Below are 111,168 nucleotides of genomic sequence, written 5' to 3' on the forward strand. Positions count from 1 at the left end.
AGGCTTGCGCGGATTTGCGGCCCTCGTCGCGCAGCATGGTCAAAAACGCCCATTCGGTGATCATCTTGGACGAGGCGCCGAGCGTGTTCATGACATCGTTGCCGACGCGATGGAGGCGCAATCTGGCCCATTCGGCGCCTTCGCTGTCGCCGGCGTCCACCACCTTGCGCAGCATGGCGATCATGCGCAATTCCTTGAGCGCGACGGCGTTGAACGAAATCTCGTTGAGCCGGTTCATGATTTCCGACGAGGTGCGCGGCACTTCGGCGCGCTCGATCGGGTTGATCGGGATCAGGATCATGTCGTCGGCCTTGCAGTAGCGCACCAGCGGCGTCAGCGTCGGATTGCCGGAATAGCCGCCGTCCCAATAATGGTCGCCATCGATTTCGACGGCCTGGAACATGCTCGGCAGGCAGGCCGAGGCGAGCAGGACTTCGGGCGTGATGGCGTCGTTGCGAAACACCCGGCCCCGGCCGGTATGGACATTGGTGGCGGTGATGAAAACCTGGATCGGCGACTGGGGGATCAGATCGAAATCGATGAACTTGGCGAGAATGTCGAGCAGCGGATTGCCGCCGGGCAGGCTCAAAGTATAGGGCGAGACCACCCGCGACATCAGGTCGGCCATGATATAGCCGGGCGAATTATCCATCGTCCAGCGGCCGAGCAGAATATCGAGCGGCCCGCGCTGCAACGGGCTGAACCGCGCCGCGTCGGAGACGCCGCGCCAGAAATCCTCCAAAGCGACGCGCGCGCCCGGCGCCCCGCCCTTGGCGAAGCCGGCGGCGAGAACCGCCGTGTTCATCGCGCCCGCCGAAGTGCCGGACACGCCGTCGATCTCGAACCACGGCTCTTCGAGAAACCGGTCGAGCACGCCCCAGGTGAAGGCCCCGTGCGAACCGCCCCCCTGCAAGGCAAGATCGACCAGGATTTTGTCGCGCGAGAAGGTCTTGGCGGCTTGTTCCATGTTTATTCGGCCTTTGGGAAATCGATGCGGGGTCTGCTCAAGGAAGCGCCATCATAAGTCGCCTTGGGCGCGGCGGCACCTGTTTTTTGCTGCGATGCGAAAATCCGGACGTTGTGGACGAGGGTCCAGCCTTGGCAGGGCTACGTGACAAAGGCGCGAAACCGCCCGCCGCGGGACCTGCTCACGCTGGCGGCCCTTTCGCCCCGTCGTCAGGCGCCTGTCCCGACAACAAGGTGGCGATCCAGCGGCTTGCGGGAAATTCGGCGCAAATCGTCAGCCCGGCGATGGCGATCGGCACGCCGATCAGGGTTCCGGGCAGGCCCCACAGGAAACTCCAGAAAAACACCGAGAACACCACGAAAAACGGCGAGATCGTCAGGGTCTTGGCGGTGAACAGCGGCTCCAGATAGCTGCCGATCAGGAATTGCACGACGGTCAGCGCCGCCATCACGAGCGCCGCCATCTCCCACGATCCGGTTTGCGCGAAGGCGAACAGGGTCGGCAGCGCGGTGGCGATCAGCGGCCCGAGGAAGGGAATATAATTGAGCGCGAAAGTCATGACGCCCCAGGCGGTGGCCAGTTCGAGGCCCACAGTCAGGGCGAACAGCCAGACAATGATTCCTGTCAGAAGGCTGGCGAGGGTGCGGACCAGCATGAAGCGGCGGATTTTCTTCGCCGTCTTGACGCCGGCGGCGATCAGCCTTTGGCCATTCGGTCCGTTTCCGTCGGGACCCTCGCCGATGGCTTGCAAATTTTTGGCGAAGGCGCCGCCTTCGAGCAGCCCCATCGCCAAAAAAATCAGGATCAGCAGCGAAAAGCCGATCAAGCCGTTGAGCCGCAAGGCGATCTGCTGGAACAGGCGCAGCAGCCAGACCACATTGAACCGTTCCGCGACGATGGAGGCGATGAAAATGTCATGCTGCTCCAGCCATAGCGCCGAGGACGCGTAAAGCGTCTGCAACCGGTCGAAATTTGCCGTGACCCATTGCGCGATATGGCCGCCGCCCCAGGCGACCACCGACGACAGGGTGACGATGACCACCAGCGTCACCCCCACGGTGGCGACCAGCGCCAGCCCCTTCGGCAACAGCTTCTCCAACGCCTTCTGAAAGGGCCAGACAATCGCCATGGCGAACAGCGAAAAAGCGACGGGCACGAACACCGCCGAAGCGAAATAAAGCGCGGCTATGGCGATCGCGGCGAGGAGCGCCGCCGCCGCCGCGCGGATGAGGCCGTTTTCCATTGCTCTCTCCCGAAATTTTTTTGCCGGGCGACCTTGGCCTCAGGGCGTCGCCTTGACGGGCTTGTCGCGACCCTGCCCCAGCATGGTCTGTTCGATTCGCTCAAGCATGAAGGGATAGAAAGGATTCGACGACATGCGCAACAGCGAATCGAGACTGACGATCAGCGTTCCCCGCTCGCCCCGGGGCGAAAGCGCGCCGAGATGGACGCCGAAATCCTCCGTCGGGTCGGGCTCCAATCCATAAAGCGAATCGCTGAGCGGAAACGGCAGCGCGACATGCGACAGCGAAAACACGCCGGTCGGAAACGCCAGCCCAAGCGCGCGCGATTGCTCCTCGACGGCGCCGGCGGGCGTCGTGCGTTCGGCGGCCTCGCTGCTGTCGGGCGACAGGTTGGCGATCACCGTCGTCGCGAACAGGCGCGGCGGCGGCGGCAGCAGCCGTTCCGGCGTGATGTTGGGGGCGATGCGCAGCATCGGTCCGAATTTGGCGCTGCGGTTGAGGTCGAACAGCACGAGTTCGCTGCCGTTGGCCGGAAGCCGCGCATAAAGCCCGGTGACGATGGTGCGGGTCGAGACGGTGAAGTCGATCACCGACTGAAAGGTCAAGATCGGCGCGAGGCTGTCGAGACGCTTCTCGTCGGCGAGCCGCGCGATCTGGTCTTGCAGCGCCTGGGTCACCTGCCAGGACTGGCGTGCGCCATTCACCGGAAAGGAATTATATTTGAACGGATTGAATTCCGGCACGATGCCCAGCCACGCCGCCTTGGCGAAGGCCGGGAAGAAGGCCGGCCAGCCGGCGATGCCGGCAAAGCGGGCAAAGCTCGTGATGCCGACCATCGGAGAAATCAGCACGAGACGGTCCGGCCGCGCCAGCTTCGGGTCCTCGATGGCGTCGAGCGCATATTTCAGCGCCAGCGCCCCGCCATTGGAAAAGCCGACGATGTGCAGCGGCGCGGAAGGGCCGGCCTGCCGCAACGCTTCGCGCACCGCAAGACGGGTCGCCGCCATCCAGTCCGGCCACGCCACCTCGGTCAGGGCTGCGGGAACCAGCCCATGCGCCGGCAGCCGGATCGCGACGACGACGTAGCCATGGTCGCGATAGGACCGCGCGATATGGCGCAGACTATAGGGCGAATCGGTCAGTCCGTGCAGCAGCACGACGGCGCCGACCGGCGCGCCGTCCGGCGCCAGGGTATAGGAGCGGTTCCAGTCCCGCGCGAAACTCCCCGGATAGACCGGGCTGCCCGCGTAATAGCGATTGGATGGAACCTGCTCGTCGGGACTGAGCTTTTCGGTGACCTCCGCGCGCATCCGGGCGAAGGCCTGATCCTCCGCCGCGAGATAGGCCGTCCAGTCGGCCCGGTCGAGGGCCTCGGCCTTGAGTTCGTGCGGCGCATGGGTATGCCAGGGCGCCAGCGGCGGCCCGCGCTGCGAATCGAAGGTCCGGACCCCGATGACCCCGAGCAGCAGCGCCGCGAGCAGAAAGACGCCGCGCTTCGCCCATTTGACCAGTTGAAAACCCAACGCCTGTTCCTTTTTGGTCGAGGGGGAGCATCGGCCCCTTTTTCCGCTCGCGCGGCGCCCCGGGAATCCCGCGACCCTTTATGATAGGGCAAAACGGTCGCGCGGTCTTTCAGACCGGGGGAATTTCAATATGGCCGAGAAGGTGGGCCGCGCCACGCCAGGCGTGGCGCGCCAAAGCTTCGAGATGGCGGAAGGTTTCGATCCGCGCCATGGCCTGGTCGGCGTCGATTTCGCCGGTCGCCACCTTGGCGAGGGTCGGGCCGCGATGCGCGCGCCGGAGTTGGGCGAGCGTTCGGGCGTCTTGTTCGAGTCCGGCGAGCGCCAAACCCGCGCCGGGCGTTTCAAGCCGGTCGATCGGCGCCGCCGCGGCGCTGAGCGCTTTTTCCCCCGCAATGTCGGCAACGGCGGCGGCGGCGGAGCGCATGGCCTGCGCGCAAAGCGTCGCCGCACGCGCCTCGTCGGGGCCATGTTGGGCCGGCTGGAATTCTGGCGCCTCGCCGGCGATTTCGGCGAGCCGGGAGACATGGTCGAGCGCATGCAAAGTGCTGGTCAGGCGGAACTCCTCGCTCTCCGAATCGGGACGTCCGCCGATCTCCGACAGGAAATGGCGCGTCCTGCGCAAGCCGCCGACAGGCTCGATAAGCGAGGCCGCCGCGCCGGCTTTTTCGTCGCCCGAAACCGCCGCGTCGATGGTCCGGCAAATGGCGCGCATCGCCAGCGCGATGGCGCGCCGCGCCGCCTCGACGGCCACCACCGGATTTCCCAGCGCCGCCGGATCGAGACCGCGCGTCAGCGGCGAAGCGGCGGCGGGCAGCAGGCGTTCGACGAGGCCGGTGAAACGGTTGAGGAACGGCATCAGCGCCGCGACGCCGACGACATTATAGGCGGTGTGCCAGGCGGCAAGCAAAGTCACGCCGTCGACGGCGCCCGACGCGCGGACGATCAAGGGCATAACGACCGGAAACAAGGCCAGCGCGATCAGCGCGGCGACGATCTTGAACAGGATATAGGCGAGCGCCAGCCTTTTGGCGGTCACGCTGGCCCCGATCGCCGCCATGGCGGAACTGGTCGCGGTGCCGATATTCTGCCCGATAATGAGGGCGCAGCCCTGGTCCAGTCCAATGGCGCCGGCGTAAAAGGCCGAAAGCGTGACGGCGATTGACGCCGTCGAGGATTGCATCACCGTGGTCATGACCAGCCCGGCGACGACCAGCGAGATCAGGCCGAACCAGCCGGAGAGCCAGCCGACGCCGGGCGCGCCGATCACGGCGGGCAGGTCGGAGGGCCGAAGCTGCGCCGCGACGCCGCCCATGCCTTCCTGCAGCGTGCTCAGGCCATAGAGAACGAGGGCGAAACCGGCGAGCGAGGCGCCGAAGGCGGCGATCCGCCCGCCGCCCATCAACTTCGCGAGCGCGCCGACGAAAATCAGCGGCAGAGCATAGGACGACAGCGAGACGCGCACGCCGATCAGCGCCACCAGCCAGCCGGTGCCGGTGGTGCCGACATTGGCGCCGAACACCAGCCCCAGTCCCTGCGGAAAGGTGAGAAGCCCCGCGCTGACGAGACCGATGGTGGTCATCGTCGTGGCGCTCGACGATTGCACCAGCAGGGTGACGACGGCGCCCCAGAACATGCCGGAGAGCGGCGTCGCGGCGGCCTTGCCGAGAACCGTGCGCAGGGACGATCCCGCGAGACCCTTGAGGCCGTCGGTCATGATCGTCATGCCGAGCAGGAAAAGCCCTATTCCGCCCAGAACCAGAATGGCTGTCGACATGCGCGCCCGTCCGCCTCCCCGTTTTTACGCCAGCCTAGCAGAAGGAGACGCCGGACCAAATCGTCGCGCAAAGGCGGCGCGGCCAAAACGGCGATCCTTGCGTTATCGCGCCAATCGGCGGACAGTCGGGTCAACCCTCCCGGCGCGTTGAGACGATGCTGCGAAAACTCTATTATCTGCTGGCCCTTTCCCGCGAGCGCCACTTCGGCCGCGCGGCGCAGAAGTGCCACATCTCGCAGCCGACCCTGTCCAACGCCATCCGCCAGCTGGAGCAGGATCTGGGCGCGCCGCTGGTGGAGCGCGGCCAGCGCTTCGTCGCCCTGACGCCGGAGGGCGAAAGGGTGCTGGAATTCGCGCGGCGGGCGACGGCGGATTTCGAGGCCCTGACCGGGGCGATCGACCCGCGCGCCGGCGCGCTGACCGGTCGGCTGCGGCTGGCCGCCATTCCCACCGCCTTGCCGACGGTCGCCCCGCTGGTGGCGGCCTTCGCCCGCCGGCATCCCAATGTGCGGGTCATTCTCACCTCGTCCTCGTCGCAGGCCATCGAACGCGATCTCGACCGGTTCGACCTCGACGCCGGCGTGACCTATCTCGACAACGAGCCGCTTTCCGGCGTCGCCATGCAGCCGCTCTATTCCGAGCGCTATTACCTGCTCACCCAGCGCGGGCCGGAATGGGAGGGGCGGACCGAGGCGACCTGGACCGAGGCGGCGGCCCTGCCGCTTTGCCTGCTGACGCCCGACATGCAGAACCGCCATATCGTCGATCAGGCTTTTCGCATGGCCGGCAAGGAAGTCGCGCCGCAGGTGGAGACCAATTCGATCGTCAATCTCTTCACCATGGCGCGGCAGGGTCCGTGGTCGAGCATCGTGCCGGGACCATTGCTCGCCCTGCTGCCGCCGGGCGAAGCGCTGATCGCCCTGCCGCTGGTCATGCCCGACCTCGCCTATGTCGTCGGCATCGTCTACGCCGACCGTTCGCCGCCCGCGGCGGTGGCCAAGGCGCTGGCCCAGGTCGCGGCGCAGGAAAAACTTGGCGAGAAAATCCCCGCCCTGATGCGCGAGGCGCTGGCGCGGCATGGGATCGGCGATTGAAGACCTGAGCGCCGGGAAACTTAATAGCTTTTTGCTATCGCAGCATAGATATTTTGAATTTGATCCCTGCCCCGGCTTGCGTCATCAATGGTAAAGGCCGGGAAACCGGGCGGGTTCCGGAACCAACCGGGACAGGGAGGAAGCTGCATGACAAGCCCCATCGGGGAGGCCGGGCGTGTGCGCGCAATCGTCGGCGCGCATAGATCTCTGCGCGGCGCGCTGCTGCCGATCTTGCACGATATCCAGCACGAATTCGGCTTCGTCAGCCCGTCGCACGTCCCCCTGCTTGCCGATAGCCTCAATCTCTCACAGGCCGAAGTGCATGGGGTCCTGAGTTTCTATCACGACTTCCGCAGCCGCCCGCCAGGCCGGCATGTCGTCAAAGTCTGCGTCGCCGAAGCCTGTCAGGCGCGCGGCTGCGACGATCTCGTCGCCCATATCAAGCGCCGGCTGAAGCTCGATCCGGGTGAGACCGGCGCGGACGGCGCCTTCACGCTGGAAGCGGTCTATTGCCTAGGCAATTGCGCGCTCGGCCCTTCCGCCGAAATCGACGGCGCGCTGCACGGACGGCTCGACGCGCAAAAATTCGACGAGGTTCTGGCATGAGCGGCGTGCGCGTCTATGTGCCCTGCGATGCGGCGGCGCTCTCGGTCGGCGCCGACGCGGTCGCCGCCGCGATTGTCGAAGAGGCGAAGCGCCGCGACGTCGCGGTCAAGATCATCCGCAACGGCTCGCGCGGTTTGTTGTGGCTGGAGCCGCTGGTCGAGGTCGAGACGCCCAAGGGGCGCGTCGCCTATGGGCCGGCGTCGGCGCGCGACGTGCCCGGCCTGTTCGAGGCGGACTTTCTGCAAGGCGGCGCGCATCGGCTTGGCCATGGCCCGACCGAGGAGATTCCTTATCTCGCCGGCCAGAAGCGGCTGACTTTTGCGCGCGTCGGCGTCATCGACCCGCTCTCGCCCGAGGAATATTGCGCCTATGGCGGCCATGACGGCCTCGTGCGCGCGGTTAAACTGTCGCCGGAGGAAATCGTCGCCGAAGTCACGCAATCGGGCCTGCGCGGGCGCGGCGGCGCGGGCTTTCCCACCGGGATCAAATGGAAGACCGTGCTCGAATCGCCGGAACAGGAAAAATTCATCTGCTGCAACGCCGACGAGGGCGACAGCGGCACCTTCGCCGACCGCATGGTGATGGAAGGCGACCCCTTCCTTTTGATCGAGGGCATGACCATCGCCGGCATGGCGGTCGGCGCCCGCCACGGCTTCATCTACATCCGCTCCGAATATCCCCACGCCATCGCCACGATGCGCGATGCGGTTTCGCGCGCCTATGCGCTCGGTTGGCTCGGCGGCGACATTTTAGGCTCTGCCCGCGCCTTCGATCTCGAAGTGCGCGTCGGCGCCGGCGCCTATGTCTGCGGCGAGGAAACCGCGATGCTGGAAAGCCTGGAGGGCAAGCGCGGCGTGGTGCGCGCCAAGCCGCCGCTGCCGGCGCTGGAGGGCCTGTTCGGCCGGCCGACCGTCATCAATAATGTGCTGACGCTGACGTCGGTTCCGATCGTGCTGGCCAAGGGCGCCAGCTTTTACCGCGATTTCGGCGCGGGAAAATCCCATGGCACCCAGCCCTTCCAGCTCGCCGGAAATATTGCGCGCGGCGGTTTGGTCGAACTCGCCTTCGGCGTCTCGCTTGATACTCTGGTCAATGAGTTCGGCGGCGGAACGGCCTCGGGGCGGCCCTTGCGCGCGGTGCAGGTCGGCGGGCCGCTCGGCGCCTATGTGCCGGCCGAACAATTGTCGCTCGCCGCCGATTACGAGAGCATGGCCGAGGCCGGGGCCATGCTCGGCCATGGCGGCCTCGTGGTTTTCGACGACCGCGTGGACATGGCGAAAATGGCGCGTTTCGCGATGGATTTCTGCGCGGTGGAATCCTGCGGCAAATGCACGCCCTGCCGCATCGGTTCCGTGCGCGGCCGCGAGGCGCTGGACAGGATCGTCGCCGGCGAAAGGGTCGAGGCCAATCTCGCCTTGCTCGACGATCTCTGCACGCTGATGACCGACGGCTCGCTCTGCGCGCTCGGCGGCCTCACGCCTTTGCCGGTGCGCAGCGCGACAAAATATTTCCGCGAGGATTTCGTCCCCGCGCCCGCCTTCGAGAGAGCCTCATGAGCCTGCGAGAACTGGACTTCGGGACGCCGGTCAGGCGCGCGGCAAAAACCGTCGCGCTGACCATCGACGGCCGGAAAATCCGCGTGACCGAAGGGACCACGGTGTTGCGGGCGGCGGCGGAGGCCGGGATCATGATCCCGAAACTCTGCGCCACCGATTCGCTTGAACCTTTCGGCTCCTGCCGGCTGTGCCTCGTCGAGATTTCCGGGCGGCGCGGCACGCCGGCCTCCTGCACGACGCCGGTCGCCGAGGGCATGGAGATCGCCACCTCGACGCCGCGCCTCGCCGCTTTGCGCAAGGGGGTGATGGAGCTTTATATTTCCGATCATCCGCTCGACTGCCTGACCTGTCCGACCAATGGCGATTGCGAATTGCAGGACATGGCGGGCGCGGTCGGCCTGCGCGAGGTGCGCTATGGTTTTGCGGGCGAAAACCATCTCAAGGCGGAAAAAGACGTCAGCAATCCCTATTTCTCGTTCGACCCGTCGAAATGCATCGTCTGCTCGCGCTGCGTTCGCGCCTGCGCCGAGACGCAGGGGACTTTCGCGCTGACGGTGGAGGGGCGCGGCTTCGGCAGCAAGATCGTTCCCGGCGCGGCGGCCAATTTCATGGAATCGGAATGCGTTTCCTGCGGCGCCTGCGTGCAGGCCTGCCCGACGGCGACCCTGGTCGAGAAATCCATAGTGGCGCTGGGCCAGCCGGAACATGTGGTGGAAACCACCTGCGCCTATTGCGGCGTCGGCTGTTCGTTCCGCGCCGAAATGCAGGGCGAAACCGTGGTGCGCATGGTCCCGTCGAAAAGCGGCGGCGCCAATGCCGGTCATTCCTGCGTCAAGGGCCGTTTCGCCTGGGGCTATGCGACGCACAAGGACCGCCAGTTGTCGCCGATGATCCGCGAAAGCCATGAGGAGCCCTGGCGCAAGGTGAGCTGGGACGAGGCCATTCAATATAGCGCGCGGCGGCTCAAGGAGATTCAGGCCAGATATGGCGTCAAGTCGATTGGCGGCATCACCTCCTCGCGCTGCACCAACGAGGAGGTCTATGCGGTCCAGAAGATGATCCGCGCCGGCTTTGGCAACAACAACGTCGATACCTGCGCCCGCGTATGCCATTCGCCGACCGGCTATGGCCTCAAACAGACCTATGGCACCTCCGCCGGCACGCAGGATTTCAAGAGCGTCGATCAGGCCGACGTCATCGTCGTCATGGGCGCCAATCCGAGCGCCGGCCATCCCGTCTTCGCCTCGCGGCTCAAGCGCCGGCTGCGAAAAGGCGCCAAACTCATCGTCATCGACCCGCGCGCCATCGAGATCGTCAAGGGCCCGCATGTCGAGGCGGCGGTGCATCTGCCTCTAAAGCCCGGCGGCAATGTCGCCATGATCAACGCGCTGGCCCATGTCGTCGTCACCGAAGGGCTGGTGGACGAGGCTTTCGTCGCCGAGCGCTGCGAAGCAGAAAATTTCCGCGCGTGGGCGGATTTCGTGGCGCGGCCCGAAAATGCGCCCGAAGCGCTCGCCGAGACTCTCGGCGTCCCGGCCCATGACATACGCACGGCGGCGCGGCTTTACGCCACGGGCGGCAATGGCGCGATCTACTATGGCCTCGGCGTGACAGAGCACAGTCAGGGCTCGACCACGGTAATGGGCATCGCCAATCTCGCCATGGCCACCGGCAATATCGGGCGCGAGGGCGTCGGCGTGAATCCGTTGCGCGGGCAGAATAATGTCCAGGGCGCCTGCGACATGGGCTCCTTCCCGCATGAATTGACCGGCTATCGCCCGGTCGGCGACGACGACGCGCGGCAAAGTTTCGAGCGCGACTGGGGCCTTCCGCTCGACCCCGAACCCGGCTACCGCATCCCCAACATGTTCCATGCGGCGATCGAGGGCGACTACAAGGCGATGTTCGTTCATGGCGAGGACATCGCCCAGTCCGACCCCAATACCCATCATGTCACGCAGGCCTTGCGCGCGCTCGAACTCCTGATCGTGCAGGATCTATTCCTCAACGAGACGGCGGCCTTCGCCCATGTCTTCCTGCCGGGAACGTCTTTTCTGGAGAAGGACGGCACTTTCACCAATGCCGAGCGGCGCATCAATCGCGTCCGCACGGCCATGGCGCCCAAGACCGGCAAGCACGAATGGCAGGTCGCCGCCGAGATCGCCACCGCCATGGGCTATCCCATGCACTGGAATTCGGCGTCCGAGATCATGGACGAAATCGCGCGGCTGACGCCGACTTTTTCCGGCGTCTCGTTCGCGCGTCTCGACGCCGAGGGCAGTCTGCAATGGCCCTGCGACGAGGCCGCGCCTCATGGCACGCCGCTGATGCATGTCGATGGTTTCGAGCGCGGCAAAGGCAATTTCGTGATCACCGAATTCGTGCCGACCACCGAGCGCACGACGCGCGAATTTCCGCTGTTGCTGACCACCGGGCGCATCCTGTCGCATTATAATGTCGGGGCGCAGACACGACGCACCGACAATGTCGTCTGGCACGCAGAAGACGTGCTGGAAATCCATCCCTTCGACGCCGCCGAGCGCGGCGTCGCCGACGGCGACTGGGTGTCGCTGGCGAGCCGCATGGGCGCAACCTCGCTGCGCGCCGAAATCACCGGGCGCGTGCCGCAGGGCGTGGTCTACACCACCTTTCATCATCCGGTGACGGGCGCCAATGTGGTGACGACCGACAATTCCGACTGGGCGACCAATTGTCCCGAATACAAGGTCACGGCGGTCGAAGTCCGGCTCGCCAATTCCCTTGTCGTCAGAGCCGCCGAGTAATGGGCGCGCCTTTGCCCGCGCCGCCGGGACGCGCGGAGCCGCGCGCTGCGGGAACCGCCTTTGGCGGCGCCGCGAACGGCCCCGTCGAGTGGGTGCTGCCGGAAGAGGCGCCGGTGTCGCTGGTCTATAACGGGCGGCCCTTCGGCGTGATGCTGGCGAGCCCTTCCGATCTCGAGGATTTCGGCCTCGGCTTTTCGCTGGCCGAACGCATCATTGCGCGTCCCGCCGAAATGGAGTCCATCGAGGTCACGCAAGGCGAACAGGGTTTTGTGCTGTCGATGCGCATTCTGTCCGAACGCGCCGCCCTGGTCGCGGGCCGGCGCCGGGCGCTCGACGCGCGCTCGGGCTGCGGGTTGTGCGGCATCGAAAGCCTCGACGCCTTTCACGCCGCCCTGCCGAACGTCGTCGCGCCGGACCTCGCGCCCGAAGCGATCCTGCGCGCCTTCGCCGATTTTCGCGCGCATCAGCCGATGCGGGCGCGCGATCGCTCGGTCCATGGCGCGGCCTGGTGCGGGCGCGACGGCGTGTTCAAACTGGTGCGCGAGGACGTCGGCCGGCACAGCGCGCTCGACAAGCTGATCGGCGCGATGGCGCGCGACGGCCATGATCCGCGCGACGGGTTCGCGCTGCTATCGAGCCGCTGCGGCTTCGAACTGGTGCAGAAGGCGGCGGCGGTGGGCATCGGCTTTCTCGCCTGCGTCTCGGCCCCGACATCGCTGGCGCTCGACAAGGCGCGCGCCTGCGGCATGGGCCTCGCCTGCGCCACGCGCGACGGCGGCTTGGTGCGGCTCACGCCGTAATACCAAGTCTCCTTAATCGCGACACGTCGCGATTAAGGAGGTCCCTCGCATAAGCTCGGCGTCGCGTTCGCTCCTAACCCGGATTCGGAAGTCATGACTTCCGAATCCGGGTAGCATACCATCCGCCCATTGGCGCCATCCGGCGCGAAAAACGTTACGGATTTTTCCTTTCATGGGCGAGGCCGCCGGCGAAGACGCGGCTGCCGCGAATATCCTCGGCCCGCAAGGTCGAAAGCTCCTTCGCGCCCACCGGACCCGGAGTCTCGAACAACCGGCTGGCGTGCCGCAAACGCGCGCGGTCGAGCGCATTGCGGATTGAGCGGGCATTGGCGAAATGGGGCAAGACGCGGCGCGCGGCGATGTAATCGCCCATGGCGGCGCGCGCGTCGTCGTCGAACCCGTAGTCGCCCCGCGCCAGCATGGTTTCGGCGATGCGCAGCAATTCGCCGTCGGAATAATCGGGAAATTCGACATGATGGGCGATGCGCGAGCGAAAGCCCGGATTGCTGGCGAAAAACCGGTCCATGCGGTCGGCGTAGCCGGCGAGGATCACCACCAGATCGTCGCGATGATTTTCCATCACCTGAAGCAGGATTTCGATCGCCTCCTGGCCGTAGTCGCGCTCGTTGTCGGGCTTGTAGAGATAATAGGCCTCGTCGATGAACAGCACGCCGCCCATGGCTTTTTTCAGCACCTCGCGGGTTTTCGGCGCGGTGTGGCCGATATATTGGCCGACCAGATCGTCGCGCGTCACCGAAACCAGATGGCCCTTGCGGACATAGCCGAGCCGGTGCAGCAGGCCCGCCATTTTCAGCGCCACCGTGGTCTTGCCGACGCCGGGATTGCCGGTGAAACTCATGTGCAGCGTCGGCGTCTCATCCCCGAGCCCGAGCTTTCCGCGCGCGCGATGGACCAGCAGCAGCGCTGCGGTCTCGCGAATGCGCTGCTTGACCGGAGCGAGGCCGATCAGTTCGCGATCGAGTTCCTCAAGGATTTCGGCGACGCCGGAGGATTTGAAATCTTCCCGCAGATCGACGGCGTCGGCAACGGCGGCGGGCGCGGCGGCAATTTCGTTCATGATCGTCGTTCCTGAAAAACGGCGGGACCGGCGGCGCGGGCCCCGCCAGGGCAAGAGACTCCGACGGATCGAGCGTGCGAAATCGAAGCAAGAATCCACACGCTCTTCAGGCGGCGGCGCGCAAGCCTGCCCGGCTCAGGCCCTGGTAATGGCGACATTCACCGTGCGTCCGGCGACTTCGGTCCGGGTCATGACGAAACTCGGTTCGACCTTTGGCCGGTTGACGATGAAGGACATCCGCACGGTTTCGAAACCGCGCGTCGAATCGAAGGCGATGAGCTTGATATAGCTGTCTGGATTGGCCTTGCGGCAGGCCGCCAGCTCCAGCATCACCCCGGCGGGGTCTCTCAGGTCGAACATGGGATGGCCCCACATTTCCCAAAAGATGTTGCGCGGATGCGGATCGTCGGTGAATTCGATGCCGACGGCCCAGTCCTTGGACAGGCAATAATCGATCTGTGCGCGAATCTGGTCGTCGGTCAGATCGGGCAGAAAGGAAAAACAGCCTTGGGTGATTCGCATGTCATGTTCCTTTGCGTTCGATGGGCTTTCGCCCGCGATCATTGCGCGGCGACGGGAGTCGGGACGAAATCCGACGTGTCGGTCGACGCATAGTTGAAGGTGATCGAGCCCCAGGTGTCGAGCGCGGCTTCGAGCGGCTTGCACCATCTGGCGGCGGCGCGCAGGATTTCCGGCCCCTCGTTGGCGATGTCGCGGCCCTCGTTGCGGGCCAGCACCATGGCTTCGAGCGCCACCCGGTTGGCGGTCGCGCCGGCCTGGATGCCCATCGGATGGCCGATGGTGCCGCCGCCGAACTGCAACACCACGTCGTCGCCGAACAGGTCGAGCAGCTGGTGCATCTGGCCGGCGTGAATGCCGCCCGAGGCCACCGGCATGACCTTGCGCAGGTCGCACCAGTCCTGCCGGAAGAAGATGCCGCGCGGCAGGTCCATCTCGGTCACCGCTTCGCGGCAGACGTTGTAATAGCCCTGCACGGTCAGAGGATCGCCTTCGAGCTTGCCGACCGCCGTGCCGGCATGGACATGATCGACGCCCGCCAGCCGCAGCCATTTGGCGATGACCCGGAACGAGACGCCATGGTTCTTCTGGCGTGTATAGGTGCCGTGGCCGGCGCGATGCATATGCAGGATCATGTCATTGGCGCGGCACCATTCGGAAATGGACTGGATCGCCGTCCAGCCGATGATCAGATCGACCATCACGATCACCGAACCGAGCTGCTTGGCGAATTCGGCGCGCCGGTACATTTCCTCCATCGTGCCGGCGGTGATGTTGAGATAATGGCCCTTGATCTCGCCGGTCTCGGCGGAAGCCTTGTTGACCGCCTCCATGCAATAGAGGAAGCGGTCGCGCCAATGCATGAAGGCCTGGGAATTGATGTTCTCGTCGTCCTTGAGAAAATCGAGACCGCCCTTGAGGCCTTCATAGACCACGCGGCCATAGTTCTTGCTGGACAGGCCGAGCTTCGGCTTGGTGGTCGCGCCGAGCAGCGGCTTGCCGAACTTGTCGAGACGTTCGCGCTCGACGACGATTCCGGTCGGCGGGCCCTTGAACGTCTTGATATAGGCCGGCGGGAAATACATGTCCTCGAGCCGCGCCGCCTTGAGCGGCTTGAAGGAGAATACATTGCCGATGATCGACGCGGTGAGGTTGGCGATCGAGCCTTCCTCGAACAGGATCAGGTCATAGGCGACATAGACGAAATATTGCCCCGGCGCGCCGGGAACGGGATCGACCCGGTAGGCCTTGCCGCGATAGGAATCGCAGGCGGTCAGGCGATCGGTCCAGACCACGGTCCAGGTGGCGGTGGAGGATTCGCCGGCGACCGCCGCCGCCGCCTCGACCGGATCGACGCCTTCCTGCGGCGTGATGCGGAACAGCGCGATCAGATCGGTAGGCTTGGGTTCGTAATCGGCGTTCCAATAGCCCATCTGGGCATATTTGAGCACGCCCGACTTGTAGCGCTCCTTGCCTTTGATTTCGGTATGCTTGCTGTCCATCCGGGCCTCCCTGAGATTGATTTGGTTTTTCCTCACGCCGCAGGCTATTGCGCCGGCGCGTTCGGTTTCCTTCCACTCTGTCTCCCTTTGACGCGTCGATTCATCTGGCGCGGCTCCCGCGCTCGACGAGACGCAAGAGCAAGGGAGTCAGAATGAGCTGCATGGCGAGATCGAGCTTGTCGCCATGAATGACGATGGAATTGGCGCGGCTCATCCAGCTGTCGCCGATCATCGTCGTCAGATAGGGAAAATCGAAGCCGCGAGGATTGCTGAAGCGGATCACCACCAGCGACTCGCCTTCGGTCGGAGTCCAGCGCGCGACGAAGGGATTGGACGTGTCCACCACCGGCACGCGCTGGAAATTGATGTCGGTCTGGGTGAATTGCGGGCAGATGACATGCACATAGGCGTGCATCCGGCGCAAAATCGTGTCCGTGACCGCCTCGGTCGAATAGCCGCGCGCGGCGCGGTCGCGGTGGATTTTCTGAATCCATTCCAGATTGATCGCCGGCGCGACGCCGATCTTCAGATCGGCCTGGCCGGCGATATCGATCTCCGGGGTCTTCACCGCGCCATGCCGCCCCTCGTAGAACAACAGGTCAGAGCCTTCGCCGATCTCGCGCCAATCGGTGAAATGGCCGACCGGCGCGCCATGGGCCTCCGCCTCGTCGGCGTCGTGGACATAGGTGCGCGACCGGCATTTTCCGGTTTCGGCATAGGCCCGCAACTGCCGCTCCAACTCGTCGAGAAGATTGGCGTCCTCAGAAAAATGGCTGAAGGTCTGGTCGCCGCTTTCCCGGCGGCGCGCCATCTCCGCCTTCATCGCGGCGCGGTCGTAGCGGTGGAAGGCGTCGCCCTCGATCGAGGCGGCGGCGATGCCCTCGCGCCGAAAAATCCGGTCGAAGGTGAACTTCACCGTACTGGCGCTGGCGCCGGAGCCGGAGGAGCCGACAACGGAAACGATCGGGTGCGCGACGGACATGGCGGACCTCAGTTTTGCAGGAGGCCGCGCTGGCCGGACGGCGGCGCGCTTTCGGTCTTTGCCTGGGCGCCTTTGAAACAGGCCGCCACCCGCGCAACCAGTTCGGTCGAGCCGAACACCAGGGCGCTGCGCTGGTGGAGCGAGGCCGTGGTCTTGTCGAGAAGGCGCGCCACGCCATCGGTCGCGGCGCCGCCGGCCTGCTCGATCAGAAAGGCGATCGGGAAAGCCTCGTAAAGGAGGCGCAAGCGACCGTTTTCATAGCCCTTGCGCCGATCCGACGGATAGAGATAAACTCCGCCTCGCCGAAGGATGCGATGCGCCTCGGCGGCCACGCAGGCGAGCCAGCGCATGTTGAAGTCCTTGCCCTTCGGACCGTTTCCGCCCCGCACGCACTCGTCGATGAAATCGCGGATCGGATCGGGCCAGTGGCGGTAATTGGAGGCGTTGATCGCAAACACAAGTGTCGCCGCCGGAGGGCTCAGATCGCCGCCGGAGCGCCGGAACGCATTGGCCGCCGGATCGAGGATGAATTGCGCGACGCCCGAGCCGAGCGTCAGGATCAGGGCGGTGTGCGGTCCGTAAAGGATATAGCCCGCCGCGACCTGATCGGCGCCGCGCCGCAGGAACGAAGCCGTCGCGCCTTCGGCCGCGACCGGAAAAACCGCGAAAATCGTGGCGATCGCCAGATTGAGTTCGATATTCGCCGAGCCGTCGATCGGATCGCAGGCGACCGCCAGCGCGCCTTGCGGATCGAGCGTCAGAATGGCTTCCGACTCCTCGGACGCATAAAAGGCCACCGGGGTTTTCCTCAGGGCGTCCAAAATCATCCGGTCGGCGATGAGGTCGAGCCGCTTCTGGTCGTCGCCGTCCTGGTTGGTCTGTCCGACATCGGCGCCGAGTTGACCGGCCAGGGATTCGGCCGCCACCAGCCGCGCGATCTCTCCCCCCGCCTGCGCCATGGCCCCGATGCACCGGGCCAGAGCGCCGCGGCCAATATCCGCCCCCGCCCAGTTCGCGAGAAAAAACGCGAGGCCGTCATCCTTGGCCTGCAAGGCCGGCGCTGTCTGCGCACCCATCGGAGACCCTCCCCCACGCCGCTTTTGCCGGAGCGTTGGAGACAACTTGGCGCCGGTGCGGCAAAAAAGAAATTTAATATTATTGAATTATCTTTTAGTTTATCTAAATGACCGACCTTCGCGGACTCACCCGGAAACAATTGCGCGCGCTGGTCGCCACCGTCGAGCGCGCTTCCGTCAGCCGGGCCGCCGAGACCCTCAACGTCACGCCGCCGGCGGTGAGCGTGCAGTTGAAACTGCTCGAGGAAACCATTGGCGCGCCGCTGTTTCACCGCGATACGGCGACGCCGTTCGCGCCGACCGAAATCGGCGTCGAACTGGTCGGATTGGCCAGGGATTTCGAACGGCTGACGGCGCGCGCCGCCGAAAGAATCGACGCCCTGCGCTCCGGCGCGGCCGGCGTGCTGGTATTCGGCGTCGTCTCCACCGGCAAATATCTCGCCCCCTCCTTCGTCGCGGCTTTCGGTCGTGAATTTTCCGCCGTGCGCGTCAAACTGTCTATCGGCAATCGCGAGGACATTATTCGCGGCCTCGAGCGCGACGAATACGACCTCGCGATGATGGGCCGTCCGCCGGCGCATCTGCGCCTCGAAAGCGCGATCCTAGGCGACCATCCCCATATTCTGATCGCGCCGCCGGGACACCGGCTGGCGCGCGACGAACATATTCTGGCCGAGGATCTGCTCGCCGAGCGCTTTCTCGCCCGCGAGCAAGGTTCGGGCACGCGGCTTTTGATGGAGCGTTTTCTCGACCGGATCGGCTCGGGACGCCAGTTCGACATCGCCGAAATGGGCACCAATGAAACCATCAAGCAATCGGTCATGGCCGGGCTCGGGCTGGCGATCATCTCGGCCCATACATGCCTGACCGAAATCGCCGACGGCCATCTGATTGCCCTGCCGGTGGCGGGCCTGCCGCTGGTGCGGCAATGGTTCCTGTTGCGCCGCGCCGATCGCACGCCAAACATGGCGACGCTGCGCTTCAAGGATTTTCTGCTGCGCCGGTCCGCCGATCTCTTGCCCAAATGGCCCTGCGAGAATCGCTCCCCCTCACGCGCCATCACCGAACCGACGTGGTTGTGACGCACTTCGACGGTTGCTTACTCCTCGGGTTTTCAAGCCTTTTAAATTGGACATGGCCATTGAGACGCAAGGATAATGGGCCAACGGCGACAAGGGCAGACGATGAATAGCGAGGGTTCGGGTCTCGACGCGGAGTCCATTCTGCAACGTTTCGACCGGAGTTCGTCCGACGCGCTGCTTCAGTCGATCGCCCGGGAATTGTTGCGTCTGGACGAGGCCAATGCACTGTTGCAGGCGCGTCTGAGCGCCATGGAATCGCTGCTGGCGCTGTCCGACCGCATCGCCGCGTCGCAGGAGCCGGAGTTCGCCGCTCCCTATCCGGACAAAATCGCAATCGACGCAGCCGATTCGTTTCTCGGCGCGCTGGGATTTTACGAACTCGAGCACGACATGGACGGATTGCCGTTTCGCTGGTCGGGGCCGGATCGGCAATTCTCGTTCCAGCTTTTCGTCAACCGGCAGGAGCCTTGCTATTTCGACCTCACGTTCGGGCAGTTTTTTGCCGAGGCGCCCATCGACCGTCTGCAATGTCGCGTCGATGGCGAAAACGTCGAACTGTCGCTGGAAGGCGCCCGGGGTCGCTATCAGGCAAGCGGCGTCCTGCCCCCCCGCAAGGATCGGGGCGGCACCCTGTTGACTTTCGTCTGCCCGGAAATGGCTTCCCCGGAATCGCTCGGTTATGCCGATCGCCGTCTGCTCGGCCTGACTTTTTACCGCTTGACGGCGGACAAGCAGGCGCCGTCGCCGGCGACCGCCGAGCCGAGGTTTTCCGCCGGGGCGACGGCCCGGGCGGTCGACTCCGGCGATTCAGCCAAAAGCGACACGACGACTCCGCCATCGATTTCGCCCTTGCCGCCCGTCGAATCCGGACCGGCGCCGAGCCTGTCCGCGATCCAGATCGCGGCGACCGGGCAAGTTCTGGCCGGCGCTGTCGCGCAGGGCGCGGGGATGGGCGAGGAAGCGCTCGAAAGAGAGGCCGACAAGCCGATTTCGCAGAACATCGTGTTTTCCGCCGGTCGTCTCCAGGTCAGGAAAGAGGGAGGGTGACTTTGGTCTCGGCGAAGCCCCGGATCTGTGCGTGCATCTGCACCTACCAGCGTTACGATCTCCTGCCCAGGGCGGTGGAGAGCCTCGCAAGGCAGACGCTGACGAAAGATCGTTATGAAATTCTGATCGTCGATAATTCGCCCGATTTCGCCAAGGCGGAGGCTTTCGGGCAAGCCTTCGAAACGTTTGAAAATCTGCGCTATGTCGTCGAACGGACGCCGGGCCTGTCGAACGCGCGCAATGTGGCGGCGGGTTTGAGCAAGGCGCCGGTCATCGCCTTCATCGACGACGACGCCGTCGCCGCGCCGAACTGGGCGGAAGAAATTCTGCGGGCCTTCGAAATTTTCGGACCCGCGACCATGATCGTTGGCGGCAGGGTCGATCCGATCTGGCAAGCGCCGCGGCCCGCGTGGCTTCACGATTCGATGCTCGGCAATCTGTCGGTCGTCGATTGGGGCGGCGAAGCGCGCATCGCGGCCCCGGAGGAATGGGTCGCCGGCACCAATATCGCGCTGCGGGTCGAGGCCATCCTGCAAAACGGCGGCTTTTCGAGGAACCTGGGACGTATCGGCTCCGGCTCCTCCCTGCTCAGCAACGAGGAGGTCCAGCTGGTCGAAACCATCCGCGCCGCGGGCGGCAAACTGGTCTATGCGCCCGACGCCCGCGTCAATCATCTGGTCGACCGGCGGCGGCTGACCAAGACCTGGTTTCGCAAGCGCGCCGCCTGGCAGGCCTTTTCCGATTTCATGATGGACCCCGACCGCCGCACCGCCGAGGCGAGCCGGCAATGGCCCGATCTTGTCCGCTATTTCAACGCCATGCCGCCGCATGAACGCACGATTCGCGGGTTGCTCTTCGAGACCGACGACCCGGACCTGTTCCGCTGGCAGACCGGCGCGGTCTATATGCTGACGACCTTGGCTCTGGCCGGATTCGAGGGAGTCGAGCTTGCCTGACTCCGCCGGAGACCCGCAGACCTGGCGCGGTTTCGACATTCTGGTCGTCTCGCCGACGCCGACGCATCCGCAGGACCACGGCAATCGCAAGCGAATCTACGAGATCTGCGCGGCGCTCAAACGCGGGGGCGCACGCATTCATTTCGTCCATTATCCCGCCGAACACGACTGGCGCCACGTCTGGCCGGTCAGGCACGAGGCCGAGATGCGGGCGGCCTGGGACAGCTACCATCTTGTTGCGCCAACGCGCTCTTTGCATGACGATTCCGCCGGCGAGGATCATGACATCGACGAATGGTCCGATCCCGGCCTTGAGCATTTCCTCGGCTGGGCCTGCCGGGTGCGAACCTATGACATGGCGATCGTCAACTACACCTGGATGAGCTTCTGCTTCGACGCCCTGCCAAAAAACGTCTTCAGGATCTGCGACACGCATGACGTGTTCGGCGGTCGCCGGAGCCTTTTGGCGGCCAATGGCGTGGCGCCCGAGTTCTTCCACACGACGAAGGAGGGCGAAGCGCGCGGATTGGCGCGCGCCGATCTCGTCTGGGCGATCAAGCCGTCCGAAAAAGCCTATTTCGAGCAAGAGCTCAAGCTGCCCAATTGCCTGACCATGCTCCATGCCGAGCCCTCGATGGACTGGTGGCGCGGCCCGCCCTCGACCGACGGCTTCCTGCGCGCCGGGGTGATCGGGGCGCGCAACAATGTCAATCGCCGCAACCTCGAGGATTTCCTGAAAGTGGCGCTGCCGGTGCTGCACGACTACATGGCGCCGGTCAAAATCGTCATCGCCGGCGGCTGCTCCGACGATTTCAGGGACTGGGTCCATCCCAATATCGAAATCCTCGGGCGCGTCGCGGAAGTCGCAGACTTCTATCGCGCCATCGATGTCGCGATCGCGCCGATGCAATTCAGCACCGGCCTGAAAATCAAGGTTTCCGAAGCCCTCGCCTCCGGCGCGCCGCTGATCGCCCACGCCCACGCCATGGAAGGCTATCCGACCATTGAACCGCTGCACCTCTTGGCCGGCTTCAGGGAAATGGCGGTCGAACTGGCAAGGCTCGCGTTCGATCCCGCGCCGCTGCAAAGCCTCGCGGCGCGTTCGCAAAACCTGTCCGACGAAATCCGCGCCGACGTTTCGCAGGCTCTGGAAGCCACCCGCCGGCAGCTTTTCGCGCGGCTCGCCAAAACCATCTGCGTCGTCGCGCCGATGGAGGCCTTCGACCCGGCCTCGCTGCTGCACGACCATCTGCGCGCGACGCTCGATTATCTGAGGTTCACGGCGGGTCTGGCCGTCTATGTGACCGGAACTGCGACCAGAAATACCGAATTCGACATTCTGCAAAGGTTCGGTCTCGCAAGCCGGGTTTTCGCCGATCCGGCGCTGATCGCTGCGCTGGGCGAAAAGGCGCCGGAATCCTGGACGCCGATAGAACTTTACGACCTTATCGCGGCGCGCGGCTTCGAGCGCCTTTATCTGATGGCCAGCGCCTTCGACCTTTCGGCCGGCGGTTCGCGACAGCGCCGGTTCGCGTCCTTTGGCCTGCGGCAGGTCTTCCTGCGCCATGACGCCATCGAAATGACCGGCGCGGACCCCGATGCGCTGATCGAGGCGTTGCGGCCTTTCGTCAAGATCGTCGCCATCGGCGCCAGTCCCAGGGCGATCATGCTCTGGGAGGGCAAGGAAGGAATCGAACAGGTCGTCCACGCGCCGTTTCTGCGCACGGGAACATTCGAAAGCCTTCAGCGCCGCGTTCCGGCCAGGAACCATCCGGGAGCGATGCTCGTGCTGGCGCGCGGCGCGGACCCGCTGGCGCGCGAACTCATGCGTCTTGGCGAGAGACTCGGGCTTGACGCCGTGGTTGTCGATCCTTTCGACCCGGCGACCGCCTCGGCCCTGCTCGGCTGCGCGCCGCCCGCCATCGACGATCCTCTCGCCGGTTTCGCCCATTTGCGTCTCGTCGTCGATCTGACGGAATTCAACAGCCTCGCCGCCGCGATCTGCGAGGCGGCGCTGCGCCTCGACATTCCGCGCCTCGCCTTCCAGCGTGGCGCGCTCGCGCTGGGCCTTCATGCTTTCCCGGCGCCGCTCTATCCGACCTCGGCGGCCCGGCTGTTCACGACGGTCGCCCGTTGCGCCGCCGACGACGGCTTTCTTCGCATGCTGCGCGCCGAAGCGTCGAAAGAAAAGGCGGAAAGATTCGGCTCGGATGCGGGATGGACGGTTCTGTGGCGGCTTCTGACGCGGACCGGCCTGACCGGCGGCAAGGACGCCGCAACCGAAGGACACCGCCAGGCTGTGGTGAGACCGGCGGCTTTCGGCGAGTCGGGCCAAAGCGTGAAGCCGGCTCTGCCCTGACCGCCTCGCGCGCGCCGGCGGTGACGGTTTCATCGGCTGCGCTTTCCTGCGCTTTCGGCGCCTCGCCGAACACGTTATGGTAGCAGGGGGGCGCCGCAAGAATCGGTCCTCGCGGAGCGTCGCCGCGCCGCAGAGGATAAAAAAGGCTTTGTAATGAGTGATTGTAATTCGACCTCGTTTCTGACCCTGCAGGCCGCGCGCCGGGACTATGGCTCCCAGTTCGAGATCCTCGTCGCTGTGCTCTACAACCAGATCGTCAAACCCGGCGATATCGTCGTCGATGGCGGCGCCAATGCCGGACTGCACGCCTATGCGCTCGCCCGAAAGGTCGGACCCGGCGGCCTGCTGGTGGCTTTCGAGCCCAATCCGGAGGTGTTCGAGTCGTTGTCGAGCAATGTCGCGCAATTGTCGGTCGAACTGCATCGGCTGGCCCTGAGCGACAGGCAAGCGATGCTGCCCTTCGTCATCGACGAAGCAAACCCGGCGCTCAGCCATATTCATCATGCGTTCGACGCATCGGATCCCGGCACGAGAACCATCCTGGTGAAATCGGTGACGCTCGACCGGATCGTCGGGGCAAGGCGCATCGCCTTCATCAAGCTCGATCTGGAGGGCGCCGATTTTCTGGCGATACGCGGCGGCGTCGCGACGCTGCGCCGGGACAGGCCGCCGATTGTCTTCGAAAACAGCCGCGCCTGGGCGTCGAAATGCCACGCCTACACGGCGGAAGAATTTTTCCGTTTTTTCGCGGAAATAGACTACGCCATCTACGATCTGCACGGTCGCGAACTGACCAGGGAAATCTGGGATTTCGACGATATCGCCTTCGAGTTCATCGGCCTGCCCAAGGAGGCGGGCGCCCGCAACCGCCATTTGCTCGACGTCATCGCGTTTTTCTGGAGCGAGGTCGAGAGCAGGCCCGTCCTTCCCGAATGGACGGATTGTGTCATCGCGGTTCGCGACGCGCCCGATTACATGACCTCCCACCACGGCGAGGCATGGCTTTCCCTGCTGCGCTCGGCGGTCTGATCGGCGCCGCGCCGCAGCAGGTCTCGACTGTTCAGCCGATCTCCGACAACGCTTTTTCGATCGTCGCCAGATCGAACCAGGCGAGCCCGCCGCTCTCCGGCGTCGGCGCGAGGGAGGGAATGCGTTTTGCCTGCAGCCCGCACGCGGAATAGACCATATGAATGCTGGTCCAGCTGCCGGGATAATCGATCAATTCGACAAGCCGAACCTGTCGTTGCGAAAACAGCCCGTTGAGCAGCCCGGCCCCGTGCACCCCCGCGATGACCGAGCATTCGGCAAATTTTTCGATGGTTTCAGCCGGATCGAGTCCGGAGGTGACCACCGGCTCGAAGCCGGATTTCACGAACAGCGCCTCGACCTCGTCGTCATTGTCGAAACTGCGGTCGAATCTGTTCGATGCGTCGGCGCGCGATATGAACAGCTTCCGGCCGGTTTTCCCTTTTCCCGTTCCGACGCCCCGCAATCCGCCAAGCCGATGACGCAAGGTGCGCATCGCCGAGAGCGACAATAAGCCTTCCTCGACCTGATACATGGCGTTGGTCGCCGAGAAACACGCGGCGGGGCGAACCGGCCCGTCTTCGAGGTAGAGGGCGTTGTCCAGCGGCCCGATCAGCCGCTCGAACAGATAGCGCTGCATCGGATATTTGAGCCGCGCGCTCAGAATCGGCTTCAGGCGTCGCCCGCGCAGAACGCTGAAATGATCGTAGGCGACAAGCTGCGCGAGGGTGTCGTGCAGGAAATGACCGAAATTTTCGGCGCCGTAATTGGAATTGAAAAAGAAATAGGCGTCATCGGGATTGCAGGCGCGAACCGGCCAGCGCTTGTAATCGCGAAGGGTGCAGGAACGATTCGAGATGTCGAAGTCGCAAAACCCGATGGTTTCCGGATAGGCAAACCAGCCGATGTCGATCCACGCCGCCGGACAGCTGCGAAAGCAATCCGCGTACAGGCGGCCTTCAAGCAGCGCCAGTCCGTTGCCGAACAGCACGGCGCCGCCAATGTCGGCCCCGATCATCGGGTGATCCGTCAAACGCCAGCCGACCGCTGTTGTCGACGGCGGAAAGGCGGCCTGGGGAATCGCGATCGCCCGTTCTCCCAAGTCCGCCGCAGCGTCGCCGACCACGACCCGAAGATCGTCCGCGTTCAACCGGCCATGGCCGGTGAGGCAGCAGGACAGCCACCACGTCAGACTTTCCCTGATACGCGGCAGGTCGGTCGCAGCCGCTTGCTGTTGCAGCCAGGAACGGTAGGCGTCGGCCGAATGTCGCATTTCGCTGGATTCAGCCATTCCGGGCTCCCTGGGATCGGCTCGGCAAAACGGGGTCGATGTGGCGCCCGCCATGCGGTTGAACAAGGGCTGGTGTTTTGCGCGAGCGCGCCAGTTTACGCCCAGGTCGTCATCGGCTCCAACCAGGGGAAAGCGAAACCCTCTTAAGCATGAAGGCGGATTTGTCCGGCCGCGCGGTCGTATCGTTTTTGAACGGTTACGAGATGGCTTCATGCCTTAAGAGGCGACTGGCATTACAAAAGTTGGGAAACCGTCCGTTCTTTATCGCCCGCCCGCCCTTTCGATGTCGGTTTGGCTAAAATCGTCGCCTTTGAACAGCAGCGGTTCGCCGGTAGCCTTGGCCAGGGCGTAGGAAAAGCAATCGCCGAAATTCAGCCCCGCCTTGTGGCGGCCCTTCCCGAAATCGAGAAACGCCTGACGCGCCAGTTCGCCATGAGCGATCGTCACCGGCTCGATGACGATGCCCGCGCGCCGGAAGAAGGCTTCCGCCTGTCGCATCCCCTCCGGGCCGAGCTGGTTTTCGATAACGATGGACAATTCGACGTAGCTTGCCAAGCTCATGCGGCAAACATCGGCATCGTGGACGATCTGCGCGAAGCTTGCCGCTTCAGGCTCCCGGTAAAGGATTGCGACCGCCGCCGAGGTATCGAGGATCATTTCGGCAAGCCGTTCTCGTCATAGAGGAGGTCGGCATGATCGGGATAGGGGTGGCGCTTTAAATGTGCGGCGGCCCGATCGGCGATCGCCAGCAATTCTTCCACACTTGCCTTGCCCTTTTGATGCTCGATTCTGGCGTAGCGTTCGCGCAAAGCTTCGGTGACGACGCTGGTCATGCTTTTGCCCGTGGCGCGGGAGATGGCCTGCGCCAGCCGGTGCGCTTCCGGGTCCTTGATGTTGAGACTCATCGCCAATCTCATTCTATAAATAGTTCTAATTTTCTACCATTCTACCTCAGAGAATGGAGCGCGCCAAGGGCGAGAAAGCCGCCGTGCCGTATCGCTGCGATTGACTCATGCATGGGTTGAGCGGCGAGGTCCGCAAGGTCGCGGCGCCCCGTCAAACGCGCCACCATCGGCGAACGCGCGCAACCCCGTCTGAACCCGACGAGGATCGAGACCGCGCATCATCTTTCCGCGCGCATCCCTGCGCGTGCAGGGCCGCACACGCGCGTTCTATTTGACGAATATTAGACGAGTTTAGTCCAAGAAAATCGATAGCCCATTGATTCTAATGGCGCACCCGAAGGGATTCGAACCCCTGGCCTCTGCCTTCGGAGGGCAGCGCTCTATCCAGCTGAGCTACGGGTGCAACAAAAACCTGTTTAGCCGATGCGCGCCGGATCGGCAAATGGATTTGCGCCAGCTTCCGGGCTCAGCGTCCGCAGTAAACGCCGGGCACTCCTCATGCTTGCGATATCCCTGCTGCGGCGAGCAGCCGTCGCGGAAAAATGCTATAACAAGGGCGACGCCGCTCGTGGGCGGCCCCGCCCTCGAAATCGGTTGCGCATGACAGACGCTCCCCACCCCCTCGCCTCCGGCGATCATATCTTTCTCGTCGATGGCTCGAACTTCATCTTTCGCGCCTATTTCCAGTCGATCCGCCAGGACCAGAAATATAATTACCGCGCCGACCGGCTGCCCACCGGCGCCGTGCGGCTGTTCTGCGCCAAGCTGCTGCAATTCGTCCGCGACGGCGCCGCCGGCGTCAAGCCGAGCCATCTCGCGATCATTTTCGACAAGAGCGAAAATTCCTTCCGGAAAGAAATCTACCCCGAATACAAGGCCAATCGCTCCGACCCGCCCGACGATCTCGTGCCGCAATTCCCGCTGTTTCGCGAGGCGGTGCGCGCCTTCGGGCTGGAGCCGGTCGAGCAGGACGTCTACGAGGCCGACGACCTGATCGCCACTTACGCCCGGCAGGCGGCGCGCGCCGGCGCCGACGTCACCATCATTTCCGCCGACAAGGATCTGATGCAGCTCGTCCAGCCGGGAATCTCGATGTACGATCCCGCTTCCGGCGAGCGCGAGGAGCGGCGCATCGGCCGCGAGGAAGTCATCGCCTATTTCGGCGCGCCGCCGGAAAAAGTCGTCGATATTCAGGCTCTGGCCGGCGATTCCACCGATAATGTCCCCGGCGCGCCGGGCATTGGCGTCAAGACCGCAGCGCAATTGATCGGCGAATATGGCGATCTCGACACGCTGCTCGCCCGCGCTGGCGAGATCAAGCAGAACAAGCGCCGCGAAACCCTGTGCGATCCCGCCGTGGTCGCCAAGGTGCTGTTGTCGAAAAAACTGGTGCAACTGGTCGATGACGTGAAGGTCGTTACGCCGCTCGACGATCTGCGCCTGCGCGAGCCGGACGGCAAGACGCTGGTGGCTTTTCTGAAGGCGATGGAATTCACCACCCTGACCCGCCGCGTCGCGGAAATATTCGAGGTTGACGCCGCCGAGGTCGAACCCGATTCGGCGCTCAAAGGCCCCAATGGCTGGCGCGGACGCAATGGCGAAGTTTTGGCGCGGGACGAACCGGAGGCGGCGCCCCTCGCGCCCGATGCGCCGACCGACACGCTCACGCCTGCCGAACTGGCGAAACAGCGCAACGACGCCGCGCCGAAAACGCCGGTAGACCGCAGCCAATATGTCTGCATCGATCGTATGGAGAAACTGGCCGCCTGGATCGCGGATGCGTTCGACTCTGGCTTCGTCTGTTTCGACACCGAGACCGACTCGCTCGATCCGATGCAGGCCAATCTGATCGGCCTGTCGCTGGCGCTCGCGCCCAATCGCGCCGGCTATATTCCGTTCGGCCACAAGGCGCCCGGCGCGGACGACCTGTTTGGCGGCGGCGAATTGTCGCCGGGCCAGCTTCCGCTGCGTCCGGTCCTTGAGGCGCTCAAGCCGCTGCTCACCGCGCCCTCGGTGATCAAGGTTGCGCAAAACGTCAAATATGACTGGCTGGTGCTCGCCCAGCACGGCGTCGAGGTCGGGCCGGTCGAGGACACCATGCTCGCCTCCTATACGCTCGACGCCGGGCGCAACGGCCATGGCATGGACGAGCTGTCTTTAAAAGTGCTCGAACACCGGCCGATTCCCTTCAGCGAGGTCGCCGGCCAGGGCAAGAGTTTTATTGGCTTCGCGCGCGTCGCGGTGGACAAGGCGGTCGAATATTCCGCCGAGGACGCCGATGTCACGCTGCGGCTCTGGAATTGTTTGCAGCCGCGCCTTGTCGCCGAGAGCATGTGTACGGTTTACGAGACGCTGGAGCGCCCGCTGGCCGTGGTTCTGGCGCGCATGGAACGGCGCGGCATTTGCGTCGACCGGGCGCTGCTGTCGCGGCTGTCGGGCGAATTTGCTCAGGATATGGCGCGGCTGGAGGCGGAAGTGCAGGCGCTGGCCGGCGAAAGTTTCAATCTCGGCTCGCCGAAGCAATTGGGCGATATATTGTTCGGCAAGTTCGGCCTGCCCGGCGGCAAGAAGACCGCGACCGGCGCCTGGTCCACTTCGGCCAGCGTTCTCGACGAGTTGGCGGAAGGCGGCAATGAACTGGCGGCGCGGATTCTCGATTGGCGGCAGGTGCAGAAATTGCGCTCGACCTATGCAGAGGCGCTGCCGCGCTTCATCAACCCGGCGACGGGGCGGGTTCACACCTCCTATTCGATGGCCGCGACCTCGACCGGGCGGCTGTCGTCTTCCGAGCCCAATCTGCAAAACATCCCTGTGCGCAACGAAGCCGGGCGCAAATTGCGCCGCGCCTTTGTCGCCGCGCCCGGCAAGAAGCTGATTTCCGCCGATTATTCGCAGATCGAATTGCGGCTGCTGGCCCATATCGCCGACATTCCCCAACTCAAACAGGCCTTTGCCGAGGGCAAGGACATTCACGCCATCACCGCTTCGGAAATCTTTGGCGTGCCGGTGGAGGGGATGCCGGGCGATGTGCGCCGCCGCGCCAAGGCGATCAATTTCGGCATCGTCTATGGCATTTCGGCCTTCGGCCTCGCCAACCAGCTCGGCATTTCGCGCGAGGAGGCGGGGGCCTATATCAAACTCTATTTCGAGCGTTTTCCCGGCATCCGCGCCTATATGGACGCGACCAAGAAGCTATGCCGCGAACAGGGCTTCGTCACCACCCTGTTCGGCCGCAAATGCCATTATCCGAAGATCGGCTCCAGCAACCCATCGGAACGCGCCTTCAACGAGCGCGCGGCGATCAATGCGCCGATCCAGGGAGCCGCCGCCGACATCATCCGCCGCGCCATGATCCGCATGGACGACGCGCTCGCCGCCGCGCATTTGAGCGCGCAAATGCTGTTGCAGGTCCATGACGAACTGGTGTTCGAGGCGCCGGAGGCGGAGATCGCGGACACGCTGGTTTGCGTGCGAAAAGTGATGGAGCAGGCGGCGCTTCCGGCGGTCAGTTTGAGCGTTCCGCTGCTGGTCGAGGCGCGGGCGGCGGACAATTGGGACGAGGCGCATTAAAAAACCCCGCTTGCGGCGGGGTTTTTGGGGTTTTTCAACCCCGTCTTTGCGGTGACGCCCCCTCCCGAGGAAGGATCGTCCAGATCGTCAGTCGTTGCGCTGACCCGTAAGCTGCAACAGCGACATGAAGATGTTGATGAAGTCGAGGTAGAGCATCAAGGCGCCATTGATCGACTTCTTCAGCGCGGTCTCGGAATGATCCGACTCGAGATACATCTCCTTGATCTGCTGGGTGTCCCAGGCGGTCAGGCCGGCGAAGATCAGCACACTCAGGATCGACAGGCCGAACTGTAACGCCGAACTTTGCATGAACAGGTTGACGACGCTGGCGATGATGATGCCGAACAGGCCCATGATCAGGAACGAACCCATCGCCGCGAGACTGCGCTTGGTCGTGTAGCCATAGAGGCTCAACGCGCCAAACGTCGCCGAGGTGATGAAGAACGCGCGCGCCACCGAGGTTCCGGTATAGACCAGCAGGACGGACGACAGCGACAGACCCATCACCGCCGCGAAGGCATAGAACAGGGTGCGAGCGGTGGACGCCGCCATGCTGTTGATCTTGAACGAGAAGAACAGCACGAAGGCGAGCGGCGCGAACATGATCAGCCAGCGCAGCGGGCTGAGATAGATCGCGGCGCCGAACTCGGTCAGATAGGTGTGCGAACCAAGCTGATGCTGGGTCGGCAGGCCGGAAACGGCCAGCATGTTGACTCCGAGCGCGAACAGGCCGGTGAGGGCCAGACCGATCGTCATATGGTTATAGACGCCGAGCATGAACGCGCGCAGACCTTGATCTACATCGGCGCCCGTCCGGGTATAGCCCCGGCTCCAGGGAGCGGCGTTGCGGTCAAAGTTGGACATAGGTGCCTCGTGTAAAATACCGTCGGCGAAACCGCCCCGGAATATCCGAGCCGTCGCCGCAGAGCCGAATATGACGACGAAGCCGCCAAAACACAAGCCGGTCCTCGGCCTGAACAGGCCTCCGGCGGATTACATTTTCGTTATCCTTTCAAAGTTCTCATCCCGAAGCTCACGCCTCGCGCAGCCAGCGCGCCGGCTTTTCGCCCAGAATCCGCCAGGTTCCGGCGAGGCCGATGAGAATCGCGAAAACCACCGCCGCCAGCGCCAGACCCGCCGCCTGAAGCGGCGCGAACTGGTAGGCCATGTCGAGCGCGCGGGTCGAGACGAGGTAAGCGATGGTCTCGCCCGCCAGCAGGCCGAAAGCGGCGGTCGCCGCGCCGAGCAGCGCGAATTCGAGCGCCAGCGCCGCGAGCAGGCGGGGCCGCGTCGCCCCCAGCACTTTCAGCACGACCGCCTCATAGATGCGCGCCCGCTGGCCCGCCGCCAGCGCGCCGGCCAACACCAGGGCCGAGACGATGAAGGCCAGCGACGCGGCGCTGCGGATGGCCAGCGACAATTTGCCCAGGAGATCGTCGAGCGTCGCCAGCGTCTCGCGCATCGAAACGCCGGCCACCGCCGGGAATCGCCGCGCCGATTCGGCCAGCAGCGCCGCCTCGCGCGAAATGTCGGGCTTTTGCGCGAAGGTCAGTGTCATCAGTCGGGTGAAGGGCGCGCCGGCGAAGGCGTCGGGCGAAAAAACCATCACGAAATTTATGCCGAAATTGCGCCAGTTGACCTTGCGCAGATTGGCGATTTTGGCGGTGAGGCCGCGCCCGAGCACATTGACCGAAATCGTGTCGCCGACCTTGAGCCCCAACCCTTGCGCCACCTCCGCCTCCATCGAGACGAGCGGCGGCCCGGCATGATCCTCCGGCCACCATTCGCCCGCAAGCAACTGCGAGCCGGCAGGAATTTTCGCCGCAAAGGTAATGCCCCGGTCGCCTTCGAGCGCCCAGCGCGCCTTGTCGGTCGGCTTGACCTGTTCCGAAGCCACGCCATTGACCCGGACGATTCTGCCGCGCAGCATCGGCGCGACGCTTAAGGCGCCCTCGGGCGCCTCGGCGCGCAAGAACGCTTGAAACGCCTCGGCCTGCGCGCTTTGCACGTCGAGAAAGAAAAAACTCGGCGAGTCTTTTGGCAGCGACACGCCGATTTCGCCGCGCAGATTGCGTTCGACGCCGACCAGCGCCGTCAACAGGGTAAGGCCAAGGCCGAGCGAGATCAGGAAGGAAGGCGTCAGAGCGCCGGGACGGTGCAGATTGGCGACCGCCAGCCGCAACGGCAGCAGACGCGAATGCGGCGCGCGGCGCGCCAAAAACATGATTCCCCGCGCCACCCCATAGAGCAAAGCGAAACTGACGATCACCGCCGAACCGAATTGCGCCGTCAGCCGGCGGTCGTCGCCGATCAGCAAGGCGAAGGCGAACAGCGCGCAGGCCGAAAGTCCGGCGACGATGCGGCCTCGCCATTGCGGCGCGCCGGCTTCCTGCATCGCCGATTCGCGCAACAGCGTTGTCGCCGGCATCAGGCGCGCGCGGTCGAGCGGCGCGGCGGCGAAGGCGAAAGCCGTCAAAAGCCCGAAAACCAGCCCGGACAGCCCGTCGCGCGGATGGACATGCGGCTCGACCTGAAACGGCAGCGCGCCGCCCATGAGCGCGACCAGCAGATGCGGCAGGGCCAGCCCGAGCAGGACGCCGACAAGCGAGGAGAAGACGGCGACCAGCATGGCCTGAATCAGCACGAAACGCGCGGCGTCCGCGCCGCTCGCGCCGAGCGCCTTCAGAATCGCCAGCGTCTTTCTTTTCCTGTCGATCAGGCCGCGAATGGCGTTGCCGACGCCGACGCCGCCGCAAACCAGCGCGGTCAGGCCGATAAGCGTCAGAAATTGCGCGAAACGCTCGATATTGCGCGACAGCTGCGGCGACGGATTGCCCCGGTCGCGGACCTCGAAACCGCTATCGGGAAAGGCGGCGGCAAAATCGCGCTGAACGGCGGCGACATCGGCGTCGGAGGATTTTTCGCCCGGCAGCTTGAGGCGCAGCGAGGTTCGGGCGAGCGATCCCGGCAGGATCAGCCCGGTTGCGGCGAGCCCCGCCTCGCTCATCGTCACGCGCGGCCCGAAACCGGCGCCGCCGAACGAATCCGGTTCTTGTTCCAGCCAGCCCTTGAGAATGAATTGCGCGGCGCCGATCGCCAGCCGGTCGCCGGGTTCGACCCCGAGCCGCGTCGCCACGGCGCGGTCGGCGACAAGGCCGAAAGCGCCGTCCTTTTCGCCCAGAACAGCGACAAGGTTCCGCCCCCCGGCCACATCGGGCTCGATGCGCGCGGCGCCGACCAGCGGCCAGCCGGCGTCGATGGCCTTGATCTCGACCAAACTCGCCTGCTGCGCGCCGTCCTTGCGCGCCATGGCGCGCAGCGTGACGATTTTGCTCAAAGTCCCGCGCGCTTGGAGAAAGGCCAGTTCCCCGGCGCCGGGCGGCCCTTGCGCGCGGCTGAAGGACACATCGCCGCCGATCAGAACGGCGCCCTGTTGCGCGAGCCCATCGCGCAACGCCCGCGAGGTCGCGGCGACGCCGACCAGCGCGGTCACGCCGAGCACAAGACAGGCGATGAAGACGCCGTAGAAACGCAAGCCGCCGCGCAGATCGCGCAGGGCGAAGCGGAAAACCGCCCAGGAAGCCGCCCCGCCGCGCGAAGGCGTTTCGAGCCGGGGCGCCTTGACGCCGGTCCATTCAAGCTGGGACATGCGCGAGCCCCGTCACCGCCGCCCGATCGGAGTCGATGGCGCCATTACGCAAGCGCACGATCCGCCCGCAGCGCCCGGCCAGCGTCTCGTCATGGGTGACGAGGACCAGCGTGGCGCCGGTGGCGCGATGGAGGGCGAAGATCAACTCGACGATTTCCGCTCCGACCGCCTGGTCGAGATTGCCGGTCGGCTCGTCGGCGACGAGAATTGAGGGTCTTGGCGCCAGCGCCCGCGCCAGCGCGACGCGCTGCTGCTCGCCGCCCGACATTTGCGCCGGGTAGTGGCGCAAGCGCCCCTCAAGCCCCACCTGTTTCAGAGCTTCCCGCGCGCGCGAAAAGGCGTCGGGGGCGCCGGCCAGTTCAAGCGGAATGGCGACGTTTTCGAGCGCAGTCAAAGTCTGGATCAGATGAAAAGCCTGAAACACCACGCCGATATGGGCGCCGCGAAACCGCGCCAGTTCGTCCTCGGAAAAATCCTCCAGCCTGCGCCCATCGACGCGCACCGAGCCGGAATCCGGCGCCTCCAGTCCGGCCATGGTCATCAGCAGCGTCGATTTGCCCGAACCCGACGGGCCGAGCAAGGCGACCGTCTCGCCCCTGGCGATGTCGAGGGAGATATTTTTCAGAATATGCGCCTTGGCCTCGCCGCTTCCCAAAGTCAGATTGACATTTTCAACTTTTATGGCCGGATCGGGCATGAAGGGACTTTCAGACGATGGTGGCGATGAATTTGATACGCGAAAGGCGGGCGAGAAGCGCATATGGGCGCCAAAGCCCCGTTCGTCCAACTTTTTTGCGTCCAACTTTTTTGCTCGCCCTCGCGCTGCTGCTCGGGATCGCGGCGCCGGCCCCTGCGCGTCCGTTGCGCCTCGTCGCGCTCGGCGACAGCCTGACCGCCGGCTATTTGCTGCCCGCCGACGCCGCCTTTCCGGCGCAATTGCAGCGGGCCTTGCAGGCCAGGGGTTTTGACGTCGAGATCGCCAACGCCGGGGTTTCCGGCGACACGTCGAGCGGCGCGCTGGAGCGGCTCGACTGGGCTTTGGGCGGCGAATGCGACGGCGTCCTCGTCGAAATCGGCGCCAATGACATGCTGCGCGGAACCGACCCCGCGCTGACGCGGCAAAACATCGAGGCCATTCTGGCGCGGCTGCGGAGCCGCAACATCCCGGCGTTTCTGGCGGGAATGCGCGCCGCGCCCAATCTCGGGCCGGAATATGCGGCCAAATTCGACGCGATCTATCCCGATCTGGCGAAAAAATACGACGCGGCCTTTTATCCGTTCTTCCTCGACGGCGTCGCCGGGCGCCCCGAGCGCCAATTGCCCGACGGCATGCACCCGAATCGCGAAGGCGTGGCGATCATCGTCGCCGGCATCCTGCCCGAGGTGACGGCCTGGCTCGAACGCGTTCAGAAAAAATGAGGAAAGTAGAAGGTGCCCCGCCTGTTCACCGCCTTGGAGATCCCGCCGGAAATAGCGGCGCGGCTGGCGTTTTTTCGCGGGGGCCTGAGCGGCGCGCGCTGGATCGAGCCGGAGGACTACCATGTCACGCTGCGGTTTTTCGGCGACATCGACGGGCGCACCGCGCAGGCGCTCGACGACGATCTGTTCGCTGCCAACGACCTGCCTTCAGGCGCGACGACGCTTCGTCTCGACCTTGTTGAAATCGGCGTGTTCGGCGGCCAGCAGCCGCGCGCGCTGATCGCTCGGATCAAGCCCTGCGCGGCCCTGTCGCGGCTCCACGCGACGCATGAGGCCATCGCCCGGCGCAACGGGCTGGCGCCGGAAACCCGCAAATTCACGCCCCATGTCACGCTGGCGCGGCTGCGCGGCGTCGAACCTCAGATGGTCGGATACTGGCTGTCGAACCGGGCCTTTCCGCTGGCGCTGTCGTTCGACGCGCCGCGATTCGCGCTTTATTCGGCGCGCGATTCGGTCGGCGGCGGGCCTTATCATATCGAGGCGGTCTATCCGTTTGCGTGACGCGTTTACGTCGACCTGGATCAACTTCCATTATTAAAATGGTGTGCAAGTATTCGCCCGCACACCAAATTTACTTTATTTCATTGCGTCGCCTGCATCGCAGCTGTATTGGCTGTGCCGCCGACACATTCGTCCGAACAACTAATATTGATTTCTGCGATTGAGCCAGCGCCAGGGAACACTTCTTCAATCATCGAGGAGTCGAAGTCGAAAGGGGTCTTTTCCTCGCATGTCTTTTCCGAAGCACACATGGTTATCTCCTCATGGTTTGCTGCCCTGCAAAGCCTTGCCTGGTCTTGTCAGAATGTCGAAACAGCCGTTACTTTTTAGTCTTGCACGGCAGTAGTATATCAGGTCCTCTTTCAGGCTACGCCGCCGTGCAGCGCATACGGCTGCAAAACGGCTTCCAGAAAGCGCGTCGCCTTCTGAAAGATTTGCGAAGCACTTCGTACAGAGTCTCACCGCCCAGCAATCTCGGCAGCGCGTCTGGACAAAGTCTCCGAATTCCCTAAGCATCGATCTTATCCTGTCTGTGTCCCATCCCGATTCCACGGAACCGATCGGGCGACGTTGATTGCCGTGCTCACACATATGGTATCGTCCGTCTGGAGCCACCATGCAGCGCGCCCCCGGTGCGCATTGACCCGCAGAAGTGGTAATCCGGGTCGCAGGCCCCATCGATCGGTTGTGAACACGGGCCACAGCGCCTTCGATACAGGCGCGCGCCAATCCAGTCGGAAGCTTTCCCTCTGTAATCGCTTCGAAATAGTCGTCGCGCAGAGGTTGCATGTCGATACGCTCCTCGTCCGACGGAACGCCGAGCGCTTCCATCACATGGGACGACCCGCTGTTGAGAACGCCGATCTTCGGGACCTTTTCTCCAAAAATCTCCCGGTTCTCAATGAGAAACTGTTCGATCGCCTGGATGTCGCAAGGTGGAGCAAGCGTAATCGAGAAATTTACATTTCTATCGAAATAGTCTGGGCGTTGCTCACGAAAACGCTTCACGCTTTGCCACACGGCATTAAATGTAGGCCTGCCTTTAACGGTTTGTCTGTATCGATCGTGAATCGACTGAGGCCCATCGAGGCTCACGAACAACTGAAAGTCATTGTCTGCAAGAAAGTTGATCTTCGAATCGTCAAATAATGATCCGTTTGTTGTCATGGTGAAGGTCAATTTTGTGCAGGTTGTTTGGCGGCGTCGGGCTTCGAGGACGACGCCTTGAATCAATTCGTAGGCAAGCATCGGTTCGCCGCCGTAGAATCCAATTTGATATTGCGCTCGCGGGAATGAGAGGTACCAATCTATCGCTTTGGATGCGATGTGCGGCGACATATTGATGTTTCCATGAGCGCGCTCGTCAGAATATGCGCCGGAATACGCGCAATATTTGCAACGAAAGTTGCAGGCTTCGGTGATTCCAAGAACTAGAACCGTCGGTCCTTGTTGCTCGAGTGAATCCACCATGCTGTCGATCATGGTATTGGGCAGGATTTCAATCTGGTGTCCGTGCGGAGGAAGCAGTCCTAGATGCCTCGCCAGCGAGAGCGTCTCGTCTGAAGCATCCTCTGCGGAGAATCTTGCGCACAACTCGGCGTTCACCCGACAAATCCGGTTCGTCCAAGCCGAGTAGAGAAAGGACTGACCGCCGACCGAGAATGAAAGAACCTGCATCAGCAGATTTCTCCAAGTCGTTTTGACGAGTTTGGTTGACCCGCCAGCCCAGAGCCTTTTTCGATCCGACGAAATCTGATCGCCGCTCTCGTTTTTAGTTTTTCTACGTTTTATTCGCTAACGCGGATTTGAATTCAACCGGACCGGATTCTACTTCGCTTGAAAACGCTCTGAACGTCGAATTTGGAACATCGAACTTGCAGGAGAACATATTGCTCGCATCGGCCATCATCGGCAATGCGGTTTTTCGACGCATGGCAGCGCCGATCGCCCGACGAACGAAAGTTTTTTTGGCGCGATTCCGAACTTGCCTGGTGCGTTCGGGGCCGTCCGCAATCCGCCGTTTCCCATCATCGACCCGGAACCGCCCAAACTTCCCTTTCGTTCGGACCCGCGTCACTCCGCTGGAGCCAGACCCGGCCCTTCGACGTCTTCCGGGCCTAGCCAGTGGCGCAGGAAGGCCGAGGTCCAGCGCGCCACCGCGCCGTCATGCTGGAACCAGCCTTCGAGATGGCGCTGCCGCGCCTGCGCGCCCGGATCGTTCATCCGCTCCAGCGACGTCACCGTCCATTTGCACATCATGGCGTAAGTCACGTCGGGATGGAATTGCAGGCCAAAGGCCTTGTCGCCGACCCGTATCGCCTGCGCCTCGAAATCCTCGCCCTCGGCGAGCAGTTGCGCCCCATTGGGACGGTCGAAACCCTCGCGGTGCCATTGATAGACGCGGGTGGGAAACGGGTGTTCGCACAGGTCGTGGCCGGCCTTCGTCGGGTGGATCGGGTAGTAGCCGACTTCGACGCGTCCTTCGGGATGGCCGGCGACCTTGTGGCCAAGATGGCGGGCGAGCAATTGCGCGCCGAGGCAGATGCCGAGAAACGGCTTGTTCTCGCGCAGCGGCGCGCCGATCCAGTCGATCTCGCGCCGGAGCCAGTCGGCCTCGTCGTTGACGCTCATCGCGCCGCCGAAAAACACCGCGCCGGAATGGCCGCTCATGTTCTTGGGCAGCGGCTCGCCGAGACAGGGACGGCGCAGGTCGAGCGGCGCGCCCAATTCGCCCAGCAGGCGGCCGATGCGGCCCGGAGTCGAATCCTCGCCATGCAGCACGATCAGCACGGGTTTGCGGCGCGGCGGGAAAGTATCGGAGGCAAAACCCATGCTCAGCCCCCATTCCCGGCCCGGCGGCGCAGTTGCAGCGCGCCGACCGCCGCCAGGGTCAAAGGCTTGGGCGCCAGCGGCGACGTCCAGGCGAAAAGTTTCATCAGCAGGCCGGGGATGACCACGCGCTTGCGGGCCATCATGCCGTCATAGGCGGCGCGCGCGACCACGGGCGACGGGAGGGCGCCAAGCTTCGTCCAGTTCATATGGGCGGAAAAACCCGCCCGTTGCTGGAACCCGGTCGGGACCATGCCCGGACAAAGCGCGGTGACGCTCACGCCCAGAGGCGCCCATTCGGTCGAAAGCGCCTCGCTGAACGACAGCACATAGGCCTTGGTGGCGTAATAGACCGCCATGCCCGGACCGGGCATGAAGGCGGCGATGGAGGCCACATTGAGCAGCCGGCCCTTGGCGCGGGCCAGCGGCGCGGCGAAGCGCAGGCTGATTTCGGTCAGCACACGGATATTGAGATCGATCATGCCGAGCTGTTCGCTCAAACTCCCTGCGGCGGCGGGGCCGAGCGCGCCATAGCCGGCGTTGTTGACGACAATATCGGGCGCTGCATTTTGCGCCTCCAGAAAGCCGGCCAGCGCATCGACGGCGCCGGGCGCGGTCAGATCGAGGTCCAGAACCAGCGGGCGGGGGTTTTTCTGGCCGGGCAGCGCCGCGAGTTCATCGGCCAGAGCGTCGAGCGCGGCGCGGTTGCGCGCGACCAGCGCCAGATCGTGGCCCTGGGCTGCGGCGATCCGCGCCAGTTCGGCGCCGATGCCCCCGGAGGCGCCGGTGATCAGCGCGAGGGTCCGCGCAGCGCCGCCGGCAAGGCTCATGGCCGCGCCTTTCCGTTCTCGGCGTCGCCGGCTTCCGACTCCGCGGCTTCCGTTTCCCAGGGCTCGGGCGCCTGCGGGTCGCGGCCGCTTTCGGCGCGGATTTTCTGGCGCAGGGCGATGCGGTCGCGCGCCGGCACGCCGAGCAGTTCCGACACCCGCCAGACGATGTTTTCCTCGAATTCCTGCAACTCGCCGTCGGCATAGGCGATGGTCCACATCATTTCGATCAGGCGCCGGCGCTCCGGCAGCGACATGGCGTGAACCAGCGCCGAGGTGAACTGATAGAGGTCGACGGCCTCGCGGTCGCTTTTCTGCCCGGCGTCCAGCAATTCGCGCGCCGCCTCGGCGTCGAGGTCATATCTTTGCTGAAGCAGCAGCAGTAGCGACCGGCGCTCCGGCGCGCTGAAAAATCCGTCGATTTCGGCGACATGGACCAGCAGGGCGGCGGAGGCGACGCGCAACTCGTCGGCCTCGAAATCCCGCTGGGCGGGATCGGGTCCGGTCACTTCCTCGATAAAACGCCGCAACTTGTCAAACATGCGGGGTCCAGCCCTTCGCGCGATCGCAACAGAATGAATCATGCGCCTGAATGAAGCATTAACCATGCCGGAAAGGGAGCGACAAGACGCGATTTTGAAGGGTTTCGCGCGCAAAAACGCAAAGTTTGATCCGGGCGCGCGCCGCCTCCAGGCACGCGGAGCGCCGAATGCGTCGAAAATCCGCGATTTGGCGCGTCAAGGCTTGACGCGGGGCGAATTATTTCCTCCTGCTTCGGACCAAAGATCGGGACGGGCGAAGAGGGCTCAAGCTTGGGACAGATTGCCGACGAATATGAGCGCCGACGGCGCGCCTTCTCCTGGTCGATCCCGCGCCAATATAATATCGGGGTCGATTGCTGCGACCGCTGGGCGCTCGCCGATCCCGACCGCACGGCGATCGTCGAGATCGGCGAGGACGACCGCGCCCGCGCGGAAAGTTTTGGCGCCCTGCGGGCGCAGTCCAACCGCATCGCCAACGCCTTACGCCGGCGCGGCATCGGGCGCGGCGATTGCGTCGCGCTGTTGCTGCCGCAGTCGCGCCATGTCGCCGCCGCCCATATCGCCATCTACAAGTTGGGCGCGGTGGCCCTGCCGCTCGCGAGCCTGTTCGGCGTCGACGCGCTGACCTATCGGCTGGGCGACTCCCTGGCCAAGGCGCTGATCTGCGACGCCTCGGGCCTGACGAAAATCCGCGAGATCGAGCCGCAAAACCTGGCGGCGTTGCAGACCATCTTCTGCCTCGACGGCGCGCAGGCCGGATCGGAGGATTTTTTCGCTGCCGTGGAGGGGGAATCGACGGATTTCACGCCGGTTGAAACGCTTTCCGACGACCCGGCTTTGATGATCTACACCTCCGGCACCACTGGCCCCGCCAAGGGCGCGCTGCATGGCCATCGCGTGCTGCTCGGCCATCTGCCCGGCGTGCGGATGCCGCATGACGATTTTCCGCAACCCGGCGACCTGATGTGGACGCCCGCCGACTGGGCCTGGGCCGGCGGCCTGCTCAATGTGCTGCTGCCGTCGCTGCATTTCGGCGTCGCGGTGGTGGCGCGGCCATTCCGCAAATTCGATCCGGAGGCGGCTTTCGCCCTGATCGCGGCGCAGGGCGTGCGCAACGTCTACATCCCGCCGACCGCCTTGCGCATGATGCGGGCGGTGCAGGCGCCGCGCCAAAAATTCGATTTTTCGCTGCGCAGCGTCAACACCGGCGGCGAATCCCTCGGCGCCGAGACCTTTCACTGGGGCCGCGCCGAACTCGGCCTGACCATCAACGAATCCTTTGGCCAGACCGAATGCAATCTCGTGCTGGCCTCGAGCGCGCTGCTTGGCGTCAACCGGCCCGGCGCGATCGGCAAGCCCGTTCCCGGCCATGAGGTCGCGGTGATCCGTCCCGACGGCACAATCTGCGACGACGAGGAGACCGGCGAGATCGCGGTGCGGCGGCCCGACCCGGTGATGTTTCTGTCCTATTGGCGCCGGCCGGAGGCGACGGCGCAGAAATTTTTGGGTGACTGGCTGCTGACCGGCGATCGCGCGCGGCGCGACGCCGACGGCTATGTGTTCTTCCAGGGGCGCGACGACGACGTGATTTCCTCGGCGGGCTATCGCATCGGTCCGACCGAGATCGAGGACGTGCTGCTGCGCCATCCGGCGGTCGCCAATGCGGCGGCGGTCGGCAAGCCCGACGCCCTGCGCGGCGAGATCGTCAAAGCCTTCATCGTGCTCAAGCCGGGGTTTTCGCCCTCGCCGGAACTGGCGAAGGAGATCCAGCGGCAGGTCAAGACCAGGCTGTCGGCGCACGAAAATCCGCGCGAGATCGAATTTGTCGCCGAAATGCCGTTGACGACGAGCGGCAAGATCATCCGGCGGTTGCTGCGCGAGAAGGCGTGATCGGGATTTTGCAAAACGGGCCGCCGGTTTTCAGGTCTAGAGTCGATGGCGATTCGGTTGAATCGCAATCGACTCTGGATTCCTTTGTTTTCGCAATGTTTTTGCGAAAAACCGGCGTCCACTTTTCGCACATTGCTCTCGCCAGCTTACTCGTCTTCGCCGAAACGGCTGCCGATCAGGGCGACGATGGCGTCGATCGCCTCTTGCGCCTGCGGACCGCTGGCGGCGACGCTGATGGTCGAGCCGATCCCGGCGCCAAGCGTCAATATGCCCATGATCGACTCGCCGCCGACGGTCTCGCCGCCGCGCGAAACCGTGACGTCGGCGTCGAATTGTTCGACGCAATGAACCAGCTTGGCGGTGGCGCGGGCGTGCAGTCCCTTGCGGTTGACGATCTCGATCTCGCGCAGGACGGAGCCCTCGGGGGCGAGGGCGTTGGGCGTGCGATCGTTAGGCTCGACAGGTTCCGGTTCGCTCATTTCCCACACAAAATCTTGCTGGCGACGTAAATATATTTGCGTCCCGCCTCGGCGGCCTGGGTCACCGCCTGTTCGAGGCTGGCCACGTCGCGCACCGAAGCGAGTTTGATCAACATGGGCAGATTGACGCCGGCGACAACCTCGACGTTGGCGCCATCCATCACGGATATCGCAAGATTGGACGGCGTGCCGCCGAACATGTCGGTCAGGACCACGACGCCTCCGCCGGAATCGACGGCTTCGACGCCGGCGATGATATCCTTGCGGCGGCTCTCCATATCGTCTTCGGGACCAATGGTAATGGTCGCCAATTGCGACTGAGGCCCGCAAACATGTTCCAGCGCCGCGCGAAACTCGGTCGCCAGATGGCCATGCGTTACAAGCACTATGCCAATCATTGACACATACCGTCCTGTCCTCGTTCGAACCGGAAATTTCCGCGCCGCCGTTCGAAGCGAGCCAAAAATCCTGCCGGCCGGAGCCCTCGCGGCCTGCCGCCCAAAACCGGCGACAAACGGGCCACGAAACCGCCGAATTTCAGACGGGCCATTTTGGTGGTTGCCACCGTCTTGGCAAGCAAAATGAAACGTAGCCGTCATTTTGGCGCAACTATGTGCAAAAATGCCATAATAGCCGCTACCGATCTTTCGGTCTCGCGCGCCGGCAGCCGCAGCCTCGCGACTTCCTGCAAGCCATGGAAATCAATACGCATTTGCTCCGTTTCGGGCATGCGGGGGCAATCGGCCTGCTGTTCGCGCGATTCGAGATCGACAATCAGCGCCAGCACCGCGCGGGCTTCGAAATCCTGTTCGATCAGACCGATGCCGCGCCATTCCGCGAGGCCCGACAGCGTTTTGTGGGGGCTCAGCAGCGCCCGCCCGTTGACGATCCGAACATGGACCCGATCGTCGCCGACGAGGCAGGCGAAATCGCCGCGCCGGTCCCAGGCTTCGACCAGAGCCAGCGCCAGACTGGACTTGCCGCCGCCCGACGCGCCGCGAATCATCACGCCGCTTTCGCCGAGAACCACGGCGCTGGCGTGGACCGCGAAGGGCGTTGGCGCGATCTTGTCCGCCATCTCGAACCTCATTCCGACGCGCAGGGGAGGAAGACGACGAAACGCGCGCCGAGGGTCTCGCCTTCCGCGTCCTTGCGGTTTTCGGCATGAATGGCGCCGCCGTGGGCCTCGACGATCTGGCGCGAGATCGACAGGCCGAGGCCGGAATTCTGGCCAAAGCTCTGATTGGGGCGGTCGGTGTAGAACCGTTCGAAAATCCGCTCCAGCGCATGGTCGGGAATGCCCGGCCCGTCATCGTCCACGACAATCTCGAAACCGTCGCGGGCGGCCTGCCCGTCCAGCGCCCCGCCGCGCGACCGTCGCAGGCGGACGCGCACTTCGCCGCCCGGTTCGGAAAAGCTGCGGGCGTTGTCGACGAGGTTGTTGATCACCTGGCTGAGCCGTGAATCATGGCCGAACACCAGCCAGTCCGAGCCTGAGCCATCGCGCTCGATCGACAGCGCGACTTTCACCTTGCCTTCGCTCTCGACCTGGTTGGCGACTTCGACCAGGGCGCGCAGCAGCCGGGCGAGATCGACCGCCTCCATGTCGCCGCGCGCCAGTTCCGCGTCGAGGCGGGAGGCGTCGGAAATATCGGAGATCAGCCGGTCCAGCCGGCGCACGTCGTGCTGGATCACCTCGAGCAGGCGCCCGCGCGAGGAATCGGTCCTGGCGATCGGCAGCGTTTCGACGGCGCTGCGCAGCGAGGTGAGGGGATTCTTGAGTTCATGGGCGACATCGGCGGCGAACCGCTCGGTCGCCTCCATCCGGCTGAACAGAGCGCGGGTCATGTCGCGCAGGGCGCCCGACAAATGGCCGATCTCGTCCTTGCGATAGGTGAAATCGGGAATTTCCTGCCGCGACTTGACGCCGCGCCGCACCCGGTCCGCCGCCTCGGCCAGTTTGCGCATGGGCTCGGCGATGGTCCCCGCGAGGGCGGCGGAGAGCAGGAACATGATCGCCGCCGAGACGAGGAAGATCCGGAAGATCAGCCGGCGCTCCCCGGCGATGATGCTGTCGATGTCATGGCCCTGGGTGGAAAGCAGCAGCGCGCCGCGCACGGTGCGAAAACGCTGAATCGGCGAGGCGACGGAAATGACGGTTTCGCCGCGCGCAGTGACGCGGACAAAACTCTGCTTCGCGCCGTCGAGGGCTTTGGCCACTTCGGGATAAGTGCGGCCATTGGCCACGCCGATGTCCTCGTAAAGCGGCGCTTGCTCGGTGTTGAAGCGGCCCTGGACGAGATTGCGCAGCCAGTCCAGCCAGCGCGGCCCCTCCGTCTGACCCGGCGGCGGCAGGTCGTTGCGCAGGATGTTCGAGCGCGCGGCGATCGAGCGCGAATCGAGCAGCATGTAGCCGTCGCGGTCATAGATGCGGGCGCGGGTGCGGGTGGGCGAGACCAGCCGGCGAAGCAGCGGTCCGACGCGATCGGGATTGATCGAGAATTCGAGATCCGGCGCCGATTCCTCCGCCACGCCGTAGGATTGGCCGGGCGCGAGTTTCAGCAGTTTTTCGGGATCGATGGTGATGGCGTCGCTGTCTACCGTCGCCGAGGCGGCGACGGCGGCGGCGATAATTTCGCTCTGGGTCTGGAGGCTCTGAATGCGGGCGTCGATCAGCCCCTCGCGGAACTGGTTGAGATAGAGAAAACCGATCAGCAGGGCGAACAGGCCGCCGAGATTGAGCAGAATGATCCGCCGCGTCAGCGGCGAAGCGAAACGCAGCACGGCGCCCCGCCAGAAGGCGCGCAAGGCCACGGCCCGTCGCTTGCCGCGCGGGGTGGCCGGCAATGCGCCAAAAACCCGCCATGGCCAGCGCGGAAAGAAGCCCCCCAGCCCGCCGCGTCTTTCACGCTCACGGCTTTCGGCCGGTTTCGCGCCGACGCCCCTGTCCAATTCCTCTCCTCCGAAATTGAGTTAAGGATCATGCTTCCTTGAAGCGATAGCCGACGCCGTAAAGCGTTTCGATCATTTCGAAATCGTCGTCGACCAGCTTGAACTTCTTGCGCAATCTCTTGATATGGCTGTCGATGGTGCGGTCGTCGACATAGACCTGGTCGTCATAGGCCGCGTCCATCAGGGCGTTGCGGCTTTTGACCACGCCGGGCCGCGTCGCCAGCGCCTGAAGGATCAGGAATTCCGTGACCGTCAGGATCACCGGTTCGTTCTTCCAGGTGCAGGCGTGCCGCTCCGGGTCCATCTTGAGATGGCCGCGCTCCAGGATTTTTGCTTCCGATTCCTTCTGCGTCGCGCCCTCCCGGGGGGCGGATCGTCGCAAGATCGCCTTGACGCGCTCGACCAGCAGGCGTTGCGAGAAAGGTTTGCGGATGAAATCGTCGGCGCCCATCTTCAGGCCGAACAATTCATCGATCTCCTCGTCCTTGGAGGTGAGGAAGATCACCGGCAGATCGGATTTCTGGCGTAACCGGCGCAACAGCTCCATGCCGTCCATGCGCGGCATCTTGATGTCGAAGATCGCCATGTCCGGCGGATTGTTCTTCAATCCGTCGAGCGCGGCCATGCCGTCGGTATAGGTCTGGACGCGATAGCCTTCCCCCTCCAGCGCGATGGACACGGAGGTGAGAATGTTGCGATCGTCGTCGACGAGGGCGATGGTCGGCATGGCAAACCTCTTTTTTCGCGGGCCGGCGTCGTCAAGGGACGCCGGCGCAGCCATCATATAATGGACTTCTTGCGGAATTCACGCCGTTTCCGGTGAATGAGCCATGAACGAAGCCGATGATCCGCCCGTGACGACCGACGCGCCGTCCGGTGGGAACGCGTTCGACGGCCTCACCTTGGCCGGACGATCGCCGTGCGCGCATGGCGCGCCGGCGAAAACGACCGTTTTTGCGATCACATACTATTTTAGGGGGCTTCAGGGGTTGCAAGCCTCGATTTCAACGCGTAAACGGGCAAAGAACTATAATTTTCAACGTGCGTACAGGGTTGTCACGCATCGCATTAGGGAGAAAATCATGGCTCAGTCGGGCAAATTCAATACGGCCTTCCCGGTCGAAACATTTGGTTTCAAGAATCTCAATAATGTTTACTACAACCTGAGCGCTCCGAAGCTTTACGAAGAGTCTTTGCGCCGCAACGAGTCTGTGCTGGCCGCCGGCGGCGCCCTGGTCGCCGAAACGGGCGCCCATACCGGCCGCTCCGCCAAGGACAAATTCGTCGTCCGTGACGAAACCACCGAAAACAACGTTTGGTGGGACAATAACGGGGCCATCACCTCCGCCAATTTCGATGCTCTTTACGAAGATTTTCTCAAACATGCCGAAGGCAAGGACCTGTTCGTGCAGGACCTGTTCGGCGGCGCCGATCTGACCCACCGCGTCAAGGCGCGCATCGTCACCGAATATGCCTGGCACTCGCTGTTCATCCAGAACCTGCTGATCGAGCCTTCCGCCGAAGACCTGCTGACCCATGTCGCCGACCTGACCATCGTCGATCTGCCCTCGTTCCGCGCCGATCCCAAGCGCCATGGCGGTCGCAGCGAAACCATCATCGCGGTCAATTTCGCGAAGAAGATCGTGCTGATCGGCGGCACCTCCTATGCCGGCGAGATCAAGAAGTCGGTCTTCACCTATCTCAACTACATCCTGCCGCCGGCCGGCGTGATGCCGATGCATTGTTCGGCCAATATCGGACCGGACGGAGATACGGCGGTTTTCTTCGGCCTGTCGGGCACCGGCAAGACCACGCTTTCGGCCGATAGTTCGCGCACCCTGATCGGCGACGACGAACATGGCTGGTCGAAGGACGGCGTCTTCAATTTCGAAGGCGGCTGCTACGCCAAGGCGATCAAGCTGTCGCGCGAGGCGGAGCCGGAGATTTTCGCCACCACCGAGCGTTTCGGCACGGTGATGGAAAACGTCGTGCTCGACCCGGAAAGCCGGGTTCCCGATTTCGACGACAACGCCAAGACCGAAAACACCCGCGTCGCCTACCCGCTCTCGTTCATTCCCAACGCCTCGACGACCGGACGTGGCGGCCATCCCAAGAACATCGTGCTGTTGACCTGCGACGCGTTCGGCGTGCTGCCGCCGATCGCCAAGCTCGACGCTTCGCAAGCCATGTATCACTTCCTCTCCGGCTATACCGCCAAGGTGGCCGGCACGGAAAAGGGCGTGACCGAGCCGTCGGCCACATTCTCGACCTGTTTCGGCGCGCCCTTCATGCCGCGTCATCCGTCGGAATATGGCAACCTTTTGCGCGATTTGATCGCCCGGCACCATGTCGATTGCTGGCTGGTCAATACCGGCTGGACCGGCGGCAAATTCGGCGCGGGGCGTCGCATGCCGATCCGCGTCACCCGCCGCCTGCTCTCCGCGGCGCTGGACGGCTCGCTCAACAAGGCGGATTTCCGCACCGATCCCTATTTCGGCCTCGCCGTTCCGACCTCGGTGCCGGGCGTCGAACCGCATATCCTCAACCCGGTCAAGACCTGGGCCTCGCCGGCCGAATTCGCCGAGACGGCCAAGAAGCTGGTCAAATTGTTCCGCGACAATTTCGTCACCTTCGACCCCTATGTCGACGCCAAGGTCAAGGAAGCCGCCCCGGCGGTGCAAATCGCCGCCGAATAAGCTTCTGTTTTTGATGGAATAATCGACCCCGCCTGGCCTCAGGCGGGGTGTTCTTTATGGCTCGTTTACGGTTTGCGGAATTATCTTTACCTTCTATTCATTCTTGTGAACGGTTGTTAATAATTTAGGCGAATAAGGGTCGCAAAAGGCTTGCTGCGGTCTTAATCCAGCCATTAACGACTCCGAAACAATGCGCTGTTGTTATCGCTTCAAATGCGACGGAAAACAGTGAGAGTCTAAATGCGTATCGGTTCGTCCAAAGAAATGAACGGCGAGACTTTGTCGCCGCTCGGAAAAATCAGCGCCGTCTCCGATTGGCGCGGCGCCGGCGAGAACGTCGATGGCCATGTCGCCCGGCTGAAGGCGCTGCATCAATTGATGCGCGCCGCCGAGGATTGCGACGCCGACGCGCTGCTGGACGTGAATTACAGTGAGGAATTTCTTGCCAGATCGGAAAATCCCGCCGCCGGCAATCTGAAGCGCGTCTGCGCCACCGCCGTCGCGGTCAAGCTGAAATCGGCGTGAGCTTTGAGACTTGCCGTCGAACCGGCAAGGCGCCGCCAGATCATCTTTGCAGGACATAGGTTCCCGGCGCCTCGCAAAGCGCCTCGCCCATCGGCGGCGGCGCGGCGAAGGGGCCGGAGCGCGCGGCGAGCCAATCGGCATATTCCGGCCACCAGGAGCCGGGTTTTTGCGTGGACTGCGCGACAAAGTCCTGCGGCCTCGGCGCGGGACCGCCCCGCGGCCGGAAGGCGATGCTATAGGAGCGATGGAGGCGGCCCGGTGGGCTGACAATGCCGCCATTGTGACCGCCCGACGCCAGCAAGAACGTGATCTCGTCCGGGTTGAGCCGGTGGATCTTGAACACCGAGCGCCAGGGCGCGACATGGTCGGATGCGGTCCCGACAGCGAAAATCGGCGTCGCGATCGCCGCGATATCGACTCGGCCGCCCCCGGCCTCGAAACGTCCCTCCGCCAGATCATTATGCAGGAACAGCGCGCGCAGATAATGCGAATGCATGCGGTAGGGCATTCGGGTGGCGTCGGCGTTCCAGGCCATCAGGTCGTTGGGATGCTCCTCCTCGCCCAGCAGATAGAGCGTCACCATGCGCGACCAGACGAGATCGCGCGCGTGCAGCATGGAGAAGGCTCCGGCCATCTGGCGCGAGTCGAGGTAGCCTTGCCGCGCCATGATCTTGTCGAGCGCGTCGAGTTCGGGCCCGTCGATGAACAGTTGCAATTCGCCCGGTTCGGAAAAATCGGTCTGCGCCGCGAGCAGACAAATGCTGGCGAGACGGTCATCCTTGTCGCGGGCCATGGCGGCGGCGGCAATGGCGAGCAGGGTTCCCCCAAGGCAATAGCCGAGCGCATGAACGCGCCGGGGGCCGCAGATCGCGCCGATCGCGTCGAGCGCCGCCATCGGGCCGAGCCGGCGGTAATCGTCGAAACTCGTCTCGGCCAGTTCCCGCCCCGGATTGCGCCAGGAAATGCAGAACACAGTGAAACCGCGCCCGATTAGATAGCGGATGAGGGAATCCTGCGGCTTCAGGTCGAGAATGTAATATTTCATGATCCAGGCGGGGACGATCAGCAGCGGCTCCGGCCGGGTCCGCGACCCGTTCCCGGACTGGGCGGGCGCATACTGGATCAGCTCCATCAGTTCGTTGCGCAGCACGACCTTGCCCGGCGTGACCGCGACGTCGCGTCCGACCACGAAAGCATTCTCGCCGTCGGGGGCTTGCGGATCGAACATGCGGCGCATGTCATGCGCGAAATGGTCGAGCCCGTGCAGAAAATTGAACCCGCCCTGGTTCAGGGTCGCGCGCAGCACCTCGGGATTGGACCAGGGGAAATTGGAGGGCGAAAAGGCGTCGAACCATTGCTGCGCCGCGAAGACGGCGCGCCGGGCGTGTTTCGGATCCACGCCCGGCGCGTGCAGAATGAAATGGCTGAGCCATTGCTCCGCGAGCAGGAAATTCCGGGCGAACAGATCGAAGGGCGGCGTCTGCCAGGCCGGATCGGCGAAACGGTGGTCCTCGGCTCCCGAAAGCCGTGTGTGGTCGGCGGTCAGCGAGCGCAGCACCTGCCGCCCGGCCAGTTGCGCCATTTCGCCGAGATAGGCGGGCGAAGAAGCCAGATGGCTCAGGACATCGGCCGCAGCCGGCGCCAATTCCTGCGGCGACAGCGGGTTGGCGAGCGCATCCTGCGCCAGGTCGCGCCAGAAAGCCGCCGGATCGGCCGCAGGCTGGTTTTCGTCCGCTGCTGTTGTCGCGGTTTCAGGCGTGCGCTGTTCCGGCATAATGGGCCTCCGCGCAGGCGATTAAAGCATTTTCACTTTGGGGGAAACGTGAAATTGCTTTAGCCCCTTGTTTAACCGCGCTTTTTATCCAAAAAGTCTTCGCCCTCGCGGATCGCGAAATCCTTTGGCTCCCGAACATGCATTTTTGCGGCGCCTTGGCGGCGTTGTTTCACCGCATCGTATTTGCTGCTGCGATTCCTTCACTCGAACCGGCATCCGTTTTGCGCGCGAACGTTCAAGCGCAAGAAATCATCCGAAAGCCGCGCGAAGGCGGTCGAGTTGCTGCTGGACCGGGCTGACCGCCGGCGCGGCGAAAGGGGCGCCTGGATCGAGATAGAGCAATTGATCGAGATGGATGATGCGCGCCTGCAACCGCAGGGATTCGCAGACCAGATGGCGCAGATCCTGCGGCAAACGGGCGAAGACCTCCGGCGCGGCGGCCTGGTCCTGGCACGACAGCTTGACCTTGCGCTTTTCGCTGGCCGCCTGATCGAGCGTCAATTCGCCCTCGTTGACCGCCCTTTGCAGCAGCAGCCACGAGGCGAGCTGCATCAGGCGCGTGGTGAGCCGCATGCTTTCGGCGGCGTAGGCCAGGGAATCGTTGCGCCCCAGCGCCTTGGCCTGCTCGCGTCCGGCGCCGTCGAGATAGGCGGCGGCCTCCTCGACGAGGTTCATGCCTTCATCGAACAAGGTCTTGAAGGCTTCGGAGGCCGCCAGACGCTGCGCGAAGGAAACCGGCGCTGAACCTTCCAGATCGATCGACGGACTCATGCGTCACCCTGATTCGTTCCTCCTTGATCGCGGCTCGGCGCGATCGAGGAATCCCTCGCGTCAGTTCGGCGGCGCATTCGCGCCCAACCAGAATTAAAGCGGTCATGACCTGCTTCAAGTCCCGGCGTTGGAAAAAGCGCGCCAAACGCGAAACCAACCCCGCAACCCGACCCTGGGGCCTTTTTGCGGCACGTCTCAACATAACGCCAATCGACCGTCGCCGCTTGTTTAATCTTATTTAACCTTAATCGCCCCGCGCCGCGAAACAATGGCTGCGGCACGCAAAAAAAAGAGCCGCGGGAGGCGGCTCTGCAAGGCGTTTTCACAGGGAGGAAAACACAACGAGCGAACTTTCGCCCCATTCCCGCTTGGGGGGGGCGGGAACCATTCGAGATTAACCGCAAGATCGTTAAGATGCGGTTAAGGTAAATCGCGTGGGCGGCAAAAAATTCTTTTAGAACATTACCTTAGGTCAAGGTTTGAAAAAGGCGGCGGCGGCGGCGCGCGAGGCGTGTTTCTTCTCGCGCGCCGCCTCCAGCCGCGCGATTTCGGCGCGCAGGAGTTCGATGCGGGCGGTCAGTTCATCCACCGACAAGGCGTCGAGCGGTTCGCCCGGAACATGCTGGCTCGGAGGGGCAATCCTCGCCGCGAAAATCTCGTCCTCTTCCCTGCTCATCGTTCATTTCTCCTGTTTCTCGCTCCCTGCGGGGCGGGCGACGGCATGAAAATCCGCGAGAATCGAAAAAGAATTGAAAAATTTGCCTTTCCGCGCGCTCCACCTTATATTCTCGCAATTCCCGTCATGAATGGAAACTTGAGGCTATGCCTCGGCCGGGCCGGAGCGCGCGAACGCGCGTCCGACGGCGTTACGAAGAGATTCGAGGAGACAAAAATGAGCAATGCTCCGCTCATGCCCAAGGCCACCGCCATCTGGCTGGTGGAAAACACCTCGCTGACTTTCGACCAGATCGCCGAATTCTGCAAATTGCATCCGCTCGAAGTCAAGGGCATCGCCGATGGCGAAGTGGGCGCCGGCATTCGCGGCCATGACCCGATCACCTCGGGCCAGCTGACGCGCGAGGAAATCGAAAAGGGCGAGCAGAAAGCTGATTATCAGCTAAAACTCGCAGTGTCGAAAGTGCGGCTGCCGGAGGTCAAGCGTCATCGCGGCCCGCGCTATACGCCGCTGTCGCGCCGCCAGGACCGGCCCAACGCCATTCTATGGCTGGTGCGCAACCATCCCGAGCTCAAGGATGCGCAAATCATGCGCCTCGCCGGCACGACCAAGACCACCATCGCCGCCATCCGCGACCGCACCCACTGGAATTCGGCGGCGCTGTCGCCGATGGATCCGGTGACGCTCGGCCTGTGCTCGCAGATCGAACTGGACTTCGAGGTTCAGCGTTCGGCCAAGGATCGTCCTGCCGTGGTCGAGGATCACAGCCCCACGCTGGTTCCGGCCGAGGAGACGACGCAGCCCTATTATTACGAGCGGACCTCGCAGGAGGACGTGTTCGGCGCCACGGCGTCCAAGCCGCAGGTCGAGGAGGAGGACGAGATCGACGTCGATTCCGTTTTCGCCAAGCTCAAGGACATCAAGGTCAAGGAGTGACGGAGTCACTCGCTGAAGACAGGAAAAGCCCATGCCGGCGGTGCGCATTCTGGGGATCGATCCGGGTCTGCGTCACACCGGCTGGGGCGTGATCGAGGCAGGCGGTTCGCGCCTGGCCTTCATCGCCTGCGGCGCGGTTCACACCGAAACCGGGCAAAACCTCGCGGAACGGCTGCGCCGGCTGCATGACGGTCTCGCCGACGTGATCGCCGCCCATCGCCCCGACGAGGCGGCGGTGGAGGAGACTTTCGTCAACCGCGATCCGCAATCGGCCTTGAAACTGGGCCATGCGCGGGGGGTCGCCTTGCTCGCGCCGGCGCTGGCCGGGCTCGAAGTCAGCGAATATGCCGCCAATCTGGTAAAAAAGACCGTGGTCGGCGCGGGACATGCCGAAAAGGCGCAGGTCGCCATGATGGTGCGCGTGCTGCTGCCGCGCAGCGAGGCGCTGGGCGCCGACGCGGCCGACGCTCTGGCGGTCGCCATCTGCCACGCCCAGCATCGCGGGGCCAAGGCGAGGGAAAAGCTGCTGGCCGCGAAATAGTATTCTTCTTTTGTTCACTCCCGGCGCAAACTTCGCTAGGCTGGGCGAAAAGCGAATCGGGCCAAAAATCATGATCGGCAAATTGAAGGGCGTGGTGGATTCGCTGCACGAGGATCATGTCATCCTCGATGTGCATGGCGTCGGCTATGTCGTCGCCTGTTCGACGCGCACCTTGCAGAAATTGCCCCGCGCCGGCGAGGCGGCAGTGCTCGCCATCGAGACCCAGGTGCGCGAGGACGCGATCAGGCTGTTCGGTTTTCTGTCGGATTCCGAGCGCGACTGGTTCCGGCTGTTGCAGAACGTGCAGGGCGTCGGTTCCAAAGTGGCGCTGGCGATCCTGTCGATTTTCACGCCGACGGAACTGACCGCCGCCATCGCCTTGCAGGACAAGGCGGCGGTGTCGCGGGCGCCGGGCGTGGGGCCGAAGCTGGCGGCGCGCATCGTCGCCGAACTCAAGGACAAGGCCGGGGGATTCGAGGCGGTCGATCCGCTTGCCGCACGCCTTGCCGGCGAAGATTCTTCGCCAGGGGGCTCGACGGCGGCGCAGGAGGCGATATCCGCCCTCGTCAATCTCGGCTACGCCCGCCCACAGGCGGCCACCGCCATTGCCGCGAGTGTCAAAGCGCTCGGCGAGGGCGCGGAAACCGCCGCGCTTATCCGGCGCGGGTTGAAGGAACTGGCGACGGTTTGAGTCGTGGCGACGCCTCTGGTGTTCTTGTCTTGTTCGTGCTATTCTTACCACATGCGGATCGATAGAGGCCTGTCCATGAGCGCCACGACAAAACTTTCGAGCAAATTCCAGATTTCGATTCCCAAGGAAGTCCGCGAGCAGCAGGGTTGGCGCGCGGGGCAGGAGTTCGTTTTCCTGCCCAAGGGCGGCGGCTTCGTGCTGGTTCCGGTGCCCACGCGCGAAGAGCTTTTCGGGATAGCGAAAGGCGCCAACGGTGAGAATTATCGGGATCGGACAGATCGCTACTGATGCGAGTCGTCGACACCTCGGCGTGGATAGAATATTTGCTGGGCAGCCCGACTGGCCGCAGCCTCGCGGCGGAAATGCCGGAGCGCCACCGGTCGGTCGTTCCGACCATCGTCCAGTTCGAACTCGCAAAATGGCTGGCGCGCGAGGCGACAGAACAGGCCGGAGCCAAAGCGATGGCCGACACGATGAAATGTGTCGTGTCGGAACTGGACACGTCCGTCGCATTGCGCGCCGCCGACCTGGCGCGGGAGCACAAGCTTGCCGTGGCCGACGCCGTGGTTTACGCAACGGCCCTCGCATATGACGCCGAACTTTTGACCTGCGACGCGCATTTCAAGGATCTTCCGGGCGTGATCTATTTCCCGAAAGCCAGGCCATGACCCCCGCGCCCCGCTTCATCGCCCCGGAAAAGCGCGAGGACGATCTCGAAGCCTCGATCCGGCCATTGACCCTGATGGATTTCACCGGCCAGGAAGCGGCGCGGAAAAATCTGAAGGTGTTCATCGAGGCGGCGAAGGCGCGCAAGGACGCGCTCGATCATGTGCTGTTTGTCGGGCCGCCCGGGCTCGGCAAGACCACGCTGGCGCAGATCGTCGCGCGCGAACTGGGGGTCAATTTCCGCTCCACTTCCGGTCCGGTCATCGCCAAGGCCGGCGATCTCGCGGCGCAGCTGACCAATCTCGAAGACCGCGACGTCTTGTTCATCGACGAAATCCACCGGCTCAATCCGGCGGTCGAGGAAATTCTTTATCCGGCGATGGAAGATTTCCAGCTCGACCTCATCATCGGCGAAGGCCCGGCGGCGCGGTCGGTCAAAATCGATCTGGCGAAATTCACGCTTGTCGGCGCCACCACCCGCGCGGGACTGCTGACGACGCCGCTGCGCGACCGTTTCGGCATTCCGATCCGCATGAATTTTTATACGGTCGAGGAATTGCAACTGATTGTGGCGCGCGGCGCAAGGGTGATGAAATGCCCGATGAGCGAGGATGGCGCCCATGAGATCGCCCGGCGCTCGCGCGGCACGCCGCGCATTGCCGGCCGGCTGTTGCGCCGGGTGCGCGATTTCGCGCTGGTGGACGGCGACGCAATCATCACCCGCGCCGTGGCCGATGGGGCGCTCAAGCTGCTCGACGTCGATTCGATCGGGCTCGACCAGATGGACCGGCGCTATCTCGACATGGTCGCGGTGAATTTCGGCGGCGGCCCTGTGGGCATCGAGACCATCGCCGCCGCTTTGTCCGAACCGCGCGACGCCATCGAGGACATTATCGAGCCCTATCTGTTGCAGCAGGGCTTTTTGAACCGGACGCCCCGAGGGCGTGTGCTGACGCCGCAGGCTTTCAGGCATCTTGGATTGGCGGCGCCCGCGCAGCCGCCGCAGATGGGGTTGTTTTCCGATGACGACGCGTGAGCGCGCCTTGAAGGAAAAGCTCACGCCCGCGCAAGGCGCCTTCGGCGAAGGCCGCCACTTCTTCCCCATCCGCGTCTATTACGAGGACACGGATTTTTCCGGCATTGTCTATCACGCCAATTACCTGCGCTTCATCGAGCGCGCCCGCACCGAATTGCTGCGCGAAAAGGACATTCACCAGGGCGATATCCACGCTGGCGAAAAACTGTTTTTCGTCGTGGCGCGGATGAACCTCGATTTTCTGCGCCCGGCGCGCATGGACGATCTGCTGACCGTCGAGACCAAACCCGTCAAGATCGGCGCGGCGATCCTCGAACTCGACCAGACCGTGCGGCGCGACGACGAAACGCTGTTTACTGCCCGCGTCTTTATCGCCGCCGTCGCGGGCGGCAAGGCGCGCCGACTGCCGCGCGAAATCCGCGAAAAGCTGGGCTTTTGATTTTTTGAACCCGGCTTCGAAGGCCCGGCGCGCAGGGCTGCGCTTGGGGCATTCGCGACGACCGCGCGCGCGGGTCGATAGCGATTCAATTTGCCGGCGGCGCCGCAACAAGGGATAAAGGTCAAAAAACATGGGGAGGCGAGGATGCGCATCTTGAATTTGGCGGCGGCGGCCTTGCTGGTTTTCAGCGGGCCCACGCGAGCGCAGGAGAAGCCGACGCGGTTCTGGAACCTGACAGCCTGGACGATCACGGATTTGAGGCTCGCTCCGGCAGGAACCGAAAAATTCGGCCCCAACCTTTGTCTCGCCGACAAGGATGGCGCCGTGGATGCGGATGAGCGGTTGAAGATCCCCGGCCTCGCCACCGGCCAATATGACGCCCGGGTTGTGTTCAAGAATCGCCGGGCCTGCCGGGCGAAAAACCTGTCGGTCATCGACGGCCAGGTTTTTGAAATCGCCGAAAAGGACCTTGTCGATTGCTCGAAGTGAGACGGCGCGGCCAGATGCGAAAACCCATCGGTCGAAAGCCTCGACCGACGGGTTTGGCCTCGCCTCGACCCCGCCCGATCAGAACGCGTAACGCGCCTTGAACAAGCCGGCCTGTTCGAGATAGCCGGTGCGCGCGATGGCGTCATAGGTCAGGGCGAACTGGAATGCGCCGGAGTCAAAATGCAATCCGGCGCCAAAGTCGAGCAAATTGCGCGACGGGTTCGGACCGGTGGCGATAAACGGGTTGCTGGCGCCGATGAAACTGGCGGTGACCGACTGGGTGAGGTCGCCGAACTCATGGAGATAGGCGGCGCGCAATTCGAGATCGATCGCCGATGTGCTGGCGACGTTGCTCCATAGCGGGATGGCGTTGATCGGAATCAGCGCCTTGGCGCCGAGAACGCTGCGCTCGGAGTCGTTCACGACGCTTCGATAGGTCAGGGCGGCGCCGTTTGAGCTGGTTTCCGCATAGGCGTTCTGCGCGATATTGGCGTAAGTGAAGCCCGCATAGGGAGTGAGAATCGACGCGCCGAACTGCACCGGCGCCCCGGCTTCGATACTGGCGGAAAAGAGGTTGCCGCCATGCGTCGCCGAAGCCGCGTCGCTGAAGCCCGGGAAACTTATGGTCCGCGACGTGTTGTAGTTAAGCCCGCCGTCCGCCACCGAACCGCGCACATAATATTTTTCGAGGTCAAGCGAGCCATAGACCAGGCCTTGATAGACGCTGACGCCGGTATTGTCGTTGAACAGGCCGCTGTCGCGCGCTTGAGAACTGACATAGCCGAAAGCGGCGCCCAGGCGGGCGCCCGGCGCGATCTGCCGGTCGTAACCGCCGATGACGCCGGCGAAATTGGCGCTGTAGCCATGAATGTGCTCGGTAGTGGACTGCGTCGCGCTGCCGTCGATGGCGCTCGCCCAGACGGCGCCGCCGGCCGCCGGGCTTTCGACGGGGCCGGCGCTGGCGACCCAGCGGTCCTTCGTCGGCGCCCGCGCGGAGAGCAGGCTGTCCAGACGGTTGTTGACCTGACCTTGGAACAGCGTGGCGATGGCCAGCGGAATCTGGATCGCCGCGCCATTAACTTGCGGACCCAAGCTTTCGCCCGCCGCCCGAACCGCGCCGAAGTCAGGCAAGGCTTCGACCGCCGCGCCCAGGGCGTTCACCTTGGCGCTGGAGCCCGTATAGGACAAGAGGCCCGCCAGGGTCGATGCGCCCGCGCGGGATAATCCGGGAATGGTGTGCGGATCGACGACCGAGGCCGTCAACAGCAAGGCGCCCGTCGATGTGCTGGCGCTGGTCGAGACCAGCACGCTACCCGTCGGCGTCGTCGCCACGCTTCCCGGACCGTTGACGCTCGAGGCGACCACCCAGGTCGCGCCATTATTCACCAGCGTCGTGAAGGTTGGCGTCAAGACCGTGGGGCCGGCCAGAGTCAGCGTCCCGTAAATGGAGCCGAGTTTGGTCGAAGGCGCGGCATGCGAGCCGCCGGCGCCGTAGACCGTGGTGGTCAGGGTCGAACCGGCCACCAGCGAGACGCCGTTCGCCACCGCGACACGCGAGGCGTTCAAATTCAGCTCGCTGAAATTGCGCACGCTGGCCAGGTTGGTGACGCCGTAGAGCGTCAGGCTGTTCGAGCCGGTTCCGTTGAGAGCGACGATATTGCCCGAGAAGCCGGTTCCGGTCAGGGTGATGGAATTGACCGAGCCCGGCTGGTCGTTGATGACGATATTGCCGTTCAGCACGCCTTCATTGGTCAGCGTGAAGGATTGCCCGCCGACATAGCTGGCGAGCACTTTCACCGAAGCCGCGCAGCCTGCGTTGGTCGTGCTGTCGCCGGCCGCCGGACAGGCGTTGCCGGCGAAATCCGTCCCGCCGGCGCTCTGGTAGGCTTGATCGGCGGCGGGCGCGCCGTCCAATGGCGTTCCGTCCTCGGTCAATGCCGCCGAAAAGGTCGCGGTCGAGGGACGCTGATCGACGCTGAAATTGCCGTTGATGGTCGCGCCGGCGGCATTGTCGACGACATGCGTCCCCGAGCCGAGGTAGAAATTGCCGTTGATCAGGCCGTAGTTTTGAATGTTGCTGTCGCGCGGTCCCGCATTGGAGCCGCTGACCGCCGCCGGATTGCCGCCATTGGCCGCATAGACCAGTGGGGTAATGTCCAGAGCGAGAATATCGCCGGTGATCGACCCGGACGCCTTGTTCGTGAGCGTCAAGGCAGACGTGCCGCCAATGGCGATCGTCCCCTGAGCGACGCCGTCAACCGCCTGTATGTTTGAAACGACATTGAGCGGGCTGTCGGGGTTGGTTCCATCAATCGTTTCGAATTCCGCTCCCCCCCAGGTCGCAATCGCCCAATGACCGGTGGCGAGCGTATCGGTCGGCCTCCAGGACGTATGGGCGATCACGCCGGAATTGACGATGGTCGTATCGGCGCGGCCATAATAAACCGTTGCGAAATTGCCGGTCGCCAGAATCTTGCCCCCGGCGGCGTTGTTGAGCGTGAATGAATTGGTATTGTCGTCGGTGTAGAGCACGGCCATGTCGTTCAGGGTCGCGCCGTTGTATTTGGCCGTGTAAGTGGCGGGTGTTCCGCTGGCGGTGACCGAAAGCTTGGTTGGGTCGAAGCTCGAAAAGAACGTCTGCGTCGCGGAGAGCGTTCCCTTGTTGTTGACGGTGAAACTATTCACCTGGCTGTCGGCTACGATCAACTCGATGCGCGCGGTGGCGATCTGGTTGGTCGAAAAGGCCAGAGAACCGGCGTTGTTGAGGACGACATTATTGACGGCCGGGCTTTCGGTGTTGGAAAAATTGGCGGCGACCAGCCCCCTGTCGGCAAGCGACGCGGATGTGGGATTGATGACATTGGCCGAAACCGTGTTGTCGAAATTGAGTGTGACGTTTGGCGGATTGGGATCGTAGCCGGGGTTATTCGGATTGGTCGCCGCCGGAAAGGCCGGATTATCGGGCGTGTAGCTGTTGCTCCCTTTGATCGGCTGGAAAGCAGCGGCGGCGTCGTAGATGGTGATCGGCAGACCCGAGCCGATAGCGAGCGTTCCCGTGCAGGAGAGCGTGAGCAGATCCGCCGATGACACACAGCCTGCGGCTTGGGCGCCCGAAGCCTCGCCCAGGGTTGCAACGACGACGAAAGAAAACGTCGCAACGCGACCTTTGCGATTCGGCTTACGCATGGAAACTCCCAATTTTTGGTTGGAAACAGACAATAGGCAGGCAATAACGAAATACAACTTCATAAAATCCCGAATTTTCGGGAAGAATTCCCGTTGTAACCGGGAATTTTTCCGCTTATGATCCAGCCCGTTCAGAAGAGGAGTTTTCCGTCATGATCTCCCGCCGCCCCCTGCTCATTTCACTCGCCGGTCTGGTTGCTTTGGCTGCGTCGCCGAGCCTCGCCGAAAGCCTGCCCAAAGGGCTCGACACCGACAATGACGCCACGATCGATCTGGCCGAGGCCAAAAAGGCCGCCGGGGCCTTGTTCGACCGGCTCGACCACGAGCATGACGGCACGCTCGACACCCGAGAACTGCGCCGCCGCCTGAAGAAGGGGGAAATCTCGGCCGCCGACCCCGACAAGGACGGAACTCTGACCAAGGATGAATATCTCGCCGCAGTCGAAGCGCGGTTCAAGGCCGCCGACCCCGACAACGACGGCACGCTCGACGCCAGGGAATTGCATAGCAAAGCCGGTCGCGCGCTGTTGAAACTGCTGAAGTAGAATTCGGCTATAAAATTCCCAACGCCAATTGGCGCGACCTGTTCCCGGGTCTCGACACAATTGGCGTCGCGTCCTTTGCAGCGGCCTGCGAATTGGACGCAAGTCCGCCAGATTGTCAGAAAGAAATCCTGACGCCGCCATAGACGGCGAGTGGCATTCCGGCGCCGAGCGAGAGTGGATTGACGAAGGGCGTAGGCGTCACGGTAGGCGTTTCCATCAAGATTCCGCTGGAGTAATATTGCCGGTTGAACAGGTTCTGCGCCAAGGCATAGACCTGCACTTCCTTGGTCACCTGATAGGACGTGTGCAGGTTGACTGTTCCATAGCCGCCAAGCTGGGTGATCGCCCCGATTTCGTCGCCGACCAGTCGCTGGCCGCTGACCAGAATCCAGTCCGCGCCGAATTTCCATTGCGGAACGAAAGCGATTTCAAAACCGGCTTTGAGGTGATGGCGCGGAATGCCGGCGATCGGCGTTCCCGGCGTGATCGGGATCGAGGTTGCGCCGGTATCCGGGTTGACGATCGCCGCCGGGCTGTTCGAGGGATCGAGGAACGTGCTGCGATAGGTTGCGTCGATATAGGCGTAATTGGCGTAGACCCGCCAATTGTCCCTGGTCCAGGCGGCGCCAAGCTCGGCGCCCTGGCGCAGCGTCCCTCCGATATTGGCGTAATAGCCATAGGAATTATAGGGCGTGGTCAAAGGCTGAATGTCGTTGGCGTTGGCGGTATGGAACAGGCCGGCGCTCCAGTCGATCTTGCCGTTTTGTCCGAGGTCCCACTTGCCGCGAAAGCCGGTTTCCGCCGTGCGCGACACCACCTGCTGGAGCGGCGGGTCGGAATTGATGAAATTGGCGACGATGCAGGGCCTTAGCGGATCGGCGCAGCCGAGTTCCAGCGGCGTCGGCGTGCGGTTGGCTTCCGAATAGCCGGCGTAGAAGGTGATGCCCGACGTAACCTGATAGGTCAGGCCGAGGAGCGGATTGAAGCGTGAATAGGTGTTATTGCCGTTCAACGCCGTGCCGATCTGATCCTCGAGATCGATCTGGGCGAAATTGAACCGCCCGCCGCCGGTGATCGCCAGTTCTTTCGTCACATTGAAGGTGTCCAGCGCGAACACGCCGACATAGGTATTGGTCGCGAAAGTGCTGACCGGGGCGACGAAGCCGCCGGGAGTGTCGATGAGGATGCCCGAACCCGTCACCACGAGATTGTCCTGGATGATCCCCAGTTCACTGTTGCCGTGAAAATTCGTCCAGCCCCGATCGATCGAGGCGCCAAGCGTGAAGCGATTGTCTCGATCGGCGATCCTGTCGGTATTGACCGCTTGAAGGCTGGCGCCGGTCGATTGCGAATGGGTCCAGGAGCGGTCGATCTCGCCCAGCGTCCGCGCGCCATTATTGGAAATATCCGGAATCGGATTGCCCCGGATGTCGGTCGCGGGATTGCCGTTGGCGTCGCATAAAACAGTCGTATCGGCGTCGCAAAGGGCGAGGCTGGTGGTGTTGCCGTCCACATGGGTCTGGCTGAAATTGCGATAATAGGCGTTGGCGTCGAACTTAAGCGTGTTCGAATACTGGTAAGAGCCGGTGAGAGCGAAGGCGGCAAGCCCATTGCTCGACGTTTGCGGCGTGGTGAACACGTTGGCGTAGTTCTGCGTGAGCAATTCGATCGGCGTCGTTCCGGCCCCTACCAGAGTGTTCTGCGCCCCGGTGAAGCTGAAATGCACCTCGGCCTTGTCCCCCTTGTAGCCGAGATCGGCGTAGACGCGTCGAATCTGCGAGGGACTATAGTGTTTCCAGCCATTGTCGTTGATCGCTTCGCCGGCGACATAGAAACCCCAATTGTCGATCTGCTTGCCATATTCCACGGCGATCTGGCGACGGCCGAACGAACCGCCGCGCGCGTCGAGATCGAAGCCCTGGAAGTTGAAGCCGTTCTTCATCGTCACCGTCACGGCGCCGCCCAGCGCGTTGAGGCCGAAAGCCGGATTATTGGTGACAATCTCCGTCGATCTGATCGCAATGACCGGGATCGTGTCCCAGTTGACGGTGTCGCCAAAGGCCTCGTTGACGCGGATGCCGTTCTGATAGACCGCGAGGCCCTGCGGCGTGCCCGAAATCGGCGAGGCGTTGAAGCCGCGAAAATACAGATCGGGCTGAAGGTCGTTGCCCGAAACGTTGCTGGTGAAAACGCCGGGGACATTGCGATTCAAGCCGTCGGTGACGCTGACGTCGCCATGCTCGGCAATGTCCTGAGAGGTCGTGACCGGTTGGACCGCCGCGGGAATTTTTTCCGCCGCGATCCCGCTGCCGGTGAACGGGGTCGTCTCGACGATGTTGATGTCGGGCAGGACCACAACGCCGCCATCCTGCGCCGACGCGTCATGCGTCGAGGCGCCGAGGGTCGTGAGCGCCGCCGCGAGAGACAGCCAGAAGATGCGCGTCATTTTGCGGTTCCCAAGTTTTCGCCGCATTTCGCGGACCCAAATGCGCAAGCGACCGGATGGCCGAAGGGAAAGAAACCATTTCTCTCCCCGCTCGTTACGCTCGATGGATTTGCTGCAGAATCGGTTGAGAACGAAGTTATACTTCAACGGACCCGACGACGCACTCCCGAAGATGTCGGGATTTTTTCCCGAACAAACCCGTTCCTCCAAATGGAATTTTAACGCTACAAAGGGCTTTCTCCAGAAAGCGGACGACGCCTTGCCGCAGGCCGGGCGTCATGGACGCAGGTAAAAAGTCGAACGCAAAAAGGGACGCCAAGCATGGATGGTCTGTCACTGTCTCCGGTCGCAATGTTTTTGCAGGCCGGCCCGATCGGCAAGGCGGTCATGGCGATCCTGCTGTTCGCCTCCATCTGGTGCTGGATCCTGATCCTTGAAGGCGTGTTCACCGTCGCCCGGCTCGCCAAGGCGCTGAAGGCGGCGCGCGCGGGAGGCGCGCAGACGCTGCTGGCGCCGATCGACGCGGCAGGACAGGAAGCCGCGCTGTTCCAGATTGCGGGCGAAAGCGCCGGCGAAAAGCGCCAGCGCATCGCCGAAAAGATGAGCCGGGCGGGACGCGAATTGCTGATGCGCGCCGAGGGCGGCCTGCCCAATCTCGCGGTGATTTCCTCGGTAGCGCCCTTCATCGGCCTGTTCGGCACGGTCTGGGGCATCATGACCAGTTTCGCCGGCATAGCCGAGGCCAAGGACACCAGCCTCGCCGTCGTCGCGCCGGGCATAGCCGAGGCGCTGGCGGCGACCGCCTATGGCCTCGCCGCCGCCATTCCCGCCTCGATCGGCTATAACCGTATCGGCGCGGCCTTTTCGCGCGTCGGCGTGAACCTCGCGCATCTGATCGAGGACCGCGCCGAACTTTTGTCGGCGACGAGCCCGCTGACGGTGCGCAAGGACGCCGCCTGATGGCCTTTCCGAACCGCAAGAGCGCCGTCGGCGAAGGCCTCTACCAGCCGCAGGCCGACATCAACGTCACGCCTCTGGTCGATGTGATGCTCGTGCTGTTGATCATTTTCATGGTCACCGCGCCGCTGCTCGCCACCGGCGTCAAGGTGCAGCTGCCGCAAGCGAAAGCGGCGCAGCCGCTCAATCCGAAAGAGCCGGTTCTCATCACCGTCGGCAAGGACGGCAAGGTGTCGCTCGGGCCGGACGAAGTCCCCGCCGACCTGCTGGTCGATGCGGTGAAGAACAAGCTTGGCGAGGATGCGTCGCGCGTCGTTCACCTGCGCGGCGACAAGGAGGCCTCGTTTGGCGATGTCGTGGCGATCATGGACAGGCTGGCGACCCACGGCGTCACCCATATCGCCATCGTCACCGCGCCTAACGGCAAGGAGCGGAACCCGGAGTTGCGGCCTTGAGCCAGGCGGCGGCGATAGAGTCTTCATCGCCCGGCCTGGCTCCGCCTCCGGGGGGGCCGGATGCCGCGACGATCGAGAGAGGCGCGATCAGGCCGCCCTGGCTGCGGCCGGCTGCGATTGTTTTCGTCGTGGCGCTGCATGTGGCGGCGGCGCTTTTCATCGTCGCCCGCGTCGCGCCGGTGGTTTCGCTCGACGGCATCGACGTGACGCTTATGCCGCTCGGCGACAGCGCCGAGGACAGGCCGAATATCGACGAGGTGAAGGAGGCCGAGGCGCGGGCGCCCGCCGAGCAAGTCGCGCCCGAACCGGTCGCGCCGCCAGCCATGCCCCCCGCCGAATCGGTCCCGGAACTTGCGGCGCCGCTCCCGCAGGTCATCGCGCCGCAGGCCCTGCCCCTGCCAGTCGCGAAACCCGAAGCAAAGCCTTTGCCGAAACCCGCGGAGAAACCCCGGAAAAAAGCCGTCGTCGAAAAGCCGGAGGACGATAGCCCGACGCCGGCGCAATTGCGCGAACAGCGCCGCCAGCGAGCGGAAGCCGCAGATCGCCGCAAGGCGCAGGCCGGACAACAGGGGTCGCGTCGCGGAACGCCGCAGGGACAGGCGCAGGCGTCCGGAATGTCGCCCGGCGCCTATGCGGCCCTGCTCGCCGCCGAGGTCGCCCGCCACAAGGTCTATCCCGCCGCCGCCCGCGCCGCGCAGGCGACGGGCTCCGTCGGCGTGGCTTTTACCGTGGGCGCGTCGGGCCGGGTGGTCAGCCATTCGATCACGCGCTCGTCGGGCAATGCCGCGCTCGACGCCGCCGTTCACGCGATGATGGCGGCGGTTCACGCGCCGCCGCCGCCGGGCGGCGTTTTCCGCTCCAGCACCAATATAAACTTCAGCCTGCATTGAGCCTGTTTGGGAGCGTCGCGGACGGGAGGATTTGGGAAGGCGAAGAAGGATCGAATTCTTCGCTGGCTGTCCGCGACGCATTGAAAACCTATTTGAAAAGGCGTGGGAATGCGCCCCAAAAGCGGTCGGGAGATTTTCCCGAACCTGCCTTCAGGCGGAGCCGGGCCGTGTCTGCGCGGCGAAAATCGCCTCGACCACCGCGCCGCCCTCGGGCGCGTTGGAAATGACCACCTCGCCGCCCAGCGCCTGCACCCTTTCGCGCATGCCCAGAAAACCCATGCTGGGCGTCGCCTCTTCGCCGACGCCGCGTCCGTCGTCGCGAATGCGGATCCGCAATCCCGTCAGCGCCGGATCGCTGGCCTTGGCGCCCCGGCCTGTCGGCTCGAAGTCCCGGCCTGCTGGCTCGTAATCCAAAGTCACGTCGATGCGCCGCGCGCCGGCATGGCGGAAGGCGTTGGTCAGCCCTTCCTGAACGAAGCGATAGGCCATCAGGCTGGCGCGCTCGCCCAGTGCGGCGATCCCTGCGGAGGAAGACAGGGCCAGCGCGACGCCGGGCTGCGCCTTGCGCCATTGCTCGGCCAGAATTTCGAGCGCGTCGATCAGGCCGAACTCCTCCAGCGCCGCCGGGCGCAGCCGCGCCAGAATGCGCCGGTTCTGTCCCTGCAGCGCTTCGACCTGATCGCGCAGGGAGACGGCGGCCGCCTCGGCGGCGGGATCGCCGCCGGCCTGCAAACGCGCCGCCAGCAGCGCCGCCCCGGCGCGAAGGGCGAAAAGATGCGGCCCGATCTCATCGTGCAATTCGTGGGCGATCGCCTTGCGCTCCTCGTCCTGCAGATCGATCAGCTTCTCGATCAGATCGGCCTTGGCGGCGCTCAACTCCGCCAGGGTTTGCGCCAGACTGTTGATCTTGCCGCAGGTGTCCACGAATTCGGGCGAACCGGACGGCGTCGCCCGGGCGGCGTAGTCGCCCGATTCGAGCCGGGCCAGCGTGCGCCCCGCGACATCGAGCGGTTTGAGCGCGCGCCTCAGGAAAAGGCTGCTTGCTCCGAGCAGCGCCAGCGCCAGCGCGCCGCCGGCGAGCGCCTGGGTCTTGGCCGCCGCCCAGACCTCGCCGATTTCATCGAGCGGATCGCCGACGATGACGATGGAGCCCATGCGCCGGCCGCCGACGTTGACCGGAATGGTGGTGACCCCAACGGGCGCCCTGACCAGAGCGGTGAGCCAAGCCGGCGCCTGCGAGCGCGCCTCGGCGGACCCAGTGAAGGCGCCGACGACCGCGAGGCCATCGTTGCGGGACAGGGCGACGCGGACGTGACGCAGATTCTGCAAATTTTCCACCAGCGCGGCGAGCGCGCGCTCCGGGTCCGGCGCCTCGCGCAGATGGGGAAGCGCCATGGCGACAAATTCGCTGGTCAGCCGCGTCATGCTTTCGGCTTCGGCCCGGGCGCGCGGCCTCGCATCCGCCAGAATGCGCCCGACATCGACCGCCAGCCACAAGGCGAGCAAGACGCCAAACAGCAGATTGAGACGATAGCGCAGTGAGATTTTTTGCCACATGATCGCGCTCCCGATACGCACAAAATCGAATTCGCAGCCAGGGGTGTCAATGAGCCGCCGGATTGCCCGACCCCCGCATTCGGTTATCATGGGCATTTACGGCGGGTAAGCTGGAGGCTTCGAGCGGTGCGCGTTCTGATCGTCGATGACCATCCGGTCGTCATTTCCGGCTGCAAGGCGCTTTTGGGCGCCGATCCGTCGATCGAGGTCCGCGAGGCCATGGATGGCGCCAGCGGCTATTCGGCCTATTTCGCCTTCAGGCCCGATGTCGCGGTGATCGATTTCAATCTGCCGGGCATTTCGGGTCTCGAACTTTGCCGCCGCCTGCTGCTGCGCGACCCCGAGGCGCGCATCGCCATTTTCAGCATGAACGACGATGCGTTTTTCGCCGCCCGCGCCATCGAGGCCGGCGCGAGGGGCTATATCGCCAAGAACGACGATCCGCTGCTGTTCATTGCTGCCTTGCGGCGCATCGCCGAAGGCGGCGTCTATCTCCAGCCGGAAATGGCCAGCGCCGTCGCCTTCAACCGGACCGGAGCGGGTCCGGGCCGGCTCGGCGGGCTGACCGCGCGCGAACTGGAAATATTGCGGCTGTTCGCCGCCGGCCGCAGCGTCGCGGAAATAGCGGATGTCCTGAACATCTCCCACAAGACCGCCGCCAATAATTGCACGGCGCTGAAACAAAAGCTCGGCGCCCGCAGTTCGGCCGAACTGATCCGCCTCGCCGTGGATTCGAAGCTGGCTGGATAGGCAAGGCGCCCGGATCGCGCAATTGCGTCCCGATCTCATTTGTGTTTTAGCTTGAATGATCGACGGTTCCTCGTTTCGCACCTGCGGGCGAGGTTAAAAGGGAACACGGAAACGGATTTTCGTTCGGCGATCCAGTCGATGGTCGAAGGTCAAATCCACAAGCCGTGGCTGCCCCCGCAACTGTGAGCGGTGAGAAATCGGTCCCTTGCGATTGTTCAAGACAATCGGCCACTGGTCGCTTCCCCGATTTCCACCCGGGGCAGGCGGATGACCGGGAAGGCTGGACCGAGACACGACGACCCGCAAGCCAGGAGACCTGCCGTCGAAATGGCGTCGTACGCGTCCCTGGGCGGGGTGTCCAGAATGGCGTGCTCTGTTCGCTCCGGTCGATGATCGCGCGATAGGGCTGGTCGTGCGGCGGTTCGAAGGCTTGAGGTGGACGATGCATATTATGGAAGGCTTTTTGCCGGTCGGGCATTGCATCGGCTGGTTCGCCGTTTCGACGCCCTTCGTTGTGGCCGGCGCGATCTCAGTGAAAAAAATCATCCGCGAGCGCCCTGAGACGCGGCTGACGCTGGCCGCCGCCGGCGCTTTCGCCTTTGTCCTTTCTGCGCTCAAAATGCCGAGCGTCACCGGCTCCTGCTCGCATCCGACCGGCACGGGACTCGGCGCGATCATCTTCGGCCCTGCGGTAATGGCGGTGATCGGCGCGATCGTGCTGCTGTTCCAGGCGCTGCTGATCGCGCATGGCGGCCTGACGACGCTGGGCGCCAATGTCTTTTCGATGGCCATTGCCGGCCCCTGGGTTTCCTGGGCGATCTGGCGCGGTTTAAGCAAGCTCGGCGCTTCCATCGCCGTGGCGGTGTTCTTCGCCGCCGCTCTGGGCGATCTCGCCACCTACGCCACGACCTCGGTGCAACTGGCTTTAGCCTATCCTGATCCCGCCTCGGGCTTCCTCGGCGCCGTCGTGAAATTCGGCTCCATTTACGCCATCACCCAGATACCCCTCGCGATTGCAGAAGGCTTTCTGACCGTTGTGGTGATGGACGCCCTGTCCGGTCGCGCCGGCAAGGGCGACGAAGTGGCGTTCCTGGCCGGGAAGGTGCGATAATGGCGATCCACCGTTCCGTCTGGCTCCTCGCCGCCGCCCTCGCCATCGTCGCGGCGCCTCTTGTCATCCCCGGTCTGGGCGGCGAATTCAAGGGGGCCGACGACCTTGGAACCGATGCGATCGCTCAAGCCGTTCCCGGCTTCAAACCATGGTTCCAACCCTTGTGGAAACCGCCGAGCGACGAGGTTGAAACCATGATGTTCGCGTTGCAGGCGGCTTTGGGGGCCGGGCTCCTCGGCTATGTCATCGGGCGCCGGCAGTCGTCGTCGCAAAAAAATGTCGCCGGTCGATAGGGCCGCCCACCTCAATCGCTGGCGCCATCGCTCCCTCACGGAAAAGGCCGCTCTGGCGCTCGGCATGATGCTGCTCGCCATCGCCCTGCCGCCGGGACCGGGCGCGCCGATGGTGGCGGCGATCATGACGGCGGCGGCCCTGGCTGGCGCGCGCGTTGCGCCAAAAGTCTGGCTGGCCTGCGCGCTGGCGCCTTTGGGCTTTCTGGCGGTTGGGGCTATTTCGCTGGCGGTTCAGCTGGATTCGCATGGCCTGAGCCTCGCGCCCGGCGGATTGGCGGCGGCGGCGCGGCTGGTCTTGCGGAGCTTTGCCGCACTGACCTGCCTGTTGTTTCTGGCTCTGACCACGCCGGCTGCCGACCTGATCGCCGGATTGCGCCGTCTTGGGCTGCCCGCCGAAATCGCCGAACTGGCGCTGCTGATCTATCGCTTTTTGTTCCTTCTGGGCGACACGGCGATGGCGATGGATGCGGCTCAAGCCGCGCGCCTCGGCCATGCCGGCGCGAAAAGGCGGCTGCGCGCGCTGGGACTGCTGATCGCCAATCTGCTGCCGCGCGCGCTGGACCGGGCGCGCCGGCTGGAAACAGGTCTGGCCGCGCGCGGCTGGGACGGCGAGTTGCGCGTTCTGTCGCATCGCGCGCCCGTCTCCCTGCCGGCCATGGGCCTGATCGGCCTCACGCTGTTCGCGACGGCGGCGGCGGGAATCCGGTTCTCATGACCCTGCTTGAAGCGCAAGCCCTGACCTATGCCTATCCGGGCGGCGTCCCTGCCTTGTCGGGGCTCGATCTTCGGGTTGAACGCGGCCGGCGCCTCGCCATTCTCGGTCCCAATGGCGCCGGCAAGACGACTTTGCTGCTGCACCTGAACGGCACGTTGCGACCGTCCTCGGGCCGCGTCCTGCTCGACGGCGCCGCCGCCGGCTATTCCCGCGAAAAACTGTCGCACTGGCGGCGGCGCGTCGGTCTGGTGCTGCAGGACTCCGACGACCAGTTATTCGCCGCCTCGGTGGCCGAGGATGTGTCGTTCGGCCCGCTCAATCTGGGCTTGAGCGACGAGGAAGCGCGCGCGCGCGTCGAGGAGACCCTGGCCGCGCTCGCCATTGCCGATCTGGCGGACCGCCCGACCCACATGCTGTCCTTTGGCCAGAAAAAGCGCGCGGCGCTCGCCGGCGCCGCAGCAATGCGCCCGGAGATCCTGCTGCTCGACGAACCCACCGCCGGGCTCGACCAGCGCGGCGCAACCTTGCTGCTGGACGTGCTCAAGCAGCTTCAGAACGGCGGAACGACGCTGGTTTTCACCACCCACGACGCCGATCTCGCCTGGGCCTTCGCGGACGACGTCGCCCTTTTCGGGCAAGGCCGGGTCATCGTCCAGGGCGCCGCCGGCGATATCCTCGTCGATGCGGCGCGGATGAACGAGGCCGGGTTGACCGTCCCTTTCCTCGCCCAAATCGGACTGAAATTGCGCCGCTGCGGCGCGCTGGGCGCGCAGGCGCCGCTGCCGCGCGACGAGGCCAGCGCACTGGCGCTTTTCCCGGGCGCCGCCGTTGTCGGCCCCGCCTCGTCAAAGCCGCAAGGCGGGCCGGACTTCGAGGCCCTGACCTCCGAACCCGGGTCTTGAGCCAAGGCGCCCAATTTCCGCCGTTTTGAACATTAGATCGTTTCTAAATTTGAATGTTTCGATTGCCGGCCTGCGGCGTCGTCAATATCAGTCGTACCGGAGAACGGGCGGGGCCGCCGCCGCGAATGGAGCTTCGAATGACGAGGAACAACGCCCGAGCGAAGGCGGGCCCGGGTTTTATTCCGCTAGGGCGTTTTCCGGCGAAGCGGATACCGGCTCGCGTGAAGAAAACGCACAAAAACAAGAAACCAGAGCCCCTTTTTCGTTCAATCGGATCGGGTAAGGCTCTAGCTGCCGGCGCGGCTTTTCTTCTGCTTGCGATCGCTCCGGCCCTCGCCGATGCCGCCGCCCCGCTCCGCGCCGCCGACGAACAGGCTTTGAGCGACCAGCAATTGCTGGGAAAGAGAATTTTCGAGGATGTGACGCTTTCCGAACCGCAGGGCATGTCCTGCGCCTCCTGCCATGCGCCCGAACACGCATTCCAGGGCAACAACAAATCGCCCATCGCCGCCGTCGCGCTCGGCAGCACGCCGGACAAAGTCGGGACCCGCAAGACGCCGACGCTCATGTACAAGGCCTATAGCCCGGCTTTCGGCTTTTATATCGACGCCGACGGGGCAAAACCGAAGCTGGAGCCGCGCGGCGGCCAATTCTGGGACGGCCGCGCCGCCGACCTCGCCGAACAGGCCTCCGGCCCGCTGCTCAACCCCCTGGAGATGAACAATCCCTCGGCCGAAGCGGTCGTCGCCAAGATTGCGCGCGCTCCCTATGCCGATCTGGCGAAAACACTTTATGGACCGGAGGTATTCGCCGACCCCAAAGCGGCGATGGGCAAGATGATGAAGTCGGTCGCGGCCTTTGAACTATCGCCACGCTTTGCGCCCTTCTCCTCGAAATTCGACGACTGGCTGCGCGGCAAGACGGAATTGACCGCCGAGGAAAAGCGCGGCTACGCCATTTTCATCGATACGAAAAAGAGCAATTGCGTCGATTGCCACGCCGGCAAACCGGAGTCCAAAGACCCTACCGACTGGATTTTCAGCGATTTTTCCTATCACGTGCTGGGCGTTCCGAGAAATGCGGCGATCCCTGCCAACGCCAATCCGGAGGTCTTCGATCTCGGGCTGTGCAAGCGCCCCGGACTGGAAGCGATTTTGCCCAAAAAGATCAAGCTCGCCTCGCTCTGCGGCGCCTTCAAGGCCCCGACCCTGCGAAATGTCGCGGTGACCGGACCCTATTTCCACAATGGCGCCTTCCCCTCGCTACGCGACGCCGTCGCCTTCTACGCCACCCGAGAGACCGATCCCGGTCATTGGTATCCCCGGGACGCCAAGGGCAAAATCGACAAATTCAACGACCTGCCGAAAGCGTATAAAGCGTCCGTAAATGTCGAAGATGTCCCCTATGATCGCAAACCGGGCCAGCGCCCACGTCTGAACGACCAGGAGATCGACGCGCTGGTGGCCTTTTTGAAGACCTTGACCGATAGAGGCATGAACTGAAATGATCCGGAAGTCACCGATCCGCGCCGTTGCGCTAGGCTTGCTGTTTCTCGCGGAAGCGGGATTTTGCGCGCCGGCGCAATCGGCAAATGTGACGATTTCGATCCAGGATCATAAATTCGATCCGCCCGAGCCCCACGCGCCGGCCAACCAGCCGATCACCCTTGTCGTCAAGAACCTCGACCAGACGCCCGCCGAATTCGAGAGCAAGCAACTCAAGGTCGAGAAAATGGTGATCGGCGGCGGCGAAATCACTTTGCAGATTCGGCCTATGCCGCCGGGGCGCTATCGGTTCTTTGACGATTACCACCAGGACGACGCCGCGGGTTTCCTTGTCGTCGAGTGAGGTTTGAAAAAATGATCGGCGCGCTCATCATCGTCTTTCGCGAAGTCATCGAGGCCGGGCTGATCATCGGCATCGTGCTGGCGGTCACGCGCGGCGTGCCGCATCGCGGCGCCTGGGTATTCGGCGGGGTGGCTTCCGGGGTTTTGGGTGCCTGCCTCGTGGCGGCTTTCGCGGGCGCGCTGTCCAACGCCTTTGCCGGCGTCGGTCAGGAATTGTTCAACGCCTTTGTGCTGGCGCTCGCCGTCGTCATGCTGGGATGGCATAATATCTGGATGGCGCGCCACGGGCGCGAACTCGCCAATGAACTTCGCGTGGTCGGCCAGTCCGTGGTCCAGGGTTCCCGGTCGCTGATGGCGCTGGCCATCGTCATCGCCGTGGCGGTATTGCGCGAAGGCTCCGAAGTCGCGCTGTTTCTCTATGGCCTCGCGGCGTCCGGCGGTTCCAGTTCCGCGTCCATGCTGCTCGGCGGCGCTCTTGGGCTGGCGCTCGGCGGCGGCGTTTCGGCGCTGATGTTCTTTGGCCTCGTCACCATTCCGACACGCCATCTGTTTTCGGTCACCTCCGCGCTCATCACCTTTCTCGCGGCGGGCATGGCCAGCCAATGCGTCGCCTTCCTGCAACAGGCGGGTCTGTTGAACGCCTTTTCGGCGACTTTGTGGGACACTTCCGCGATTCTGCCAGAGGAAAGCCTGCCGGGACGCGCGCTGCACGCCTTGTTCGGCTATACGGACCAGCCCTCCGGCATGCAGTTGATCGTTTACCTGGCGGTGTTGCTGACGATCTTCGCCCTGACCAGAATGACCGGGGCGCCTGCCGCCGCCGTCCAGCGGGTCGGAGGCGTTTCCGGCGCCTGACCCGGAGCTTGTCGACCCGAAAATTTGCCCGTATGATGAGACGATTAAATCATCATACCCGTAAGCGGGTGTGGGAACGGCTTTGGCCGTTCCTTCGGGGCGGTGGGCGGAGGGCATGATGAGCGCGGCGACCGACCGGACCGAAAGACTCGCGGCGCCCCGACTTCCCATGCAAACGATTGCGGTCTTCGCCGCGCTGGTCCTCGCCAACGGCCTTGCCTGGGCCTGGGCTTTCGCGCTGTTTGCCGATCGTCCCGCCGTTCTCGGCACGGCCCTGCTCGCCTGGGTTTTCGGCCTGCGCCATGCGGTTGACGCCGACCATATCGCCGCCATCGACAATGTCGTGCGCAAATTGATGCAGCAGGGCGAACAGCCGCGCATGGCGGGCCTGTTCTTCTCGCTCGGCCATTCGACCGTGGTGGTCATCGCGGCCGCCGCTCTGGCGCTGACGGCGGCGGCGATGAAGGATCGCCTCGCCGAGTTCAAGAGCGTCGGGGGCGTGATCGGCACGGCCGTCTCCTCGGGCTTCCTGCTGCTCATCGCGCTGGCCAATCTGGTGATTCTCGTCAACGTCTGGCGGACGTTCCAAAGCGTCTCCAGGGGCGGCGCGCTCGATCACGAGAGTCTCGACCTTCTGCTCTCGGGGCGCGGATTTTTGGCGCGGATTTTCCGGCCAATGTTCCGCGTGGTGACGAAAAGCTGGCACATGTACCCGCTTGGCTTCCTGTTCGGGCTCGGTTTCGACACCGCGACCGAAATCGGATTGCTGAGCATTTCCGCCTCCCAGGCGGCCAATGGCATGGCGCCGCTGCAAACCCTGGTGTTCCCGGCCCTGTTCACCGCCGGGATGGCGCTGGTCGACACCGCCGACAGCGCGTTGATGGTCAGCGCCTATGGCTGGGCCTTCGTCAATCCGATCCGCAAACTCTGGTACAATCTCACCATCACCGCGGCCTCGGTGGTCGTCGCCTTGTTCATCGGCGGCGTCGAAGCGCTCGGGCTGATCGCCGAGCGCCTCGGCCTTGAAGGCGGCGTGTGGGATGTGGTCACAAGCCTCAGCGACAGCCTCGCCAATTTCGGCTTTGTCGTCATCGGCGTGTTCGCTCTCGCCTGGGGCCTCTCCATGCTGATATACAAGCTCATGAAATACGATCGCCTGGAAGTTGCTTCGCCCGAGGCGTAACGCCTGAACTTGCGAGGGACAAACACCATGCAACGCGTGACCGTCACTCTGGACGACGACCTTTTGACCGAGCTGGACGCCTTCGTGACCGAACGCGGCTACCAGGGCCGCTCGGAAGCCTTGCGCGACCTGACGCGCGCCGGATTGCAGACCTTCGCCTCAAGCGCCGACGGCGAAGGTTCCTGCGTCGCCGCGCTGGTCTATGTCTATGACCATGAAGTGCGCGCGCTGGCGAAAAGGCTGGCGGCGAGCCAGCACGATCGTCACGACCTGTCCGTGGCGACGCTCCACGTCCATCTCGATCACCAGGCCTGCCTCGAAGTCGCGGTGCTGCGCGGCGAGACCGCGGACGTGCGCCATTTCGCCGAGCACGTCATCGCCGAACGCGGCGTGCGGCACGGACGGCTGGTCGTCATCCCCACCGAGGTCGCCGACGAGGCGCATCCCCACAGCGGCGAGGGCGCCGATGCGCACCCTCACACCCACGTCCGCCAGTCCGGTTGAAGCGGCCGCCCGAGACCGTTGCAGACGCTTCGGACAGCAGTATTACTCTGACATGGCGGCCATTTACACGCGGCCCGCCACGCCGCCGGCGGCGTCGAGCAAAACGCCGATGGCATGGTCCTTGATGCTTTTTCGAATTTCCTGCCGGTCGCCATTCGAGGCCCACAGGCTTTCGATCAATCCTTTTCCAACGGCGATCCCGAGGACTTTCGAGATGCCGGCCGCCGACGGATGGCCGACAGCGAAGGCCGGGTCGAAAATGAAGGCGTAATGCTCGACATCCACGCGCCATTGCGCCTTTCCAATGACTTCGTTGGCTCTGAACACCTCAATGGCGAACGAATCCGGCTCCGATCCGCCGTTGTGGTAATTCAGCAGCAAAGTCAGGTCTTTTTCGCCTTCGACCTCAAGATAAACCTGGCGCGTGAAGCTCATCCAAACCTCCAAAATCCTGTAAAAACACGCTTACCATGTCCACGGAGCGCATGAAAGAACGGCGCGGGGTTCGCCGATCACTTGAGCGCAAACGAAGGCAAAGCGTGGCCAAAGCCCATTCGCCGTCAAGCCACCCCGGCGCGCAACAGGTCGTGGATATGCAAGATGCCGACCGGTTTCTCGCCATCGACGATGAACAGGACGGTGATTTTCGTCCGGTTCATCAGTTCCAGCGCGGCGGAGGCCAGCGAGCCGGCCTTCGCCACGCGCGGCGCGCGGGTCATGATTTCCGCCGGGCTTCTTTCCTGCATCCGGTCGTCCCAATGGCGGCGCAGGTCGCCGTCGGTGATGATCCCGACCAGAACGCCGCGCGAATCGGTCAGGCCGACGCACCCAAATCTCTTGCCGGACATGGCGAGGATGACCTCGCTCATGCTGGCGCTTTCCGGCAGCAGCGGATTATCCTCTCCGGCGTGCATCAGATCGTCCACCTTGTGCAGGCGGGAGCCGAGCTTGCCGCCCGGATGAAACTGCCGGAAATCCTGCGCCGAAAAGCCCCGGTCCTCGATCAGGGCGACCGCCAGGGCGTCGCCGAGCACCAGTTGCAGCGTGGTCGAGGTGGTCGGCGCGAGGCCGTTGGGGCAAGCTTCCTCGACCTGCGGCAGCAGCAGCAAAATATCGGCGGCGCGGCCGAGCGCGCTTTCGCGCTTCGAGGCGACGGCGATCAGCGGTATGGCGAAGCGCCGCGAATATTCGATCAGATCGGCCAGTTCCGCCGTCTCGCCGGACCAGGAAAAGGCCAGCACCACGTCATCCTGGGCGACCATGCCGAGATCGCCATGGCTGGCTTCGGCGGGATGGAGGAAAAACGCCGGCGTGCCGGTGGAGGCGAGCGTCGCCGCGACTTTTCGACCGATATGGCCGCTTTTGCCCATGCCGCTGACGATGACTTTTCCACGCGCCGCGCGAATCGCGGCGATCGCCGCCTCCAGCGCGACGCCCAGTTCGCCGTCGAGCGCCGCGCGCAGACGCGCCATGCCGGCGGTCTCGATTTCGACGCTTCGCCGCGCCGCCTCAAGCGCCCGCGACCCGTTGATCGAATTCATGCTGTCCCCTCGCAAGGCCGCGTTCCCTAAAGCATCGCCGGCAAGACGGCAAATGCGGTTTGACCCCCGCGCCAATCAATCTCACCCTTGACCCAAAGCGCGCCATATGCGGTAAATTTCGCCGCCCGGGAGCGCCGTTGGGTTCCCAGTCGGTCAAAATTCAACAGGTTTGGGCGCCGCGCCCGCAAAACTCTACCTCTTATTGCCGGGCTGCAAAATTCCGCTCGCGCCTTATAGTCCCGCCGAAAAAAATAACCTCAGGAGAATATCATGTCGCTCGCCGCCAAAACCGCCGTCGTCACCGGCTCGACTTCGGGCATAGGCCTCGCCATCGCCCGCGCTTTCGCCAAGGAAGGCGCCAATCTCGTGATCAACGGTTTTGGCGACCCCGCCGCCATCGAGGCCGAACGCGCCGGCATCGAAAAGGAATTCGGCGTCAAGGTGATCTATGACGCCGCCGACATGTCGAAGCCGGCGGAAATCGCCGCCCTGATCGCCAATGCCGAAAAGACCTTTGGGTCGGTCGATGTGCTGGTCAATAATGCCGGCATCCAGTTCGTTTCGCCGGTCGAGGATTTTCCGCTCGACAAATGGGACCAGATCATCGCGATCAACCTGTCCTCGGCTTTCCACGCCATCCGCGCCGCCGTTCCCGGCATGAAGGCGCGCAAATGGGGCCGCATCATCAACACCGCCTCGGCCCATTCGCTGGTCGCCTCGCCGTTCAAATCGGCCTATGTCTCGGCCAAGCACGGCATCGCCGGCCTGACCAAGACGGTGGCGCTCGAACTCGCGACATTCGGCATCACCGTCAATTGCATTTCGCCCGGCTACGTCTGGACGCCTCTCGTCGAAAAGCAGATCCCCGACACGATGAAGGCGCGCAACCTGACCAAGGAACAGGTCATGCGCGACGTGTTGCTCGCGGCGCAGCCGACCAAGGAATTCGTCACCGTGGACGAACTCGCGGCGCTGGCGGTGTTTTTGACCACGGACTCGGCAAGGCAGATCACCGGAACCAATATTTCGATGGACGGCGGCTGGACCGCCGCCTGATCCGCTTTTTTTATTAGCGGCGCGCGAAACCCGGCTGCGGCTGGTTTCGCGCAACGTCTAGGGAACGCCATGCCCCGCGAAAAAAAACCCGCCCCGGAACAAAAGCCAGCTCGGAAAAAAATCAATCTTGCGCTTCAGGGCGGAGGCGCGCATGGCGCCTTCACCTGGGGCGTGCTCGATAAATTGCTCGAAGACGGGCGCTTCGCGTTTGACGCCCTGAGCGGAACCAGCGCCGGTGCGATGAATGCGGTCAATCTCGCCGAAGGCCAGCGCAAGGGCGGCGTTCAGGGCGCCCGCGACCAGCTCGCGCAATTCTGGCGCGCCTCCAGTCTCGACGGCGGACTGGCGCCGGTCCAGCGCGATGTCATCGAGGGCATGCTGAATTTCTGGAACGCCACGCCATTCGCCACGATCGTCCAGCAGGCGGCCGGCATGTTCTCGCCCAGCGAAATGAACCCGCTCAATCTCAATCCTTTGCGCGATGTCCTTGCCGCGCAGGTCGATTTCGACGCCTTGCGCGCCAGCGACGGTGTAAAACTTTTCATTGCCGCCACCAATGTCGAATCGGGCAAGGTGCGGGTGTTCCACCGCCCGGAACTGACCATCGACATGGTCATGGCCTCCGCCTGCCTGCCGACGGTTTTCCGCGCGGTGATGGTCGACGGCGTTCCCTATTGGGACGGCGGTTTCATGGGCAATCCGGTGCTGTTTCCGTTCTTTTACGAGACCGAGACGCTCGATATCGTGCTGATCCAGATCAACCCGATCGAACGCAAGGGCGCGCCGGACACGGTCGCCGGCATTTTGGGCCGGATCGACGAAATCACCTTCAACTCGTCGCTGTTGCAGGAATTTCGCGCCATAAATTTTGTCGCCCGGCTGATCGCCGAAGGACGTCTCGCGGGCACGAATTACAAATCCATCCGCCTGCATGTGATCGAGGCGCAGGACGAACTCAACAGGTTCGGCGCGGCGAGCCGGATGCGCTCGGATTATGATTTCTTCGTGCAGTTGCGCGACATCGGCCGCACGGCGGCGAAAAAGTTCTTGGATGCGCATTACGACGATGTCGGGGTGAGGCAGACGTTCGATATCCAGGAAGCGCTGGTTTAGCGCCTTTTCCGAATCGCGTTCGGAAATTCAACGTCATGAGCTGAGCGGAGCGAAGCAATCCAGTCGCTGCGGCTGGGTGATAAGCGGAACGCTTCGCATTGCTCGCAAGGACGGTCGGCGCCAGCCAATGAATGACGCAAAACGGCGGATCGCGGGCGTAGCGCGAAGGACCGGTCCCGAGAAAACACCCGTCGATGGCTGAAAGGCGAGGAGGCGCCAGTTTCGGAAATTCCCCATTAAGAGGCTGGCTTTCGGGCATCGACACGAATGCGACGGCGGGTTCATTCACTCGATGGTCAGCTCGTTAGATGTGAGCGGTCCTTCCCTCGAGTCACGGTTCACTGGAGTAGTGCGTCACCGACCCTTCGTTTTCGGATATTCTGGCTGGGCCGCGTCACCCTTTCGGTCCGGACGGTAACGGAGCGCGTCAACTAGGAGGGCGAAGGCGGCCGATGGCTGGCGGCGGCTGGGATAATAGAGGTGGTAGCCGGCGAAAGGCGGGCACCATTCATCGAGCACCCTGATCAGCCTGCCATCCGCCAGATATTCGGCCATGATGTCTTCCGGCAGGCTGCAGAGCCCGAACCCATCGAGGCATGCGTCGACGATCATCCGCGCATTGTTGAAGGTCAGTGGGCCGTCGACCCTCACCCTCAATTCTCGCCCGTCTTTTTCGAACTCCCAGGCGTAAAGGCCGCCCAAAGTGGCCAGGTGCAGGTTCAAGCAACTGTGACCGGCGAGATCCTGAGGCGTTTCCGGCTTTCCGTGATCGGAGAAATAATCGGGCGTCCCAACGACCGCCATCCGCAAGTCGGGTCCGATGCGCACGGCGACCATGTCCTTGGCGATGGACTCGCCGAGCCGCACGCCTGCATCGAAACGCTCGGCCACGATGTCCGACAAGGCCGAGTCGATCATGAGTTCGACGTGGATGTCAGGATAATCAGGCAGCAAGCGCTTCATCGTCGGCCACAGGATGGCGTGCGCCGCATGTTCGGACGTGGTGATGCGGATATTGCCCCCGGGCTTGTCGCGAAGCTCGCTGATGGACGCCAGTTCGACGGCGATTTCATCCAGAGCGGGCCTGAGCGTCTTGAGCAGCCGTTCGCCGGCTTCCGTCGCCGCAACGCGCCGCGTCGTTCGCACCAGCAGGCGAACGCCAAGCCGCTCCTCCAGCCGCCGGATCGCATAGCTCAAGGCCGACTGAGACGTCCCGAGCTTAGCTGCTGCGCGCGTAAAGCTTTGTTCGTCGGCGACGGCCAGGAAGGCGTTGAGATCGACCAGATCCTCGCGGAGCATTAATGAATTTCCGATATAACTTCATGCCGATTATAACAGCTAATTGTTTCTGACGCTTCATGCCAAATTGCGGCTGCCGACGACTCTTAAGTCGTCGGATCGAGCACAAGGAAAATCGGCAATGGAGATCTGGCGAAACGGCTCGCGTCCCTCAGCCAAAGGGCCAGAGGACTGGTTTACCGGAACCGTGCGGATCGACGCGCCCTTTGCCGGCGACGGCGGCGCCCGAGTCGGCGGCGCGACGGTGACCTTCGAACCCGGCGCGCGCACCGCCTGGCACACACATCCGCTCGGCCAAACGCTGATCGTGACTGTGGGACTTGGTAGGGTTCAGCGGGAGGGCTTCGCCCTCGAGGAGATCAGGCCCGGCGATGTCGTGTGGATCGCGCCGCATGAAAAGCATTGGCACGGCGCCTCGCCCAACTTTGCCATGACCCATATCGCCATTGCGGAAACGCTCGACGGCAAGGTCGTCGACTGGATGGAAAAGGTCAGCGACGAAGATTACGCGAGTGTCACGTCATGAGCAGCGTCGTCGTCGTCATCGGCGCCGGCTCGATCGGCCAGGCGATCGCGCGCCGGATCAGCGCGGGCAAGCACGTCCTACTGGCCGACCTTCGTCCTGAGAACGCGGCCGCCGCCGCCAAGGTTCTGGATGAGGCCGGATTCATCGTCAGCACGGCTACCGTCGACGTCTCCTCGCGAGAGTCGGTCGGGGCTCTGGTCGAGACCGCGACCGCGCTCGGCGAGGTGACAGGCGTCATCCACGCCGCCGGCGTCTCGCCCTCACAAGCGTCGCCCAAGACGATCTTGAAGGTTGACCTGTACGGCACGGCCTTGGTGCTGGAGGAATTCGGCAACGTCATCGCCGCAGGCGGGGCCGGCGTCGTCATCGCGTCGCAATCGGGACATCGCCTCGGGGGCCTGGATCAGGAGCAGAACGCCGCGCTGGCGTTGACGCCGACCGACGACCTTCTGTCGCTGGCGATGCTTCAGTCCGGCATGATCAAGGACTCGCTCCACGCCTACCAGCTTTCCAAGCGCGGTAATTCCCTGCGGGTCATGGCCGAGGCCGTGCGTTGGGGCAAGCGCGGCGCCCGCGTCAACACGATCAGCCCCGGCATCGTCATCACGCCGCTGGCCAAGGATGAACTGACCGGGCCACGCGGCGAGGGCTACCGCCGAATGATCGAACTCTGCCCCGTCGGTCGCGCCGCCACGCCGGACGAAGTCGGTTCCGTCGGCGCGCTCCTGATGGGGCCGGATGGCGCCTTCATCACTGGCAGCGACTTCCTCATGGATGGCGGCGTCACCGCCTCATACTGGTTCGGCGATCTTGCCCCCAAATGACCCCTGAGCATTCGCAAGGGACCGCTCCCAACCAAATCAAGGAAAAATGCATGTTAGGAACCGTACTCTACGGCCCGCGCGACATCCGCTGCGAGGAGGTCGCCGAACCCAAGATCATCTATCCGACCGACGCCATCATCAAGCTTTCGGCGACCTGCGTCTGCGGCTCCGATCTTTGGCCTTATCGCGGGCTCAACGAGGTCAATCAGCCCATGCACATGGGCCATGAATATTGCGGCGTGGTGGTCGAAGTCGGCAGCGCCGTCACGACCGTCAAGCCCGGCCAGTTCGTCGTGGGCTCCTTCTGCATCTCCGACAACACCTGCCCGCATTGTCGCCACGGCTTCCAGTCCTCCTGCGAACACCGCGAGTTCATGACCGGCGCGCAGGCGACGCTGGCGCGCGTTCCGCTTGCCGACGGAACGCTCGTCGCGACCACCGAAATGCCGTCCGCGGACCTGATTCCGAGCTTGCTCGCCGCCTCGGACGTGCTCGGCACCGGTTGGTACGCCGCCGATGCGGCGCGCGTGCAGCCCGGTTCGACGGTTGTCGTCGTGGGGGACGGCGCGGTGGGGCTGATGGGCGTCCTCGCCGCGAAACAGATGGGCGCCGAGCGCATCATCGCCATGAGCGGGCATAAGGCGCGGCAGGAATTGGCGCTCGAATATGGCGCGACCGACATCGTGGCCGCGCGCGGAGACGAGGGCGTGGCGAAGGTTCGGGAATTGACCCATCGCATCGGCGCGGATTCTGTGCTCGAATGCGTGGGCACGCAGCAATCCATGTCGCAGGCGCTGGCCTGCGCGCGTCCGGGCTCGACGATCGGCTATGTCGGCGTGCCCCATGGCGTGCAGTTCGATGGGCAGCAACTGTTCTTCGCGCAGGTAGGAATGATGGGTGGTCCCGCGCCAGTGCGGCGTTTCCTGCCGCATCTGATGGACCTCGTGCTGACCCGCAAGATCAACCCCGGCAAGGTGTTTGACCTTGTCTTGCCCCTCGCCGACGTCGCCGAAGGCTATCGGGCGATGGACGAACGGCGCGCCATAAAAACCCTCCTTCGCGTCTGAATTGGGTCAAATTTTCCGCAAAACAACAAGGCCGCGCGGCAGGGGCGGCCTTGTTTCATTACAGCCCCGGCTGACGCCAATGCTCTCGCGGGAATTAAGCGACGGATCGAGCGCCAGCTTCACGATCAGGTAGAGGTGGGAAGATAAGCGGAAAGACGCCAATCAATTAGGCGGCTTAAATGGCATGAAGTTATATTGGCGCTTCATAAATGAGACTGCCCTGGCGCCGGCGGTTGGACGGCAGCAAAGTGCTCAAGAGCAGAATTTCATTATAAGACCGCTTCCTGCTCATAGAGACCGACAAGTGTTTTCGGCGTGAATTTCCGCCTTGGGTCACGAATACGCGTTCGACGGAAGCCGTGGAAGTCCGCTGACGACGTTGTACCGGACGTAACGGGAAAAGCTTGAAAGACCAGTTTGAGCCGAACCCGGACGTTTAGACTGGCCAAGCCTCTTCTCGATGCCGTTGGATTGCTTCGCTTCGCTCGCAATGACGCCGCCATCACAGAATGTTCGTCCGCGCCAAATCGTCGAGCATATCCGCCAACCCGGTGCGTTGCCCAATTTTCGAGCCCCGCAGTGACCGCTTCCGCCATGTCGCGCTCGGACGAAACGTCGCCAGCCAGCACGACCTCCCCGCCCTCGTCGCAATCAATCGGGTTTTCGAGGCGCGGCGCCAAAACCTCGCCATTGGCCTTTGCGTTCACCCGTCCCGCGGGACGTTTCACGCGGCGGCGGCCGGATTTGCCATCGCGGGCGCCGCATTCGCCATTTCCGCGACTCTGCGCGTCAGGGTTGCATGCGCGTGCGAAAAACCTGCGAAAACCGTGTAATTCGTGACAAATGTACGCGATTTTCGTGCAAATTCAGTGCCAAAAGCGCCAAAAACCGATGTGTATTTTCACCCCTCTTGCGCTGCAATCATAGGTTGAAATCATCTCCCCGGCTGCGGCGCGGACCGCCCCCTGCTTTTTATAAAATAATTCAAAAACAACACGTTATCGGGTCGGTTCGACTCCGCCGCTACCCGAGTGTTTCACGTGAAACAAACAAAGAACAAACATAAAGCCGCTTATTTTCACCGCAAAAGCGGCCCGAATCGATTTTCACTTTCTTGTTTTTCCAAATTTTGCGGGTCCGGGGTTCGAAAAAACGCCGTCAAAATCCCCGCCGCGACCAGTGGACGCGTTCAGCAGCCCTTTGAACCGCCACACTTCGCTCTTCTTGATCTCGCAGTCCTCCAGCGCGCGGGTGACGGGGATGCGATATTCGGCCAGCGATTCCAGCTTTTCGCGCGCCAGATAGGCGCGTCCGGGGTCGCCGATCAGCACCAGCGCGCCGCGTCGCGCCAAGTGTTCGAGCCAATCCGTGACCGCCTCCGCCATGTCGCGCTCATAGGAAACGTCGCCGGCCAGCACCACCTCCCAGCCCTCGTCGCAGCCGATCAGGTTTTCGAGGCGCGATTCCACCATGACGCCATTGGCCTGCGCGTTCACCGCCATGGCGGCGACGGCAAAAGCGTCGATGTCGCAGGCCTCCACCCGCAAGGCGCCGGCTTTGGCCGCCGCTATGGCGACGAGACCCGAACCGGAGGCGAAATCCAGCACGCTTTTGCCGACGACCAGCGCGGGATGGTCGAGCAGATAGCGCGCCAGCGCCTGCCCTCCCGCCCAGGCAAAAGCCCAGAACGGCGGCGGCAGGCCGATTTCGCCGAGTTCGTCCTCGGTCTTCTGCCAAAGCTCCGTCGCCTCGTGCGCGAGATGCAGCGAAATTTCGGGCGCATGGGGAACCGGCAGCAGCCGCGTCTGGGCGCGAATGAAACCTGCCCGGTCCAGAATTTCCGTCACGCGCCCAGCGTTTCCTTCAATTGCCGCCGCAAAACCTTGCCGACATTGGATTTCGGCAATTCGTCGCGGAAAATGATTTCGCGCGGCATTTTATAGCCGGTCAGCCTTTCGCGGCAAAAATGCCTCAAGTCCTCTTCGCTCAGCCCCGCCTCGCGCGGCACGACAAAGGCGATGACCTCCTCGCCGGTCGCGGCAAACGGGCGGCCGACCACCGCCGCCTCGAGCACACCGGGATGTTCGACCAGAATTTCCTCGACCTCGTTGGGATAGACGTTGAAGCCCGACACGATGATCATGTCCTTGAGGCGATCGACGATCTTGATCTGCCCGTCCGGCAGCATCACGCCGACGTCGCCGGTGCGGAAATAGCCGTCCTTGGTCATCGCCGCCTCGGTCGCCAACGGGCGATCCCAATAGCCGGCCATGACCTGCGGCCCGCGCGCGCAGATTTCGCCGCGCTCGCCGATCGCAACCGGCTCCCCGGCGGCGTCGCGGATCGAGATTTCGGTGGAGGACACCGGATAGCCGACCGTGCCGGTGAATTCCTCGATATCGGGGCGATTGGCGCACAGAACCGGCGAGGTCTCGGACAGGCCGTAGCCTTCGACGATCGCCTTGCCGGTCAATTGCTTCCATTTGCGCGCGACCGCCGGCTGCAAGGCCATGCCGCCCGCCGCAAAAGTGGCGACGGAACGATAGTCGATGGTCTTCATGCCGGGATAATCGACCAAAGCGTTATAGAGCGTGTTGACCCCGCTGAAGTCGGTGAAATGGCTTTTCTGCAAGGTCTTGACGAGATTATGGATGTCGCGCGGATTGGCGATCAGCAGGCACGACCCGCCCCGGCGAATCTGGAACCAGAAACAGGCGGTCATGGCGAAAATATGATAGAGCGGCAGGGCGGTAATCGACACGGAGGGCTGGTCCGGCTTCAGAAAAGGCGCAAACCAGCCGGCGTTCTGCTCGATATTGGCCGCGAGATTGCGATGCAGCAGAATGGCGCCCTTGGCCGAGCCGGTGGTGCCGCCGGTATATTGCAGCACCGCCATGTCGTCGCCGGTCACGGTCACGGGCTGCGGTTTCAGCCCCTTCGCCTCGCGCAAGAGCGCGGCGAAGGAAAGGACGCCGGGAAGATCGGCTTTGGGGACCGCTTTCTTGACCAGGCGCGAAAACAGATTGACCATCACCCCTTTGCCGCCGAGCAGGTCGCCGGGCGCGACGAGAACGATGCGCTCCAGTTTCAGCCGCCCGACCACGGCGGCGACGGTGGCGCCGAAGTTTTCGAGCACGAACAAAAAGCGCGGCGTCGAATCGACGATCTGGAGTTCGAGCTCGCGCGACGTATAGAGCGGGTTGACGTTGACCACGACGCCGCCGGCCTGGAGAATGCCGAGCAGAATGGCCGGATAGGCCATGACATTGGGCGACATGATTGCGGCGCGGTCGCCTTTCGCGAAACCCTTGGCCTGCAGCCAGGCGGTGACGCGATCAGCCGCGTGGCCAAGCTGCGCATAGGTCAGGCGCACGCCAAAACTTTCCAGCGCGACGCGCGCGCCATAGGCGTCGCGGCTGCGCCGCCAGATCTCGACGAGGTTTTGACAGGAGTTTTGGTCGATCTCCGCCGGTACGCCGGGCGGATAATGCGCGAGCCACGGCCTCGCCGCCAGCAGCTGTTCCGAAACCTGCATTTTTTCCTCCCCTCGCGACCTCGAGGCCTGTTATTGGTTCATGTTTAAACTGGCGTGCCTGCCCGTTGCAAGCGCATTGCGCTTGACGCCGCCACCGTCGCACGCGAAGGCTTGGGCTGTTGCGGTCGCGATTGCGCGTCCCGGCTTTCCCTTGGTTGAGGACTCGCCATGCTCTATTATACCTCCCTGGTCACTTTGGCCTCGCTGCTTTTCTATTTCTGGCTCACCATCGACGTGGGCAGGGCGCGCATCCAACTAAAGGTCGCCGCCCCGGCGACAACCGGCGATCCGCTTTTCGAGCGGCTCTACCGTATCCAGATGAACACGCTCGAATGGCTGCCGATCTATCTGCCCAGCCTGTGGCTGTTCGCCTTTTACGTTTCCGACTTCGGCGCCGCGCTTCTCGGCCTGTTGTGGATCGTCGGCCGCTTTCTTTACCGGCGCGGCTATCGGGAGGCCCCGGAAAAGCGCTCCCTGGGCTTTGGCGTCCAGGCGCTGGCCGTGGCCGTACTGCTTTTCGGCGCATTGATCGACATTTTGGCGCGCCTCGTTCTCGGCGACTGAGTCGGCAAAATTTGACACCGGGCGGCGGGAGCGCTAGAAGCCGCTCGCTCGTCAGAGACTATTTTTTAAGACAAAGTCGACCCGCGCCCGAAGCGGGAGGCCAACGCCCGGCAGCGCGATGCGCCCCCGGGCGTTCTTTGCATTGAAATCAAGGACCGCTTGTGGTCGTTGACACGGAAAAAAGGACAAAAAATGTTTGAGGGCCTTTCCGAAAAGCTCTCCGGCATATTCGACAGCCTGACGCGTCGCGGCGCCCTCAGCGAGGAGGACGTCAACGCCGCCATGCGCGAAGTGCGCCGCGCCCTGCTCGAAGCCGACGTCGCTCTCGACGTCGTGCGCTCCTTCGTCGACAAGGCGCGCGCCCGCGCCGTCGGCGCCGAGGTGGTGAAATCGATTTCGCCGGGCCAGATGGTCGTCAAGATTGTCAATGACGTGCTGATCGAGACGCTCGGCTCCGACGCCGAGCCGATCGACCTCAACGCCGCGCCGCCGGTGGCGATCATGATGGTCGGCCTGCAAGGCGCGGGCAAGACCACGACTTGCGCCAAAATCGCCAAGCGCCTGACCGAGCGCTTCAAGAAGCGGGTGCTTATGGCCTCGCTCGACGTGAAGCGTCCGGCGGCGCAGGAACAGCTGGCGGTGCTCGGCCGGCAGGTCGGCGTGGACACCTTGCCGATTGTCGCGGGCCAAACTCCCGTGCAGATCGCGCGGCGCGCCGAAGAGGCCGCGCGTCTGCAAGGCTATGACGTGGTCTTGTTCGACACCGCCGGCCGCACCCATATCGACGAGCCGCTGATGGCGGAGATGGCCGAAATCAAGACCGCCGCCCGGCCGCATGAAATCCTGCTCGTCGCCGACGCCCTGACAGGCCAGGACGCGGTCAATCTGGCCAAAAATTTCGACGACCGCGTCGGCATCACCGGCATCGTCCTGACCCGCATCGATGGCGACGGACGCGGCGGCGCGGCCCTTTCGATGCGCGCGGTGACGGGAAAACCGATCAAACTGATCGGCACTGGCGAAAAAATGGACGCGCTGGACGATTTTCATCCGCAGCGCATCGCCAACCGCATTCTCGGCATGGGCGACATTGTCGCCCTGGTCGAAAAGGCCGCGGAAAACATCGACGCCGAAAAGGCCATGCGCATTGCCGACAAGATGCGCAAGGGCAAGTTCGACCTCCAGGACATGGCCGACCAGCTCTCGCAGGTCGAAACCATGGGCGGGCTTGGCGGCATCATGGGCCTGCTGCCCGGCATGGCCAAAATCAAGGAGCAGATGGCCGCCGCCAAGATCGACAACAATATGATCAAGCGCCAGCGCGCCATCATCATGTCGATGACGCCGGCCGAGCGGCGCAATCCCGAACTTTTGAAGGCCTCGCGCAAGAAGCGCATCGCCGCCGGTTCGGGCGCCAAGGTCGAGGAGGTCAACCGCCTGCTCAAGCAGCATCGGACCACCGCCGACATGATGAAGTCGATGAACGGCGCCAAACGCGGCCCGATGGCGCAGATGGCGCAGGCCTTTGGGCTTGGCGGCGGCATGCCGCAGCCCTCGCAGGAGGAAATCGCCGAATTGCAGAAAAAATTCGGCGGCGGAGCCGGCATGGGCGCCGGGATTCCACCAAACCTGCCGCCGGGCGCCTTTCCGTCCAAGTCCGGCCTTCCCGGGCTCGGCGCCGGCAAACCGGGCGGAATCTCAGGCCTTCCCGGTCTGGGCGGCCTGTCGAGCCTCAATCCATTCGGCAAGAAGAAATGAGCTTTTCGCTCCGTCGTGCGTGCGGCGGAGATTGGGACTGCCGGGTGAGGGGCCGGCTGTTTGAGCGTCAAGACATCGCCCGCCCCTCGGCTACAAACGCCCGTAAGGGACTGAAAAAAGGAAATAATCCATGTCGCTAAAGATTCGCCTGTCGCGCGGTGGCGCGAAAAAGCGTCCGTTCTACCGCATTGTCGTCGCCGACGCCCGTTCGCCGCGCGATGGCCGCTTCATTGAAAAGCTCGGGACCTTCGATCCGCTCGCGGCCAAGGATTCGGAAACCCGCCTCGTGCTCGACGTCGAAAAGGCCAAGGAATGGCTGACGAAGGGCGCGCAGCCCACCGACCGCGTCACCCGCCTGCTCGACGGCGTCGGCGCCATCAAGCGCGAACCGCGCAACAATCCGGAAAAGGCGCTGCCGAAGAAGAAGGCGCAGGAGCGCACCGCCGCCGCCGCCGCCGCCGCGGAAAAGGCCGCCGCCGCCGCAGCCGAATAATTTTGCGCCGCTTTGTCGAGGCGCCGCCGCTTCTGTCGATGCGGCGGCGTTTTTCATTCAAGCCGTCGATTTTCTGGAGCTGAGGATGGACGACGAGGTTCTGGTCGGGGTTTTTGGCGCGCCCCATGGCGTGCGCGGCGAAATACGGCTCAAATCCTATATGGCCGAGCCGGCCAGCATCGCCGCCTACGGCGCCTTGCACGATGGCTCGGGCCGGGAATTCTCGTTGACCGCCTGCCGCCCGCTCAAGGACGATCTGCTGGTGGCGCGGGTCAAGGGCGTCACCGGGCGCGACGCCGCGCAAAAGCTCACCCACGTGAAATTATTCATCGCGCGTGAAAAACTGCCGCCGCCTGATGAGGACGAGTTTTACTGCCGCGACCTGATCGGCCTGCGCGCCGAAACCGGCGACGGCGTTTGGCTCGGAACCATCGTCGCCGTGCCCAATTACGGCGCCGGCGACATTTTGGAAGTCGCGCCGTCCGCCGGCGAGACCCTTCTGTTTCCCTTCACCCGCGTCGTCGTGCCGCAAATCGACCTCGCGGGCGGCAAGGTGATTGTCGCGCCGCCGCTGGAAATCGACGCCGAACCCGGCCCGGTCGGGCCACATAAGCCGGACCGCTGACCCATGTGGACGGCGTTCGTCTTAACCCTTTACCCGGAAATGTTTCCCGGCCCGCTAGGCGCCTCGATCGCCGGAACGGCGCTGGCCAACGGGCTTTGGGCGCTGGAGACGCGCGACATCCGCGATCACGGCCTGGGGCGCCACCGCGCCGTGGACGACACCCCCGCTGGCGGCGGCCCCGGCATGGTGTTGCGCGCCGACGTTCTGGCGGCGAGCCTCGACGCCGGCAATTCTCCCGACGACCCCCGCCCGCGCCTGCTGCTGTCGCCGCGCGGCGAAACCCTGACCCAGAAAATGGCGCGCGATTTTGCCGCCGGTCCAGGGCTGATCCTCGTCTGCGGCCGGTTCGAAGGGGTGGACGAACGCGCAATCGAGGCGCGGGGTTTGCGCGAGATTTCGATCGGCGATTACATCCTGTCCGGCGGCGAGATCGCCGCATTGACCCTGCTCGACGCCTGCGTGCGGCTGCTGCCGGGCGTGATGGGCAAGCCAAATTCCGGCGACGACGAAAGTTTTGAACGCGGCCTGCTCGAATATCCGCATTACACCCGCCCGCGCGACTGGGAGGGACGGACGATCCCCGAAGCCCTGCTGTCGGGCGATCACGCGCGCATCGCGCGCTGGCGGCGCGAACAGGCGGAAACCCTGACCAAGGCCCGCCGCCCGGATTTGTGGAAGGCGCACGAGGAAAAATGACGCCCCCCGATCCTCGAAAGTCGGAAAAACAGTAAAGTTAGAAGTGCGGGAGGCCGCATTTGGGGCGAAAATTGGCGCCCAAACTCTCGTTCTTGCTTTGTTTCACGTGAAACACCCGGCCGGCGAGGGCGCCGAATATGCCATTAGTGTGTTGTTTATACAATGTTTTTTCAAGAAGATCGGGCCGCCGGCGCCAGGGCGGGCAGAGGATTGCAACCTTTGGTTGCTGACTGCAAGAGGTGAAAATACCAAGCCGTTTTTGGCCGTTTTTTTACCGAAAACAGCGTGATTTCGATGCGAATCGCACGGTTTTTTGCAGGTTTTGCAGGTTTTTCGCCTTATTGCGCAACCCTGGCGCGCAGAGTTTCGGGAATTGCGAATTCCGGTTCGGCGACCAAAACCCGCGCCGGCGGCGCGCCTTGCCAAAGGCCCGCAATCTGGCTATGAGGACGGCGTCCGCGCTTAACCACATGGACGAAGCCGCTTTAGCTCAGCTGGTAGAGCACCTCATTCGTAATGAGGGGGTCGGGGGTTCGAATCCCTCAAGCGGCACCAGCACTTAGCTCGATTTCCACACCTTCCAGAAGCAGTCCGGTAAGCAATCGGTAAGCGGGCGGGGGAAATCTGCGGAAATTTTGGGCTATCGGCGCGTCCGAAAACCTCCCCACGCGACGTCGCTGATTCGAGCTGGCTTGCCGGATAAGCGTCGTTGGCTCCGCAAGACGCGCCGGGAAATTCCATGATTTGATCATGGGTCGGGCTTTTGGCGGAGTGTCGGCCGTCAGCTGCGCAACCGGGGGGAGATAATCGTCTCCCATCATCCGGCCGCCGCGTTCAAATACCGTCATTTGCGCCAAACTACGATGAAACACGGCTTAAATCTCCGGCGCCATCGTCGTCCAGAGGCGATAGGGAGGGAGATATCAGCCCCTTGGGCCGGAGGCGTGGGGACTCCCCCCCGATCCGGCTCGTCCGACAATGGACAGCGCCGACTGATGGGTTAAGCTCGGGTTGATCAACCGATAAGGTACGGCCATGGGCATCACGTCCCGCGCCTATATCGTAACCGAGAGCGGCAGCATCAAGCGGATGCCGAGGGATGTGCTTGAGGGGCTGCTAACCGGCGCTTACGCCTGATGCTGACCCCGATCGGCGTCACGGCCGCGCGCAGGCCCAACCTTTCTAAGTTTGTTCCGGCTCGTCCAGACTGGCGATCTGGATCTGTAAAAGCTCGAACAGATAGGCTTTCATCGCAGACAGATCAGCTTTGCCGCTAGCGGCAAAGGTGTCGTCTCCTTGTTTCAAACAGGCTCCGAGGCGCTCACGCGTCGCCATGATTTGGTCAATTACCGTCGGCGCGCCCGGCAAAACGACGGCCAATTTGGCGCAAAGGCAGGTATACGCGAAGGCCCTTGCTGTACGGCCATTGCCGTTCTTGAACGGGTGAACCCAGTTAATCCGCCACAAGGCATACGCGGCAGCATCAAGCGCGTCGCCAATCGTCCAAATTTCACTGAGCTCCCGAAACAACGTTTCAACATGACCCTCCACCTCTGCCCAAGGCGGAGGCTGATGGACAATGACGCCTGTAGCTCGATTACCGACACAGACCTCTTCACGGCGATAAATGCCCGGGCTCGCCAAAAGGAGGATGGTCCCTGCCCGGTGGAATTCGCGCAAAACTGATGGGTCCGGCGGTGAAGCGGGGCGGCCGAGGCGAATATGTTCTAGGTAAAAAATTATAACAGCTTCAAGCAGATTTACCACGTTCGTGGCGTTTAAGTGCTCAATTTTGTGCGCGGCCTCGCCGTTGATCAAATCCCAATTATCGTCAAACATCATTACTCACAAAAAAAAGCCCAGCTAATGCTGGGCATCATGAATTTAATTATGTCAACGTACGGTAGCCTTTTTGTCCGCGCTCTGGGTGGGTTCATGACCCTCGATTTCATCCAAAAAGCTCGACACTTCCTCACGCGTGACATTTGAACCATTAGCGCGGAGGCCCATAACGAGGCTTACGCGCTGCGCTCGTCTCTGAGAGGGCGTCACAACGTGCCGCCGCGCCTTCTCGGCAATTTGGTCCAGCGTCATTGTTGGCATCTGCTTCTCCCGCCGATTTATTTATGTCGTTGAAAATTTTCGATTTTATTACGATAGATAGTGCCGCAGACTAAGCCGTTGACACTTACACGTGACAATTATGCATGATGCACGACTAGCGAGCAAGCCGGCCGGGCCACGATCAGTTCGATCGTTGCGCGCATGACACACTACATATTGGGCCCGATTGTTTACGTGAAGCTGGCTGCCCACTAAATGCCCAAAAGATACGATTTGCATGCGAATTGCGATCACGTTTGCTCGACTAACTGATGAGAGAACCAGCCAGTTCCATACATGCAGGCTGAACCGCTAACGATCGCGTGACGGCGTCATCCTAACATGCCCAGAATGTCGATGATCATGCGCCGCGCTTGCGTCAAGCTGTTCCTAATCGCTCGAAGTCCGCAGCTGGGATGCGGCGCGCGCTCCCAACGTTGCCCTTCGAAGGCTGCCGTCGGCGATCATGCGATGTATGGCGTCATGCCTCACGGCCAGGACGACGGCAGCTTCCTTGACGCGATAAAGCGATTTCGGGGGCATTCGCGCCCTAACTCGACGGTTGGCGCCACGCCGGGGTTTTCGGACTTTAGCGCGACCAGCCCCGCGACCGGTTATCACCGTGCGGGGCCCGATCCTTGGCGGCTGTACATCCGAGCTCGTTCAGGAATTAGAGCGTTGATAGCCCGCGCTTGTGTCAAATTGACGGCGCCTTGAGGTCGGCCTCCAGCGCGCCGCCGCCGTATTGGTTTATTCGGCGTGGGCAATCGTCGCGTCAATCAGGCGCTGGATGTAATCGGGATCATCCCGAAGGGCGTCAAAAGGCCGAGGATCGAACCCAAGCGAAAAGCCGCCCTCATCGGGTTCCATCTTCGGCAAGACGCCAAGTTGAATGCCGAAGTATCCATCAGACGACACGCGGGGTTCATGCCCATGAGCACGGCAGGCAGCCACGAATCTGGCGGCAAGGGCGCTGTAATCGACCTTGTTTGCCTTTATCATTGGGGTTTCACTCGTCATTGTTTTGGCCCTCCAATTCCCGATAGAAAAATTCCTTGAAATCCTTTACCTCGCGAGAGAGCGCCCCCATCGCGTAGACCAGGCCGGAAAAATCGGCCTCCGAAATATCGATGATGTATCGGTCGTCGCCATTTCTCGCCGCCCCTTGGATCACTGTGTCTTGAAATACAAAGTCAGCGGAACAGATGGCGCCCCAAAGGGCCATAACTTTATTTTCTAGTCGCCAAATCGTCTCCTCGCGGGTGGGTTCGGGTTTGTCAGTCATAGGCGTTGGCTCCTGCGTTGATCACTTCGTTCTCGGCAACGGTCAGGAACGAGCTCAATAGCGCTTGAACCTGATCTTCCGTAAACAGGCACCCTTGCATTGCTTTCAGGAGGAATCTGGCCTTGGACCGGGCTTCGGCCAACGTCTGGGCCGGATAAGCGCATACAGCCAGCATTGCTTTGGCTTCGGCCGCGCTGCGAACCTCAACTTCGGCTTTGAGAAGTGGGAAGGTGGGATCATCCTCCGAAATGTAATCTGAAAAATCAGAGATTTCCTCGAAATGAGCCCAAGCCCGGCGCTGACGCTCCTTGAGCCCGCTTAGGGGACTGATCGCCGCGCGGGCTGCGGTGATTTTGGCGACGGCGGCTGCGAAATCCGGCAAGCCGGTAGCTCTTGCGGGTATGGTATCGTTCGACATGGGAGATTTCCTTCTGTTTGAATGATGGAACTGGTTACGCCCCGAAGGTGTTCACGCGTCACCTTCGGGCGCCGCATGCGCTGCGCCGGCAGGGGCCCCGTTGACAACCGCTGCAAGGATTCCTTCCTGTCCCGGCGCTTCACCGCGCCAGTCTCCGAGTTTGGCCTTGCGACCGCGCGCGGGTCTTTCGCCGGCGCGGTCGGCAGGCGGTTCAATGGGCGACGGTGGGGTTGGTCCCTTCGTTGGCTTGCCGCCCAGGAGGCGATGAATTTGCCCGCGCGATGCGTTGACGACCTGCAATCTGTCGCCAAGGCTCTTCGCCTCGGCGTCGAGTTCGTCCAGCAATGTCCGCGCAATATCGTTGACAGCTTTGCTCATGCGTTTTTCCTCAGATCGCGAGGAGATCGCGGATGATGCGAGCGGCAATCCGCTCGTCGGTCGTTGTTCCGAAGCCTTCAAAGTCGCCGCAATGGCACCATGAAACGGCGCGGGCTTTCACCTTGAAGCCTTCCAACGTCCTGGCCGGAATGGCTTCGATCCGCTCAACGACCGCGCTGGTCGCCCCGCAGGCGGCCACTACATCTTCGTCGGAGCTGCTATCGTTTATTTTGTTCTCTTGATCCCAGGCCTCTTCAAGTTCGCGGCCAAGGGCGATGAGTGCGGCGTCGCTATCGGACGATGCGGCGGCGGTGATGGCGCCGAACACAGTTGCAGCCGAACCTGCCGCGAGGAAAAGGCGGCGGGAAGGAGTGCTGTTCGCAATGACATTCTTGGACATTTTGGACCCTTTCTGTTGGTGGTTTGCTAGAGGTGAAATCAGGCGGCGAAATTGGCGATCAGGCGCAGTTCGCCATAGGTGCGGGCGCGCCGTCCGGTCCCGCTGAGGCGCTGAGCCTTCGCGGCGGCCTCGCGGCGCTGGTCATCGCGGATCGCGCAAAGCACGAAGGCGTCGCCCTTGGCTGCTTGCCACATCATCCGCAGGCAGGCCGCCCAATAATGCGGATGTTGGCGCGGCGTGGCCTTGGCGCCGTGCACGGCACGAAAGCGGCGCCAGGCGGCGGCGAAAATTTCGCTGCGGGTGAGGTAGAGCTTGGTCGGCATTGTAAAAACCCTCGCACCTTGCTAAAGTGTGCATATAAAATGCAATATCGCTTCTTTCATGTCAACATGAAAAGCGCAATAGGGGTTTTTTTATGCTAACTATGGCGCAATGCCGCGCAGCTCGCGCGCTTCTTGACTGGTCGAGAGAGCAACTCGCTGAGGCCTCGAAGGTGGGATTGCGAACCATCGTAGATTTCGAGCGGGGTGCCCGCGAACCGCGTGAGCTAACGAAAGACGCTCTTTGCCGCGCCCTCCAGGCCGCTGGCGTCGAGTTCATTCCCGAAAACGGCGGCGGCGCGGGTGTTAGGCTGAGGAACAAACGGATGAGCAACGAACCCATCTATGTAGACGCATCGCGTTCAGCCGTTTTGAATCACGGCGTCACGTCGATAAACTGCCTCACGCTGCAAGAGGCGAAAATAGCCTTCGACAATCTGCCGAAGGACCGCCAGGAGATCGCTTCCATCACATCGGTAGGAAGGACTTATAGCCCATCCGAGATTCAGCGACTTCATTACGGTCCTAAGCCCGAGGCCTGAAACGTCCGGAGACAAGCTAGCGCGGAAAACGTTGGCGGCGGCGCGTCAGGCTGAAAAAGTCGGTCGCGCCTTCAAGGAAGGTGCGTCAAATTTTCGCGTTCGCGCGCCGGTCTGGCCGCCGCTAAACGGGCCTTGAGCGTTGCGCGACAGGGCCTTTCGGGGTAACGAGGCTTAACCATTTGATAATTGATTTTCTCCTACAAGGAACAAACAGTGTTGACATCCGTTAACAGCATAATGCATTTTGGTGGCGACCTTGGCTAGGCCACGCCACCCTGACAAGGACGTTGAGGCTGCTATAGCTGAAGCAGAAGCTTTAGGCTGGACGTGGCGGAAACAGGGGCATTGGGGGCGTCTCTATTGCCCTAAAGCCGATAGAGACGGGTGTCAGGTCGGTGTTTTTGGAACGCCAAAAAATGCGGGCAACCATGCAAAAATGATCAGGCGGGACGTCGCCCGCTGCCCACACAAAGAGGAGGAGGACGATGGAAACGTTTGAATTCAGCATCATCGCTTCTGGCCTTGACCCGCAAGCGGATGATTTTGAAACCCGCTTTTTCGACGCGGGATGCGATGACGCGACTGTTTCCTTCCAAAAGGGACGCATCATCATCGACTTCATGAGAGAGGCCGAAAGCTTCCAGGCTGCGATCTCGTCCGCGATTGATAATGTCATCGCGGCTGGCGCAACCATCGACCACGTCGAGCCGGGCGAACTTGTCAGCCTAAATGAAATCGCCAGCCGGACCGGGCTGTCTAGGGCTGCTGTTTCCCACTACGCCCAAGGGAAGCGCGGCGATGAATTTCCTGCACCCTATGAAAAGGTCACGTCCAAGCAATCCCTTTGGCGGTGGCCTCCGGTGAGCAAATGGCTTTTCAAGCGCTCGCAAGTTGGAAAGAGCGTTGTAATTCAGGCCGAACTTGTGGCCTACACGAACAACCAAATTCGCAAAGGCTCATTGCCTTCACAGGAAAATCTTGAGCAAGAAGCTGCGCGTTGCGTGGCGGAGCTTTGCGACTAACCAAACGACACCGACCCATTCATCGGGGCGGGAGTCTTGCGTTTTGGAAAACAGACACCGGCATTATTTCGGCCAAGCCCCCTCCGGTCTGCCACTTTGCGGTTTCGTCGCAAGTTGCGACGGAATTACATCCGACAGCCGAACTCATTCCGCTGGATGAGCAGAGCGCCGCGAACGACAAATAGCTGGCGCGCACGCCGTGGTGGCGAACGGGAAGGCAGATCGTGCCGAAAGTCCAAATCAACGCGTCAGCTTACGGGACGCCCGGCGAAGTTGTCGCCGTCGAAAATGGCTTGGTCGTGTGGACCGGACCGATCGAAGACCTTGGCGACGCCGGCGGCTTCGATGCGCTGTTCTGCCATGATGACGACGAGAAGCGCTTGATGTCCTTATTCGTGGCGCTGACGCCACCCGGTGAGCCTGGAAATCAAGACGGCGCGACGAGCCAAGGCATCACCGCGCTCGATCAACGGAGCATGACGGCCCCCCCCTGATACCCGCCGCCGACGATTGGCTACATGAAGGCGCCGGGCCTTGCTTGCGTGTGGGTGTCGTGGTGTTGCGATCAGCTCGGCCTTGCCAATGATTGCCGTTCCTCGAAATCGGGGCGCAGCGCCGGTTTGTCTGGTCCGCCTGCGGCTCCAACGCCGTGAGCGTAACGCCGGATTGGCGGGAGTATCGCGCGTGGGAGGGGTCCCCTTCGCCAAAAAGCCTCAAGCTTTGCGGAAAATCGCGCCCTTGACCGAAGCGTCACAGCGCGCTCAAATCTCACCGGCTTTTTATCAATTTCTTTTTGCGCCGTGGAGCACTCAGATGCTGGACCCACCCGCCCCTTTGCAATCGAAAATGGCCTCCGTGGAGTTGGCCAGAATTGAAACTGATTGGCGCAAATATCTTAGCGACGGCGCGGCCTCCGGAGACACTCCGGCGTTGATTTACGAACTTATGCCAGCGATCAAAGCGGAGGCTATCCGACGGGCTGAATGCCACGTCATAGCTTCGGGAAATCGACACGAACAAAGCGCTCCAAGCCATTTCGATGAACTTGTCGGCGAAGCCGTTTGGATCATTGACCTTATGCATGCTTTGCTCAATTACCCCGAGTTGAGCGAGCCGTCCGAAAAATCGTCGAAACGAAACGATAGATTTGGAAACCCATTGCGGTTATGGCGAATTTGGCCCGTCGACGCAATTGAACGGGGCGCACCGGAATGGATGAGCACCTCTAGCAAGACGGTGTGGCTGCTTCCTGTCAGCGAGGAAATTGAGGACAGCCTTACGTCCTATCTTGCTCGACCGTGGCTAGCTCACCCACTTTTGGACTGGGCGTTGTTAAGCGGCTGGCTGTTGGGAGCGGCCCATCGATGGCGGCACAGCGTCGAAAATAGTTATTTAGCTCGCGGCAGCAGAGGTGATCTACCCTTAAGTTCTTACTTGAATATTATGATGGACCTGATTGATGCGCCCGATGGTGCCGCCCAACTTCGTCGGCTCAAAGCTGTCTATAGTTGGAAACGGGGAATTGGAGCTGTCTGTCTCGCCGCTTTAATCGCTTTTTTATGGCCCACAGATTGGCTTGCGGTCTTTGGCATTTTGATATGTTTGTTAGCCATCGATTATTGTTTTGTAGCGCGGTCATTCAAGCAATCGATGAGTGATTTGGCCACGGCTATTGACCGAGATAGCGTCGCCATGCGTAAGATCAAGTCTGCATGGCTGGCGACCAATGCATCTGCAATGGACTTGGACGACGTCGCGGGAAAATTGCAGACAGCAGAATTGGCCGGGCTTCCGATTTCGTCTGGATATCGTGCGCTGCTTGCCGCGATCCGAGAACGGCGAGGCCGCGTCCTCGCGCTCGATCGGTGAGAGCAACCGCAGCTCAGACATTGAAGACCGCTTTATGTTTGCTGTCCTCTCCGCCTTAGCCGCTGTTGCGGCATGTGGCGGCTTTGGGCGCGTCGTGAGATACGTCTGCCTTGGGCGATGAAATCAACGCCTGTTCAGATCGCTTGCCGCCGCCCGTGAGGCGATAACCGCGAGTTGATGCCCCAAAGCCGCCGCCGTTCCCTGATCGGGCTTGACCGGAAGTTTTGCCAGCAGTGTGCGGGCAACAGTCGGATTGACCATCGCCTCACGCACTATGGCGTCACGCGACGCCAGTCCGGCAGCCTGAAGCCGGCCAAGGGTCTTGGCGCCGAGCCACGCCGCCGCCGATCCCAACGGGCCTGCGCCAGCGAAATGCGCCCCAGCGGCGATACTGGCCGCGCCGGCCTCGCCAAGCAGCCCCTGCAAGATGCTGCCCTTGTTCGCCGCCAAATCCTGCGCCGTTCCAGGTGAGGACGTGAGGCCCTTGGTTTGATGAATACGCGCGGCGCGGTCGAGATCGGCGCCAACCGCCGCAAACGTATCCATTTCCTTGGGCGAGAACACTTGCCGCAGCACGTCGGAATTCTGCCGGACGAAGCCCATGAACGCGTCGGACTTTAGCGCGTTGACGCCGCTTCCGTTGATGGAAGTGTTCGAGGTTAGCTTGTTCAAGACATGGTCGACGATGGCGCGCCTCAAGCCTTCCGCCGCCGCAGGATCGCCAGCCGCAGCCGTTGCAAGGTCGCGCATCTTTTGGACGGCGCCCTGACTGCCGAAAATGCCGCCAATGCTCTTGACCACATCGGCACTGTCCGAGAGGCCCGCGACCTTGGCGAGCGCGCCATTATTGAAAGCGTCAAGCGCGTCTTTGCGCTTGGCCGCCATGTCGAACACGGCTTGGCGGGTATCGGCGGCAGTCTTGAACTTCGCAGCCACGTCGGCTGGAAGTTCGGCCAGTGCCTCTTTGTTCTTGGCGAGCCAGCCATAGACTTTGCCGGGGTTTAGAACGCCGTCTGCGTCCGTCGCCTGTTTGCGGATCGTGTAAGCGATGGCGTCGGAAAGAGCATCCGGCGAACCGCCAGCCGCGAGGAATTGCCTAATTACGTGCGGATCGGTCGCCTTGCCGCCAGGGGCGATGGCCGAGACAACGGCGGCATCGGGCATTTTATAGCCGCCGCGTGGCGCGCTTTGCAGAACCTGACCGGGAACGCCTTCGTCAAACGTTTCGGCGCGCTCGCGCGTGGCTTGCTTGGCGTCCTTGTATGCGGCTACGTCTGCGGGCGTCGCGGGGGGAAGTGCTTCTCCCGGTACTGCTTCAGCGCCCGCATCGCTTCTAAATCCCCGGCCTGTCTGGCGCGTTGCTCCAGATACGCTAGAAGCGCCGGCAAGTTCTGCTGTGGGAGGGATGTTATCGCCTCCTCCACCTGCTGCAGCGGCGTTTTCCCGGTCATTGAAATTTTCGCCCCAAGATTTAATACGCGCGCTTAGCGCATCTTCCGGCGCCATCGTTCCACGGCTAACAGCAATCTGGTCCAGCGCGGCTTGATTTTCAATGCCGTGGTCCATCGAGTCATCCAGCGAGCGCCGGAGCATGTCCAGCCGGCGCGTGGTCTGCATATTCCCGGCCTGCCGCGCTTGCGCCGACGCGTCCGTGATCGCCGAGCGCAAATCCTTCAGCTCGTTGAACGGCATATTGTCGGCATAACCCGCCGCAACATCGAAAATGCGCGCCTCTTCGCCTGACATGGGCGTCGCCGACCGGCTCATCTCGCCTTTGACGCGGTTCGCCGTCTCGGCAATCCCCATGCTCGGAACGGAAAGGTTGGGATTGACCAATCCCCAAAGCTTGTTCTCGTTCTCTTTCGACGCCGCCCGCGCATCCTCCATCGGCTTTCGCAAAGCGTAGCCGGTCGCGTCTGCCCCGCCACGGCCACCAATCGCGGCTTCCGCATCATTGGCCGCAGGGGTGATAGCATCAACCTGGGCTTGGGTTGCATTGTCGATCTCGTTGCTAATTTGACGGAATCGCGCGGCAACGTCAGCGGGGCTCCCGGCTTCTTGAATGCCTGACAGCGCCTCGGTGCGCTTGCTCGCCTGCTCTTGATCGTTCGCAATGAAAGCGTTCTTGGCCTCGTCGTCCCGCCCGTTGCGAAGAGCCCGCTCTTCCTGCAATAGGCCACGGTCGCCGGTCAACGTCGCAAGCGATGGCGTGGAGCCGGGAACCATTTCATAATTCGGCGCCTCGCCGGGACGCATCGGGCCGGGATTAAGCGTTCGATCGACAGCATCGAAATCCTGCGCGCGCCCCGCGATGTAGCGCGCGGCAGATGCCTCCGGGCTTAGGATAGGCTCAGCGGCGAGCACAGCGCGGTCAACTCCGCCAGAGATCGCCGAGCCAGCTACGCCAGCCCCAATGCCACCGAGAACCGCACCACCAAGGCGCGCAGCGGGCTCAAAGCCCGTGCCTGCGGTCAATTGGCCGGCAGTTTCCGACGCAACGGCAGGAATGACGCCGGCAGAAATAAGGTTCTTGCCAGCGAGCGGCAGAAATTCACCGATGGTCTTGGCATAATCGCCCGGAACCGATCTAGGCTTATATTCGCCGCCCGTCAGATAGTCCGGGAGCGCCTTCGCCTGTTCGTATGTCGGACCAAGCGCGGCATCAAGCCCGCGACCCGCGAATTGAGCATCCAGCCCGTTCATATCATTGAATAATTCTTGCGCTGTTTTGCCTTCCGGCAACATCCCGAGCGCGCTCGCGCCGTGAGCAATCAGCCAGTTTTGACCACGCGCGCCCAAGTCGCGCACCGTGCGCAGCGTGGACGGGATTCCGGCCATTGCGCCGTAGATGACGCCTTGGGCACCGCTGTTCACTACATCAGCCGGAACATCCGAAAGAGGGATTTGCGGGCGATCTTGCTTCGACTGTGTGGCAGAAGAAGCCAGTGCACGATCAAGGGCCGCAATCGTCGCATCAACGGGCGAAGGTGCGCTAGCGGGGGCCGAAGCTCCGGCATTGGGCGCGGGCGTGACTCCGTCGCCGACGCCGCTGTCGCCTCCGCTGTTCCTGAGAGCAGCATCGAGTGCGTCGATTGTCGCCTGGACAGACGAAGACGCGCGCATTGATGCAGGGATGGCCGGCGCAGGAGCGTCTATTGTCGAGAGAGCATCAGCCATTAGAAAAGACCCTGTTTCGAGTGCAAACCGCAGTAACTGGCTTCCCATTCTTCGGGGCTCATCGGCACTGCCTGTCTAAAGAAGGTGATCACGGACCCGCCCCGGATTGCGCGACCAGCGGCAACTTCATCGCGCCAGTCGTTCATCTTGGCTGCGATTTCCTCTTCGCTGAATGGGCTGTCAGCCAGAATGGATTCCGGATAGTTGGGGGCCTGTCCTTCAATTCGGGTCAGGCGAGTGTGAAGGCTGGTTCTCATCACGAGCCCCTGACCGGATTGGCGCGGCATCCGCAATGATCTGGGACGGCGGCGTCGTGGCTTGCCTCGTTCGCAGTCGGAATGATTTTTTCGGCGATGGCCCGACGCAGCAGTTCGGGGGGCGTTATCCCGGTTTTTTCCGCAATGCGCTCTATCGCGGCGCGAGCGCCCTTCGGCAAATAAACGCTGACTTTTTCGGGAAAGCGCGGGGCGGCGTTTCGGAATGCGGCGGTGGCGAACATGGCGAGCCCTCAAAAATCAAATAGTGAGCCCATTGTGAATGAGGTCGCGTCGGCGTCTACGGAGGTTCTGTTGAAGTTGCGAAGATTGGAGATTTTGCGGGATTTGTAGCGGTGCGCGGAATTCAATTCGCTTGAAATGAAATCAGGATTTCAAGATTGGGTACACGTCACCTTGGGGGTTTGTTTCAACTTGAAAGGGAACTTCCTAAATCGCCTGCTTAGGTATTCCAGTGGTAGCCTCACTGGTAACCAACCGAGTGGTAACCCCTTTGCTCGCCTTGGCGGGAATGTCTTGCGTCTAGCCCTTGTCTTTGGCGCGGCGGTTTCCTCAACCGCCTGATTGGGCTTTCTACTGGCAACCTCACTGGCAACCGCCTCTCGAACCCTGTTCGCACTGTCCGGGCTCAGATCAGGGCGGCCAATCCGCACCGCTCGAAATAGGCGCGCACCTTGGGCGATGAACGGTCGCCGCCAAGATATTCCGCCAGGGCGTTGCCATCGCCATCCAGCAGCATGCACAACGCCGGCGCCGAAACCTGCCATGGGCCGTTAGCTACGCGCCGGCCAATATCATGGACCGCGCACCATGTGCGCACCGTGGATTCCGACCTTCCCGCAATTTCCGCCGCCCGACGCAGCGAAAGCGCTTCACGGCGATCATACGGCCTGAGCACATGGGCCCCCATATCGTCGGCCTGTTCGAAAAGCGTCATATGCTGCTCCGGATCAGAAATTCGCAGCCCCTCGCCACGCTTCCGCGCGTCGGCGACGGCGTCAGTGATGCTTCGCTTTCTTTGGCATCACGTGTTCTCCCGAAGCGCCGATGCCGAGACGATCCAATTTTCCCGCGATGTAACCTCTGAGTTCGTCATCGCTCATTTGAGAGAAATCGCCAGGGCCGCCGCGCTCCTGTTTGTCGACGATCAGTCCGGCGACTTTCGCTTTGCTCATTGACGCGGAGACGGCAGCAGCGATCTGGCCTTTTTCCAAAGCCACGCGGCGCGCCTGTTCGAGCTCCACCAAAATCGTTTCAACGCTCACCTTGGCCGCAGATGCCTTCGCCTGCTCCAGATGACCGATAAGGGAATCCGGGAAGTACCTTTGCCTTTTGAACTCTGCCGGAATGGCGTCGTACAAGGTCTCTAGAGCTTCCAACGTTGCCGGTGATTTGAGCCACGCATTCAGGTCGCGACCGTTGCGCGGCTCGGCGCCTGCCGCAACAAGGATTTTGTCGAGACCTGGGGCAAATCCATGGAGAATGAGGCGGCTTAACTCGGCATCAGAAAGCGTGCTGATGTCGACCGACCCCGCTTGAGGAAGGCGTGAGACATCGTCTTCAGTCAAGGCGGCGCGCGATCCCTCTTCGGGAAGGTAATGATAGACGATGACCGCGAAGATGGGGTCGAACAGCACGGCGGTTTGAGGATCAAGTCCCGCTGACTCTTGCGCGCATTCGATGCGTTTCAGGCGGGTAAGGTTCGTTTTGTGCATGGTCACTGGCCTTTCCCAAATCGGCTTTCGATCTCGTTCAGCCGCCGCTCGAATTCCATCGTTTCGATTGCCCGCCGGCGCACTTCCAGGACGCCGGCCGCCGCAGTGGCCTCTTCAGGCGTAATCTTGCCTTCCGCCATGGCGCCGACGATTGCAGCCATAGCCGCCGCGAGGTCGTCTGCGGTTTCGATCTTCGGTAAGGTCAAGTTGATGGGCCGGCCCTTCCGAACTGGCGCGATGCGCTCGACCACGATGCGCGCCGCCGTCATGTCGCCGTCCTTGGCCTTGGCGATGATCGCGCGAACGACCGCCTCGGCCTCATCTTCCATGAGCTTTTCCGCCAAGATGGTGGACTTGTGCCGCGCGCCCTTCGGTTTCCCCTTGGGGTTGCCTGATCGGCCTTTCTGAAAAGGTGAGCCGCGCTGCTTTCCCGCTGCATTTTCAGCCACAGGAGCCCCCTTTTTGCTTCTCAATGGGCGAAGGCGTCACAACCGTTACAAACGTTACATTTGCAACGCCTGTAACGATCACCGATGCGTCACATACGTCACACCCCCCCTTTAGGGGGTGTAACGATGTAACGCTGTAACGGTGTGGGGCGCACATCGGAGAGCGGATCACGGCAACCATATGAAACGCTCCCCGTCGACGACGCCGGCAACGAGGTCTTGCCGATCGATTGCGTTCTTGATCCCGCGCCATAAAGCCGTGCGGATCGTATTGGGCTCTTTGTCCGCCTGGCGCTCGTAATAGACGTCGCGGATGCGGGGTTCGGCGACAGCGCGGACCATCGGGCCGTCCATAAACGACCTGATCTCCCGACCATGAGCGCCCAAGGCTTCCCTGACGCATGCCATAAGCAAGTTTGCCGATGGCGGCGGCTTTGGTTTCCCAGCGGCCTTTTTGGGCTTTACGCCGACGACCTCGGTGATGCTCTCGACCACAAGGGAAGATATTTCGTCGCCGTCCTCGTCCACGGCAAGAACAACGCGTTTAAGCTTCACGTCGAAGGCAAGGCCGCCGATCTCGTCCTTTGCCTTCTCGACCGTCACAACAGAGACGCCGCGCGCCTCGTCTTTTTTCACGGACCAAACGACGTCGGCGGCAGCGGGCAAGCTGGAATGGCCGCGCGCGCCGTTCTCGACGTTCTTGCCGGAATGATGGATGACGAGCACGGCGCATTTGAAATGAGCGGCCAGGACGTTGGCATTGGCGATTAGCGCCGTCATCCCGGAGCCGTTCTCTTCGGCGCCGTGAAGCACCTGCGAAACCGTATCTATCGTGATCAAGCGCAACGTGAGGCCCTTTGGCCGCGATTCGATGCTGAGCCGCAACTTTTCGAGGTCGCCCTTGTCGGTTCCGAGATTGGGCGCCGCGCTAATCAAATAGAACGGCAGCTTTTCACGTTTCAGGCCATGGGCTTCGCGATAGGCAGCAATTCGTTTGCGGAAGCCTGCCGCGCCCTCAGCCGCCACATAGCAGACGGAGCCGGTCTGAACCTTCTTGCCTGCCCAAGGTTCGCCCTGGGCAATCAATAAGGCCAGATCGGTGACGAGGAAGCTTTTGCCGCAACCGGATGGCCCATAGACCACAACGAGGCCTTGCGATGGCATGAGACCCTTAACGGTCCATTCCTCGCGCCCGCTGAAGGTGATTTCTTCGAAGGCTTCAATTTTGAAAAGCTTTGCGGCTTCGTCCTGTTTAGGCGCGGCATGTGGTTCAAATGCTTGACGCCGAAGATCGCGCTCGGCCTGTTCCAAGGGAACTATCGAGTTCATGCGGCGGCCCTCCGAGCATCCTTGTTGACGAAGATCGGGGGTGATGGACGCGTGAGCGCCTGTTTCAATTTTCCTCCGAAAACGGCGTTATCGACGAGCAGCGAGTGACCTTCGAGTTGGAAGGAAGCGCGCGCCGGATCGGCGATGAAAACGCCGCGCCGGTCCGCCTTCAGCCAATCGAGCGCCGTTTCATGTACCGGCAACGGTTCGTCGAAGCGCGGGGCGAGGATGTTGTTTTCGCCGAGCATTGAGAGTCGTCCGAGCCAAAGCCTCACTTCTCCCGTCCTGGGCGTCCAGGCGGCAATGTCCGCAATCTCGCAGTCAATGTCCCGCGCCAGAATAATCAGGGCCCGCTGGGGCCGCTGAGGATCACGCAAATAGGAGGTGAATTCAAAGCCCTTGTCCAAAAATTCCACTTGGGCCGCTGTCACCGGAAAGCCGTCGAACGGAGCAGGATCACGGGCGAGCGCCAGAGGCGGAACTCCCATCGAAAGGAGCCACTCGAATCCGGTCTGCCGAATTTGCGAATAGTTCTCGCGCCAAGCCGCAAGAATGTCAGCCTCGCCAAGGGCCATTTGCGAAAGGGCATCGCTCATTTGCTGCCCTCCCGCATCATGCCGGCGATGGCGATCAATGCCGCTTCGGCGCGGTCGATGTCCATCTTGCGGGCAAAAAGATCGGCCTGACCCGGCCATCTCGCGATTGCAACAGCGCGGGCGGAATCCTTGTTTTCCTTGCCGGCGAGGATGCCGGCGGCGCGTTTCCAGACCGGCGGCGCGACCATCGTCACGGGAACGCCGCACGCAGCGAGCACCCCTTCGATTACGCCGCGCGATCGGCCAAAGCCGAAAGCACCAACGGCGCCTTCGCCAGGACGCGGCCCAACAAGCTCGCAATAGGCCTTGGTGGCGTGGCTCTTGTAAATGATCGACGCCAGCAGCGGCGCGTTGATCGCCCTGCGGTTTTTTGCGCCGTCGGCGAGCGTCGGCATGTCGTGAATTTGGACAATATCCCCGTTCGGGCCGATGACGACGACGGCGCCATTAACGCCCGGGTCAATTCCGATGCTGATCATGACCGCACCCCGCGCGGTCCGAGGCCGGCCAGGGCGGCGATGGTCGACGCTATTTCCGGCGCGAGGCCATAGCGGCGATATAGGAATTGAAGGACGATGGTTTCTGCGGTATGTTCCCGGTTGATCGCCGCCAAGCTGATCGAATTCCGGACCCGGTATGCGCCCGCCAGCGCTGCCGGGTTCAACTTTTTGTCGACCATTATTCAGCGGCCTCCGCCCTGCGTTCGGAGGTGCTGCGCACGGGCCGGCCGATCTTGCCGTTCGCCCAATTGTCGAGCTTCTCTTCAGTGTAGAGAGGAGTGCGGGGTCCCGCATAGAAAATTTCGGGGCCGCCGCCGACGGTCGCGAGCTTGGCTAGGGTCCTGGGCGCACCGAAACCATACTTGCTTTTGAGATATTCTCCTGCCTGCTTGCGGCGGAGGTATTGAACTTCGGGCATTGCGGTTTCCCTATAAACGTTGGAATAACCGCATCTTTTCTTAATATTACTGCCCGATATAGTCGCCCGATATTGTAACGATAAAAATAATATCAGGCGCTTTCCGGCAAGGCCCGGAGTTCGACTAGCAGGGCGACCAGGTTGTTCCCTATCGTCTTCTCTGTGATCGGAGGTGCCTCAGGGTGCGTTTCCTTGATCCATTTGTTCATCAATCGAGCGATGTCCGACTTTTTGATGCCCACGGGAAATCCGGAAAACCGCCCGCGAACCTCTTGTTCTATGAGCCACCAGCTTGAGGGCTTTCCCGCCGCGCCAGTCCTGTAAATGATTTCAGGCGTTATTGAAGGTCCGGCAGGTGCGCCGATCTCGTTAGGACCAGAGGACGATTTAATGTTTATGATGTCACCCACGAGAACATGGAGCCGAGTCCAAGATAACTCTCCGTCTCTCCTAATTATGTCCCCATCGCATTGGGGCCATTTTTCGTAATCACCAAATTCAAGAGACGAGTGCCTAGGCCGAATAATGTTCTGAAATATTTCGTCATCTCTCGCGACAGGTGAAATAATATTTATGGTGACTTCATCGAAAAGGTCGATTGAAAGTTGGCTGACGGTGTCGTCTCCCTCTTTCAGCCCGTAAACTTGGAGAACCCCATCTCTGATAGCGTCCATCAGTTTTTTGATGGCTGCGTCCCACTTGCCCGCAAGTTCAGCTGAAATCCCGTATGAAGCTCCACCACCTGGGCCATCAAAGTTTACGTTTTGAACGCTGAACGCGGTATCCGACGCGCAGCCGGGCCGTTCTTCCATCGCGAATGGTTCGAGTGTATCGCTTTCACTGACAATCCATTGAAGCGCCAGCCCCAACGGAGCCTTCTTGTATTCCCACCAGCTGAAGAACGATAAAGGCGTTGTCATTTTTGGCGTCTCTGTTCATCCCGCGCATCCGCACGCTTTCGAGTGACACGCGGAAACCGGGTGATGCGTCCCGACTTGTCGGCTGGCTAGCCTATCCGCGTTTCGCCATTCTACATTTGTTCTTTGGGACTTTCCTCCTTTTTCTGTTCGTTTCCACTGGTGAAATCCATCGGGCCGGACAGGCGGCATTCAGCCCAGCCGTCGAGGTCAGCGGGCTCATAAACCGGGTAGCGGCCGAATTTGCGGAACACGGGGCCGCCACCGTGGACGGCGAGTTTGGCGAGATGTTGCATCGAACAGGGCGCGCCATAGCGTGATTCCAGGTAGGCGGATGCTTCGCGGCGGCGGAGAAATTGCGGCGCTGCTTTCGAGGTTTGGTCTTTTTTGGTCATGTCTTCCACTTTTCGTTCATGCCCAATCATGTCGGGAATGAGCGAAGCATGGTCGAAGATTTCCGGTGATGCATTCCGCAAATTGAGCATGCGTAACTTGCGCAGGCGCTCCGCTTATTGGCCACTTAACAATTTCCTTGCGCGCAAGACGGTATCGCGACTTGGAGCAGCCGGAGGACCGTTCTTTTCGGCGTAGGCTCGGACGGCTTGGTAAAACGCCGTCTGGCCCTTCTCTCGGCGGGATGGCAAATTCCTCCCATATAGACGGATGATCAGGTCCATGGCGTCCTCGAGGCGCGGCGATGATTGGTCGGCTTTGTCGATTTGATTTGCGCCGTCTCCCACCTTGTCGCCGACATGGACAAAATACGCAGGGTCCCGACCATAACGGGCCAAATCATCGCACCAGTTCTCGACAGCGAAATAAGCCAAGCCGTTCGTCGGGATGATTTCAAAGAATTGGGAAAGGGGCGTTCCGATCTTGGCGACCACTGTGCATGTGCCAGTGCGCAGCGCGTTGCGAAATTCTCCGGCCATTTCTTGCCAAATATCGTTCAGTGCGATCCGCAACGATTCGGCAGTTGCGTCGTCGATAAACAACGGGGCTTCGAATCGCAGGGGGTGGTCATAGAAATTCCACCCATCCCCGCTCAAAAAGACCTTGCCGTCGTCGCGAGAGAAAAACACCCTCTTGGCGCCGGCGAGTAGCAGGCGATTTTCGAACTCCCGAACTTCGGGCTCGTCTAAATGGCCTAAATTGCCTTCGCTGTCGTCATGAGCACCTGATCCATACACAAAAGGCGCCCTCGATAAAGGCACCCAATCCGGATCAGGCTCGCTTATCCGGAGTTCGCGCTGCTTGCTTCCGCTCGCCATTCTTCGTCGCTTTCCGTTTAGGAAGGCGGATAACGTTGCTCTTGCGATCTGAAGTGGCAAAGGCTGCCGCGACCTGGCCGCCGATCTGCTCCACAGCGCTTCGCGCCACCTTCTCGTGGACGTGAGCATAGCGGGCGGTTGTTGAAGCTTGGTTATGTCCGAGCAGTTTACCGATTACCGGCAGACCGAGAGAATCCCCGACGCCGAGCGAAGCGAAGCTGTGGCGCAAGTCATGGATGCGAGTGCCGTCGGGTAGGCCGGCTGCCTTGCGGATGGCATCCCAGGGGTTTTTGAGATCGGCGCGCGGCTGACCTTCGACATCGCCGGGAATGACGTGTGGATTGCCCTTGATCCGAGGCAGCGTCCGGAGGATATCAACCGCAGCATCGGGGAGCATCAGAATTTTTTTGCCCGTCTTCGATGTGGGCAGGTTGATGACCTTCAGATTGAAATCGACCCATTCCCACTTTGCTTTCAGGATTTCACCTTTGCGCGAGCCGGTCAGCGCAATGAGGCGGATGCCCGCGAGCGCGAAGGAATCGATGATGCGGAGCCTGTTCTTCGCCTTGGGGGCGTGCTTCGCGTTGGGTCCGTTTTCGTCAATCTGCCAAGGCAGGCCAACCGTCTCCGCGTCAGACATCGCGTTCCCCAGCATGGTCAGCTGTTCAACCGACAGGAAGACCTCTCTCCCTTCCTCTTTATAATGCTGAATCCCTTGTACCGGATTTTCAGGCCCGACCTGATGCTTCGTCCTCTTCGCCCAGCCCCAAATGCTCGAAAACACGCGAAGCATCATATTTGCGGCCGAAGGGGTGTCCTTCATTTTCGCGTGGGCGCCGGAGAAAGTTTCCGTCGAAATATCGATCATCCGGCGACGGCCGACCATCGGCTTAAGCGTGTTTTTGATGATCGCTTTGTAATTCTCGCGGGTCACTTCGCCGAGTTTCGGGAAATGTTCCGCCTCGTAGAGGTCGGCAATCTCGTTGAATGTCAGGACGTTCCGCGATTTCGCCCGCGCATCAACCGGATCAATGCCGCGCTCGATGTCGCCAAAAAGTTTCTTGGCGTCCGACCTGGCTTGTTCCGGCGTCAGCTTGCCATATTCGCCGAGCACGTAACGGCGCGATCGCCCGTGCATTCGATATTGTATGATGAAGGCCTTCGCTCCGACGGCGCGTTCTCCGTCCGCCGCCACGTCCGCCTTGTTGGGCCGATACGCAACCACGCCAAAACCCGACAGGCATCCCTTTCCCGCGTCCCATAGAATATCGCGGTCCTTGCCCGGTGGGCAGACCAGCGCATCGACGGTGGTTTTGGTGATTTTTCCTCGCGCCACTGGTTTTCGCTCCAATTTACGGTAAGCATCCGGTAAGCACCAACGAGAAACACAGGGAGCATATCAGAAAACATCAGCGCCTAAAAGGGCTGGAAAATATGGGGTTTAGGAATTGCTAGAAATTTCCAGAACGAGCCGGCCATTCCCGAATTTATTATTCCCGCTTAAGCGATGGTCGGATTTTCGACCGGGGAACGATTGGGGGAAGGCGCGATGGCTGAAAATGCAGCGGGAAAGCAGCGCGGCGCGCCTTTCCAGAAAGGCCGATCAGGCAACCCCAAGGGCAAGCCGAAGGGTGTGCGGCATAAGGCAACGGTATTGGCGGAAAAGCTGATGCAGGACGACGCGGAAGCGATTGTTTCGGCAGTGGTGACGGCGGCGAAGGGCGGCGACATGACGGCGGCCCGGCTTGTCTTGGAGCGCATCTCGCCACTGCGCAAAGGCCGCCCTGTTTGCCTTGATCTTCCGACCGTGCAAACCGCATCGGACATTGCGGCGGCTATGGCGGCCCTGACGGCGGCGATGGCGTCGGGCGAAGTCACACCGGACGAAGCGGCGACGGTCGCCAGCGTTTTCGAGGTGCGGCGCAAGGCGCTGGAAACGGAAGAATTGGAAAAACGCCTTCTGGCGCTTGAGGAGAAGGGCAGAAAAAAATGAGAAAGAATCGGCTTGCGCGTCGAATCGCGGCTTTGGAGGAGCGCGGAGGTGGAAAAGAGGATGTTTGGGTGATATTTTATGAAATCGTTCGGCCTGATCTGAGCGTCATGAGGGGCAACAAGATTCGCAGTCATGATGGCGTCTTTTGCATCGAGCGCGCGCCAAATGAATCGGATCAGGAATTCGAGTGCCGTGCCTTGGCCGATGCGGAACAGTTCGCGCGCGCCAATGATCACGCCTTAACGATTTTTCATGAGTTGGAGCTATGAAAAGCGATTAACTGTTATCGTCCGCGCTCCAACGCGCGCGCGAGGGGCTGACCGTCTAGCAATCACGTTATTTCGGGAGAAATATCCATGCGCGGATGGAAATCGCCAATTCTAGTCATCCCGCTCGATCCTGCCGGGACGCCGCACGGCCGCGTCGATATCACGCCTTTTATGGAGGAGGCATGCGCCGCCCTAGGCTTCGTTCGGCCTGATTGCGTTGAATGGCTGCGCGACGTGGTGGTTGGTTTTGAGCACGAAACGTCCAAGACCGTTACGCGCGAAATCATCAAGCACCTTTGCCCGGATCGACCGAAGGGAAGCCGCGCGCCGCTTGATCTAACCCATCTTATTCATGACGGCTTTTTTTTGAGGCTGGCGGGCGTGGCGCAATGCGCTGATATCGCGTAGGATTCGGTTGCTTACACCCACCCTTTCGCGCTTTCGCTCCGGCCACGCCCGCCATGAATGACATAACGATTCTCCCGTTCTCGTTTCCAGCCG

Annotated in this window: 113 protein-coding genes, 2 tRNA genes and 1 riboswitch; of the genes, 56 read left to right on the top strand and 59 right to left on the bottom strand. The window is 62.7% G+C overall.

All coding sequences use genetic code 11. From position 1 onward, the window contains the following. The 4 genes from QZY01_RS04875 to QZY01_RS04890 form a co-directional block, all read right to left on the bottom strand. Window positions 1-967, bottom strand: a 967-nt coding sequence (locus QZY01_RS04875) for a patatin-like phospholipase family protein (RefSeq protein ID WP_294534080.1), incomplete at its 3' end; no start/stop codon positions are given. Window positions 968-1,148: 181 nt separating this feature from the next. Then, window positions 1,149-2,210, bottom strand: a complete 1,062-nt coding sequence (locus QZY01_RS04880) for an AI-2E family transporter (protein WP_294534083.1) — start codon at window positions 2,208-2,210, stop codon at window positions 1,149-1,151. A 39-nt stretch (window positions 2,211-2,249) separates the two neighbouring features. Then, the gene (locus QZY01_RS04885) at window positions 2,250-3,734 is read right to left on the bottom strand and encodes an alpha/beta hydrolase (RefSeq protein WP_294534084.1); all 1,485 of its coding nucleotides are present in this window, start codon (window positions 3,732-3,734) and stop codon (window positions 2,250-2,252) included. A 109-nt stretch (window positions 3,735-3,843) separates the two neighbouring features. Beyond that, window positions 3,844-5,508, bottom strand: a complete 1,665-nt coding sequence (locus tag QZY01_RS04890) for a Na/Pi symporter (protein ID WP_294534087.1) — start codon at window positions 5,506-5,508, stop codon at window positions 3,844-3,846. A 155-nt stretch (window positions 5,509-5,663) separates the two neighbouring features. Here QZY01_RS04890 and QZY01_RS04895 point away from each other — a divergent pair, with 155 nt between their 5' ends. From QZY01_RS04895 to fdhD, 5 genes are all read left to right on the top strand, one after another. Continuing rightward, window positions 5,664-6,602, top strand: coding sequence for a LysR family transcriptional regulator (locus QZY01_RS04895; protein WP_294534089.1), 939 nt, complete (start codon window positions 5,664-5,666; stop codon window positions 6,600-6,602). A gap of 147 nt (window positions 6,603-6,749) precedes the next feature. Beyond that, window positions 6,750-7,208 carry a formate dehydrogenase subunit gamma gene (locus QZY01_RS04900; protein ID WP_294534092.1) on the top strand — a complete coding sequence of 153 codons (459 nt, stop codon included), beginning with the start codon at window positions 6,750-6,752 and terminating at the stop codon, window positions 7,206-7,208. Next, the gene (locus tag QZY01_RS04905; protein WP_294534094.1) at window positions 7,205-8,764 is read left to right on the top strand and encodes an NADH-quinone oxidoreductase subunit NuoF; all 1,560 of its coding nucleotides are present in this window, start codon (window positions 7,205-7,207) and stop codon (window positions 8,762-8,764) included. Before QZY01_RS04900 ends, QZY01_RS04905 begins: the two co-directional genes overlap by 4 nt. Beyond that, window positions 8,761-11,547: a formate dehydrogenase subunit alpha gene (gene fdhF / locus QZY01_RS04910; protein ID WP_294534097.1), complete on the top strand. Its 2,787-nt coding sequence runs from the start codon at window positions 8,761-8,763 to the stop codon at window positions 11,545-11,547. Before QZY01_RS04905 ends, fdhF begins: the two co-directional genes overlap by 4 nt. Then, window positions 11,547-12,347, top strand: a complete 801-nt coding sequence (fdhD, locus tag QZY01_RS04915) for a formate dehydrogenase accessory sulfurtransferase FdhD (RefSeq protein WP_294534099.1) — start codon at window positions 11,547-11,549, stop codon at window positions 12,345-12,347. Before fdhF ends, fdhD begins: the two co-directional genes overlap by 1 nt. 154 nt (window positions 12,348-12,501) lie before the next feature. Here the strand turns inward: fdhD and cbbX are convergent, their stop codons facing one another. The 5 genes from cbbX to QZY01_RS04940 all read right to left on the bottom strand — a co-directional run bounded on the left by cbbX (window position 12,502) and on the right by QZY01_RS04940 (window position 17,504). Continuing rightward, window positions 12,502-13,425 carry a CbbX protein gene (cbbX, locus tag QZY01_RS04920; protein WP_294534102.1) on the bottom strand — a complete coding sequence of 308 codons (924 nt, stop codon included), beginning with the start codon at window positions 13,423-13,425 and terminating at the stop codon, window positions 12,502-12,504. Between the two features lie 135 nt (window positions 13,426-13,560). Then, complete coding sequence (locus QZY01_RS04925) at window positions 13,561-13,947, bottom strand: ribulose bisphosphate carboxylase small subunit (RefSeq protein WP_294534104.1); 387 nt, start codon at window positions 13,945-13,947, stop codon at window positions 13,561-13,563. A 38-nt stretch (window positions 13,948-13,985) separates the two neighbouring features. Then, the gene (locus QZY01_RS04930; protein WP_294534107.1) at window positions 13,986-15,446 is read right to left on the bottom strand and encodes a form I ribulose bisphosphate carboxylase large subunit; all 1,461 of its coding nucleotides are present in this window, start codon (window positions 15,444-15,446) and stop codon (window positions 13,986-13,988) included. Between the two features lie 100 nt (window positions 15,447-15,546). Then, window positions 15,547-16,428 (bottom strand): phosphoribulokinase, encoded by an 882-nt coding sequence (locus tag QZY01_RS04935; RefSeq protein ID WP_294534109.1) that lies wholly within the window; start codon window positions 16,426-16,428, stop codon window positions 15,547-15,549. Between the two features lie 8 nt (window positions 16,429-16,436). Continuing rightward, complete coding sequence (locus QZY01_RS04940; RefSeq protein ID WP_294534112.1) at window positions 16,437-17,504, bottom strand: class 1 fructose-bisphosphatase; 1,068 nt, start codon at window positions 17,502-17,504, stop codon at window positions 16,437-16,439. Between the two features lie 107 nt (window positions 17,505-17,611). Between QZY01_RS04940 and QZY01_RS04945 the strand changes: the two genes are divergently transcribed. The 5 genes from QZY01_RS04945 to QZY01_RS04965 all read left to right on the top strand — a co-directional run bounded on the left by QZY01_RS04945 (window position 17,612) and on the right by QZY01_RS04965 (window position 23,977). Then, complete coding sequence (locus QZY01_RS04945) at window positions 17,612-18,586, top strand: LysR family transcriptional regulator (RefSeq protein WP_294534114.1); 975 nt, start codon at window positions 17,612-17,614, stop codon at window positions 18,584-18,586. A 102-nt stretch (window positions 18,587-18,688) separates the two neighbouring features. Next, window positions 18,689-19,633, top strand: coding sequence for a hypothetical protein (locus QZY01_RS04950; RefSeq protein ID WP_294534116.1), 945 nt, complete (start codon window positions 18,689-18,691; stop codon window positions 19,631-19,633). Then, window positions 19,630-20,589, top strand: coding sequence for a glycosyltransferase (locus tag QZY01_RS04955; protein WP_294534119.1), 960 nt, complete (start codon window positions 19,630-19,632; stop codon window positions 20,587-20,589). The genes QZY01_RS04950 and QZY01_RS04955 overlap by 4 nt, the downstream gene beginning before the upstream one ends. Further along, a complete protein-coding gene (locus QZY01_RS04960; protein ID WP_294534121.1) occupies window positions 20,582-22,948 on the top strand; it encodes a glycosyltransferase in 2,367 nt (788 codons plus the stop codon). Before QZY01_RS04955 ends, QZY01_RS04960 begins: the two co-directional genes overlap by 8 nt. 153 nt (window positions 22,949-23,101) lie before the next feature. Beyond that, on the top strand, window positions 23,102-23,977 hold the full coding sequence (locus QZY01_RS04965) for an FkbM family methyltransferase (RefSeq protein WP_294534124.1): 876 nt from the start codon (window positions 23,102-23,104) through the stop codon (window positions 23,975-23,977). A gap of 31 nt (window positions 23,978-24,008) precedes the next feature. Here the strand turns inward: QZY01_RS04965 and QZY01_RS04970 are convergent, their stop codons facing one another. From QZY01_RS04970 to QZY01_RS04985, 4 genes are all read right to left on the bottom strand, one after another. Continuing rightward, window positions 24,009-25,265: a glycosyltransferase family 61 protein gene (locus QZY01_RS04970; RefSeq protein ID WP_294534128.1), complete on the bottom strand. Its 1,257-nt coding sequence runs from the start codon at window positions 25,263-25,265 to the stop codon at window positions 24,009-24,011. 261 nt (window positions 25,266-25,526) lie between these two features. Further along, window positions 25,527-25,922 carry a type II toxin-antitoxin system VapC family toxin gene (locus QZY01_RS04975; RefSeq protein WP_294534130.1) on the bottom strand — a complete coding sequence of 132 codons (396 nt, stop codon included), beginning with the start codon at window positions 25,920-25,922 and terminating at the stop codon, window positions 25,527-25,529. After that, window positions 25,919-26,170: a type II toxin-antitoxin system VapB family antitoxin gene (locus tag QZY01_RS04980; RefSeq protein ID WP_294534133.1), complete on the bottom strand. Its 252-nt coding sequence runs from the start codon at window positions 26,168-26,170 to the stop codon at window positions 25,919-25,921. Before QZY01_RS04980 ends, QZY01_RS04975 begins: the two co-directional genes overlap by 4 nt. Before the next feature lie 326 nt (window positions 26,171-26,496). After that, window positions 26,497-26,573 (bottom strand) — tRNA-Arg (locus QZY01_RS04985). 197 nt (window positions 26,574-26,770) lie between these two features. Between QZY01_RS04985 and polA the strand changes: the two genes are divergently transcribed. Beyond that, a complete protein-coding gene (gene polA, locus QZY01_RS04990; RefSeq protein ID WP_294534136.1) occupies window positions 26,771-29,740 on the top strand; it encodes a DNA polymerase I in 2,970 nt (989 codons plus the stop codon). An 87-nt stretch (window positions 29,741-29,827) separates the two neighbouring features. Here polA and QZY01_RS04995 read toward each other — a convergent pair whose 3' ends face one another. From QZY01_RS04995 to QZY01_RS05005, 3 genes are all read right to left on the bottom strand, one after another. Next, window positions 29,828-30,604, bottom strand: coding sequence for a Bax inhibitor-1/YccA family protein (locus tag QZY01_RS04995; protein ID WP_294534139.1), 777 nt, complete (start codon window positions 30,602-30,604; stop codon window positions 29,828-29,830). A 169-nt stretch (window positions 30,605-30,773) separates the two neighbouring features. Beyond that, complete coding sequence (locus QZY01_RS05000) at window positions 30,774-33,389, bottom strand: FtsX-like permease family protein (protein WP_294534141.1); 2,616 nt, start codon at window positions 33,387-33,389, stop codon at window positions 30,774-30,776. Beyond that, window positions 33,376-34,086 carry an ABC transporter ATP-binding protein gene (locus tag QZY01_RS05005; RefSeq protein ID WP_294534144.1) on the bottom strand — a complete coding sequence of 237 codons (711 nt, stop codon included), beginning with the start codon at window positions 34,084-34,086 and terminating at the stop codon, window positions 33,376-33,378. Before QZY01_RS05005 ends, QZY01_RS05000 begins: the two co-directional genes overlap by 14 nt. 95 nt (window positions 34,087-34,181) lie before the next feature. On the opposite strand from QZY01_RS05005, the gene QZY01_RS05010 reads away from it, so the two are divergent. Together QZY01_RS05010 and thpR are read left to right on the top strand one after the other, a co-directional pair. Further along, a complete protein-coding gene (locus QZY01_RS05010) occupies window positions 34,182-34,808 on the top strand; it encodes an arylesterase (RefSeq protein WP_294534146.1) in 627 nt (208 codons plus the stop codon). A gap of 12 nt (window positions 34,809-34,820) precedes the next feature. Continuing rightward, window positions 34,821-35,369: an RNA 2',3'-cyclic phosphodiesterase gene (thpR, locus tag QZY01_RS05015; RefSeq protein ID WP_294534149.1), complete on the top strand. Its 549-nt coding sequence runs from the start codon at window positions 34,821-34,823 to the stop codon at window positions 35,367-35,369. Window positions 35,370-35,449: 80 nt separating this feature from the next. Here the strand turns inward: thpR and QZY01_RS05020 are convergent, their stop codons facing one another. The 5 genes from QZY01_RS05020 to QZY01_RS05040 all read right to left on the bottom strand — a co-directional run bounded on the left by QZY01_RS05020 (window position 35,450) and on the right by QZY01_RS05040 (window position 39,567). Beyond that, a complete protein-coding gene (locus tag QZY01_RS05020) occupies window positions 35,450-35,620 on the bottom strand; it encodes a hypothetical protein (RefSeq protein WP_294534152.1) in 171 nt (56 codons plus the stop codon). A gap of 10 nt (window positions 35,621-35,630) precedes the next feature. Further along, window positions 35,631-37,046, bottom strand: coding sequence for a radical SAM protein (locus QZY01_RS05025; RefSeq protein WP_294534154.1), 1,416 nt, complete (start codon window positions 37,044-37,046; stop codon window positions 35,631-35,633). A gap of 396 nt (window positions 37,047-37,442) precedes the next feature. Next, window positions 37,443-38,201 carry a glutamine amidotransferase gene (locus QZY01_RS05030; protein WP_294534157.1) on the bottom strand — a complete coding sequence of 253 codons (759 nt, stop codon included), beginning with the start codon at window positions 38,199-38,201 and terminating at the stop codon, window positions 37,443-37,445. A 2-nt stretch (window positions 38,202-38,203) separates the two neighbouring features. Further along, the gene (locus QZY01_RS05035) at window positions 38,204-39,028 is read right to left on the bottom strand and encodes an SDR family NAD(P)-dependent oxidoreductase (RefSeq protein WP_294534160.1); all 825 of its coding nucleotides are present in this window, start codon (window positions 39,026-39,028) and stop codon (window positions 38,204-38,206) included. Next, window positions 39,025-39,567, bottom strand: coding sequence for a TerB family tellurite resistance protein (locus tag QZY01_RS05040; RefSeq protein ID WP_294534163.1), 543 nt, complete (start codon window positions 39,565-39,567; stop codon window positions 39,025-39,027). Before QZY01_RS05040 ends, QZY01_RS05035 begins: the two co-directional genes overlap by 4 nt. A gap of 270 nt (window positions 39,568-39,837) precedes the next feature. Between QZY01_RS05040 and QZY01_RS05045 the strand changes: the two genes are divergently transcribed. Then, on the top strand, window positions 39,838-41,457 hold the full coding sequence (locus QZY01_RS05045; RefSeq protein WP_294534166.1) for an AMP-binding protein: 1,620 nt from the start codon (window positions 39,838-39,840) through the stop codon (window positions 41,455-41,457). A 146-nt stretch (window positions 41,458-41,603) separates the two neighbouring features. Here the strand turns inward: QZY01_RS05045 and QZY01_RS05050 are convergent, their stop codons facing one another. From QZY01_RS05050 to QZY01_RS05070, 5 genes are all read right to left on the bottom strand, one after another. Further along, entirely contained in the window at window positions 41,604-41,936 is a 333-nt protein-coding gene (locus QZY01_RS05050) for an HPr family phosphocarrier protein (RefSeq protein WP_294534169.1), read from the bottom strand. Further along, complete coding sequence (locus QZY01_RS05055; RefSeq protein WP_294534172.1) at window positions 41,933-42,334, bottom strand: PTS sugar transporter subunit IIA; 402 nt, start codon at window positions 42,332-42,334, stop codon at window positions 41,933-41,935. The genes QZY01_RS05050 and QZY01_RS05055 overlap by 4 nt, the downstream gene beginning before the upstream one ends. A 197-nt stretch (window positions 42,335-42,531) precedes the next feature. After that, window positions 42,532-43,014 carry a hypothetical protein gene (locus QZY01_RS05060; RefSeq protein ID WP_294534174.1) on the bottom strand — a complete coding sequence of 161 codons (483 nt, stop codon included), beginning with the start codon at window positions 43,012-43,014 and terminating at the stop codon, window positions 42,532-42,534. Between the two features lie 8 nt (window positions 43,015-43,022). Then, complete coding sequence (locus tag QZY01_RS05065) at window positions 43,023-44,888, bottom strand: sensor histidine kinase (RefSeq protein ID WP_294534176.1); 1,866 nt, start codon at window positions 44,886-44,888, stop codon at window positions 43,023-43,025. 28 nt (window positions 44,889-44,916) lie between these two features. After that, the gene (locus tag QZY01_RS05070; RefSeq protein ID WP_294534179.1) at window positions 44,917-45,615 is read right to left on the bottom strand and encodes a response regulator transcription factor; all 699 of its coding nucleotides are present in this window, start codon (window positions 45,613-45,615) and stop codon (window positions 44,917-44,919) included. 355 nt (window positions 45,616-45,970) lie between these two features. Here QZY01_RS05070 and QZY01_RS05075 point away from each other — a divergent pair, with 355 nt between their 5' ends. Together QZY01_RS05075 and QZY01_RS05080 are read left to right on the top strand one after the other, a co-directional pair. Further along, on the top strand, window positions 45,971-47,584 hold the full coding sequence (locus QZY01_RS05075) for a phosphoenolpyruvate carboxykinase (RefSeq protein WP_294534181.1): 1,614 nt from the start codon (window positions 45,971-45,973) through the stop codon (window positions 47,582-47,584). Window positions 47,585-47,824: 240 nt separating this feature from the next. Further along, on the top strand, window positions 47,825-48,109 hold the full coding sequence (locus QZY01_RS05080; protein WP_294534182.1) for a hypothetical protein: 285 nt from the start codon (window positions 47,825-47,827) through the stop codon (window positions 48,107-48,109). Between the two features lie 40 nt (window positions 48,110-48,149). Here the strand turns inward: QZY01_RS05080 and QZY01_RS05085 are convergent, their stop codons facing one another. The 3 genes from QZY01_RS05085 to QZY01_RS05095 all read right to left on the bottom strand — a co-directional run bounded on the left by QZY01_RS05085 (window position 48,150) and on the right by QZY01_RS05095 (window position 51,330). Further along, on the bottom strand, window positions 48,150-49,883 hold the full coding sequence (locus tag QZY01_RS05085) for an alpha/beta fold hydrolase (protein WP_294534185.1): 1,734 nt from the start codon (window positions 49,881-49,883) through the stop codon (window positions 48,150-48,152). A gap of 249 nt (window positions 49,884-50,132) precedes the next feature. Next, window positions 50,133-50,654, bottom strand: a complete 522-nt coding sequence (locus QZY01_RS05090) for a DUF1465 family protein (RefSeq protein WP_294534186.1) — start codon at window positions 50,652-50,654, stop codon at window positions 50,133-50,135. 472 nt (window positions 50,655-51,126) lie between these two features. Further along, the gene (locus tag QZY01_RS05095; RefSeq protein WP_294534188.1) at window positions 51,127-51,330 is read right to left on the bottom strand and encodes a DUF1192 domain-containing protein; all 204 of its coding nucleotides are present in this window, start codon (window positions 51,328-51,330) and stop codon (window positions 51,127-51,129) included. A 216-nt stretch (window positions 51,331-51,546) separates the two neighbouring features. Between QZY01_RS05095 and QZY01_RS05100 the strand changes: the two genes are divergently transcribed. The 8 genes from QZY01_RS05100 to QZY01_RS05135 all read left to right on the top strand — a co-directional run bounded on the left by QZY01_RS05100 (window position 51,547) and on the right by QZY01_RS05135 (window position 56,128). Then, window positions 51,547-52,266: a cell cycle transcriptional regulator TrcR gene (locus QZY01_RS05100; RefSeq protein WP_294534190.1), complete on the top strand. Its 720-nt coding sequence runs from the start codon at window positions 51,547-51,549 to the stop codon at window positions 52,264-52,266. 31 nt (window positions 52,267-52,297) lie between these two features. After that, on the top strand, window positions 52,298-52,807 hold the full coding sequence (gene ruvC, locus QZY01_RS05105; RefSeq protein WP_294534192.1) for a crossover junction endodeoxyribonuclease RuvC: 510 nt from the start codon (window positions 52,298-52,300) through the stop codon (window positions 52,805-52,807). A 70-nt stretch (window positions 52,808-52,877) separates the two neighbouring features. After that, complete coding sequence (gene ruvA, locus QZY01_RS05110; protein ID WP_294534194.1) at window positions 52,878-53,498, top strand: Holliday junction branch migration protein RuvA; 621 nt, start codon at window positions 52,878-52,880, stop codon at window positions 53,496-53,498. Between the two features lie 75 nt (window positions 53,499-53,573). Next, window positions 53,574-53,786, top strand: a complete 213-nt coding sequence (locus tag QZY01_RS05115) for an AbrB/MazE/SpoVT family DNA-binding domain-containing protein (protein ID WP_294534196.1) — start codon at window positions 53,574-53,576, stop codon at window positions 53,784-53,786. Further along, the gene (locus QZY01_RS05120) at window positions 53,786-54,166 is read left to right on the top strand and encodes a type II toxin-antitoxin system VapC family toxin (RefSeq protein WP_294534198.1); all 381 of its coding nucleotides are present in this window, start codon (window positions 53,786-53,788) and stop codon (window positions 54,164-54,166) included. Before QZY01_RS05115 ends, QZY01_RS05120 begins: the two co-directional genes overlap by 1 nt. Further along, the gene (gene ruvB, locus QZY01_RS05125; protein ID WP_294534200.1) at window positions 54,163-55,200 is read left to right on the top strand and encodes a Holliday junction branch migration DNA helicase RuvB; all 1,038 of its coding nucleotides are present in this window, start codon (window positions 54,163-54,165) and stop codon (window positions 55,198-55,200) included. The genes QZY01_RS05120 and ruvB overlap by 4 nt, the downstream gene beginning before the upstream one ends. Then, window positions 55,187-55,639 (top strand): tol-pal system-associated acyl-CoA thioesterase, encoded by a 453-nt coding sequence (gene ybgC, locus QZY01_RS05130; RefSeq protein ID WP_294534202.1) that lies wholly within the window; start codon window positions 55,187-55,189, stop codon window positions 55,637-55,639. The genes ruvB and ybgC overlap by 14 nt, the downstream gene beginning before the upstream one ends. A gap of 144 nt (window positions 55,640-55,783) precedes the next feature. Continuing rightward, window positions 55,784-56,128, top strand: a complete 345-nt coding sequence (locus QZY01_RS05135) for a hypothetical protein (protein ID WP_294534204.1) — start codon at window positions 55,784-55,786, stop codon at window positions 56,126-56,128. A gap of 78 nt (window positions 56,129-56,206) precedes the next feature. Here the strand turns inward: QZY01_RS05135 and QZY01_RS05140 are convergent, their stop codons facing one another. Further along, window positions 56,207-59,314 (bottom strand): autotransporter outer membrane beta-barrel domain-containing protein, encoded by a 3,108-nt coding sequence (locus tag QZY01_RS05140; protein ID WP_294534206.1) that lies wholly within the window; start codon window positions 59,312-59,314, stop codon window positions 56,207-56,209. Between the two features lie 152 nt (window positions 59,315-59,466). On the opposite strand from QZY01_RS05140, the gene QZY01_RS05145 reads away from it, so the two are divergent. Then, the gene (locus tag QZY01_RS05145; protein WP_294534208.1) at window positions 59,467-59,859 is read left to right on the top strand and encodes a calcium-binding protein; all 393 of its coding nucleotides are present in this window, start codon (window positions 59,467-59,469) and stop codon (window positions 59,857-59,859) included. A gap of 115 nt (window positions 59,860-59,974) precedes the next feature. Here the strand turns inward: QZY01_RS05145 and QZY01_RS05150 are convergent, their stop codons facing one another. Next, window positions 59,975-62,305 carry a TonB-dependent receptor gene (locus tag QZY01_RS05150; protein WP_294534210.1) on the bottom strand — a complete coding sequence of 777 codons (2,331 nt, stop codon included), beginning with the start codon at window positions 62,303-62,305 and terminating at the stop codon, window positions 59,975-59,977. Between the two features lie 321 nt (window positions 62,306-62,626). Between QZY01_RS05150 and QZY01_RS05155 the strand changes: the two genes are divergently transcribed. From QZY01_RS05155 to QZY01_RS05165, 3 genes are read left to right on the top strand one after another with little or no spacing between them, the layout of a single operon-like run. Then, window positions 62,627-63,265, top strand: coding sequence for a MotA/TolQ/ExbB proton channel family protein (locus tag QZY01_RS05155; RefSeq protein ID WP_294534212.1), 639 nt, complete (start codon window positions 62,627-62,629; stop codon window positions 63,263-63,265). Then, complete coding sequence (locus QZY01_RS05160) at window positions 63,265-63,717, top strand: biopolymer transporter ExbD (protein ID WP_294534214.1); 453 nt, start codon at window positions 63,265-63,267, stop codon at window positions 63,715-63,717. Before QZY01_RS05155 ends, QZY01_RS05160 begins: the two co-directional genes overlap by 1 nt. Next, on the top strand, window positions 63,714-64,607 hold the full coding sequence (locus tag QZY01_RS05165) for a TonB family protein (RefSeq protein ID WP_294534216.1): 894 nt from the start codon (window positions 63,714-63,716) through the stop codon (window positions 64,605-64,607). Before QZY01_RS05160 ends, QZY01_RS05165 begins: the two co-directional genes overlap by 4 nt. Window positions 64,608-64,757: 150 nt before the next feature. On the opposite strand, the gene QZY01_RS05170 is transcribed toward QZY01_RS05165, so the two are convergent. Further along, window positions 64,758-66,164, bottom strand: coding sequence for a histidine kinase (locus QZY01_RS05170; protein WP_294534218.1), 1,407 nt, complete (start codon window positions 66,162-66,164; stop codon window positions 64,758-64,760). 126 nt (window positions 66,165-66,290) lie between these two features. Here QZY01_RS05170 and QZY01_RS05175 point away from each other — a divergent pair, with 126 nt between their 5' ends. The 10 genes from QZY01_RS05175 to nikR all read left to right on the top strand — a co-directional run bounded on the left by QZY01_RS05175 (window position 66,291) and on the right by nikR (window position 74,324). Then, window positions 66,291-66,914, top strand: a complete 624-nt coding sequence (locus QZY01_RS05175; RefSeq protein ID WP_294534220.1) for a response regulator transcription factor — start codon at window positions 66,291-66,293, stop codon at window positions 66,912-66,914. A 46-nt stretch (window positions 66,915-66,960) separates the two neighbouring features. Continuing rightward, window positions 66,961-67,253, top strand: a riboswitch (cobalamin riboswitch). A gap of 103 nt (window positions 67,254-67,356) precedes the next feature. After that, the gene (locus tag QZY01_RS05180) at window positions 67,357-68,025 is read left to right on the top strand and encodes an energy-coupling factor ABC transporter permease (RefSeq protein ID WP_294534222.1); all 669 of its coding nucleotides are present in this window, start codon (window positions 67,357-67,359) and stop codon (window positions 68,023-68,025) included. Continuing rightward, window positions 68,025-68,318, top strand: a complete 294-nt coding sequence (locus tag QZY01_RS05185; RefSeq protein ID WP_294534223.1) for an energy-coupling factor ABC transporter substrate-binding protein — start codon at window positions 68,025-68,027, stop codon at window positions 68,316-68,318. Before QZY01_RS05180 ends, QZY01_RS05185 begins: the two co-directional genes overlap by 1 nt. After that, on the top strand, window positions 68,302-69,033 hold the full coding sequence (cbiQ, locus tag QZY01_RS05190) for a cobalt ECF transporter T component CbiQ (RefSeq protein WP_294534225.1): 732 nt from the start codon (window positions 68,302-68,304) through the stop codon (window positions 69,031-69,033). The genes QZY01_RS05185 and cbiQ overlap by 17 nt, the downstream gene beginning before the upstream one ends. Further along, entirely contained in the window at window positions 69,030-69,935 is a 906-nt protein-coding gene (locus QZY01_RS05195) for an ATP-binding cassette domain-containing protein (RefSeq protein WP_294534228.1), read from the top strand. Before cbiQ ends, QZY01_RS05195 begins: the two co-directional genes overlap by 4 nt. Before the next feature lie 221 nt (window positions 69,936-70,156). Then, on the top strand, window positions 70,157-71,437 hold the full coding sequence (locus tag QZY01_RS05200; RefSeq protein WP_294534230.1) for a cytochrome c peroxidase: 1,281 nt from the start codon (window positions 70,157-70,159) through the stop codon (window positions 71,435-71,437). 1 nt (window position 71,438) lies between these two features. After that, window positions 71,439-71,783, top strand: coding sequence for a cupredoxin domain-containing protein (locus QZY01_RS05205; protein ID WP_294534232.1), 345 nt, complete (start codon window positions 71,439-71,441; stop codon window positions 71,781-71,783). Window positions 71,784-71,794: 11 nt separating this feature from the next. Beyond that, window positions 71,795-72,637 (top strand): FTR1 family protein, encoded by an 843-nt coding sequence (locus QZY01_RS05210; RefSeq protein ID WP_294534234.1) that lies wholly within the window; start codon window positions 71,795-71,797, stop codon window positions 72,635-72,637. Between the two features lie 169 nt (window positions 72,638-72,806). Then, window positions 72,807-73,820: a HoxN/HupN/NixA family nickel/cobalt transporter gene (locus tag QZY01_RS05215; RefSeq protein ID WP_294534236.1), complete on the top strand. Its 1,014-nt coding sequence runs from the start codon at window positions 72,807-72,809 to the stop codon at window positions 73,818-73,820. Between the two features lie 27 nt (window positions 73,821-73,847). After that, window positions 73,848-74,324 (top strand): nickel-responsive transcriptional regulator NikR, encoded by a 477-nt coding sequence (gene nikR / locus QZY01_RS05220; protein WP_294534238.1) that lies wholly within the window; start codon window positions 73,848-73,850, stop codon window positions 74,322-74,324. 63 nt (window positions 74,325-74,387) lie between these two features. Here the strand turns inward: nikR and QZY01_RS05225 are convergent, their stop codons facing one another. Then, entirely contained in the window at window positions 74,388-74,759 is a 372-nt protein-coding gene (locus QZY01_RS05225) for a hypothetical protein (RefSeq protein WP_294534240.1), read from the bottom strand. Window positions 74,760-74,884: 125 nt separating this feature from the next. Then, complete coding sequence (locus QZY01_RS05230) at window positions 74,885-75,865, bottom strand: KpsF/GutQ family sugar-phosphate isomerase (RefSeq protein WP_294534242.1); 981 nt, start codon at window positions 75,863-75,865, stop codon at window positions 74,885-74,887. A gap of 270 nt (window positions 75,866-76,135) precedes the next feature. Here QZY01_RS05230 and QZY01_RS05235 point away from each other — a divergent pair, with 270 nt between their 5' ends. Next, window positions 76,136-76,921 (top strand): 3-hydroxybutyrate dehydrogenase, encoded by a 786-nt coding sequence (locus QZY01_RS05235; protein WP_294534243.1) that lies wholly within the window; start codon window positions 76,136-76,138, stop codon window positions 76,919-76,921. A 69-nt stretch (window positions 76,922-76,990) separates the two neighbouring features. Further along, window positions 76,991-78,034, top strand: a complete 1,044-nt coding sequence (locus QZY01_RS05240) for a patatin-like phospholipase family protein (protein WP_294534246.1) — start codon at window positions 76,991-76,993, stop codon at window positions 78,032-78,034. 354 nt (window positions 78,035-78,388) lie between these two features. On the opposite strand, the gene QZY01_RS05245 is transcribed toward QZY01_RS05240, so the two are convergent. Then, window positions 78,389-79,333 carry a LysR family transcriptional regulator gene (locus QZY01_RS05245; RefSeq protein ID WP_294534248.1) on the bottom strand — a complete coding sequence of 315 codons (945 nt, stop codon included), beginning with the start codon at window positions 79,331-79,333 and terminating at the stop codon, window positions 78,389-78,391. 121 nt (window positions 79,334-79,454) lie between these two features. Between QZY01_RS05245 and QZY01_RS05250 the strand changes: the two genes are divergently transcribed. The 3 genes from QZY01_RS05250 to QZY01_RS05260 are packed head-to-tail and all read left to right on the top strand — an operon-like array spanning window position 79,455 to window position 81,750. Next, window positions 79,455-79,859, top strand: a complete 405-nt coding sequence (locus QZY01_RS05250; protein WP_294534249.1) for a cupin domain-containing protein — start codon at window positions 79,455-79,457, stop codon at window positions 79,857-79,859. Continuing rightward, window positions 79,856-80,683 carry an SDR family oxidoreductase gene (locus tag QZY01_RS05255; RefSeq protein ID WP_294534251.1) on the top strand — a complete coding sequence of 276 codons (828 nt, stop codon included), beginning with the start codon at window positions 79,856-79,858 and terminating at the stop codon, window positions 80,681-80,683. The genes QZY01_RS05250 and QZY01_RS05255 overlap by 4 nt, the downstream gene beginning before the upstream one ends. Before the next feature lie 50 nt (window positions 80,684-80,733). Further along, window positions 80,734-81,750 carry a zinc-dependent alcohol dehydrogenase family protein gene (locus QZY01_RS05260; RefSeq protein WP_294534253.1) on the top strand — a complete coding sequence of 339 codons (1,017 nt, stop codon included), beginning with the start codon at window positions 80,734-80,736 and terminating at the stop codon, window positions 81,748-81,750. A 269-nt stretch (window positions 81,751-82,019) separates the two neighbouring features. Here QZY01_RS05260 and QZY01_RS05265 read toward each other — a convergent pair whose 3' ends face one another. The 3 genes from QZY01_RS05265 to QZY01_RS05275 all read right to left on the bottom strand — a co-directional run bounded on the left by QZY01_RS05265 (window position 82,020) and on the right by QZY01_RS05275 (window position 85,285). Continuing rightward, window positions 82,020-82,457 (bottom strand): hypothetical protein, encoded by a 438-nt coding sequence (locus QZY01_RS05265; protein WP_294534255.1) that lies wholly within the window; start codon window positions 82,455-82,457, stop codon window positions 82,020-82,022. Between the two features lie 399 nt (window positions 82,458-82,856). Next, a complete protein-coding gene (locus tag QZY01_RS05270; protein ID WP_294534257.1) occupies window positions 82,857-83,597 on the bottom strand; it encodes a methyltransferase in 741 nt (246 codons plus the stop codon). Continuing rightward, window positions 83,594-85,285 carry an AMP-binding protein gene (locus tag QZY01_RS05275; protein WP_294534259.1) on the bottom strand — a complete coding sequence of 564 codons (1,692 nt, stop codon included), beginning with the start codon at window positions 85,283-85,285 and terminating at the stop codon, window positions 83,594-83,596. The genes QZY01_RS05270 and QZY01_RS05275 overlap by 4 nt, the downstream gene beginning before the upstream one ends. 168 nt (window positions 85,286-85,453) lie before the next feature. On the opposite strand from QZY01_RS05275, the gene QZY01_RS05280 reads away from it, so the two are divergent. The 6 genes from QZY01_RS05280 to QZY01_RS05305 all read left to right on the top strand — a co-directional run bounded on the left by QZY01_RS05280 (window position 85,454) and on the right by QZY01_RS05305 (window position 89,976). Continuing rightward, window positions 85,454-85,849, top strand: a complete 396-nt coding sequence (locus tag QZY01_RS05280; protein ID WP_294534261.1) for an MAPEG family protein — start codon at window positions 85,454-85,456, stop codon at window positions 85,847-85,849. 192 nt (window positions 85,850-86,041) lie between these two features. Continuing rightward, a complete protein-coding gene (gene ffh / locus QZY01_RS05285) occupies window positions 86,042-87,607 on the top strand; it encodes a signal recognition particle protein (protein ID WP_294534263.1) in 1,566 nt (521 codons plus the stop codon). Between the two features lie 130 nt (window positions 87,608-87,737). Next, window positions 87,738-88,100 (top strand): 30S ribosomal protein S16, encoded by a 363-nt coding sequence (rpsP, locus tag QZY01_RS05290; protein ID WP_294534265.1) that lies wholly within the window; start codon window positions 87,738-87,740, stop codon window positions 88,098-88,100. An 85-nt stretch (window positions 88,101-88,185) separates the two neighbouring features. Next, window positions 88,186-88,725 (top strand): ribosome maturation factor RimM, encoded by a 540-nt coding sequence (rimM, locus tag QZY01_RS05295; protein ID WP_294534267.1) that lies wholly within the window; start codon window positions 88,186-88,188, stop codon window positions 88,723-88,725. Between the two features lie 3 nt (window positions 88,726-88,728). Then, on the top strand, window positions 88,729-89,421 hold the full coding sequence (trmD, locus tag QZY01_RS05300) for a tRNA (guanosine(37)-N1)-methyltransferase TrmD (protein ID WP_294534268.1): 693 nt from the start codon (window positions 88,729-88,731) through the stop codon (window positions 89,419-89,421). A gap of 479 nt (window positions 89,422-89,900) precedes the next feature. Continuing rightward, window positions 89,901-89,976: transfer RNA gene (locus QZY01_RS05305), tRNA-Thr, on the top strand. Window positions 89,977-90,603: 627 nt separating this feature from the next. Here the strand turns inward: QZY01_RS05305 and QZY01_RS05310 are convergent. From QZY01_RS05310 to QZY01_RS05340, 7 genes are all read right to left on the bottom strand, one after another. Beyond that, a complete protein-coding gene (locus QZY01_RS05310; RefSeq protein ID WP_294534270.1) occupies window positions 90,604-91,263 on the bottom strand; it encodes a Fic family protein in 660 nt (219 codons plus the stop codon). A gap of 1,011 nt (window positions 91,264-92,274) precedes the next feature. Next, the gene (locus QZY01_RS05315) at window positions 92,275-92,544 is read right to left on the bottom strand and encodes a hypothetical protein (RefSeq protein WP_294534272.1); all 270 of its coding nucleotides are present in this window, start codon (window positions 92,542-92,544) and stop codon (window positions 92,275-92,277) included. Beyond that, window positions 92,534-92,809 (bottom strand): hypothetical protein, encoded by a 276-nt coding sequence (locus QZY01_RS05320; protein ID WP_294534274.1) that lies wholly within the window; start codon window positions 92,807-92,809, stop codon window positions 92,534-92,536. Before QZY01_RS05320 ends, QZY01_RS05315 begins: the two co-directional genes overlap by 11 nt. Further along, window positions 92,802-93,227 (bottom strand): hypothetical protein, encoded by a 426-nt coding sequence (locus QZY01_RS05325; RefSeq protein WP_294534276.1) that lies wholly within the window; start codon window positions 93,225-93,227, stop codon window positions 92,802-92,804. Before QZY01_RS05325 ends, QZY01_RS05320 begins: the two co-directional genes overlap by 8 nt. Window positions 93,228-93,278: 51 nt before the next feature. After that, window positions 93,279-93,605: a hypothetical protein gene (locus QZY01_RS05330; protein ID WP_294534278.1), complete on the bottom strand. Its 327-nt coding sequence runs from the start codon at window positions 93,603-93,605 to the stop codon at window positions 93,279-93,281. 10 nt (window positions 93,606-93,615) lie between these two features. Beyond that, window positions 93,616-94,005 (bottom strand): hypothetical protein, encoded by a 390-nt coding sequence (locus QZY01_RS05335; protein WP_294534280.1) that lies wholly within the window; start codon window positions 94,003-94,005, stop codon window positions 93,616-93,618. A gap of 38 nt (window positions 94,006-94,043) precedes the next feature. Continuing rightward, the gene (locus QZY01_RS05340) at window positions 94,044-94,328 is read right to left on the bottom strand and encodes a hypothetical protein (protein ID WP_294534282.1); all 285 of its coding nucleotides are present in this window, start codon (window positions 94,326-94,328) and stop codon (window positions 94,044-94,046) included. 101 nt (window positions 94,329-94,429) lie between these two features. Between QZY01_RS05340 and QZY01_RS05345 the strand changes: the two genes are divergently transcribed. From QZY01_RS05345 to QZY01_RS05360, 4 genes are all read left to right on the top strand, one after another. After that, window positions 94,430-94,867, top strand: coding sequence for a helix-turn-helix transcriptional regulator (locus QZY01_RS05345; RefSeq protein ID WP_294534326.1), 438 nt, complete (start codon window positions 94,430-94,432; stop codon window positions 94,865-94,867). A gap of 485 nt (window positions 94,868-95,352) precedes the next feature. Next, the gene (locus QZY01_RS05350; protein ID WP_294534284.1) at window positions 95,353-95,889 is read left to right on the top strand and encodes a hypothetical protein; all 537 of its coding nucleotides are present in this window, start codon (window positions 95,353-95,355) and stop codon (window positions 95,887-95,889) included. Between the two features lie 293 nt (window positions 95,890-96,182). After that, the gene (locus QZY01_RS05355) at window positions 96,183-96,383 is read left to right on the top strand and encodes a hypothetical protein (RefSeq protein WP_294534287.1); all 201 of its coding nucleotides are present in this window, start codon (window positions 96,183-96,185) and stop codon (window positions 96,381-96,383) included. 244 nt (window positions 96,384-96,627) lie between these two features. Continuing rightward, entirely contained in the window at window positions 96,628-97,758 is a 1,131-nt protein-coding gene (locus QZY01_RS05360; RefSeq protein ID WP_294534289.1) for a hypothetical protein, read from the top strand. Between the two features lie 123 nt (window positions 97,759-97,881). Here QZY01_RS05360 and QZY01_RS05365 read toward each other — a convergent pair whose 3' ends face one another. The 14 genes from QZY01_RS05365 to QZY01_RS05430 form a co-directional block, all read right to left on the bottom strand. Further along, the gene (locus QZY01_RS05365; RefSeq protein ID WP_294534291.1) at window positions 97,882-100,935 is read right to left on the bottom strand and encodes a hypothetical protein; all 3,054 of its coding nucleotides are present in this window, start codon (window positions 100,933-100,935) and stop codon (window positions 97,882-97,884) included. After that, the gene (locus QZY01_RS05370) at window positions 100,935-101,192 is read right to left on the bottom strand and encodes a hypothetical protein (protein WP_294534294.1); all 258 of its coding nucleotides are present in this window, start codon (window positions 101,190-101,192) and stop codon (window positions 100,935-100,937) included. The genes QZY01_RS05365 and QZY01_RS05370 overlap by 1 nt, the downstream gene beginning before the upstream one ends. A gap of 646 nt (window positions 101,193-101,838) precedes the next feature. Continuing rightward, window positions 101,839-102,147: a hypothetical protein gene (locus QZY01_RS05375; protein WP_294534296.1), complete on the bottom strand. Its 309-nt coding sequence runs from the start codon at window positions 102,145-102,147 to the stop codon at window positions 101,839-101,841. Between the two features lie 61 nt (window positions 102,148-102,208). Next, window positions 102,209-102,931 (bottom strand): hypothetical protein, encoded by a 723-nt coding sequence (locus QZY01_RS05380; protein ID WP_294534299.1) that lies wholly within the window; start codon window positions 102,929-102,931, stop codon window positions 102,209-102,211. Beyond that, entirely contained in the window at window positions 102,928-103,374 is a 447-nt protein-coding gene (locus tag QZY01_RS05385; RefSeq protein WP_294534301.1) for a DUF5681 domain-containing protein, read from the bottom strand. Before QZY01_RS05385 ends, QZY01_RS05380 begins: the two co-directional genes overlap by 4 nt. A 168-nt stretch (window positions 103,375-103,542) precedes the next feature. Continuing rightward, window positions 103,543-104,685 (bottom strand): AAA family ATPase, encoded by a 1,143-nt coding sequence (locus QZY01_RS05390; RefSeq protein WP_294534304.1) that lies wholly within the window; start codon window positions 104,683-104,685, stop codon window positions 103,543-103,545. Window positions 104,686-104,699: 14 nt separating this feature from the next. Further along, window positions 104,700-105,299 (bottom strand): hypothetical protein, encoded by a 600-nt coding sequence (locus QZY01_RS05395; RefSeq protein WP_294534306.1) that lies wholly within the window; start codon window positions 105,297-105,299, stop codon window positions 104,700-104,702. Then, the gene (locus QZY01_RS05400; RefSeq protein ID WP_294534308.1) at window positions 105,296-105,778 is read right to left on the bottom strand and encodes a hypothetical protein; all 483 of its coding nucleotides are present in this window, start codon (window positions 105,776-105,778) and stop codon (window positions 105,296-105,298) included. The genes QZY01_RS05395 and QZY01_RS05400 overlap by 4 nt, the downstream gene beginning before the upstream one ends. Then, window positions 105,775-105,978 carry a hypothetical protein gene (locus QZY01_RS05405; RefSeq protein WP_294534311.1) on the bottom strand — a complete coding sequence of 68 codons (204 nt, stop codon included), beginning with the start codon at window positions 105,976-105,978 and terminating at the stop codon, window positions 105,775-105,777. Before QZY01_RS05405 ends, QZY01_RS05400 begins: the two co-directional genes overlap by 4 nt. Next, entirely contained in the window at window positions 105,978-106,217 is a 240-nt protein-coding gene (locus QZY01_RS05410) for a hypothetical protein (RefSeq protein WP_294534313.1), read from the bottom strand. Before QZY01_RS05410 ends, QZY01_RS05405 begins: the two co-directional genes overlap by 1 nt. A 92-nt stretch (window positions 106,218-106,309) precedes the next feature. After that, window positions 106,310-107,137, bottom strand: coding sequence for a hypothetical protein (locus QZY01_RS05415; protein ID WP_294534315.1), 828 nt, complete (start codon window positions 107,135-107,137; stop codon window positions 106,310-106,312). Between the two features lie 110 nt (window positions 107,138-107,247). Continuing rightward, a complete protein-coding gene (locus tag QZY01_RS05420; RefSeq protein WP_294534316.1) occupies window positions 107,248-107,619 on the bottom strand; it encodes a hypothetical protein in 372 nt (123 codons plus the stop codon). A 24-nt stretch (window positions 107,620-107,643) separates the two neighbouring features. Further along, window positions 107,644-108,405, bottom strand: coding sequence for a hypothetical protein (locus QZY01_RS05425; protein ID WP_294534317.1), 762 nt, complete (start codon window positions 108,403-108,405; stop codon window positions 107,644-107,646). Next, the gene (locus QZY01_RS05430; RefSeq protein ID WP_294534318.1) at window positions 108,359-109,741 is read right to left on the bottom strand and encodes a site-specific integrase; all 1,383 of its coding nucleotides are present in this window, start codon (window positions 109,739-109,741) and stop codon (window positions 108,359-108,361) included. Before QZY01_RS05430 ends, QZY01_RS05425 begins: the two co-directional genes overlap by 47 nt. A gap of 198 nt (window positions 109,742-109,939) precedes the next feature. Between QZY01_RS05430 and QZY01_RS05435 the strand changes: the two genes are divergently transcribed. The 3 genes from QZY01_RS05435 (at window position 109,940) to QZY01_RS05445 (ending at window position 111,075) form a co-directional block, all read left to right on the top strand. After that, entirely contained in the window at window positions 109,940-110,398 is a 459-nt protein-coding gene (locus QZY01_RS05435; protein ID WP_294534320.1) for a DUF5681 domain-containing protein, read from the top strand. Continuing rightward, window positions 110,395-110,667, top strand: coding sequence for a hypothetical protein (locus QZY01_RS05440; protein WP_294534322.1), 273 nt, complete (start codon window positions 110,395-110,397; stop codon window positions 110,665-110,667). Before QZY01_RS05435 ends, QZY01_RS05440 begins: the two co-directional genes overlap by 4 nt. 87 nt (window positions 110,668-110,754) lie before the next feature. Then, window positions 110,755-111,075: a hypothetical protein gene (locus QZY01_RS05445; RefSeq protein WP_294534324.1), complete on the top strand. Its 321-nt coding sequence runs from the start codon at window positions 110,755-110,757 to the stop codon at window positions 111,073-111,075. Window positions 111,076-111,168 lie beyond the last annotated feature (93 nt).

The sequence above is a fragment of the uncultured Rhodoblastus sp. genome (genome assembly GCF_903903185.1).
Taxonomy (GTDB): Bacteria; Pseudomonadota; Alphaproteobacteria; order Rhizobiales; family Beijerinckiaceae; genus Rhodoblastus.

Bases quoted from the DNA above. Each gene is read 5' to 3' on its own strand.
- QZY01_RS05025 (WP_294534154.1), bottom strand. From the start codon at position 37,046: ATGCAGGTTCTTTCATTCTCGGTCGGCGGTCAGTCCTTTCTCTACTCG.
- QZY01_RS05205 (WP_294534232.1), top strand. From the start codon at position 71,439: ATGATCCGGAAGTCACCGATCCGCGCCGTTGCGCTAGGCTTGCTGTTT.
- QZY01_RS05100 (WP_294534190.1), top strand. From the start codon at position 51,547: ATGAGCAATGCTCCGCTCATGCCCAAGGCCACCGCCATCTGGCTGGTG.
- QZY01_RS05150 (WP_294534210.1), bottom strand. From the start codon at position 62,305: ATGACGCGCATCTTCTGGCTGTCTCTCGCGGCGGCGCTCACGACCCTC.
- QZY01_RS05155 (WP_294534212.1), top strand. From the start codon at position 62,627: ATGGATGGTCTGTCACTGTCTCCGGTCGCAATGTTTTTGCAGGCCGGC.
- QZY01_RS04895 (WP_294534089.1), top strand. From the start codon at position 5,664: ATGCTGCGAAAACTCTATTATCTGCTGGCCCTTTCCCGCGAGCGCCAC.
- QZY01_RS05135 (WP_294534204.1), top strand. From the start codon at position 55,784: ATGCGCATCTTGAATTTGGCGGCGGCGGCCTTGCTGGTTTTCAGCGGG.
- QZY01_RS04890 (WP_294534087.1), bottom strand. From the start codon at position 5,508: ATGTCGACAGCCATTCTGGTTCTGGGCGGAATAGGGCTTTTCCTGCTC.
- QZY01_RS05440 (WP_294534322.1), top strand. From the start codon at position 110,395: ATGAGAAAGAATCGGCTTGCGCGTCGAATCGCGGCTTTGGAGGAGCGC.
- QZY01_RS05005 (WP_294534144.1), bottom strand. From the start codon at position 34,086: ATGCCCGATCCGGCCATAAAAGTTGAAAATGTCAATCTGACTTTGGGA.
- QZY01_RS05145 (WP_294534208.1), top strand. From the start codon at position 59,467: ATGATCTCCCGCCGCCCCCTGCTCATTTCACTCGCCGGTCTGGTTGCT.
- QZY01_RS05410 (WP_294534313.1), bottom strand. From the start codon at position 106,217: ATGCCCGAAGTTCAATACCTCCGCCGCAAGCAGGCAGGAGAATATCTC.
- fdhD (WP_294534099.1), top strand. From the start codon at position 11,547: ATGGGCGCGCCTTTGCCCGCGCCGCCGGGACGCGCGGAGCCGCGCGCT.
- QZY01_RS05405 (WP_294534311.1), bottom strand. From the start codon at position 105,978: ATGGTCGACAAAAAGTTGAACCCGGCAGCGCTGGCGGGCGCATACCGG.
- QZY01_RS05070 (WP_294534179.1), bottom strand. From the start codon at position 45,615: ATGCCGACCATCGCCCTCGTCGACGACGATCGCAACATTCTCACCTCC.
- QZY01_RS05140 (WP_294534206.1), bottom strand. From the start codon at position 59,314: ATGCGTAAGCCGAATCGCAAAGGTCGCGTTGCGACGTTTTCTTTCGTC.
- QZY01_RS05020 (WP_294534152.1), bottom strand. From the start codon at position 35,620: ATGTGTGCTTCGGAAAAGACATGCGAGGAAAAGACCCCTTTCGACTTC.
- QZY01_RS05240 (WP_294534246.1), top strand. From the start codon at position 76,991: ATGCCCCGCGAAAAAAAACCCGCCCCGGAACAAAAGCCAGCTCGGAAA.
- rpsP (WP_294534265.1), top strand. From the start codon at position 87,738: ATGTCGCTAAAGATTCGCCTGTCGCGCGGTGGCGCGAAAAAGCGTCCG.
- QZY01_RS05365 (WP_294534291.1), bottom strand. From the start codon at position 100,935: ATGGCTGATGCTCTCTCGACAATAGACGCTCCTGCGCCGGCCATCCCT.
- QZY01_RS05445 (WP_294534324.1), top strand. From the start codon at position 110,755: ATGCGCGGATGGAAATCGCCAATTCTAGTCATCCCGCTCGATCCTGCC.
- QZY01_RS05310 (WP_294534270.1), bottom strand. From the start codon at position 91,263: ATGATGTTTGACGATAATTGGGATTTGATCAACGGCGAGGCCGCGCAC.
- QZY01_RS04975 (WP_294534130.1), bottom strand. From the start codon at position 25,922: ATGATCCTCGATACCTCGGCGGCGGTCGCAATCCTTTACCGGGAGCCT.
- QZY01_RS04900 (WP_294534092.1), top strand. From the start codon at position 6,750: ATGACAAGCCCCATCGGGGAGGCCGGGCGTGTGCGCGCAATCGTCGGC.
- QZY01_RS05195 (WP_294534228.1), top strand. From the start codon at position 69,030: ATGACCCTGCTTGAAGCGCAAGCCCTGACCTATGCCTATCCGGGCGGC.
- QZY01_RS05160 (WP_294534214.1), top strand. From the start codon at position 63,265: ATGGCCTTTCCGAACCGCAAGAGCGCCGTCGGCGAAGGCCTCTACCAG.
- QZY01_RS05415 (WP_294534315.1), bottom strand. From the start codon at position 107,137: ATGACAACGCCTTTATCGTTCTTCAGCTGGTGGGAATACAAGAAGGCT.
- QZY01_RS05085 (WP_294534185.1), bottom strand. From the start codon at position 49,883: ATGCCGGAACAGCGCACGCCTGAAACCGCGACAACAGCAGCGGACGAA.
- QZY01_RS05075 (WP_294534181.1), top strand. From the start codon at position 45,971: ATGGCTCAGTCGGGCAAATTCAATACGGCCTTCCCGGTCGAAACATTT.
- ybgC (WP_294534202.1), top strand. From the start codon at position 55,187: ATGACGACGCGTGAGCGCGCCTTGAAGGAAAAGCTCACGCCCGCGCAA.
- QZY01_RS04925 (WP_294534104.1), bottom strand. From the start codon at position 13,947: ATGCGAATCACCCAAGGCTGTTTTTCCTTTCTGCCCGATCTGACCGAC.
- QZY01_RS05185 (WP_294534223.1), top strand. From the start codon at position 68,025: ATGGCGATCCACCGTTCCGTCTGGCTCCTCGCCGCCGCCCTCGCCATC.
- QZY01_RS04940 (WP_294534112.1), bottom strand. From the start codon at position 17,504: ATGGGTGCGCAGACAGCGCCGGCCTTGCAGGCCAAGGATGACGGCCTC.
- QZY01_RS05250 (WP_294534249.1), top strand. From the start codon at position 79,455: ATGGAGATCTGGCGAAACGGCTCGCGTCCCTCAGCCAAAGGGCCAGAG.
- QZY01_RS05400 (WP_294534308.1), bottom strand. From the start codon at position 105,778: ATGATCAGCATCGGAATTGACCCGGGCGTTAATGGCGCCGTCGTCGTC.
- QZY01_RS05115 (WP_294534196.1), top strand. From the start codon at position 53,574: ATGAGCGCCACGACAAAACTTTCGAGCAAATTCCAGATTTCGATTCCC.
- QZY01_RS05235 (WP_294534243.1), top strand. From the start codon at position 76,136: ATGTCGCTCGCCGCCAAAACCGCCGTCGTCACCGGCTCGACTTCGGGC.
- QZY01_RS05090 (WP_294534186.1), bottom strand. From the start codon at position 50,654: ATGAGTCCGTCGATCGATCTGGAAGGTTCAGCGCCGGTTTCCTTCGCG.
- QZY01_RS04965 (WP_294534124.1), top strand. From the start codon at position 23,102: ATGAGTGATTGTAATTCGACCTCGTTTCTGACCCTGCAGGCCGCGCGC.
- QZY01_RS05055 (WP_294534172.1), bottom strand. From the start codon at position 42,334: ATGATTGGCATAGTGCTTGTAACGCATGGCCATCTGGCGACCGAGTTT.
- QZY01_RS05315 (WP_294534272.1), bottom strand. From the start codon at position 92,544: ATGACGAGTGAAACCCCAATGATAAAGGCAAACAAGGTCGATTACAGC.
- QZY01_RS05260 (WP_294534253.1), top strand. From the start codon at position 80,734: ATGTTAGGAACCGTACTCTACGGCCCGCGCGACATCCGCTGCGAGGAG.
- rimM (WP_294534267.1), top strand. From the start codon at position 88,186: ATGGACGACGAGGTTCTGGTCGGGGTTTTTGGCGCGCCCCATGGCGTG.
- QZY01_RS05335 (WP_294534280.1), bottom strand. From the start codon at position 94,005: ATGTCCAAGAATGTCATTGCGAACAGCACTCCTTCCCGCCGCCTTTTC.
- QZY01_RS05120 (WP_294534198.1), top strand. From the start codon at position 53,786: ATGCGAGTCGTCGACACCTCGGCGTGGATAGAATATTTGCTGGGCAGC.
- QZY01_RS05275 (WP_294534259.1), bottom strand. From the start codon at position 85,285: ATGCAGGTTTCGGAACAGCTGCTGGCGGCGAGGCCGTGGCTCGCGCAT.
- QZY01_RS05080 (WP_294534182.1), top strand. From the start codon at position 47,825: ATGCGTATCGGTTCGTCCAAAGAAATGAACGGCGAGACTTTGTCGCCG.
- QZY01_RS05425 (WP_294534317.1), bottom strand. From the start codon at position 108,405: ATGGCGAGCGGAAGCAAGCAGCGCGAACTCCGGATAAGCGAGCCTGAT.
- QZY01_RS05050 (WP_294534169.1), bottom strand. From the start codon at position 41,936: ATGAGCGAACCGGAACCTGTCGAGCCTAACGATCGCACGCCCAACGCC.
- QZY01_RS04970 (WP_294534128.1), bottom strand. From the start codon at position 25,265: ATGGCTGAATCCAGCGAAATGCGACATTCGGCCGACGCCTACCGTTCC.
- QZY01_RS05395 (WP_294534306.1), bottom strand. From the start codon at position 105,299: ATGAGCGATGCCCTTTCGCAAATGGCCCTTGGCGAGGCTGACATTCTT.
- QZY01_RS04930 (WP_294534107.1), bottom strand. From the start codon at position 15,446: ATGGACAGCAAGCATACCGAAATCAAAGGCAAGGAGCGCTACAAGTCG.
- QZY01_RS05230 (WP_294534242.1), bottom strand. From the start codon at position 75,865: ATGAATTCGATCAACGGGTCGCGGGCGCTTGAGGCGGCGCGGCGAAGC.
- QZY01_RS04880 (WP_294534083.1), bottom strand. From the start codon at position 2,210: ATGGAAAACGGCCTCATCCGCGCGGCGGCGGCGGCGCTCCTCGCCGCG.
- ffh (WP_294534263.1), top strand. From the start codon at position 86,042: ATGTTTGAGGGCCTTTCCGAAAAGCTCTCCGGCATATTCGACAGCCTG.
- cbbX (WP_294534102.1), bottom strand. From the start codon at position 13,425: ATGAACGAAATTGCCGCCGCGCCCGCCGCCGTTGCCGACGCCGTCGAT.
- QZY01_RS05180 (WP_294534222.1), top strand. From the start codon at position 67,357: ATGCATATTATGGAAGGCTTTTTGCCGGTCGGGCATTGCATCGGCTGG.
- QZY01_RS05330 (WP_294534278.1), bottom strand. From the start codon at position 93,605: ATGAGCAAAGCTGTCAACGATATTGCGCGGACATTGCTGGACGAACTC.
- QZY01_RS04995 (WP_294534139.1), bottom strand. From the start codon at position 30,604: ATGTCCAACTTTGACCGCAACGCCGCTCCCTGGAGCCGGGGCTATACC.
- QZY01_RS05345 (WP_294534326.1), top strand. From the start codon at position 94,430: ATGGCGCAATGCCGCGCAGCTCGCGCGCTTCTTGACTGGTCGAGAGAG.
- QZY01_RS05375 (WP_294534296.1), bottom strand. From the start codon at position 102,147: ATGACGCTTTTCGAACAGGCCGACGATATGGGGGCCCATGTGCTCAGG.
- polA (WP_294534136.1), top strand. From the start codon at position 26,771: ATGACAGACGCTCCCCACCCCCTCGCCTCCGGCGATCATATCTTTCTC.
- trmD (WP_294534268.1), top strand. From the start codon at position 88,729: ATGTGGACGGCGTTCGTCTTAACCCTTTACCCGGAAATGTTTCCCGGC.
- QZY01_RS04950 (WP_294534116.1), top strand. From the start codon at position 18,689: ATGAATAGCGAGGGTTCGGGTCTCGACGCGGAGTCCATTCTGCAACGT.
- QZY01_RS05035 (WP_294534160.1), bottom strand. From the start codon at position 39,028: ATGAGCCTTGCCGGCGGCGCTGCGCGGACCCTCGCGCTGATCACCGGC.
- QZY01_RS05095 (WP_294534188.1), bottom strand. From the start codon at position 51,330: ATGAGCAGGGAAGAGGACGAGATTTTCGCGGCGAGGATTGCCCCTCCG.
- QZY01_RS05245 (WP_294534248.1), bottom strand. From the start codon at position 79,333: ATGCTCCGCGAGGATCTGGTCGATCTCAACGCCTTCCTGGCCGTCGCC.
- QZY01_RS05280 (WP_294534261.1), top strand. From the start codon at position 85,454: ATGCTCTATTATACCTCCCTGGTCACTTTGGCCTCGCTGCTTTTCTAT.
- QZY01_RS05370 (WP_294534294.1), bottom strand. From the start codon at position 101,192: ATGAGAACCAGCCTTCACACTCGCCTGACCCGAATTGAAGGACAGGCC.
- ruvC (WP_294534192.1), top strand. From the start codon at position 52,298: ATGCCGGCGGTGCGCATTCTGGGGATCGATCCGGGTCTGCGTCACACC.
- QZY01_RS05340 (WP_294534282.1), bottom strand. From the start codon at position 94,328: ATGCCGACCAAGCTCTACCTCACCCGCAGCGAAATTTTCGCCGCCGCC.
- nikR (WP_294534238.1), top strand. From the start codon at position 73,848: ATGCAACGCGTGACCGTCACTCTGGACGACGACCTTTTGACCGAGCTG.
- QZY01_RS04905 (WP_294534094.1), top strand. From the start codon at position 7,205: ATGAGCGGCGTGCGCGTCTATGTGCCCTGCGATGCGGCGGCGCTCTCG.
- ruvA (WP_294534194.1), top strand. From the start codon at position 52,878: ATGATCGGCAAATTGAAGGGCGTGGTGGATTCGCTGCACGAGGATCAT.
- QZY01_RS04935 (WP_294534109.1), bottom strand. From the start codon at position 16,428: ATGTCCGTCGCGCACCCGATCGTTTCCGTTGTCGGCTCCTCCGGCTCC.
- QZY01_RS05350 (WP_294534284.1), top strand. From the start codon at position 95,353: ATGGAAACGTTTGAATTCAGCATCATCGCTTCTGGCCTTGACCCGCAA.
- QZY01_RS05215 (WP_294534236.1), top strand. From the start codon at position 72,807: ATGCAAACGATTGCGGTCTTCGCCGCGCTGGTCCTCGCCAACGGCCTT.
- QZY01_RS05040 (WP_294534163.1), bottom strand. From the start codon at position 39,567: ATGTTTGACAAGTTGCGGCGTTTTATCGAGGAAGTGACCGGACCCGAT.
- QZY01_RS05210 (WP_294534234.1), top strand. From the start codon at position 71,795: ATGATCGGCGCGCTCATCATCGTCTTTCGCGAAGTCATCGAGGCCGGG.
- QZY01_RS05030 (WP_294534157.1), bottom strand. From the start codon at position 38,201: ATGGGTTTTGCCTCCGATACTTTCCCGCCGCGCCGCAAACCCGTGCTG.
- cbiQ (WP_294534225.1), top strand. From the start codon at position 68,302: ATGTCGCCGGTCGATAGGGCCGCCCACCTCAATCGCTGGCGCCATCGC.
- QZY01_RS05060 (WP_294534174.1), bottom strand. From the start codon at position 43,014: ATGGCGGACAAGATCGCGCCAACGCCCTTCGCGGTCCACGCCAGCGCC.
- fdhF (WP_294534097.1), top strand. From the start codon at position 8,761: ATGAGCCTGCGAGAACTGGACTTCGGGACGCCGGTCAGGCGCGCGGCA.
- QZY01_RS05225 (WP_294534240.1), bottom strand. From the start codon at position 74,759: ATGAGCTTCACGCGCCAGGTTTATCTTGAGGTCGAAGGCGAAAAAGAC.
- QZY01_RS05000 (WP_294534141.1), bottom strand. From the start codon at position 33,389: ATGTCCCAGCTTGAATGGACCGGCGTCAAGGCGCCCCGGCTCGAAACG.
- ruvB (WP_294534200.1), top strand. From the start codon at position 54,163: ATGACCCCCGCGCCCCGCTTCATCGCCCCGGAAAAGCGCGAGGACGAT.
- QZY01_RS04980 (WP_294534133.1), bottom strand. From the start codon at position 26,170: ATGAGTCTCAACATCAAGGACCCGGAAGCGCACCGGCTGGCGCAGGCC.
- QZY01_RS05170 (WP_294534218.1), bottom strand. From the start codon at position 66,164: ATGTGGCAAAAAATCTCACTGCGCTATCGTCTCAATCTGCTGTTTGGC.
- QZY01_RS04945 (WP_294534114.1), top strand. From the start codon at position 17,612: ATGACCGACCTTCGCGGACTCACCCGGAAACAATTGCGCGCGCTGGTC.
- QZY01_RS05320 (WP_294534274.1), bottom strand. From the start codon at position 92,809: ATGACTGACAAACCCGAACCCACCCGCGAGGAGACGATTTGGCGACTA.
- QZY01_RS05255 (WP_294534251.1), top strand. From the start codon at position 79,856: ATGAGCAGCGTCGTCGTCGTCATCGGCGCCGGCTCGATCGGCCAGGCG.
- QZY01_RS05325 (WP_294534276.1), bottom strand. From the start codon at position 93,227: ATGTCGAACGATACCATACCCGCAAGAGCTACCGGCTTGCCGGATTTC.
- QZY01_RS05420 (WP_294534316.1), bottom strand. From the start codon at position 107,619: ATGCTCAATTTGCGGAATGCATCACCGGAAATCTTCGACCATGCTTCG.